Source organism: Pseudomonas sp. ZY71, from assembly GCF_036542145.1.
Lineage (GTDB): Bacteria > Pseudomonadota > Gammaproteobacteria > Pseudomonadales > Pseudomonadaceae > Aquipseudomonas > Aquipseudomonas koreensis_A.
The window spans coordinates 113,602-228,944 of sequence record NZ_CP144274.1 but is presented as its reverse complement, the minus strand read 5'-3'; the positions used below and the strand labels follow the sequence as shown (position 1 = coordinate 228,944).

At 59.7% G+C, this 115,343-nt stretch carries 76 protein-coding genes, 3 tRNA genes and 4 rRNA genes (1 of these 83 running past the window's edge); 29 read left to right on the top strand and 54 right to left on the bottom strand.

Annotated features, from left to right (window positions below):
• The first annotated feature begins 348 nt into the window (after window positions 1–348).
• The 3 genes from VY732_RS00965 to VY732_RS00955 are packed head-to-tail and all read left to right on the top strand — an operon-like array spanning window position 349 to window position 4,384.
• A complete protein-coding gene (locus tag VY732_RS00965; protein WP_077570140.1) occupies window positions 349–1,947 on the top strand; it encodes an ABC transporter permease in 1,599 nt (532 codons plus the stop codon).
• The gene (locus VY732_RS00960; RefSeq protein WP_123592903.1) at window positions 1,944–2,759 is read left to right on the top strand and encodes an ABC transporter ATP-binding protein; all 816 of its coding nucleotides are present in this window, start codon (window positions 1,944–1,946) and stop codon (window positions 2,757–2,759) included. The genes VY732_RS00965 and VY732_RS00960 overlap by 4 nt, the downstream gene beginning before the upstream one ends.
• A gap of 14 nt (window positions 2,760–2,773) precedes the next feature.
• Entirely contained in the window at window positions 2,774–4,384 is a 1,611-nt protein-coding gene (locus tag VY732_RS00955) for an arylsulfatase (RefSeq protein ID WP_331693437.1), read from the top strand.
• A 201-nt stretch (window positions 4,385–4,585) separates the two neighbouring features.
• On the opposite strand, the gene VY732_RS00950 is transcribed toward VY732_RS00955, so the two are convergent.
• The gene (locus VY732_RS00950; protein WP_331693435.1) at window positions 4,586–5,656 is read right to left on the bottom strand and encodes a fatty acid desaturase; all 1,071 of its coding nucleotides are present in this window, start codon (window positions 5,654–5,656) and stop codon (window positions 4,586–4,588) included.
• 100 nt (window positions 5,657–5,756) lie between these two features.
• Between VY732_RS00950 and VY732_RS00945 the strand changes: the two genes are divergently transcribed.
• On the top strand, window positions 5,757–6,761 hold the full coding sequence (locus VY732_RS00945; RefSeq protein WP_077570132.1) for an AraC family transcriptional regulator: 1,005 nt from the start codon (window positions 5,757–5,759) through the stop codon (window positions 6,759–6,761).
• Window positions 6,762–6,864: 103 nt separating this feature from the next.
• Here VY732_RS00945 and VY732_RS00940 read toward each other — a convergent pair whose 3' ends face one another.
• Both VY732_RS00940 and VY732_RS00935 read right to left on the bottom strand, forming a co-directional pair.
• The gene (locus tag VY732_RS00940) at window positions 6,865–8,250 is read right to left on the bottom strand and encodes a heavy metal sensor histidine kinase (protein WP_331693433.1); all 1,386 of its coding nucleotides are present in this window, start codon (window positions 8,248–8,250) and stop codon (window positions 6,865–6,867) included.
• Window positions 8,240–8,920 (bottom strand): heavy metal response regulator transcription factor, encoded by a 681-nt coding sequence (locus tag VY732_RS00935; protein ID WP_077570128.1) that lies wholly within the window; start codon window positions 8,918–8,920, stop codon window positions 8,240–8,242. Before VY732_RS00935 ends, VY732_RS00940 begins: the two co-directional genes overlap by 11 nt.
• 136 nt (window positions 8,921–9,056) lie before the next feature.
• On the opposite strand from VY732_RS00935, the gene VY732_RS00930 reads away from it, so the two are divergent.
• Window positions 9,057–9,542: a GlcG/HbpS family heme-binding protein gene (locus tag VY732_RS00930; protein ID WP_331693431.1), complete on the top strand. Its 486-nt coding sequence runs from the start codon at window positions 9,057–9,059 to the stop codon at window positions 9,540–9,542.
• Window positions 9,543–9,554: 12 nt separating this feature from the next.
• Window positions 9,555–9,965, top strand: coding sequence for a hydroxyisourate hydrolase (gene uraH, locus VY732_RS00925; protein WP_331693429.1), 411 nt, complete (start codon window positions 9,555–9,557; stop codon window positions 9,963–9,965).
• Window positions 9,966–10,090: 125 nt separating this feature from the next.
• Here the strand turns inward: uraH and VY732_RS00920 are convergent, their stop codons facing one another.
• Window positions 10,091–10,768, bottom strand: coding sequence for a Crp/Fnr family transcriptional regulator (locus VY732_RS00920; RefSeq protein ID WP_331693428.1), 678 nt, complete (start codon window positions 10,766–10,768; stop codon window positions 10,091–10,093).
• Window positions 10,769–10,852: 84 nt separating this feature from the next.
• Between VY732_RS00920 and VY732_RS00915 the strand changes: the two genes are divergently transcribed.
• Window positions 10,853–11,377, top strand: coding sequence for an Mpo1 family 2-hydroxy fatty acid dioxygenase (locus VY732_RS00915; RefSeq protein WP_331693427.1), 525 nt, complete (start codon window positions 10,853–10,855; stop codon window positions 11,375–11,377).
• A gap of 108 nt (window positions 11,378–11,485) precedes the next feature.
• On the opposite strand, the gene VY732_RS00910 is transcribed toward VY732_RS00915, so the two are convergent.
• The 6 genes from VY732_RS00910 to dibA all read right to left on the bottom strand — a co-directional run bounded on the left by VY732_RS00910 (window position 11,486) and on the right by dibA (window position 17,839).
• The gene (locus VY732_RS00910) at window positions 11,486–12,475 is read right to left on the bottom strand and encodes a sulfate/molybdate ABC transporter ATP-binding protein (protein ID WP_007963490.1); all 990 of its coding nucleotides are present in this window, start codon (window positions 12,473–12,475) and stop codon (window positions 11,486–11,488) included.
• A 3-nt stretch (window positions 12,476–12,478) separates the two neighbouring features.
• Window positions 12,479–13,351, bottom strand: a complete 873-nt coding sequence (cysW, locus tag VY732_RS00905; RefSeq protein ID WP_038367233.1) for a sulfate ABC transporter permease subunit CysW — start codon at window positions 13,349–13,351, stop codon at window positions 12,479–12,481.
• A gap of 12 nt (window positions 13,352–13,363) precedes the next feature.
• Window positions 13,364–14,182 carry a sulfate ABC transporter permease subunit CysT gene (gene cysT / locus VY732_RS00900; RefSeq protein WP_008080019.1) on the bottom strand — a complete coding sequence of 273 codons (819 nt, stop codon included), beginning with the start codon at window positions 14,180–14,182 and terminating at the stop codon, window positions 13,364–13,366.
• A 155-nt stretch (window positions 14,183–14,337) separates the two neighbouring features.
• Entirely contained in the window at window positions 14,338–15,351 is a 1,014-nt protein-coding gene (locus tag VY732_RS00895; RefSeq protein WP_038367242.1) for a sulfate ABC transporter substrate-binding protein, read from the bottom strand.
• A 147-nt stretch (window positions 15,352–15,498) separates the two neighbouring features.
• Window positions 15,499–15,681 carry a sulfur starvation response protein OscA gene (gene oscA, locus VY732_RS00890; protein ID WP_077570118.1) on the bottom strand — a complete coding sequence of 61 codons (183 nt, stop codon included), beginning with the start codon at window positions 15,679–15,681 and terminating at the stop codon, window positions 15,499–15,501.
• A gap of 238 nt (window positions 15,682–15,919) precedes the next feature.
• Window positions 15,920–17,839 carry a phosphodiesterase DibA gene (gene dibA / locus VY732_RS00885; protein ID WP_331693426.1) on the bottom strand — a complete coding sequence of 640 codons (1,920 nt, stop codon included), beginning with the start codon at window positions 17,837–17,839 and terminating at the stop codon, window positions 15,920–15,922.
• Window positions 17,840–17,985: 146 nt separating this feature from the next.
• On the opposite strand from dibA, the gene desA reads away from it, so the two are divergent.
• On the top strand, window positions 17,986–19,170 hold the full coding sequence (gene desA / locus VY732_RS00880) for a delta-9 fatty acid desaturase DesA (RefSeq protein WP_116029347.1): 1,185 nt from the start codon (window positions 17,986–17,988) through the stop codon (window positions 19,168–19,170).
• A 143-nt stretch (window positions 19,171–19,313) separates the two neighbouring features.
• Window positions 19,314–20,303: a GGDEF domain-containing protein gene (locus tag VY732_RS00875; RefSeq protein ID WP_331693424.1), complete on the top strand. Its 990-nt coding sequence runs from the start codon at window positions 19,314–19,316 to the stop codon at window positions 20,301–20,303.
• Window positions 20,304–20,439: 136 nt separating this feature from the next.
• Here the strand turns inward: VY732_RS00875 and VY732_RS00870 are convergent, their stop codons facing one another.
• From VY732_RS00870 to gabD, 3 genes are all read right to left on the bottom strand, one after another.
• Window positions 20,440–21,651 carry a response regulator gene (locus VY732_RS00870; protein ID WP_331693422.1) on the bottom strand — a complete coding sequence of 404 codons (1,212 nt, stop codon included), beginning with the start codon at window positions 21,649–21,651 and terminating at the stop codon, window positions 20,440–20,442.
• 137 nt (window positions 21,652–21,788) lie between these two features.
• Window positions 21,789–23,066 (bottom strand): 4-aminobutyrate--2-oxoglutarate transaminase, encoded by a 1,278-nt coding sequence (gabT, locus tag VY732_RS00865; protein WP_007917687.1) that lies wholly within the window; start codon window positions 23,064–23,066, stop codon window positions 21,789–21,791.
• 185 nt (window positions 23,067–23,251) lie between these two features.
• Window positions 23,252–24,694, bottom strand: coding sequence for an NADP-dependent succinate-semialdehyde dehydrogenase (gene gabD, locus VY732_RS00860; protein WP_077570107.1), 1,443 nt, complete (start codon window positions 24,692–24,694; stop codon window positions 23,252–23,254).
• A gap of 442 nt (window positions 24,695–25,136) precedes the next feature.
• Here gabD and VY732_RS00855 point away from each other — a divergent pair.
• Window positions 25,137–25,213: transfer RNA gene (locus VY732_RS00855), tRNA-Arg, on the top strand.
• Window positions 25,214–25,290: 77 nt separating this feature from the next.
• Here VY732_RS00855 and VY732_RS00850 read toward each other — a convergent pair.
• The 5 genes from VY732_RS00850 to VY732_RS00830 form a co-directional block, all read right to left on the bottom strand.
• Window positions 25,291–25,557 (bottom strand): hypothetical protein, encoded by a 267-nt coding sequence (locus VY732_RS00850; protein ID WP_208867480.1) that lies wholly within the window; start codon window positions 25,555–25,557, stop codon window positions 25,291–25,293.
• Window positions 25,558–25,577: 20 nt separating this feature from the next.
• Window positions 25,578–26,174, bottom strand: a complete 597-nt coding sequence (locus VY732_RS00845; protein WP_331693421.1) for a hypothetical protein — start codon at window positions 26,172–26,174, stop codon at window positions 25,578–25,580.
• The gene (locus VY732_RS00840) at window positions 26,171–26,752 is read right to left on the bottom strand and encodes an RNA polymerase sigma factor (protein WP_034151939.1); all 582 of its coding nucleotides are present in this window, start codon (window positions 26,750–26,752) and stop codon (window positions 26,171–26,173) included. Before VY732_RS00840 ends, VY732_RS00845 begins: the two co-directional genes overlap by 4 nt.
• Before the next feature lie 30 nt (window positions 26,753–26,782).
• On the bottom strand, window positions 26,783–28,462 hold the full coding sequence (locus tag VY732_RS00835; RefSeq protein WP_123592896.1) for a vWA domain-containing protein: 1,680 nt from the start codon (window positions 28,460–28,462) through the stop codon (window positions 26,783–26,785).
• 85 nt (window positions 28,463–28,547) lie between these two features.
• Window positions 28,548–29,108 (bottom strand): YbhB/YbcL family Raf kinase inhibitor-like protein, encoded by a 561-nt coding sequence (locus tag VY732_RS00830; RefSeq protein ID WP_331693418.1) that lies wholly within the window; start codon window positions 29,106–29,108, stop codon window positions 28,548–28,550.
• Window positions 29,109–29,247: 139 nt separating this feature from the next.
• Between VY732_RS00830 and VY732_RS00825 the strand changes: the two genes are divergently transcribed.
• Window positions 29,248–30,777, top strand: a complete 1,530-nt coding sequence (locus VY732_RS00825; RefSeq protein ID WP_331693417.1) for an FAD-dependent oxidoreductase — start codon at window positions 29,248–29,250, stop codon at window positions 30,775–30,777.
• 103 nt (window positions 30,778–30,880) lie between these two features.
• Here the strand turns inward: VY732_RS00825 and pgaD are convergent, their stop codons facing one another.
• The 14 genes from pgaD to VY732_RS00755 all read right to left on the bottom strand — a co-directional run bounded on the left by pgaD (window position 30,881) and on the right by VY732_RS00755 (window position 47,586).
• On the bottom strand, window positions 30,881–31,408 hold the full coding sequence (gene pgaD, locus VY732_RS00820) for a poly-beta-1,6-N-acetyl-D-glucosamine biosynthesis protein PgaD (protein WP_137219068.1): 528 nt from the start codon (window positions 31,406–31,408) through the stop codon (window positions 30,881–30,883).
• Window positions 31,405–32,760: a poly-beta-1,6-N-acetyl-D-glucosamine synthase gene (gene pgaC / locus VY732_RS00815; protein WP_331693416.1), complete on the bottom strand. Its 1,356-nt coding sequence runs from the start codon at window positions 32,758–32,760 to the stop codon at window positions 31,405–31,407. The genes pgaD and pgaC overlap by 4 nt, the downstream gene beginning before the upstream one ends.
• A gap of 1 nt (window position 32,761) precedes the next feature.
• The gene (gene pgaB / locus VY732_RS00810) at window positions 32,762–34,759 is read right to left on the bottom strand and encodes a poly-beta-1,6-N-acetyl-D-glucosamine N-deacetylase PgaB (protein WP_331693414.1); all 1,998 of its coding nucleotides are present in this window, start codon (window positions 34,757–34,759) and stop codon (window positions 32,762–32,764) included.
• Window positions 34,760–34,771: 12 nt separating this feature from the next.
• Window positions 34,772–37,252 carry a poly-beta-1,6 N-acetyl-D-glucosamine export porin PgaA gene (gene pgaA, locus VY732_RS00805; protein WP_331693412.1) on the bottom strand — a complete coding sequence of 827 codons (2,481 nt, stop codon included), beginning with the start codon at window positions 37,250–37,252 and terminating at the stop codon, window positions 34,772–34,774.
• Between the two features lie 258 nt (window positions 37,253–37,510).
• On the bottom strand, window positions 37,511–39,016 hold the full coding sequence (locus VY732_RS00800) for a YdgA family protein (RefSeq protein ID WP_331693410.1): 1,506 nt from the start codon (window positions 39,014–39,016) through the stop codon (window positions 37,511–37,513).
• A gap of 292 nt (window positions 39,017–39,308) precedes the next feature.
• The gene (locus VY732_RS00795; RefSeq protein WP_077570085.1) at window positions 39,309–39,944 is read right to left on the bottom strand and encodes an NADH:ubiquinone oxidoreductase subunit N; all 636 of its coding nucleotides are present in this window, start codon (window positions 39,942–39,944) and stop codon (window positions 39,309–39,311) included.
• A gap of 93 nt (window positions 39,945–40,037) precedes the next feature.
• Entirely contained in the window at window positions 40,038–41,480 is a 1,443-nt protein-coding gene (locus VY732_RS00790) for an efflux transporter outer membrane subunit (RefSeq protein WP_331693408.1), read from the bottom strand.
• Window positions 41,477–42,379, bottom strand: coding sequence for an efflux RND transporter periplasmic adaptor subunit (locus VY732_RS00785; protein ID WP_137219072.1), 903 nt, complete (start codon window positions 42,377–42,379; stop codon window positions 41,477–41,479). Before VY732_RS00785 ends, VY732_RS00790 begins: the two co-directional genes overlap by 4 nt.
• On the bottom strand, window positions 42,376–42,585 hold the full coding sequence (locus VY732_RS00780; protein ID WP_007917703.1) for a DUF1656 domain-containing protein: 210 nt from the start codon (window positions 42,583–42,585) through the stop codon (window positions 42,376–42,378). The genes VY732_RS00785 and VY732_RS00780 overlap by 4 nt, the downstream gene beginning before the upstream one ends.
• Complete coding sequence (locus VY732_RS00775; protein WP_331693404.1) at window positions 42,582–44,645, bottom strand: FUSC family protein; 2,064 nt, start codon at window positions 44,643–44,645, stop codon at window positions 42,582–42,584. Before VY732_RS00775 ends, VY732_RS00780 begins: the two co-directional genes overlap by 4 nt.
• Entirely contained in the window at window positions 44,642–45,070 is a 429-nt protein-coding gene (locus VY732_RS00770; protein WP_331693402.1) for a MarR family winged helix-turn-helix transcriptional regulator, read from the bottom strand. The genes VY732_RS00775 and VY732_RS00770 overlap by 4 nt, the downstream gene beginning before the upstream one ends.
• A 117-nt stretch (window positions 45,071–45,187) precedes the next feature.
• A complete protein-coding gene (locus VY732_RS00765; protein WP_331693401.1) occupies window positions 45,188–46,678 on the bottom strand; it encodes a Fic family protein in 1,491 nt (496 codons plus the stop codon).
• Between the two features lie 86 nt (window positions 46,679–46,764).
• The gene (locus VY732_RS00760) at window positions 46,765–47,010 is read right to left on the bottom strand and encodes a DUF2789 domain-containing protein (RefSeq protein ID WP_331693399.1); all 246 of its coding nucleotides are present in this window, start codon (window positions 47,008–47,010) and stop codon (window positions 46,765–46,767) included.
• 114 nt (window positions 47,011–47,124) lie between these two features.
• Window positions 47,125–47,586, bottom strand: a complete 462-nt coding sequence (locus tag VY732_RS00755; RefSeq protein WP_007917709.1) for an aminoacyl-tRNA deacylase — start codon at window positions 47,584–47,586, stop codon at window positions 47,125–47,127.
• A 154-nt stretch (window positions 47,587–47,740) separates the two neighbouring features.
• On the opposite strand from VY732_RS00755, the gene VY732_RS00750 reads away from it, so the two are divergent.
• Entirely contained in the window at window positions 47,741–48,292 is a 552-nt protein-coding gene (locus VY732_RS00750) for an NfeD family protein (RefSeq protein ID WP_110720832.1), read from the top strand.
• 2 nt (window positions 48,293–48,294) lie between these two features.
• Window positions 48,295–49,053, top strand: a complete 759-nt coding sequence (locus tag VY732_RS00745; RefSeq protein ID WP_003220464.1) for a slipin family protein — start codon at window positions 48,295–48,297, stop codon at window positions 49,051–49,053.
• Between the two features lie 5 nt (window positions 49,054–49,058).
• On the opposite strand, the gene VY732_RS00740 is transcribed toward VY732_RS00745, so the two are convergent.
• The 11 genes from VY732_RS00740 to VY732_RS00690 form a co-directional block, all read right to left on the bottom strand.
• Window positions 49,059–50,639, bottom strand: coding sequence for a glycosyltransferase family 39 protein (locus tag VY732_RS00740; RefSeq protein WP_331693395.1), 1,581 nt, complete (start codon window positions 50,637–50,639; stop codon window positions 49,059–49,061).
• A 55-nt stretch (window positions 50,640–50,694) separates the two neighbouring features.
• Complete coding sequence (locus VY732_RS00735; RefSeq protein WP_331693394.1) at window positions 50,695–52,302, bottom strand: efflux transporter outer membrane subunit; 1,608 nt, start codon at window positions 52,300–52,302, stop codon at window positions 50,695–50,697.
• Window positions 52,299–53,369 (bottom strand): HlyD family secretion protein, encoded by a 1,071-nt coding sequence (locus tag VY732_RS00730; protein ID WP_331693392.1) that lies wholly within the window; start codon window positions 53,367–53,369, stop codon window positions 52,299–52,301. Before VY732_RS00730 ends, VY732_RS00735 begins: the two co-directional genes overlap by 4 nt.
• Before the next feature lie 26 nt (window positions 53,370–53,395).
• Window positions 53,396–54,934, bottom strand: coding sequence for an MFS transporter (locus tag VY732_RS00725; protein ID WP_331693391.1), 1,539 nt, complete (start codon window positions 54,932–54,934; stop codon window positions 53,396–53,398).
• A 224-nt stretch (window positions 54,935–55,158) separates the two neighbouring features.
• Window positions 55,159–56,076 carry a LysR family transcriptional regulator gene (locus VY732_RS00720; RefSeq protein WP_025113444.1) on the bottom strand — a complete coding sequence of 306 codons (918 nt, stop codon included), beginning with the start codon at window positions 56,074–56,076 and terminating at the stop codon, window positions 55,159–55,161.
• A gap of 202 nt (window positions 56,077–56,278) precedes the next feature.
• A complete protein-coding gene (locus tag VY732_RS00715; RefSeq protein WP_331693390.1) occupies window positions 56,279–57,145 on the bottom strand; it encodes an ABC transporter permease in 867 nt (288 codons plus the stop codon).
• A gap of 20 nt (window positions 57,146–57,165) precedes the next feature.
• Window positions 57,166–58,026, bottom strand: coding sequence for an ABC transporter ATP-binding protein (locus VY732_RS00710; protein ID WP_016985557.1), 861 nt, complete (start codon window positions 58,024–58,026; stop codon window positions 57,166–57,168).
• A gap of 22 nt (window positions 58,027–58,048) precedes the next feature.
• Window positions 58,049–58,945, bottom strand: a complete 897-nt coding sequence (locus VY732_RS00705; protein WP_331693388.1) for a TauD/TfdA dioxygenase family protein — start codon at window positions 58,943–58,945, stop codon at window positions 58,049–58,051.
• A gap of 361 nt (window positions 58,946–59,306) precedes the next feature.
• Window positions 59,307–60,674 (bottom strand): HlyD family type I secretion periplasmic adaptor subunit, encoded by a 1,368-nt coding sequence (locus tag VY732_RS00700; RefSeq protein WP_077570056.1) that lies wholly within the window; start codon window positions 60,672–60,674, stop codon window positions 59,307–59,309.
• On the bottom strand, window positions 60,664–62,820 hold the full coding sequence (locus VY732_RS00695) for a type I secretion system permease/ATPase (RefSeq protein ID WP_116029368.1): 2,157 nt from the start codon (window positions 62,818–62,820) through the stop codon (window positions 60,664–60,666). Before VY732_RS00695 ends, VY732_RS00700 begins: the two co-directional genes overlap by 11 nt.
• 34 nt (window positions 62,821–62,854) lie before the next feature.
• On the bottom strand, window positions 62,855–64,204 hold the full coding sequence (locus VY732_RS00690; protein ID WP_007918308.1) for a TolC family outer membrane protein: 1,350 nt from the start codon (window positions 64,202–64,204) through the stop codon (window positions 62,855–62,857).
• Window positions 64,205–64,564: 360 nt separating this feature from the next.
• Between VY732_RS00690 and VY732_RS00685 the strand changes: the two genes are divergently transcribed.
• Both VY732_RS00685 and VY732_RS00680 read left to right on the top strand, forming a co-directional pair.
• Entirely contained in the window at window positions 64,565–82,603 is an 18,039-nt protein-coding gene (locus VY732_RS00685; protein WP_331693387.1) for an immunoglobulin-like domain-containing protein, read from the top strand.
• Between the two features lie 148 nt (window positions 82,604–82,751).
• A complete protein-coding gene (locus tag VY732_RS00680; protein WP_007918987.1) occupies window positions 82,752–83,090 on the top strand; it encodes a hypothetical protein in 339 nt (112 codons plus the stop codon).
• A gap of 1,035 nt (window positions 83,091–84,125) precedes the next feature.
• Here the strand turns inward: VY732_RS00680 and lapD are convergent.
• On the bottom strand, window positions 84,126–86,069 hold the full coding sequence (gene lapD / locus VY732_RS00675) for a cyclic di-GMP receptor LapD (protein ID WP_331693383.1): 1,944 nt from the start codon (window positions 86,067–86,069) through the stop codon (window positions 84,126–84,128).
• Window positions 86,070–86,083: 14 nt separating this feature from the next.
• Window positions 86,084–86,776: a cysteine protease LapG gene (gene lapG, locus VY732_RS00670; RefSeq protein ID WP_016987655.1), complete on the bottom strand. Its 693-nt coding sequence runs from the start codon at window positions 86,774–86,776 to the stop codon at window positions 86,084–86,086.
• A gap of 196 nt (window positions 86,777–86,972) precedes the next feature.
• On the opposite strand from lapG, the gene VY732_RS00665 reads away from it, so the two are divergent.
• The 5 genes from VY732_RS00665 to VY732_RS00645 all read left to right on the top strand — a co-directional run bounded on the left by VY732_RS00665 (window position 86,973) and on the right by VY732_RS00645 (window position 94,027).
• On the top strand, window positions 86,973–87,683 hold the full coding sequence (locus tag VY732_RS00665) for a GntR family transcriptional regulator (RefSeq protein WP_137219081.1): 711 nt from the start codon (window positions 86,973–86,975) through the stop codon (window positions 87,681–87,683).
• 748 nt (window positions 87,684–88,431) lie between these two features.
• A complete protein-coding gene (locus VY732_RS00660; RefSeq protein ID WP_404942992.1) occupies window positions 88,432–89,205 on the top strand; it encodes a DUF3050 domain-containing protein in 774 nt (257 codons plus the stop codon).
• On the top strand, window positions 89,202–90,131 hold the full coding sequence (locus tag VY732_RS00655) for a diiron oxygenase (protein WP_331693381.1): 930 nt from the start codon (window positions 89,202–89,204) through the stop codon (window positions 90,129–90,131). The genes VY732_RS00660 and VY732_RS00655 overlap by 4 nt, the downstream gene beginning before the upstream one ends.
• A 13-nt stretch (window positions 90,132–90,144) precedes the next feature.
• Complete coding sequence (locus VY732_RS00650; RefSeq protein ID WP_331693379.1) at window positions 90,145–93,537, top strand: amino acid adenylation domain-containing protein; 3,393 nt, start codon at window positions 90,145–90,147, stop codon at window positions 93,535–93,537.
• 22 nt (window positions 93,538–93,559) lie between these two features.
• Window positions 93,560–94,027, top strand: coding sequence for an SRPBCC family protein (locus VY732_RS00645; RefSeq protein WP_331693377.1), 468 nt, complete (start codon window positions 93,560–93,562; stop codon window positions 94,025–94,027).
• Window positions 94,028–94,169: 142 nt separating this feature from the next.
• Here the strand turns inward: VY732_RS00645 and VY732_RS00640 are convergent, their stop codons facing one another.
• Window positions 94,170–96,050: a methyl-accepting chemotaxis protein gene (locus tag VY732_RS00640; RefSeq protein WP_077570036.1), complete on the bottom strand. Its 1,881-nt coding sequence runs from the start codon at window positions 96,048–96,050 to the stop codon at window positions 94,170–94,172.
• A gap of 304 nt (window positions 96,051–96,354) precedes the next feature.
• On the opposite strand from VY732_RS00640, the gene VY732_RS00635 reads away from it, so the two are divergent.
• From VY732_RS00635 to VY732_RS00620, 4 genes are all read left to right on the top strand, one after another.
• On the top strand, window positions 96,355–96,855 hold the full coding sequence (locus tag VY732_RS00635) for a sigma-70 family RNA polymerase sigma factor (RefSeq protein ID WP_026000801.1): 501 nt from the start codon (window positions 96,355–96,357) through the stop codon (window positions 96,853–96,855).
• Entirely contained in the window at window positions 96,855–97,856 is a 1,002-nt protein-coding gene (locus VY732_RS00630; protein WP_331693373.1) for a FecR family protein, read from the top strand. Before VY732_RS00635 ends, VY732_RS00630 begins: the two co-directional genes overlap by 1 nt.
• A gap of 86 nt (window positions 97,857–97,942) precedes the next feature.
• Window positions 97,943–100,447, top strand: coding sequence for a TonB-dependent siderophore receptor (locus tag VY732_RS00625; RefSeq protein WP_331693371.1), 2,505 nt, complete (start codon window positions 97,943–97,945; stop codon window positions 100,445–100,447).
• Between the two features lie 78 nt (window positions 100,448–100,525).
• A complete protein-coding gene (locus tag VY732_RS00620; RefSeq protein ID WP_077570029.1) occupies window positions 100,526–101,704 on the top strand; it encodes a PepSY-associated TM helix domain-containing protein in 1,179 nt (392 codons plus the stop codon).
• Between the two features lie 72 nt (window positions 101,705–101,776).
• On the opposite strand, the gene rrf (VY732_RS00615) is transcribed toward VY732_RS00620, so the two are convergent.
• The 8 genes from rrf (VY732_RS00615) to VY732_RS00580 form a co-directional block, all read right to left on the bottom strand.
• Window positions 101,777–101,892 (bottom strand): 5S ribosomal RNA (rrf, locus tag VY732_RS00615).
• Between the two features lie 107 nt (window positions 101,893–101,999).
• A 5S ribosomal RNA gene (gene rrf, locus VY732_RS00610) occupies window positions 102,000–102,115 on the bottom strand.
• A gap of 150 nt (window positions 102,116–102,265) precedes the next feature.
• A 23S ribosomal RNA gene (locus tag VY732_RS00605) occupies window positions 102,266–105,159 on the bottom strand.
• Window positions 105,160–105,406: 247 nt separating this feature from the next.
• Window positions 105,407–105,482 (bottom strand) — tRNA-Ala (locus VY732_RS00600).
• A 30-nt stretch (window positions 105,483–105,512) separates the two neighbouring features.
• A tRNA-Ile gene (locus VY732_RS00595) sits at window positions 105,513–105,589 on the bottom strand.
• A gap of 81 nt (window positions 105,590–105,670) precedes the next feature.
• Window positions 105,671–107,207 (bottom strand): 16S ribosomal RNA (locus VY732_RS00590).
• The 16S, 23S and 5S rRNA genes sit together here with 2 tRNA genes alongside, the layout of an rRNA operon.
• Window positions 107,208–107,794: 587 nt before the next feature.
• A complete protein-coding gene (locus VY732_RS00585; protein ID WP_137219447.1) occupies window positions 107,795–109,015 on the bottom strand; it encodes a CaiB/BaiF CoA transferase family protein in 1,221 nt (406 codons plus the stop codon).
• A gap of 13 nt (window positions 109,016–109,028) precedes the next feature.
• A complete protein-coding gene (locus VY732_RS00580) occupies window positions 109,029–110,210 on the bottom strand; it encodes an acyl-CoA dehydrogenase (RefSeq protein WP_007953903.1) in 1,182 nt (393 codons plus the stop codon).
• Window positions 110,211–110,368: 158 nt separating this feature from the next.
• Here VY732_RS00580 and VY732_RS00575 point away from each other — a divergent pair, with 158 nt between their 5' ends.
• The 5 genes from VY732_RS00575 to VY732_RS00555 form a co-directional block, all read left to right on the top strand.
• On the top strand, window positions 110,369–111,268 hold the full coding sequence (locus VY732_RS00575; RefSeq protein WP_331693369.1) for a LysR family transcriptional regulator: 900 nt from the start codon (window positions 110,369–110,371) through the stop codon (window positions 111,266–111,268).
• Between the two features lie 434 nt (window positions 111,269–111,702).
• Entirely contained in the window at window positions 111,703–112,824 is a 1,122-nt protein-coding gene (locus tag VY732_RS00570) for a Re/Si-specific NAD(P)(+) transhydrogenase subunit alpha (RefSeq protein ID WP_095119609.1), read from the top strand.
• Window positions 112,825–112,839: 15 nt separating this feature from the next.
• Window positions 112,840–113,160 (top strand): NAD(P) transhydrogenase subunit alpha, encoded by a 321-nt coding sequence (locus VY732_RS00565; RefSeq protein WP_003187417.1) that lies wholly within the window; start codon window positions 112,840–112,842, stop codon window positions 113,158–113,160.
• Window positions 113,160–114,593: an NAD(P)(+) transhydrogenase (Re/Si-specific) subunit beta gene (locus VY732_RS00560; protein ID WP_008081130.1), complete on the top strand. Its 1,434-nt coding sequence runs from the start codon at window positions 113,160–113,162 to the stop codon at window positions 114,591–114,593. Before VY732_RS00565 ends, VY732_RS00560 begins: the two co-directional genes overlap by 1 nt.
• A gap of 214 nt (window positions 114,594–114,807) precedes the next feature.
• Window positions 114,808–115,343: the 5' end (the start) of an acetyl-CoA hydrolase/transferase family protein gene (locus VY732_RS00555; protein ID WP_134178487.1), read on the top strand. The gene runs 958 nt beyond the window's last position; only the first 536 of its 1,494 coding nucleotides appear in the window; its start codon is at window positions 114,808–114,810; its stop codon lies beyond the right edge, outside the window.

Genomic DNA, 115,343 nt, shown 5'->3' with positions numbered 1-115,343 from the left:
TAGGCCGAATGAATACCTTCGCTTAAATACTATAAATGCACATTTTTATAGCTTTTAACGCTAAGCAAGCATTAACGGGGCTTGCAGCGGCGTATGCATTAACAGCATCGAAAATATTCTTCGAATGCATTGGATGCGTGTGGGCTGGAAGCCTTAAATGGCGCTGCTTATCTCTAAAAACAACTTATTACATATTACTTATAACCATTAGATCTTAGTTAATATCGCAAGAGGTAGCAGCCTTCGGCAGCTCCTGCAGGGGTCAATTCAAGGACGCATTCCCCCCGTAGGAGCTGCCGAAGGCTGCGATCTTTTGATCTTGAGCCAACCCGACAACGGAGGTCACCCATGGCCCGCCAATCCTTGCTCAGTCTCCCACTCCCCGCGCCGCCGCTGAAAAGCCGCCGTACCTGGCCCAGCCTGAACCAACGTCTGTTGCCGTGGCTGCTGCCCCTGAGCCTGTTCGCCCTGTGGTGGCTGGCCGCGCGTAATGAGTGGATGAGCGAACAGATCCTGCCCGCGCCTTCGCTGGTATGGAACAGCGCTGTCGAGTTGTCGCAGGGCGAGTTGTGGAGCCATTTGTGGATCAGCCTGCAACGCTTGTTCTGGGGGTTGCTCGCAGGGATTTCGGCGGGCGCGGTACTGGGTGCTGCGCTGGGTTTTAGCCGACGTCTCGAACGCCTGATCTTCCCGACCTTCGCCGGCCTGTCGCAAATACCGACACTGGCCTGGATTCCCTTGTTCATGGTGTTTTTCGGCATCGGCGAAGTGCTGAAACTGGTGGTGCTGATCAAAGCGGTGGTGGTGCCGGTGACCCTGCATACGCTAGTCGGCGTACGCGACGCACAACCAAAACTGCGCGAAGCCGCCGCGGTTCTGCGTCTGCCGCCGCACTTGCTGGTGCGCCGCCTGGTCTTGCCCGCTGCCCTCCCCGCGTTCATGGCTGGCGTGCGCCTGGCGCTGGCCGCAGGATGGACTTCGTTGCTGGCGGTCGAACTGTTGGCCTCCAGTGAAGGCATCGGTTACCTGATGGTCTGGGCGCGGCAGTTGTTCATGCTCGACATCGTGTTCGTCTGCATCGTGGTGATCGGTTTGATTGGTGTGGCGATGGATCGCGGCATCGGCCTGCTGGACAAGAAACTGGTGCACTGGCCGCATCCGGCCACCGCCGAAATTCGTCGCGGCCCGCGCTATGCAGGCTGGCAGCGTCTGCAGCCATGGCTGCTGCCGCTGGGCTTGTTGGCGCTGTGGCAATTGGCAAACGAACTGCAGTGGGTCGATGCCAACATTCTGGTCAGCCCGTTGGCCGTTTTGAGCACGGCATGGGACGGTCTGCTTGATGGCACGTTGATCAGCGGCATGGCGCTCAGCCTCAGTCGCACCCTCGGCGGTTTGCTGTTGGGCGGCGGACTCGGTTTCGCCCTCGGCTTGCTGCTGGGCTTGTCGCGCACCAGCGAACGCCTGCTCGGTCCGACCCTCGCCGCCCTCCGCCAGATCGCCATTTTCGCCTGGGTGCCGCTGCTTACCGCATGGTTCGGTCTCGGCGAATTGGCCAAGTGGGTGTTCGTCGCCCTCGCCGCGTTCTTTCCGCTGTTTATCGCCACGCAACGCAGCGTCGCCAACCTCTCGCCACAACTCAACGAAGCCGCTCAAGTCCTGCGCCTCAGCCTCGGCCAACGCCTGCGTCGACTGGTGTTGCCGGGCGCTGCGCCGGGGATTTTTGCAGGGCTCAGGCTGAGCCTGATCTACGCCTGGCTCGGCACCATCGGTGCTGAATATTTCATGCCGTCCAACGGCGGCATCGGCAGCCAGATGATCGGCGCACAACAGTTGTTGCGCATGGATCTGATCATGGCCGGCATGCTTTTCGTCGGTCTCACCGGCGCCCTGCTCAACCTCATTGGCCAACGCCTGGAAATTCGCGCGACCCGCTGGAGACACGCATGAACGCACCGATTGTCAGCTTCACCCACGTAGGCAAATCCTTCGATGTCGACGGTTTCGAACTGGAGGCGATTCGCGAATTCAATCTGGACATCGCCGAGGGCGAATTCGTCGCCATTGTCGGTTCCAGCGGTTGCGGCAAATCTACCTTGCTGCGTTTGCTGGTGGGTCTTGATACGCAGTTTCGCGGGCAGATCACGGTGGATGGCAAAGCCGTCAGCGGCATTGGCGGCGAGCGCGGCATCGTCTTTCAGGAACACCGTTTATTCCCGTGGCTGACCGTCGCCGACAACATCGGTCTGGGTCTGGTCAACGAGCCGCTGAGCACTGCGCAGAAACAACAACGGATCAACGACTTCATCGATCTGGTCGGCCTGCGCGACTTCACTCGCGCCTATCCGCACCAGCTCTCCGGCGGCATGGCCCAGCGTGTGGCGATTGCTCGCGGCCTGGTTGCCAGTCCAAGAATTCTGCTGCTCGACGAACCGTTCGGCGCGCTTGATGCGCTGACCCGCCAGCAAATGCAGGACGAACTGCTGGCGATTCGCGACCGCGCAAAAATCACCACGATCCTCGTCACCCATGACGTCGAAGAAGCGATCTTCCTCGCCGACCGCGTGGTGGTGATGGAGCCGCGCCCGGGGCGGATCAAGCAAGTGGTCGACATCGCCCTGCCGCACCCGCGCCAGCGCAGCAGTTTCGACTTCCATCAGTTGCGTGAAGAGCTGCTGCACGAACTGACCAGTGACGACCATTACCAACCGAGCGTACCGGTACAGATCCGCGATCTGCCGTTGACGTTCATTGCCTGCTGAACAGGAGTTTTGCGATGCCGCAACGTCCCAATTTTTTGGTGATTCTGGCCGACGATCTTGGCTTCTCCGACATCGGCGCGTTCGGCGGCGAAATCGCCACGCCGCACCTTGATGCCCTGGCCAACAATGGCCTGCGCCTCACCGATTTTCATACCGCACCGACCTGCTCGCCGACCCGCTCGATGTTGCTCACCGGCACCGATCACCACATCGCCGGCATCGGCACCATGGCCGAAACGCTGACGCCGGAACTGATCGGTAAACCGGGTTATGAGGGCTACCTCAACGACCGCGTGGTGGCGCTGCCGGAGTTGCTGCGCGAGGCCGGTTATCAAACCTTGATGAGCGGCAAATGGCACCTCGGTTTGAAGGCTGAACTGGCGCCCCATGCGCGGGGTTTCGAGCGCTCGTTTTCGCTGCTGCCAGGCGCGGCCAATCACTATGGTTTCGAGCCGACCTACGATGAGCAAACGCCCGGCCTGCTGAAATCCACTCCGGCGCTGTACATCGAGGACGATACTTTCCTTGATGAGTTGCCGAAGGACTTTTATTCCTCCGATGCCTTCGGCGACAAGTTGCTGCAGTACCTCAAGGAACGTGACCAGACCCGGCCGTTCTTCGCTTACTTGCCGTTCTCCGCGCCGCACTGGCCGTTGCAGGCGCCTGCCGAGATCGTTGAGAAATACCGTGGGCGCTATGACGCCGGCCCTGAAGTGCTGCGCTTGGAGCGACTGGAAAAACTCAAAGCCCTCGGCCTGATTGAGCCAGACGTCGAGCCGCATCCTTTGATTCAGTTGACCCAGCAGTGGGACGCATTGAGCGAGGAACAAAAGCAGATTTCCGCGCGGGCCATGGAGGTCTACGCGGCGATGGTCGAGCGCATGGACTGGAACATTGGCAGGGTTGTCGACTATCTGCGCCAGCAAGGGCAGCTCGGCAACACGTTCATCCTGTTCATGTCTGACAACGGTGCCGAAGGTGCGCTGCTTGAAGCGTTCCCCAAATTCGGCCCGGAACTGGTGACGTACCTCAGCCAGCATTACGACAACAGCCTCGACAACATTGGCCGGGCCAATTCTTACGTCTGGTACGGGCCGAACTGGGCGCAAGTGGCTACCGCACCGTCGCGGCTGTTCAAGGCTTTTACCACCGAGGGCGGGATTCGCGTGCCGGCGCTGTTGCACTATCCGCAATTGGCGATCAAAGGACAGATCAGCCATGGCTTCGGCACGGTGATGGATATCACGCCAACCATTCTCGATCTGGCTGGCGTGCGTCATCCGGGCAAGCTGTGGCACGGTAAACCGGTGGCGCCGTTGCGTGGCAAATCGTGGCTGGGGTTCTTGTCGGGTGAGACTGCGCAGGTGCATGACGAGCACACGGTGACGGGTTGGGAATTGTTTGGCCGAAGGGCGATTCGGCAGGGGTCGTGGAAAGCGGTGTGGATCCCGGGACCGGTCGGGCCGGCGACTTGGCAGCTTTATGATTTGGCCAGCGATCCGGGAGAGATTCATGATCTGGCGGTGAGTCAGCCGGACAAGCTCAGCGCGTTGATCGGGCATTGGCAGCAGTATGTCGAGGAGACCGGGGTGATCCTCAGCGAATCGCCGTTTCAGCCGGATTGAGGGAAAGATCAAAAGCCCCTCACCCTAACCCTCTCCCAGAGGGAGAGGGGACTGACCGAGGTGTCTTTCGTCAAACATCGACCTGAAAAACTGGGTCGATTATGGATTCGAAGAAAAACATTCAGGTCGGCGTAGTTCCCCAATATCCCCCGATCAGTCCCCTCTCCCTCCGGGAGAGGGCTAGGGTGAGGGCGCCTTCTGTCAGGCCTCCACCGCCTCCCCTGCCACCACAACCTCATCCCGACGAACAAACCGGTTCGCCCGCCCAAACGTCCCAAAATCATTAAACCGCACGCCCATCTCACGCATTACCTTATGCGCCACCGGCACCGTCATCTGACGAATATAAAACGGCTCCTTCACGACAAAATGATGGATCCCGTGACTGCTGCCAAAGTTGAAGCAGAACGCCTGCAACGGCCACAACCACCAAGGGTTGAGCACCTGGCACTGCTGCAGCACATTACCCAGCTCGACGTCGCCGTAGTAATGCATGTTCGAGCTGATGAAGTGCAGGCAAAACGTGCGCAACACGTTCGGGCCGATAATCACCACAGCGGCGATATCGATCACCTGCATCACCGACAATGTGGTCGCTGACCATTCGATCGGCGCGCCCAGCAGATAGGCGATGCCATTGGCCGCGTGAAAACCGAGAAACACATACCACGCGCCCCAATGCACCAGCGCCAGCGGTGCATAGACTTTGAAAACCCGTTTCAGAATGCTCCACTTGTGCGCCCAGGTCGGCGCCCGCAGCAAGCGGATGAAGGCCGACATCACGTTGTCGCCGACCATCAGCAAACGCGCCAGACCCCACGGCTCGCCGTTGGTGATCGCGCGTTCTTCCATGTCGGTTTCAGTGCCGGAGACCTTGTGGTGATTGAGGTGCAGATGCCGGCGAATCCATGGATTGATCGTGCTCGGCCGCGCCAGCCACACCAGGCCCATCATCAAATTGTGCGGCACACGCTGCTTGCGAAAATACATGCTGTGGATCAGGTCATGTTCCAGCTCATGGGTCAGCGAAGCAAAAAACGCGTTGAGCAACAGGCACACCCACCACGCCATATGGCCGGTGATGTACAGCGCCGCCGAGCCAATCATCCCGATCAGGGCAAAGGCCAGAATCCCCGCCCCCAGCGCATCCTGATGCTTGAGAATCGGGTAGCGTTCGCGCAATTCGACGCCTTTGGCCAGCACCACTTGGCGAATATGCGCTGATCGCTGGGCCGCATTGTGTCGTTGGGGACTTGCAGAAGTACCGTCCATGCTTCCATCCTCGGGTTTATGATGTTCGCATCGTGCCTCGCCAAGGCTTCAATTGCGGTAGCCGAGAACGCCAACCTGTTGACCGGAAGCGCCAATCAGCATGAAGGAACCGACCTCTCTCGCCAGCTGGACCCGTGCCTTGCGCAAGCAACTCGATGCGCTGGGGCTGGACAGCACTGCCCTGTGCCAACAGGCCGGGCTCGATCCGAATTTGATGGACGACCCCAACGCGCGCTATCCGCTGTCCGGCACCACGCGCCTGTGGGAAATCGCCGTGCAGGTCAGCGGCGACCCGGCGCTTGGTCTGCGCGTGTCGCGCTTTGTCAGTCCTACCACGTTCCATGCCCTCGGGTATGCGCTGGTGGCCAGCGGCAGTTTGCGCGAGGTGTTCGAACGTATCGTGCGCTATCACCCGGTGGTCAGCGATGCGCTGGAGCTGGAGCTGAACCGCAGCGATGATCGCTATCAATTCCGTCTGAAAATTCCGTCAGGCAATCCGGCGCCAGCCTTCGAAGCCATCGATGCGTTTACCGCGATCTACGTGCGCACCTGCCGTAATCGTCTTGGTCGCGATTACGCGCCGCTGGCCGTTTACCTGCGCCGCCCGGAGCCGAGCGATGCGCACCAATGGCACAAAGTCTTCCGCGCTCCGGTGCATTTTGGTTGTGCGGAGGATCGCCTGGAATTCGCCCTCGCCGACTTCGACAGCCACCTCGACGACGCCAACCCGGAACTTGCCGAACACAACGAAGCGGTGCTCAAACGCACCATGGCTCAGCTCCAGCCGCTGACCTGGGAGCGCAAGGTGCGCGACGCGATTGAAGAACAACTGCCGGAAGGTGAGCCGAGTGCTGAACGCATTGCCCAAGCCTTGCACCTGAGTTTGCGCAGCCTGCAACGGCATCTGGCGGATGAAGGTTGTCGCTTTGATACGTTGCTCAACGAGAGCCGCGAGAATCTGGCGTTGCTGCACTTGCGCGATCCGCAGTGTTCGTTGAGTGAGGTGAGTTATTTGCTCGGGTTTGCCGACACCAGTAGTTTCAGCCGTGCTTTCAAGCGCTGGACGGGGATGACGCCGGGGCAGTTTCGCGATGGGTTGCGCTGATCCAGAATCAGTTTGTCTGATCTGGCGCCATCGCGAGCAGGCTCACTCCTACAGGGGGAACGCATTCCAAATGTGGGAGCGAGCCTGCTCGCGAAGGGGCCCTTTAATTCAACGCAAAACCCAGCTCAAAAACGGTGCCGTCAGCATCACTGCCCACCCGCACCTGCCCACCATGCAACTGCATGATCGACTGCACAATCGCCAACCCCAACCCACCCGAATCCCCCGGCTCTGCCCGTGCAGGATCGACGCGGTAGAAACGGTCGAACAGTTTGCCCAGATGCTCCGCCGCAATGGCCGGGCCATGGTTGTGCACTTGTAACCAGCACCAGCCCGACTCGTCGCGGCGGCGCAAGCTGATCACGGTTCCGGAGTCAGCGTGGCGCACGGCATTCGCCAATAAATTCCCGAGCGCCCGTTGCAGCAATTGCTGATCGGCAAGCAGTTCGCCATGCAGTTGATTGTCCAGCCGCAGATCGCGGTCATCGGCCAAGGCTTCAAAGTAATCACACAGTTCGCCGCCAACGCTGTGCAGATCCAGCAATTGCAGATTGAGCGCACGTTCTGCCTGCTCCGCACGAGCGAGGAACATCAGGTTCTCCGCCATGCGTTTGAGTCGCTCGAACTCTTCCATGTTAGAGGCCAGGACTTCCTGATACTCCTCGGTACTGCGCGGATGATTCAGCGCCTGGCCGTTGCTCGCCAACAGCGTGTGCAGCGGCGTACGAATCTCGTGGGCGAGGTCAGCGGAGAACTGCGACAGGCGCTGCACGCTGTCGTCCAGCCGCGCGAGCATGCCGTTGAGCGCCTGCACCGGTTCAAGCAGTTCTGCCGGCGTGCCGTTGGCGGGCAGGCGTTGATCGAGGCTACGCAGATCGATGCCGCGTACCGCTTCGCTCAACTGACGTAGCGGTTGCAGGCCCCGTCGTAGCAGCAGTAAACCCAAGGCAAAAGCGAGCAACGCGCCGAGTCCAACCGACAGATATAAGCGCAAGCGATAGCTACCGAGCATCTGCTCGCGCTCGCTCAACACCTTGCCGGCGATGACGGTCAGCGGCTCGCCGTTCGGCCCCTGCGCTTCGCCGGACAACAGTGCCAGCTCGGCACCGTCCGGCGCTTGCCACGTCAGCACATCGGGACGCTGTGGCGTTTGCTCGCGAGGGATCGCGTTCAGCGCGGGCAAAGCGCGTTGCCGTGGATTGATGGCGATCACGCTCGACCCATCTGCACGCCGCACCAGCAACAGGCTGTCGAGATTGCCGAGCATGTTCTGATACAAACGTGGTCGAGCCTGCAAAGCCCCCAGGCTGTCGCTGTCGGCGAGCAAGGCGCGCACTTGCTCCAGTCGACCGAGCAACGCGAGGTCGTCGCGGTAGGCGATTTCCGAGGCCAGCGAGCGATAGAGAAACACACCAATCGCACTCAACACCAAAGCGCAAACCAATGCGAACGCCAGCGCCAGGCGCCAGGCGATCGACCTAGAGCGCATCTTCAGGGGCTTCCAACTGATAACCGACGCCGCGCACGGTGTGGATCAGTTTCGGCATGTACGGGTCATCGACTTTCGCGCGCAAACGGCGCACCGCGACTTCGACCATGTTGGTGTCGCTGTCGAAATTCAGGTTCCACACCTGCGAGGCGATCAGCGTGCGCGACAGCACTTCGCCCTGGCGACTGGCGAGCAATTGCAGCAGGGCGAACTCCTTGTTGGTCAGGGCAATGCGCTGGCCACCGCGACTGACGCGGCGACGCAGTACGTCGATTTCCAGATCGGCGATGGTGTACGACTCGGCTTCGCGCATCGGCCCGCGCCGCAACAACGTGCGTACCCGCGCGAGCAGTTCGGCAAAGGCGAAGGGTTTGAGCAAGTAATCGTCGGCGCCCAGTTCGAGGCCGCGCACGCGGTCTTCGATGGCGTCCTTGGCGGTGAGGAACAGCACTGGCGTGGCGCCGCGCTGGCGGATCAGCTGCAGCAATTGCCAGCCATTGAGCCCGGGGAGCATCACGTCGAGGATGATCAGGTCATATTCCTGCTGCTCGATAAAGTAACGGCCATCGAGGCCATTGAGCGCCACGTCCACGGCGAAACCCGACTCGCCCAGGCCTTTGGCGAGGAAATTCGCGGTTTTGGCTTCATCTTCTACGACCAGCAAACGCATGGCACACCTCGATTATTCAGACACACAGGCTAGGCGCCTTCGGCGGCGTTGCCCATTACAAACTTGTAATCAGACTGACGAGGTTCTGACGAGGACCGACGATTAAGGTGGCGACCTTCGCTTTTGGAGGCTGTCCATGACCGTTAAATTCCTCGTTGCAAGCCTGATGATCGGCCTCAGTGGTGCCGCTGTCGCCAGCCCTGAGCTGCCGCGTCACGCCGACCTCGACCTGAAAACTGCACGCCTTCTCGCCGACACGGCAATGGCCAATTGCACCGGCACGGTGTCGGTGCTCGATCGGGGCGGCAATCTGCTAGTGACCCTGCGCGGCGATGGCGTAGGCCCGCACAACACCGCTGCCAGCCAGCGCAAGGCTTACACCGCGCTGTCGACGAAAACCGCGACCCGATTGTTCGCCGAACGCGCTCGCAGCAACCCGGAAACCGCCAACCTCAACACCCTCGATGAATTGCTGCTGCTTGGCGGCGGTATCCCGCTGTTCCTCGGCACTGAACTGGTGGGCGCGATGGGCGTGGCCGGTTCCGGCGGCGGTGAGCAAGACGAAAACTGTGCGATCAAGGCTGCCGAGAAAACCGGTCTGGCCATAACCCGTTCCCAATAAGGAATTTCATTCATGACGACTATGCGCATGACCTTCGCCGCGCTCGGCCTGAGCGCTTTTTCCAGCCTGGCCCTGGCCGCCGGCAATCCGTTGAGCGTGCACGTGCTCAACCTGGAAAACGGCCTGCCGTCGCCGGGCATCGACGTGACCCTGGAAAAACACGTCGGCCAGAACTGGCAGCCACTGGCCCAGGGCACGACCAATGAACAGGGGCGGATCGCCGAGCTGTTCCCGGCCAAACAGCCTTTTGAAGCGGGTGAATACCGCGTGGTGTTCAAGACCGGCGAGTACTTCAAGAAGGTCAAGCACGACACGTTCTTCCCGGAGATTCCGGTGATCTTTGAAGTGAAGCAGACCGATCAGCACTACCACATCCCGCTGCTGCTCAGCCCGTACGGTTTCTCGACCTATCGCGGTTCCTGAGCCCTACACAAATCCCCCTGTAGGAGTGAGCCTGCTCGCGATGGCAATCTGTCAGTCACAGATTGATCAACTGACAGATTGCCATCGCGAGCAGGCTCACTCCTACAATGGTTCGGCGTTGGATCCTAGATCGTGGCCAGGGCGCGCAATCGTGCGGCGTCGAGGATCTCGATCTCGCCATACCCGAGCCCGATAATCCCCTGCCCCTGCAAATCCTTGAGGATCTGGTTGGTGGTCTGCCGCGACAGCGACAGCATCGATGCCAACTGCTCCTGCGGCAGTTGCAGTACCCGGCGTGGCGCGTCGAGTTCGCCGTAGCCTTCGGCGATCATCAGCAAGCGATGGGCCAAACGCGCCGGGGCTGGCAGCAGGCTAAGTTGTTCGAGGTTGATGAAGGCCAGGCGCAGTTTGTGGCTCATCAGCAGCGCCAGGTGTCGCCAGTACACTGGATTTTCATCAAGCAGCTTCAGTAACGGTGCCTGCGGGATATTGAGCAGCGTGCACGGCCCCACAGCGTAGGCATCATGGGTGCGCGGCTGGCCATCGAACAGGCAGATTTCGCCGAACCAGTGCGGCGCCTCGATCAGACTCAACAACGCCTCTTTGCCCTGCTCACTCACCGCACCGATGCGCACCGTGCCGTCGAGTACTGCGTACAAGCCGCACGGCGCATCTCCACGCTGAAACAAGCGCTGCCCTGCCGTCAGCCGCCGCTCGCGGGCCGCCGCGAGCAGACTATCCTGAAAGGACACCGGCAGATGACTGAACCACTGGCCGGTCATCAATCGCGAACGAATTTGCATAAACACTCCTGGATTGTCGCCTGCCTGACAGAGCGAACCCTGATCCCGAGGGATGATGCGATCAACCCTACCGGAGGAACAACAATGAAAAGCCTCGTCGACCACCTCAGTCAATACGCCGCCTACCACCGTGACCCGCGCAACATCGCCAGCCACTTTATCGGCATTCCGCTGATTGTGGTGGCCGTGGCGGTGTTGTTGTCGCGCCCGGAATGGTCGCTGGACGGGCTGTGGATATCTCCAGCCGTTGTGTTGGCGCTGGCCTCGGCGTGGTTTTACCTGCGTCTGGAATTGAAGCTCGGGGTATTGATGACGGTGCTGATGGGCCTGTCGGTCTGGGCCGGGCATGTATTGGCGCAGCAGAGCACCATGGTCTGGTTGAGCAGCGGGCTGGCGATGTTTGTCGTTGGCTGGGTGATCCAGTTTGTCGGGCATCACTATGAAGGGCGCAAACCGGCGTTTGTCGATGATGTGTCGGGGCTGATTGTCGGGCCGTTGTTTGTCGTGGCCGAGTTGGCGTTCATGCTCGGGATGCGGCATGAGTTGAAAGAGCAGATCGAGGCGCGGGCGGGGGTTGTGCGGGTTAATCCGAATCGTGCGGCTGTCTGAATCGCTTTCGCGAGCAAGCTCGCTCCCACAGTGGACTGGTGCTGAACACAAAATTCAAGTCCGACCGAATTCCCTGTGGGAGCGAGCCTGCTCGCGAAGCTTTTGATCTTAGAGGCTGGCGACTTTCTGCCAGACCTTGGGTTTGAAGAACAGGGTTTCACCCTTGGCCAAGCCGATCAGGCTGTCGTGATCTTTCACCACTTCGGCCTCGATCAGATCAGTCTGCCCTTCTACCTTCAACGTCACCCGCGTGGTCGCGCCCAACGGCCGGATATCACGCACCTCAGCAGCATGGTGATCTTCCAGCTCATGCTTGGACAACGACACCTCATGCGGGCGGAACAGCACGTGGTTGTCGTCGCTCAGCAGCAAGCGGTTCGAATCGCCGAGGAAGTGATAAACGAAATCGCTGGCCGGGTTTTCGTAGACGTCGCCCGGTGAGCCGATCTGCTCGATCACACCCTTGTTCATCACCACGATACGGTCGGCGACTTCCATCGCCTCTTCCTGGTCGTGGGTCACGAACACCGAGGTCAGGTTGATATCTTCGTGCAAGCGCGCCAGCCAGCGGCGCAGCTCTTTACGTACCTTGGCATCGAGGGCGCCGAACGGTTCGTCGAGCAGCAGTACTTTCGGCTCGACCGCCAAGGCACGGGCCAAAGCGATGCGCTGACGCTGACCACCGGACAACTGCTCCGGATAACGATCCGACAGCCAATCCAGCTGCACCATGTTCAGCAGTTCGTGAACCTTGGTCGCGATCTGGCTTTCGCTCGGGCGCTGGTTTTTCGGTTTCATGCGCAGGCCGAAGGCGACGTTGTCGAACACGGTCATGTGGCGGAACAAGGCGTAGTGCTGGAAGACGAAACCGACGTTGCGATCACGCACGTCGTGACCGGAAACGTCTTCGCCGTGGAAGACGATATTGCCGTTATCCGGGGTTTCCAGACCGGCGATAATCCGCAGCAGGGTGGTCTTGCCGCAGCCCGATGGGCCGAGCAGCGCGACCAGTTCACCGCTGTGGATGTCCAGGCTGATGTTGTCCAGCGCCTTGAAGGCATTGAAATTCTTGCTGACGTTACGCACTTCGATCGACATGAATTATTCCTCCGCGGCGCTGGCGCGCAGGCGGTTGATACGGTTTTCGCTCCACTGCTTGAGCAGCAGGATGAAGAGCGCCAGGATCAGCAACAGGCTCGCCACGGCGAACGCGGCCACGTGGTTGTATTCGTTGTAGAGGATCTCGACGTGCAACGGCAAGGTGTTGGTCACCCCGCGAATGTGCCCGGACACCACCGACACCGCACCGAATTCACCCATGGCCCGCGCGGTACACAACACCACGCCATAGATCAGGCCCCACTTGATGTTCGGCACAGTGACATGCCAGAACATCTGCCAGCCATTGGCGCCGAGCAAACGCGCGGCCTCCTCTTCCTGCGTGCCTTGTTCCTGCATCAGCGGGATCAGTTCACGAGCCACGAACGGCACGGTGACGAAGATCGTCGCCAGCACGATGCCCGGCAAGGCGAAGACGATCTGGATGTCGTGATCCTGCAGCCAAGGTCCGAACAGGCCCTGCGCACCGAACATCAGCACGTAGACCAGACCGGCGATCACCGGCGATACCGAGAACGGCAAGTCAATCAGGGTCACCAGCATGCTCTTGCCGCGGAACGAGTATTTGCTCACGCACCACGCAGCGCTGACGCCGAACACCAGGTTCAACGGCACAGAAATCAACACGGCGAATACGGTGAGTTTCAGTGCCGACAGTGCATCCGGTTCAAAGATCGCGGTGAAGAACGCACCGAGGCCATTTTTCAAGCCCTGCGATACCACGATGAACAACGGCAGCAGCAGAAACAGGAAAAAAACCAGCCAGCCAAGGCCGATCAGGATTCTGCGCGAAGTGGCACTGCCACGGCGTGCAGCGTTGGCCGAAGAGGCGGCCGCAATAGACGATTGGGACATGTTCGCGCCTCCTTATGGGGTTTCGATGCGCCGCTGCAGCAGATTGATCAGCAGCAACAGGACGAAGGAAACCACCAGCATCAGCACGCCGATGGCAGTGGCGCCGGTGTAATCGTATTGGTCGAGTTTGACCATGATCAGCAGCGGCAGGATCTCGGTTTTCATCGGCATGTTGCCGGCAATGAATATCACCGAACCGTACTCGCCGACACCACGCGCGAACGCAAGGGCAAAACCGGTGAGCCAGGCAGGCAGCAGCGCAGGTACGAGGATGTGGCGGAACACCTGCAACGGTTTCGCACCGAGGCACGCGGCAGCTTCTTCGACTTCACGGGGAATGTCGGCCAGCACCGGCTGCACCGTGCGCACCACGAACGGCAGGGTGACGAAGGTCAGCGCCAGAGTGATACCGAGCGGGGTGTAGGCAATTTTGAAACCGAGGTCGGCAGCGAACTGGCCGACCAGTCCAGCCGGCGCGTACAACGCAGTCAGCGCAATACCGGCCACCGCTGTCGGCAGGGCGAACGGCAGATCGATCATCGCGTCGATCACCTTGCGCCCCGGGAAGGTGTAGCGCACCAGCACCCAGGCCAGCAAGGTGCCGATGATGCCGTTGATGATCGCAGCGCACAGCGCGGTGCCGAAGCTCAGCTTCAACGCGGCCAACACCCGTGGTGCGGAGATGATCGCCCAGAACTGATCCCAGGTGAGTTGAGCGGCGTGGACGAACATCGCCGCCAGCGGGATAAGCACAATCAGGCTGAGGTACACCAAGGTGTAGCCCAGCGTCAGCCCGAAGCCGGGTATGACGGGGGAGATACGACGCGACATAAAAGTCCTTGGTTAAAAACGCATCAATGTGGGAGCGAGCCTGCTCGCGAAGAGGAAGTATCAGTCAACATCCCTGTCGCCTGAAATACCGCCTTCGCGAGCAAGCTCGCTCCCACATGTGGTGTGCCTAAACAGTAGGCTCGTTGTGGGTCAGATTACTGCGCCTGATAAATCTGGTCGAACACGCCACCGTCGTTGAAGAATTTCGGTTGCGCGGTTTTCCAGCCGCCGAAGTCCTTGTCGATGGTCACCAGATCCAGTTTCGGGAACTGCTGGGCGTACTTGGCGGCCACGTCCTTGTCACGCGGACGGTAGAAGTTCTTCGCGGCGATCTCCTGACCGGCCGGGCTGTACAGGTGCTTCAGATAGGCTTCGGCGATCTGCTCGTTGCCCTTCTTCTCGGCGTTCTTGTCGACCACGGCCACGGGTGGCTCGGCGAGGATCGACAGCGACGGCACGACGATGTCGAACTTGTCGGCGCCGCCATCTTCTTTCAGCGCCAGGAACGCTTCGTTTTCCCAGGCCAGCAACACGTCGCCCTGACCGTTGTTGACGAAGGTAATGGTCGAACCGCGTGCACCGGTGTCGAGAATCGGCACGTGCTTGAACAGGGTCTGTACGTATTCTTTGGCTTTGGCTTCGTCACCGCCGTTGGCTTTCAGGCCGTAGGCCCAGGCGGCGAGGAAGTTCCAGCGCGCGCCGCCGGAGGTTTTCGGGTTCGGCGTGATCACCGAGACGTCGTTCTTGACCAGATCGCCCCAGTCCTTGATGCCTTTCGGGTTGCCCTTGCGCACCAGGAAGACGATGGTCGAGGTGTACGGCGTGCTCGCTTCCGGCAGACGCTTCTGCCAGTCGGCGGGCAGGGTCTTGCCGAGTTTGGCGATTTCGTCGATGTCGCCAGCCAGGGCCAGGGTCACCACGTCAGCGCGCAGACCGTCGATCACCGCACGGCCCTGCTTGCCCGAACCACCGTGGGATTGCTGGATTTTAACGGTGTCGCCAGCGTGATCTTTCTGCCAGAACTTGATGAATTCAGCGTTGTAGTCCTGATACAGCTCGCGCGTCGGGTCATACGACACGTTGAGCAGTTCGTAATCCTTGGCAACCGCGGAACCGGCAAACACAGCGCTGGCCAGGGCGGCCAAAGCGTAACGGCGAATCGACGACATGGTGAAAGCTCCTGGAATTCTTGGTGGTGGCTTTTTCTTATGAATATCTGGAATCGGGTGTGCCGGCTAAAGATCGCAGCCTTCGGCAGCTCCTGCACACAGCCCCCTGTAGGAGCTGCCGCAGGCTGCGATCTTTTGATCTTCAACTCAGCCCGGTTGTTTGCCCGGTTGCTGCAAACGGAATTTCTCTTTGCGTTCGATCTGCACGACTTGCGCGTTATGCACAGTGATCTCCACCGCGCCGAAACGCAGATCGCGCAGGGCGCTCTGGATTTCACGCAAGATGGCGCTTTCGTCCTGACCGTCAACGCTGCGAAGGGATGCGCTCATGGTGCTGCTCCTTTGAATGGGATTTGCCTGGCAGTGGGCGGCACTGCGTTCGGCGTAGGAGCAATATAAGAGAGGCGCGGATATTCTTAAAAAGACTATTTAAGAATGTTTATATAACTGAAAAACATTATGTGACGGGGCAAGGGTTTGCAGCCTGTTGAAGCAAAAGATCGCAGCCTTCGGCCCCTCCTACAGGGATCGGTGTAGGAGCTGCCGCAGGCTGCGATCTTTTGATCTTTTAACCAATCACCGGAGTTCTCGCCCAATCAATCTCCTGCTCCGGAACCGGCCGCCCAAACCAATACCCCTGCCCCAGATCGCATTCCTGCTCAAGCAGAAACGCCGCCTGCTCAACCTGTTCGATACCCTCGGCGTGCACCTGCATGCCCATGCTCCGGGCCAACGCGATAATCACCCGAACAATCGCCGCGTCGTCCTCATCCCACGGCAACCCGGCGACGAAACCCTGATCGATCTTCAGTTTCTGCACCGGCAAGCGCTTGAGTCGCAACAGCGATGAATACCCGGTACCAAAATCATCGATGGCCAGACGAATACCCAACTCACGCAAACGGTGCATCTGCTCCAGCGCCACTTCCGGATCATCCATCACCGCACTTTCAGTCACCTCCAGCTCCAGATACGCCGGATCCAGCCCGGTGTCGTGCAGCACCTGCGCAACCTGTTGGTACAACTCACGACGAGCGAACAATCGTGACGAAACATTCACCGCGACAAACGACAGCACCAGCCCGGCCTGCTGCCACTGGCACATTTGTCGACACGCCTGCTGCATGACCCAAGCGTCGATCTCGGCGATCAACCCGGTGCGCTCGGCAATAGGGATGAATTCCGCCGGCGAGACCAGGCCGCGTTGCGGATGCTGCCAACGCACCAAGGCTTCGACGCCAATCAGGCGACTGGTTTTCAAGTCATGCACGGGTTGGTAGTAAACCCGCAGTTCCTGCTGCTCCAGCGCGCGGCGCAGCTCGAATGCGATCTCCACACGTTGCTGGGCGTGGGCGGTAAGTTCTTCGGTATACAAGGCATAACCGTTACGGCCGCTGCTCTTGGCCTTGAACAGCGCCGCATCGGCATTGCGCAACAGTTGCTCGGCGCTTAGCGCATCGCTGGGGAACAGGCTGATGCCGAGGCTGGCGTTGATGAACAACTGATTGCCATCAATGCTGAACGGCTCCTTCAGCGCATCGAGAATCCGTTGCGCCAGCGCCGCCGCCTGCACCGGCTGTGGACAACTTTCCGCCAGTACCGCGAACTCATCGCCGCCGAGCCGCGCCAGGGAAATGCCGGGGCCGAACAGCGCTTGCAAACGCGCCGCCACGGCCTTGAGCAAGCGATCGCCGACGTTATGGCCGAGGCTGTCGTTGATCATCTTGAAGTGATCGAGATCGAGCATCAGCAATGCACAGCCGCGCTTGTGGTTTTGCGCCGAGGCCAGCGCCTGCTCGGCGCGATCGCTGAACAGCAGACGATTGGGCAGATCGGTCAGCGGATCGTGGTGTGCGAGGTGTTTGAGTTCATGCTCGGAATCCTTGATCGCGCTGATGTCGGAAAACACCGCGACGTAATGGCTGAGCCGGCCCTGATCATCGTGAATGACTCGGATGGTCTGCCACTGTGGATAAATCTCGCCGCTTTTGCGCCGGTTCCAGATCTCGCCGCTCCATTCGCCCTGCGACTCAAGGGTAGCGAACATCGCCTGATAGAACCCTGGCGGATGGTGGCCGGATTTGAACAGGCTCGGCTGTTGCCCAATGACTTCTTCACGCTGATAACCGGTAATCTCGATGAACGCGCGATTGACGTGCACGATCAGCCCTTGATGGTTGGTCACCAACACCCCTTCGCGGGTGCAATCGAAGACCGCCGCGGCCTGACGCAGGCGTTCGCGATCAGCGTGGCGCTCGCGCAAACGCGCGCCAATCCCGAGAAACTCACACAAGCGCGCCCGCGCCAGGAAAATCAGCCCGGCGCTGAGCGCCGCAAAGACGTAACCGTTGATCAGTTGCCATCGGGCAAGATCGACGGAGTTATCGAAGAAATTGTTTAATAAATGATCAGTACCTTGCAGCCAGACAGCGGCAAGCACGAGATAGAGCAGCGCTGCACGCAATGCATCGCGGTAAGTGGCAGGCATTCGGCTGTCCATGTCCCTACAAAAAGGTTGGAATTATAGGTCAAGAAACATCCAGCGACTCTTATCTGAAAGGGCGACTGGTTTTATCTGTGTGCTTGGTGATAATGCAACGGCTGTTTTTATCTTTATCGAGGGCCCTATAGCCTATGTGGTACGAAGGTTTTCTTGGCTTGTCGGCCTGGTCTCTGGTCGCAGTCACCCTGCTGATGACCCACGTGACGATTGTTGCCGTCACGGTCTATCTGCACCGCTACTCGGCCCATCGCTCGCTGGAGCTGAATGCCGGTCTGAAGCACTTTTTCCGTTTCTGGCTGTGGCTGACCACGGCGCAGAACACCCGCGAGTGGACCGCCATCCACCGTAAACACCACGCCAAATGCGAAACCGAAGACGACCCGCACAGCCCGGTCATCAAAGGTCTTTCCACTGTGCTGCGTACCGGTGCCGAGCTGTACCGCGCCGAAGCGCAGAATCCGGAAACCCTGCGCATCTACGGCAAGAACTGCCCCGAAGACTGGATCGAACGCAACGTCTACAGCCGCTACCCGCTGCTGGGCGTGGCGATCATGGGCGTTATCGATCTGCTGTTGTTTGGCACCATCGGCATCACCATCTGGGCGATCCAGATGATGTGGATCCCGGTGTGGGCTGCCGGCGTGATCAACGGTCTGGGCCATGCCGTTGGCTATCGCAACTTCGAATGCCGCGACGCGGCAACCAATCTGGTGCCTTGGGGCATCCTGATCGGCGGCGAAGAACTGCACAACAACCATCACACCTACCCTAACTCGGCCAAGCTGTCGGTGAAAAAGTGGGAATTCGACCTCGGTTGGGCGTGGATCAAAGTCTTCAGTTTCCTGCGTCTGGCCAAGGTTCAGCGTGTAGCGCCGATCGCCCACCGTGTCGAAGGCAAGGGCAATCTGGACATGGACACCGCCATGGCCATCCTCAACAACCGCTTTCAGATCATGGCCCAGTACCGCAAATTGGTGATCGGCCCGCTGGTCAAGCAAGAGCTGGCCAAGGTCGATCATTCAGTGCGTCATCAGTTCCACCGCGCCAAACGTCTGCTGTCGCGGGAAACCAGCCTGCTGGAAGACCGTCATCACTTGCGTATCCAGACCATGCTCGAGCACAGTCAGGCGTTGAAGGTAATTTACGAAAAACGCCTGGCCCTGCAGCAGATCTGGGTCAAGACCAGCGCAAATGGCCATGACATGCTCGCCGCCATCAAGGAATGGATTCACGAGGCAGAAGCCAGTGGTATCCAGTCCCTGCGTGAATTCGCTGACCAGCTGAAAACCTACTCGCTGCGCCCTGCGGCGGTCTGAGACCGTTGATCGGTGCACCCGGCTCCCGGGTGCACCCTTCGGAACTTCGCTAAAAATCGCCTATCTCAAAGACACTTCGCCATCCCGGCGGGCTGTACTGTGGCCGTTGTCGAATTGCGGCACGTCCTTTGAGATCTGTGCCGATGGTCAACAACAATCAAAAAGACTCATCCCTCCCGCAGTGGCCCGAGGCCGCGCAAACCCTCATGGCGTTGATGCACGCCCAAGGCGAGGTCGCCCGTTTGAGCGAACGCGAGCAGCTGTTCAGCTCATTGCTGGTCAGCGTCAATGCCGTGCTCTGGGCTTTCAACTGGGAAACCCGTCAGGTGCTGTACGTCAGCCCCGCCTACGAACGGATTTTCGGTCGCTCCGCCGGCCTCCTGCTCGCCGACTACAACCAATGGCGCGACAGCATCTACCCCGACGACCTGGAATACGCCGAACGCAGCCTCGCCGAAGTCCTGCACAAAGGCGCGGTGGAGGATCGCGAATACCGCATCATCGCCGCCGACGGTCAGGTGCGCTGGCTCAGCGATAAGTGCTTCATCAACCGTCAGGACGAGCCGGGGCAACCGGTGATCATCGTCGGCATCGCCGAGGACATCACTGACAAAAAGCAGATGGAAACCGAGCTGCATCGCTTGGCGACCACCGACGTGCTGACGCAAAGCAGCAACCGCCGCCACTTCTTCGAGTGCGCCAACCGCGAGTTCGAAGAGGCGCGTGCGCAGGGTTCGCCCATGGCGTTTTTGCTGCTCGATATCGATGACTTCAAAGTGATCAACGACAGTTACGGCCACCCCGAAGGCGACAACGTCTTGCAGCGGATCGCCGAGTGCGGGCGCGGCTCGTTACGTCGCGGTGATCTGTTCGGGCGGATTGGCGGGGAAGAGTTTGCGGCGGTGTTTCCGGGTTGCGCACCGGACATGGCCATGCAAGTGGCTGAACGGCTGCAGCAGGAGATTCAGCGCTTGAGCTTCAGCCATGACGGGCAGACATTTGGCATCACCGTCAGCCAGGGTCTGACCAATCTGACCGAGACAGACGAAAGCCTCGACAGCCTGTTCGCCCGCGCGGATGCGGCCATGTATGAGGCCAAGCGACAGGGCAAGAACCGCATCATTTCTGCCTGAGCCCTATTTCAACCACACAGAGATCAATTGTAGGAGTGAGCCTGCTCGCGATAGCGGAGTGTCAAACGAACAATTGTTGTATGACACTCCGCTATCGCGAGCAGGCTCACTCCTACATTGGAAATGTGTACGTCGTTTATTTGCGCATCCGCATCAACTCCGGCAAGCCGATCTTGAGCAACCGCGCCGTGCGGCTCTTCGCCAGTTCCTCAACGCCTTCATGCTCAGTCAGATGCGCCATCTGCGCCGCCATGTTCATCACCAGCGCCTCACGTGAATACACGCCACCGCCGAGCTGATAGACCGACGCAATCAGCTCACGCAGCTCCAGCGGCAATCGCCAGCGAGTACGCAGGGCCGAACCATACGCCGCGCCAAACTCGGCCAACGCCTCGCCAACTTCCTCCAGCTCATCCAGCTCACCACCCGCCTGCTGCCATTCCTGCAGACAACGCAGCAACGCCAGATCACCCAAGCGATGCAGCATGCCCGCGCAGTAACAGCGCTCCTGATCGAGATCGAGCAGCCGCGCGAGGGTTCGCGCATATTCAGCGGTGTGCAGCGACAGCCCCCAGTAACGCTCGGCGTAATCAGCCAGACACGGATCACTGAGCTTGGCGCTGCGCTTGAGGGCCAACCCCAGAATCAGGTTCATGCTCTGTCCGGTGCCCAAGCGATGCAGGGCTTGCGCCAATGTTTGCACCGGCGCGCCATGGTGCTGCGCCGCGCTGTTGGCCGCAGCAATCAACACGGCAGTGATTTGTGGATCGGTTTTGATCTCATCTTCCAGCAGCTTCAAATCCAGACCGTTGGGATTGAGACTGCGTTTGACCGCCACTTGCACATCGGTCATCAACGGTGCGCCGTCGGCTTGCTCGCGGCGGCGCTCGAGAAACACCGACAAGGTCATGCCCGGGGCCAATGCCGGCACCTCACAGAAAACTTCTTCACCGGCATTCAGCAACAAGCCCTGTAGACGCTCAGTCAGGTTTTCCATGTTCAGTGGTTTGGTCAGATACGCCGTCGGCGCCAACGGAATCGCTTCGCGCACACTGGCGCTGTCGTTGCGGCTGCTCATCAGAATGAACGGCAGCGGCGGATTGCGTTTGCGCTGACGCACGCTGCGCAGCACATTCAAACCATCGACGCCGGGAAGTTCCCAGTCGACGATGGCGAGGTCATAGGGCACTTCGCTGAGCAACGACATGGCTTGCTGGCCATCGGCACACAGATCCAGTCGCGCATCGCAACGCACGTTCAGCAACACTTGTTTGAGCAGATCGCGAGACCACGGATCAGCCTCGGCAATCAGCACTCGCGGTACGGCGGGTAAATCAACGGCAGTCATGCGCGCTCTCCCTTGCAATGCCTGAACCTTAGCCAATGCTGGCCATTCGATACAGCGCTAAAGCCTCCGATGTGTTTCAAGGGGCGTAAAAAAACCCGCCGAAGCGGGTTTTTTGTCGATCAGGTCACATGGGGTGATCAGAGCTCGGAGAAGCACTCTTCGATGATCGCCAGACCTTTGTCCAGTTGCTCGTCCGGCGAGGTCAGCGGTACGAGGACGCGCAGAACGTTGCCGTAGGTGCCGCAGGACAGCAGGATCAGGCCCTTGTCGCGCGCCTTGGCCACAACGGACGCTACAGCGGCGGCGTTCGGCTTGTGGCTGTCGCCATTTTCGAACAGCTCAACCGCGATCATCGCGCCCAGGGCACGGACTTCGCCGATCACCGGGTACTTGGCCTGGATAGCTTTCAGGCCAGTGACCAGACGCTCGCCAACAGCCTTGCAGCGGTCCAGCAGTTGCTCTTCTTCAAACACTTCCATCACCGCCAGTGCAGCGGCGCAAGCGATCGGGCTACCGGCGTAGGTGCCGCCCAGGCCACCCGGGGCGATGGCGTCCATGTATTCGGCCTTGCCGCACACACCGGCCAGCGGGAAGCCGCCAGCGATGGATTTGGCGAAGGTGGTCAGGTCGGCAGCAACGCCCATCTGTTCCATGGCGAAGAAAGTGCCGGTACGGCCAGCGCCGGTCTGTACTTCGTCAGCGATCAGCAGGATGCCGTGTTGGTCGCACAGGGCACGCAGACGCTTCATGAATTCCTTCGGCGCAACGTAGAAACCACCTTCACCCTGTACAGGCTCGATGATGATTGCGGCGATGTCTTTCGGCTCGGCGTCGTTCTTGAAGATGCGCTCGATGGAAGCGATCGAGTCGTCGATGCTCACGCCATGCAGTTCGTTCGGGTACAGCGCGCGGAAGATGCCGCCTGGCATCAGGCCCATGCCGGCCGAGTACGGCACGACTTTACCGGTCAGACCCAGGGTCATCATGGTGCGACCGTGGTAGGCGCCGGTGAAGGCGATCACGCCAGCGCGGCCGGTGGCGGCACGGGCGATCTTCACGGCGTTTTCCACGGCTTCGGAACCGGTGGTGACCAGCAGGGTTTTCTTGGCGAAATCACCCGGCACCTTGGCGTTGATTTTTTCGCACAGCTCAACGTACGGCTCGTAAGCCAGTACCTGGAAGCAGGTGTGGGTCAGCTTGTTCAGTTGTTCGGTCACGGCCGCGATGATTTTCGGATGCACGTGGCCGGTGTTCAGTACAGCGATGCCGCCGGCGAAGTCGATGAACTCACGACCTTCAACGTCAGTCACGGTAGCGTTTTTTGCCGATTCAGCGAAGATCGGGTGAATCTGGCCAACACCACGTGGAACAGCTGCGGTACGACGGGCCATCAGTTCAGCGTTAGTCTTGCTCATTACAGTCCTCATTCGCCGCTCATCGGGCGGCGTGGTTCAAGGATTAAGCGGGAGAAATCGACGGTGGCAGCATGCGATGATCGACTGCCACGGCGTTCCTGGCCGCAGAGAAAATTCCGGTTTGAAACCACGCAAAGGGACAGCGCTCTCGTGCCCTTTGCGTTTGCAGCGATCCCTTTCCCGGCTTAGATGCCCAGGCAGAGGTATTTGATTTCCAGGTAATCTTCGATGCCGTACTTGGAGCCTTCACGGCCCAGGCCCGAGGCCTTGATGCCGCCGAACGGCGCGACTTCGTTGGAGATCAGCCCGGTGTTGACGCCAACCATGCCGTATTCCAGCGCTTCCGCGACACGGAACACACGACCTAGGTCGCGAGCATAGAAGTACGAAGCCAGACCGAACTCGGTGTCGTTGGACATCGCGATCACTTCGGCTTCGTCTTTGAAACGGAACAGCGGCGCCAGTGGACCGAAGGTTTCTTCCTTGGCCACAGCAGCGTTTTTCGGCACGTTGGTGAGGATGGTCGGCTCGAAGAAGTTGCCTTCCATCGCCTTGCCGCCAGCCAGCACGGTGGCGCCTTTGGCTACGGCGTCAGCGATGTGCTCTTGCACCTTGGCCACGGCTTTTTCGTCAATCAGCGGACCGGTGGTGGTGCCGTCTTCCAGACCGTTGCCGATCTTCAGTTTGGCCACAGCCACTTTCAGCTTCTCGGCGAACGCGTCGTAGACCGAATCCTGAATGTACAGACGGTTGGCGCAGACGCAGGTCTGGCCGTTGTTGCGGTACTTGGAAATGATCGCGCCTTCGACGGCCTTATCGAGGTCCGCGTCGTCGAACACGATGAACGGCGCGTTGCCGCCCAGTTCCAGCGAAACTTTCTTGATGTCCTTGGCGCATTCAGCCATCAGCTGACGACCGATTTCGGTCGAACCGGTGAAGGACAGCTTGCGCACGATCGGGTTGCTGGTCAGCTCGCTGCCGATGTCGCCGGCGCTGCCGGACACCACGCTGAACACGCCGGCAGGAATGCCCGCACGCTGAGCCAGTTCGGCCAGTGCGAAAGCGGAGAATGGTGTTTGCGAAGCCGGCTTGAGCACCATGGTGCAACCGGCAGCCAGTGCCGGGCCGGCCTTACGGGTGATCATCGCCGCCGGGAAGTTCCACGGGGTGATTGCTGCGGTCACGCCGATTGGCTGCTTGATCACGATCAGGCGCTTGTCAGGCTGGTGACCCGGAATCACGTCACCGTAGATGCGCTTGGCTTCTTCGGCGAACCACTCGATGAACGAAGCGGCGTAAACGATTTCGCCCTTGGCTTCGGCCAGCGGCTTGCCCTGCTCAAGGGTCATCAGGCGCGCGAGGTCGTCCTGGTTCTCGATCATCAGTTCGAACCAGCGGCGCAGCTTGCCGGCGCGCTCTTTGGCGGTCAGTGCACGCCAGGCCGGCAGCGCTTTGTCAGCGGCTTCAATGGCACGGCGGGTTTCGGCAGCGCCCATTTTCGGCACAGTACCGAGGATTTCGCCGGTGGCCGGGTTATTGACCTTGATCGTCTGACCGTTGTCCGCATCGACCCAAGCGCCATCAATGAAGGCTTGCTGGCGGAACAACAGGGTGTCTTTAAGCTGCATGTCGGCTTTCCTTAACAGCACCGCGGCCTGCGCGGAGCAAATTATGATTGTAGAAAGGCGCCTCGCGAGGCTGCCGTCAGGGAAATCAGTGACCGGGTGTGGCGCATCAACAGTGCACGATTCTAAACACTGGCGCTTCAACGCCCGGTCAACGAGCGTTTGAAATCTCAAACGGATCGTAGGATCAAAGGGGTTAAAGGACAATAGGTCGTTCGAAAAAAAGAACAAAAACGGCGTGTTTGTGGAATTTTTCAGATCAACGCGCCAAAAGCCTCAGCCGCAACAAAACCATAGAACAGTCCCGAGAAAGCGCCAAGCGAGGGTTTTGCAGGACGTTACAGCTTTATGGAATGCAGCGATTTGCACCGACACGCGCACTGACAATCCGTGCCGAAACCCAGCATGGACGCCCCGAGCCGACCTAGGTATGATGTCGCCCGCTGCACCAGTAGCTCAGCTGGATAGAGTACTGCCCTCCGAAGGCAGGGGTCGTGGGTTCGAATCCCGCCTGGTGCACCATTGATTTAAACGAGAAAGCCCCGGACTGTGATGGTCCGGGGCTTTTTTGTGGGCGATGCGATGGTTCTCGAACGACGTCACTCCGTCGTCCAGTCGAACTCGTCGTAATCATCGTCGTCTTCTTCCTCCTCAACCTCCTCAAAAACGTCGCCTTCATCGACGACATCCTCTTCCGACTGGTTAAGCAGAAACTCCTTACGCGTCTCGGTAATCGCTCGCCGCATCTCTTCGCCCTTCTCCGGGCAGTTGAGCAGTTGGGCGATGCGGTCAATTTTTGCTGCCACGTTGTCCTCCAGCGCATCGGCAATGCCTCGATAGTGCGCGTTTTTGCGGGGCAATGCCAAATGGCTGGTGGATCAAGTGGTCATTTTTTCCGCAACTGCTCAAGTCGGGCATCGAGATCGGCGTTCGGGTAGCGTTTGTGCAGGTTGTTGAACAGGCTGTCGGCGGCTTGCGATTGGCCGGATTCGCGCAGGCGCAGGACTTCGCGCAGTTGTGCGTCGAGGCCGTTGGTCGGGGCGGCGGCGCGTTTGCTGAATTTGGCTTCATCGGCGCTGATGGCTTGATCTTGCATCGGCGCGGCCATTTCCATCATCGGCACAGGTGCTGGCAGGGCGCCGGCCGGGGCGGACAATCGGTGCAGTTGCGCTGAGTCCGTGTCGGTCATGGGCACTGCTAGCTCGGGGGCAGGAATGTAGTCGTACTGACGCAGCGGCTCAGGAGCACGCTGGACAAGCGACAGCATCAATGCCACGCCGACGAGGCTGGCGAATGCGACTTGCCAGCGCGGTTTGCGGCAGACGTCGAGCCAGCGTTTCCACAGGCTTGGTTTCGGCGCAGGGGTTTGACGCTGCGCGGCGTTGAGGATGAACGCATCGAGGTGCGCTGGTGGTTCGGCGTTGTGCTGTTCGCGCACATGTTTGATCAGCGGATCTTCGGGTGTCTGGCGGGCGTCAGTCATGTCAGTACCTCCTCGGCCAGCAGCCGACGCAGTTTATGCTGGGCGTAGCGCAAGCGGCTTTTGACGGTTTCCAGCGGTGCTTCGGTGAGGCTGGCGATTTGTGCCAGGTCGAGGTCGCCGTGGGCGCGCAGCAGGAACACTTCGCGCTGGTCGGCGGGCAGGGTTTGCAGGGCGCTTTCCAGACGCTGGTTGTCGCGGCTGAGGCTGAGCAGTTGTTCGGGATCGTTCGCCTCGTCGCTGACGGCATGCGCTTGTTCATCATAACTGTCGTGCAGCGGTTGCTGGGCGCCATGCTTGCGCCAGTGATCGATCAGGCGATTGCGCGCGATCTGGAACAGCCATGTGCGAAATGTCGCCCGGCCTTGTGGCTGACTGGCGCTGCGAATCAGGCTCAGCCAGGTTTCCTGAAATACTTCGTCGGCCAGTTCCGGTTTGCCGCTCAAGCCGAGCAGAAACCGGTACAGGCCTTGGCGATGGCGCGCGTACAAGATCTCGAACGCGGCGCCGTCGCCCTCGCGATAACGCGCCAGCAGCGATTCATCGCTGCTGGCGGTTGAGCTGTCTGCCGAGGCAAACAGCTGACTGATGAAGCCTTTCAGACTACTCACTTATTCAATCCGTTGTTCAGTGGCCAACGCGTTCGATGCGGTTGAGTTGCGCAAGCTCTGCGCCAGTTCGACCAGTTGCACGAACTCATTGCGCAAACCGAAGCGATCATCGCCACGAGCGCCACGGGCCAGTGTCTCCGTGTCTTTCAGGCTGAAGTCGCCGGTGTAACGGCCATCCTTGAGCTGCTGGGAAAACGCGGCAACGGCAGCAGCAAAACGCAGATCCTCGCTAGCCGGCGCGGTCTGATTGGCTATCGGCCGCTCGATCAGCAGACTTTTCCCACCCTCAGGACGTTGATAACGCACACGCAGCATCGCCAATTCTCCGCTTTTCCCGGAAACAACTGGCTCCGACTTGCCGTAACGCAGCGGCTCCAGCCAGCCCTTCTCGCCCGCCGGAACAATTTCGTACAGCGCGGTCACCGTGTGTCCTGCGCCGATTTCGCCGGCATCGACTTTGTCATTGCTGAAATCCTCACGCTTCAACGCTCGGTTTTCATAGCCAAGCAGGCGATACTCGCTGACCTGTGCCGGGTTGAACTCCACCTGCAATTTGACGTTTTTTGCCACCACGGCGAGGGTCGAACTCAACTGATCCACCAGCACTTTGCGCGCCTCGCGCAGGTTGTCGATGTAGGCGTAGTTGCCGTCGCCGGCGTCGGCCAGTTGTTCCATCAAGTGTTCATTGTAGTTATCCACACCAAAACCCAGCGTCGTCAGGGAAATTCCGGTTTTGCGTTTATCCACAGCCATTTGTTTGAGGCTGTCGAAGTCGCTGACGCCGACATTGAAATCACCGTCGGTGGCCAAGAGGATGCGGTTGATGCCTTTGGGGATGAAGGCCTGCTGCGCCATTTGGTAGGCCAGGTCGATACCCGAGGCGCCAGCGGTCGAACCACCGGCGGTCAATTGTTCAATGGCCGTGCGAATTTTCGCTTTTTCCCGTCCGGAAGTCGGTTGCAGCACCACTCGCGATTCGCCGGCATACACCACCAGCGAAACGCGATCCTGATCGCGCAATTGATCGACCAGCAATTTCAGCGTGCTTTTGACCATCGGCAAGCCTTCGCGGCGATCCATCGAGCCGGAGACATCGACCAGAAACACCAGATTGGCCGGGGCCAGTTCCGCCGCGGCGCGGTCGGAAGCCTTGATGCCGATGCGCAGCAAGCGGGTGTGCGGGTTCCACGGTGAGGTCGCCAGTTCAGTGGTCACGCCAAATGGCGAGCCGTCGCTGGGCAGCGCGTAGTCGTAGGGGAAGTAATTGACCATTTCCTCCAGCCGTACCGCGCCTTCCGGCGGCAATCGGCCTTGATTGAGCAGGCGACGGACGTTGGCATAAGCGCCCGTGTCGACGTCGGCACTGAACGTTGAAACCGGGGTTTCGACGACGCTATGGATCGGGTTGTCGGCCAACGCCTGATACTGCTCGCGCTGCGTATCGCGATAGCCCTGTGGATAACTTTCACTCAACGGCATCGGCGCGCTGCCCGCGTTGGGCATCTTGTACAGCGCGCGCTTGGCCATTGAGGTGTCAGCCATGACCGCTTCCTGCTGAACCAGCACCTCAGGCTGCGCCGGCGCTGGCACAGCGGCGGAATCGGGTGTGGACGACGCACCGCAACCGGCGAGCGCCAGCAACACAGCAACCGCAACAGGACGCAAGAGAGGATGAGACATGGGGGCTGACCTCGGGATGAAATTGATCATTCATCCACTGAGACGGGCAGCCCTTTCAGTTCGGGTTAAACGCCGCGAAAAAATTTCAGCGGTGATAACGCCGCACCGCACTGCTGTTACGCAGCACATGGCCTTTGATTTTTTCCATCAGCTCAGCGCGGGTCAGACCGGCCGGCAAGGCATCCGGGGCCAGATCCAGTGCGTAGATCTGGATGATGTAGTGGTGCGCACTGTCGCCCACTGGCGGGCACGGCCCCATGTAATGGGTATTGCCCTTGCTGTTGGTGCCGCCGACACCTTCGAACGCGGATTTGGCGCCGACGCCCGCGGCGATCTGGCGCGTGGTGGATTTGATGCCGTAATGAATCCAGTGATCGACGCCCAGGCCTTTCTGGCCGTCCGGGTCGTGCATGACGATCGCATAACTCTGGGTACCGGCAGGACCTGCGTTCCAGCTCAGGGCCGGCGACTGGTTCTTGCCACCGCAGCCGGCTGCATCGCTGGCCGCGGCCGAGGTGAACAGGCGGTTATCGGAAACACCCGGAATGTTCAGGGTGAAACGCTCCTGGGCCTGCGCCGGATACTGCACGCAAAGGGTGACGGCGAGGGCCGCCAGCCATGGGTTGAGAGAGGTCAATCGGGTCATTCCGGGAGCACCTTGTGCAGTGGGGCCGTCGTCGGCCTGCAAACTATAGCTGTACCGTTCGTGCCGTGGCAGTGGCAAATGGCTGAACCTCGCACTACCACGCAAACTCACAAGAGAAATGCCCGCGAGGAAGCCGACCATGCCCCTGCACCGTGTCGCCTGTATTGCCGATGTCCCTGAAGACCGTGGCCTGCAAGTTGAAATCGGCGAGAGCAAGATTGTGCTGCTGCGCGCTGGCGGGCAATTACGTGCGTTTCAGGGCGAATGCCCACATGCCGGGGCGCCGCTGGCTGACGGTGCGTTGTGTCACGGACGCCTGATCTGCCCGTGGCACAAGGCTGCGTTTCGCGCAGAAGACGGCGCACTATGTGAGCCGCCAGCGCTCGACAGCCTCAAGCGGTATCCACTGGAGCTGCGCGGCGATGACGTTTGGGTCGATGAACAACCGTTGCCCGATGCGCATACTCCTCCGGCGGATGATTCGCGTACGTTCGTGATTGTCGGCGCGGGTGCCGCCGGTACGGCATGTGCAGCGGCGCTGCGGGAAAAGGGTTTCGGTGGCCGCATCGTGATGATTGACCGCGAGGCCGATGCCGGTTACGACCGCACGGTGCTGAGCAAATTTGTCCTCGCCGGGGAAATGCCACCCGAGGAAGCCCCGCCGCTGCGAGATGAAACTTTCTATAAAGAGCAGCGCATCGAGCGACTGGAAAACCAAATCACCTCGCTGGATGCTGCAAACCAGACGTTGCATCTGAGCGACGGTCAATCCCTGCGCTATGACGCGGCCGTGCTCGCCACCGGCGGTGAACCCAATTCCTTGGAATTGCCCGGCGCCGACCTGCCGCAGGTCTTCGTCCTGCGCTCAAAAGCCCAGGCAGAGCAAATAATGAATGCCGCCAAACCCGAGCAACGCGCGGTGATCATCGGCGACAGTTTCATCGCTCTCGAATGCGCCTCGGCCCTGCGCCAATACGGCCTCGACGTCACGGTGCTGGCTCGGCACGCGATTCCCTTCGCTGCCCAGTTCGGCGAAGCCGTGGGCAAAACGATTCGCGCGTTGCACGAAAAGAACGGGGTGAAATTCATCACCGAACACGAAGCCACCGAGATCATCGGCGACGGCAAAGTCGAGGCGGTGCTGCTGGACAATGGCCTGCGGCTTTCTGCGGATCTGGTACTGGCCGGGATCGGTGTGCACCCGGCCACCGAAGCTTTCGCGTCACTGCCGAGGGAAAAGGATCAGTCATTGCGCGTCGATGACGGCCTGCGTGTGAGCGAAAATCTGTGGGCCATCGGCGACATCACCACGTTCCCGTTGAACGGCCAGTTGCAACGCATCGAGCACTGGCGCTTGGCTCAACAACACGCGCGTATCGCCGCTGCCAATATGCTCGGTGGCGACGAACATTACCTCGACGTGCCGTTCTTCTGGACCTGGCATTTCGGCAAGAATTACGACTACCTTGGCCACGCTGAGCACTGGGATGAGGTGGAGTTTCTTGGCGAGCCTGAACATCCGCCATTTATTGGTCTGTTCGGTAAAAACGGCATTCTGGTCGCTGCAGTCGCTTGCGAGAAGGAACGGGCGATGGCGCTGCTGGCCGAGCGAATGAAGCAACCGCTGGCAATGGAAGAGGCTTGGACACTGGTCCGCGATTACGCTTGATCGTTCCCACGCTCCTGCGTGGGAATGCAGCCCGTGACGCTCCGCGTCACTGGACGCAGAGCGTCCCTAGAGGCATTCCCACGCGGAGCGTGGGAACGATCAATTAACGAAGCAAGGGCTCGCGATTGTCATCATCTTCAGCATGCAGAAAGATCACGCGCGGGTGCTCCAGCGGTGCCAGCGGCGGTGGCAATTCTTCCTTTTGCACCGGCCAGAAATGCGTCACCACATGGCTGATGTCGCCTTCCTGATCGTTGTGAATGGTCATCACCCCGGGCGTGCGCAGTTTCTGAAAGCGGTCATCGCAAAGCTTGAAGCTCTTGCTCAGCCCTTGATCGTCGATCACCGGCGACGGCAACCTGCGCTGGGCAAAACTGCGACTCTTGCGCTGTTGATAACGCGCCCAGGAAATCAGAATCACCGCGTTGACCAAGGCAATCCACAGATAAATCTGCAGGGTGCCTAGCGCGTCGAACGCCGATTTATCGATCAGCGGGCCGCCCGCGTGAGTTTCGACCAGCGGCCACAAGCCGCGGATCAGCAGAAACAGCAGGCCAACCCAGGCCAGCACGGTGAGGATCACATCGATCACTACCAGAAAGGGCCGCTGGCGAGTCCGGATGATTTTCATTTGATGACCTCCTCTTCGTCGTCGCCGAACGGTTTTATGCCCCGATCAGGACTGACCCAACGCGCACGTTTCTGATGTTGGCCGAACAGCACTTTGGGGAAGCTGACCAACGTGGTCAGCAGGCTGACAAGCCAGAACACCAACGGATACCAGACCACCCAGAACATCGTGCGGCCCAACCCCGGCTCATAGCGCCGGTCGATGACGATGCTGACCGCGAACTGCACCAGGCAGACGAAGGCCAGCAGCAACCCGGTAAACGCTGGTGGCATCAGATGATCCACCGCGATGGCTTCCGGCATGACCACGAACTTGCCGACGGCCCAGAAGATCACCGACAACAGGAAGGTGAATGCCCACCCGGTCGACAGGCAGTATTCGAAGAGCAGCGGCCACAGGTAACGATGGCGGTACTGCCAGATGCCACGAATATTCTTGAACAGCACTTCGGCACCGCCCTGCGCCCAGCGCAGTCGTTGCTTCCATAGCCCACCGAGGGTTTCCGGCATGAGGATCCAGCACAGCGCGCGCGGCTCGTAGAAGATGCTCCAGTGATCGAGTTGCAGCTTCCAGCTGATATCGATGTCTTCGGTGATCATGTCCGGGCTCCAGTAACCGACGCGGTTCAGCGCGGTACGACGGAACGCGACGATCACGCCGGAGACGGTGAAAATCCGCCCGAACACCCGTTGCGTACGCTTAATGAGCCCGATGATCGACGAGAACTCACCGACCTGCACCCGCCCGACCAGCGTCGAACGCGTACGAATCCGTGGGTTACCGGTCACCGCGCCGAGGCGTGCGTTATCCAGCATCGGTGCCACCAGATAGGCTGCGGTGTTCGGCGCCAGCAGCGCATCACCGTCGATGCACACCAGATACTCACTGCGTGCCGCGATGGCGCCCATGCGCAGGGCCACAGCTTTGCCCTGGTTTTCCGCCAGATGCAGCACGCGCAGACGTGGGTCTTCCTTGGCCAGCGCATCGAGCACTTCGGCGGTGTTGTCCTTGGAGCCGTCGTTGATCGCGATGACTTCGATGTTCGGATAATGCTGGGCCAGCGCCGCATGGATGGTGTCGGCGGCGTTGTCACCTTCGTTGTAGCAAGGGATCAGGATCGAGATCAGCGGCTCGCCTTCCAGTGGCGGCGGCAGGGTGTCGTCCTGCCACGGCCAGTGGCGCTCCCAGTGCAGCCAGAAATACAGGCCACCGGCAATCCACAAGCCGGACATGAACAACGGGTAGAAGAACACGAAGTCCATCAGGAACTGCCCGGTCACCAGGAAGATCAGCCCCAGCGGTACGCCGAGGACGATCGCCAGAACAAGCAGGGCTAACAGTCTATCCAGCATGTTATGGATTCCATTTGTTGGAGAGTGCAGGCCTTACGGTTTTCAGGTCCGGCAGGTTGTCGAGGAAGTTGTCCGGGTAGTAACCGAAACTGGTCGCGCCCTGACGCTTGAGGCGACCCATCCAGTCCGCCAGAAGGGCACCATCGATGTCGGCCTGATCCTTTTTCGTCCAGTCGCGTGCCTGCAATTCGAACACCGTACGATCCAGCGCGCCGGGGCGCTTTTTGACCGTGGCCACCAGCGCTTCCAGCCAAGGGCCGGACTCTGCCTGGGTCTGTTTTTCCATCAGCGGCATGGCCATCGGCGCGGTCCAGTCGTAGGTCACGAGGAAGTCATCGAGGTTCTGTGCGTACCATGCTTCGCTCTCGGGATTGAGCATTGGCTCAGCGAAGATGTTGCGTGCGGTCAGCACCTGCGGGCCGCGAATCGCACGGACTTTGGCGGTCAGCTCGTTGGTGAAGTCGATGAGGTATTGGCTCTTGAAGCGCGTCCAGCGCTGCATCGCTGCCGGATCGTCGCGCAATGCGCCAATCGAGCCCGGCAAACCGTGGGCAGCGTAGGCTTTCAAGGCTTCAGGACCGGCATCTTCGAAATCCGACAGTACCGCGTCGTCGTGGTAAAGAATGCCGTTGACCGAGGTCAGGCGCGCCACGTCTTCGTAGATTTCACCGATGATCCGTCGCACTTCAGGATCGAACGGCGACAAGCGTTGGTACTGATCCGGATCCACCGAGGTGATGCCGGTTTTCGGGTCCCAACGGGTCACGCGCGGCAGTTTCGAGTCGAGACCAAAACTCAGCACCGGCATCCACGCGAAGACCTTCACGTTAGCGCGGGTACGCAGTTGCCAGGCGACGCGGTTGAAAATATCCGCACGCACCGGCAAGTGACGGTTAGGGAAGTACAGCGAATGCACCAGGCCATCGCCCTTGGGATCGGCGAAGGCTTGCAGGAACACCGTGTTGGCGCCCAAGTCAGCGATGCGCTGCACCAGTTTTCCGAGGTTGATGTCCTGCTGCGCCGGATCCGGGTCGTAAACGTTGTCCAGATCAACATGCACAACGCGCATGACGAAATCCGACTGCACGTCGACGATACTGTTGGCGAAACGCTCGCCGTCAGGATCCGAAGCAACGAGAAAGCGCGGGCTGCTCATCAGGTTGTCGAGGGCGTCGAGACCGTCTTCGAGGGTCAGGGCCATTTCGTAGCCCGCCTCGCCGACCACCGTCAGCGATGTGCCATCCGCCGCGCCATACGGCCAGACCCAGACGCGTGGTTTGTTGCCGGTGACCTTGCGGATTTTTTCCGAGATGTTGTTCACGTCAGTGCGGACCCGCGCCTGGAAATCAGCCTCGGATTCATAACGCTTGGTCACTGGGTCATAACGCCGGGTGGCCGCCGCAGGCTGCAGGTTGCCCTGCGGGTTGGCCAGAATACCTTTGTGATTGGCGTCGGTGTGAGCAGCGATTTCCACCAGCCCGGAGCGTGAGATTTCGCGGATCTGATCCCAGGTCAGAAAGTCGGAACGCGCACGCGGAGCGCCGGCGAAATCCACCGGTTGATTGAGTGGCGTGTCGATCCAGCTGCCGACCGGCGCCAGCAAGGCATGCCAGTTATAGGCGCGCAGTACCGGCAGGACGCGGGTGTAGAAACTCGAATAACCGTCGTCGAAACTGAGCAGAATCGCTTTCGCCGGCAGTTCCGGGCCGCCCTTGCGCGCAGCCATGATCTGGTCGACGGTGACCGGTTTGTAGCCGTTCTCGCGCAGCCAGGCGAGTTGCTCGATCAAGCGCTCGGTGCGCACCGCAACTACGGCCTGATCAGGATCGCGGTCTTCGACGTCGTGATAGGCAATGCCGAGCACGTGATTTTTCGGCCATGGTTTTTCGTTGACCGCCAGCGGACGTTCGGACGGCGGCGCGAAGGCCGGAGCTTGCTGGGCGCAGGCGCTGACCAGCAGCGCTCCCAGCAGAAGGATGAAACGCGAAATCAAAGGCATCTTCAAACTCTTCTAGAAGCGGAAAGTGAGGTCGACGAGCAGACGCAGATCGGTCTCCCGATCACCGTCGTAGGGCCGGTTGATCACACTGAGCAAACCGCCCACCTCGAACACGTCGTTCCAGGCATAACGCTGGCCGTAACCGAGCAGGGCCATGCCGCCGGTGCCGTGCTCACGCTGGCTGTACGTTCCCGCGCCGGCCTGGAATTGTTGGCTCCAGGCCGTTTCGTAGCGGTGGTAGAGCACGTGATTGACGTTGACCAGCGGCATCACGCTGAAGTCGGATTTGGGGTTGAAGTACGGCACGTCATCAGACTTGGAGTTGTGGCTGGTGCCGACTTCCAGTCCTGCATCGACCTGCACGTTCGGCGCGCTGTAGACGCCCTCGCGGCCGGTGAGCAAGGCTTCGACGCGGTTGTTGCCGTCGCTGAAGTGCGACGGGCTTACCGACAGACGCCACTCGCGGCTTTCGTTGGCGCGCCAGCGAATGAAACCGCTGCCGCCATTGGCCTTGATGTCACTGTTGAGCGCGCGCAACGGCGTCTCGGCCGAGAGGTATTCGAGGCTGCCGCCGTACTGCCAGTGATCGTTGATGTCACGGGCGATCGCCAGCCGCGCGCCCTGTTTGTCGCCGAAACCGTAATCGTGACTGGACACTTCGGCTTCAAGGGTCATGTCACGAGTGCGGCGTTCCAGGCCAACACGCTGAAAGCGGTGGTGCCCGGTGCCTTCAGCGAAGTCACCGGTGGCATACCCGACCCCGGCGAACACGCGCCAGTCTTCATCGATCGGCGGGCTGTACAGGGTGGTCTGGATGCCAAAATCGCGGCTGCCACTGACGGCTCCGGCATCGCCGCTACCGCCATCATTGGCCTTGCCGCCGTAGGCTTCGACGCGCAGCTCGGACATGTCATGCACTTCGCGCTCACGGGCCAGACGCTGTACCTGGCGGTTATCCGGATAGCGTGCGACGACGTCGTCGGTCAGCGCATCCATTTGCCGCCATTCCTGCAATTCCATCGCGGTGTGGGCCTGGCCAATTTCCAGGCCCATGGCGCGTGGCACCATGCTCTCGGTTTCCTTGAGCTGCATTTCTGCGCGGCGCGGCCAGTTACGGGCCAGGTATAAATCGGCCTGAGCCAGACGCAAACCGACGTTACCCGGCGCCTGATCGACCAGCGTCTGCAAGCGCTCCTCGCCATGGGGCAAGTCAGCGCTGTAAGTGCCGGCCTGCGCAGCCAGTTGCTGGGCGTCCATCCATTCATCATTGGGGTTGCCGATCGGCAAGCCCTTGAGTTCGACACGCGGACGCTGGGACTTGGCGGCGTCCTCGGCGACTTTGCGCGCCTCATCAGCGCGGTCGCTTTCCAGCAGCGAGTAGTACAGCGCAGTGGTGTCTACGAGTCGGTCGCCGACATCGGCATCCGGCGCCGCCAGCACTTGACGATACAAGTCCGTGGCGATTTCCGGCTGACGTTGATCCAGATACGACGCCGCTACCCAACGCAGTGCGTAGGTCGGAATCTTCACGCCTTCGGCTTGCAGCTTTTGGGATTCAGTGATGACGTCGTCGGTGCGCGCCCGGGCCTTGAGCGCGCCCATGCGGTCGATGCGCCAGCGAATCACGTCGTCGTGAGCCGTGGCGTCCGGTGTCCAGGTGGCGAGCAGTTTGTCGTAGTCGGCCAGTGCGCGGTCGGCGATGACGTAGCGTTCTTTTTCACTGCGGGTGGCGAGTTCGGCGAGACGCACGCGCTCGGCGGCCAGATCACCTTCGAGGCGACGCAACGTGACCGGATCGATCAACCCCGGACGCTGATTGGCCAGACGCAACGCCGGTTCCGGCAAACGCGCCTTTTGCAGAGCAACCACGTATTCGCGAGCGACTTCCGGCTTGCTGCCGGCGCGCTTGAAGGCCTGATCGTATTCGAACAGAGCATCGTAAGGTTTGTTGTCACGGGTCAGGGCGTAGCCCAAGGCGAGACGGCGCGACGGATCATCAGGTTTGGCCGCCACCAGCGCCTTTGCGCGGCTCACCGCTTCGTCGGGTTTACCGGCATCCGCCTGAGTCAGGGCCAGCCCGAGCTGCAGGTCAGCATTATCCGGCTCAAGCGCCAAGGCCTTGTTGTAGACCTGCGTGGCTTGATCCCAACGCTTGAGGTCGCGATAGGCACGGGCGGTGGCGGTCAGTGCCTGCACCGGCAGGACGCGGTCGCGGCCCTGGGTTTCATATACCTGCACCACTTCGGCGTCCAGTCCGGCCCAACTGGCGATCTGCAGGTGATCGCTGATCTGCCCGGTGGTCGACTGGCCGGGCGGCACCTGACGCAAAACCGTTAGCGCAGGTGTGGTTTGCCCGGCACGGGCGTCACGCACCATCTGATCGTAGGGTGTATCGGCAAACGCCAGTGCCGGCCAGAGCAATTGGCTGCACAGCGCGACTCGAAACAAAGGGCGTAAACCACGATGTAATACAGGAACATCAATACGCGGCATTCGTCAGCATCCTTACATGGCCAGCCGGGTCGCAATGCCCTCCTTGCCCTTTCGTAACGGTGGCCGCCAATACAGATGCAACGACCAAGCTTAGTCAGGCAGTTTTGCATGCAAGCGCAGACCGATCTCCGGAACACAATAATTGTTCAGAATCGTGCTGGCGGCTCCGCCGGCACACCGAAAACCCGAACGCCAGACAGCAAAACGCCCGGCGTCCGTGCGATACGGAGGCCGGGCGTTGCTATCAAGAACGCAGAATTACTGCACTTGCGTGACGCCGGCGAACTTGCTCATCAGGAAGCCGATGAACTGCTCGACGGTCATCTTCTGGCCGTTGAATTCGACCTGATCGGCGGCGTAATGCAGCTTGGTCACCACGTTGCTGCCGTCGACGACCGCCAACTGCGAACCAACGGCCATGCCGGCGAACATGTCGGCCGCTTCCTTGGATTGATCGACGATGGCTTTGGCATCGGTCTGACCATCCAGCTGTGCCTGCACGCTGAGCAGATCGACCAGCATCGGCTTGGACACCTGGATATTCAGATCCAGCAATGCGATCAGTTGTTTGCCCAGTTGATCCGGCGGCAAGTCCATCGATTGCGGCTTGGTCAGGTCGATCACCAGATTGGCTTTGCTCTCGCCGTTGGCGGTGTTGAACGAGAGGTTTTCCAACGCAAACTGCGGGCCGGCAGCCAGCAGTTTCTGCAGGTCGGCTTTGACCTGGGCGTTTTCCGCTTCGGTGAGGTTCAGCTCCGGCGCTGGCAAGCCTTGGGCTGCGGCTTCGGCGGCTGCTTTTTCGTACGGCTGCAATTTGGTCTGGTAGACCTGCATCAGCGACATGGTCGAAGGGATATCGAGGTTCTTCAGGCTCATGGCCATGTTCGCCGAGCCGATTTTCTTGTCGTTGAGGCTGACTTCGCCAATCTTGTAGTCCGCACGACCCGAGGCATTGCTGCCGTTTTCTTCGGTGAGGTTCTTCATTTCGAAGTTCTTCACGCCAAGCACCGATTGCTTGGTGCCGAAGGTGGTTTTGCTGTTGGTCAGCACCAGGGTGTTTTCCCCGGTGTAGTAGCCGTAGCTGCTCTTGGCGAGGTTGCTGGCCAGGGTCAGACCGTTGAGTTCGACCTGCACCGGCGCCTGGTCTTCAGCGACGGTCACCAGTTTCAGATTGTCCATGTAGCCGTCCGCCTTGACCTTCTGCGCTTTGGCGTTGGCAGAAATGTTCATGGTCAGGCCGGAAAACTTCAGACTCGACTGCTCATCCAGTGCAGTTTCGAACGGCAGCAGATCGAGGGTGCTGGTGGTGGATTCGTCGTAGCCGATGCTGGTCACGCCTTTGAGCGGCGCGGCGCCCTTGGTGGCGGCGAACCATTTTTCGGTGGCCGGATTCTTTTCCAGCTCATAGTTGCTGGTGGCCATGACCGGCAGCCATTTCAGCGAAACCAGACGCGAGAACGGCAGCGGGCCATGTTCGATGTGATCAACGAACAGCAATTCGACTGGTTTGTCGCCAAACATCTCGCCTTCACCCTTGAGGCGATAGTGCGCGGTGCTGGTGAAGGTGTGGCGTTCCAGCGACACCAGTTCCAGCGACGCGGTGCCGTTGGTGCCGGCCATGGCGGTTTGCAGCTCCTGGTTGGCGTTGGTAACGGCGTTGTTCAGCACGCCTTCGATCTTGGTCCCGGTGTACCAGGCCCCGCCTGCGCTGATCGCGCCGATGGCAACAACAATTCCGAGAAGCACGCCTGCTGATTTATTCATGAATGACCTGATCGATTTCCGTGGCTGTGAGTGTCGTCGTCTTCCCTGAACCCGTGACCGGGTCGCGGCTCGACTCCGCTGAATTCAGCGGTGGAGATTAGCACCGGGCGCGTGAGCTGGCCCAATGTTTAAAGGTTAAAGAGTGTCTATGGGGAGAGTGGACAGTGAGCGGGCTGCAAGAGTTTCGCTGTTTTTTAAGTCGCCATCGCGAGCAGGCGAAGGCCTACAGGGGAACGCATCCCAAATGTAGGCCTTCGCCTGCTCGCGATGAGGCCGGTCGATTCAGCGAGATTCAGGAATACTGAACCTCAATCTCATCCAGTTGATGATCAAAGCTTTTCAGCCGCGCGGTCCAGGTGTAAACCAGAACCTCAAAATCCCGATCAATCACCGCCCCGCCCGCCCCGTCGGCGCGCGGATCGCAGAAATCCAGTTGATAGCGTTCACGGGCCATCGCTGTGGCGACATCGGATAATTCGCGGGCATTGTTGAGCCAGTGCCAGCCCTCGCCATCAATCTGCTTGTCGAGTTCAAGACACTGCTTTTTCAGCGCTTCGAGGCTCTTTTCCAACGGCGTGCCGGTGAGTTCGCCCATGACTTCGGCGAAGGTCCGTCCCGGCTGCCAGTAGCTGCCCCAGAAATACCGGTCGAACACGGTTTCGACCCGGCGCAGAGCGACTTTGGTGTCCCAGATCAGCACCAGAGTCTTGCCCTGTTCAAGTTGCCGTTTCTTGACACGCTGCACCTGGATCGACGCCCAAGCGACCACGACGATTGCCATGACCGCAATCAGCGCGACGGCGCTGTCGAGGAAGACCATGGCCTTGTCGATCTGGTGAGCCAGCATGATGCCGTAGAAATAAGTGGCCGAGAGCAGCACCAACGCTACCAAGGCGCACCAGAAGCCGAGAGCGTAAGGGTTTTTCATTATTGGTTTCCCCTAGACCAGCGCTAGCAATGTGCGCTGGAAGGGTGCTTTGCACGGGGCGCCCTTCCAACACTTCAAAGCATAGCAACGGCCTCAGGGTTTGCCGGGGCTTGCAGCGTTCGTTCGTCCGCTTTCCCAACCGCCGCCCAAAGCGAGGAACAAATCGATCTGGCTCATCGCAACCTGGGTGTTGGCGGCGGCCAATTGCGCGGTGACGTCGGTGTAGGTGCGCGTTGCTTGCAGGTCAGCGAGGAACGACTCGCGGCCGGCCTGGAAGAAGCGGTGAGTCTGGTCGGCGGCCAGTTTCGCTGACTGCTCGGCATCGGCCAGTGCGTCGCGGCGTTGCAGCAAGGCGCTGTACTGGGCCAGACCGGTCTGGGTTTCGCGAATGGCGTTGAGCACCACGCCGTCGAAGTGCGCCAGTGCGCCTTGGGTGCTGGCTTCAGCCTCGCGGATACGCGCACGGGCGCCGTTGGTCGGCACTTTCCAGCTCAGCGATGGGCCAAAGCCCCAGCGGTTGGTCGACGGATCACCCAAGTCATCGATGAGACCAACAGTGCCGATGGTCGCGCCGATACTGATGTCCGGATACAACTCGCCAGTGGCGACGCCGATCCCGGCGGTCGAAGCGGCCAGACGACGTTCGGCCTGGCGAATGTCCGGGCGACGTTTGAGCAGCGCAGAGCCATCGCCGACCGGCACCAATTGGGCGATTTTCGGCAATTCGGCGCAGGTCGCGGTGCCAGCGGGCAACTGATCAACCGGTTTCGCCAGCAACATCGACAGACGGTACAACCCAGCTTGACGGGCCGCTTCATAGCGCGGCAGTTCGGCGCGCAGGGATTTGAATTGGGTTTGCGAGCGAGTCACCTGGGTTTCGTCGCCACGTCCGGCGTCACGCAGTCGCTGGATCAGCGTGGTGCCTTGCGATTGCAGGTCGAGAGAGTGCTGGGCGATCTCCCGTTCTTCGTTGGCCGCGCAGACTTGGGTGTAAGCACGCACGACGTCTGCCACCAAAGTGATCCGCGCCGTGTCTGCCGCGGCCTGGGTCGCGTCGGCATTGGCCTTTGCGCCTTCGATGCCACGCTGCAAGGTGCCCCACAGATCGAACTGATAAGAAGCGCTGATGCCGATGTCGCCGACGTTATCGACCGGGACTTTTTCCGGCAGCAAGAATGCCTGACCAGACTCTTGCAAACGCTGCGCGCCCATCTTCACACCTGCGCTCCAGCCGCCCGCGGCTTCCGCCTCATCGACCTGAGCGCGAGCCCGTTGCAGGTTCGCCGCTGCGACGCGCAAATCGGTGTTGGAGGCCATGGCCTGCTGCACCAGTTGATCCAGCCGCGCATCTTTATATAGCCGCCACCAGTCCGCCGGCACTGGCGCCGAAACTACAGGTTTGCCGGCCACGGCCAGTTCACCCTGAAAATCCTTGCGCTGCACCGCCGCATCCTCAGGCACGTGATAGTCCGGCCCGACCATCTGACAGGCCGAGAGCATCACGCCCAACCCGGCGATCATCAGCGCCCTGCTCATTGCGCGGGCTCCTGCTTTTTATCGTCGATTTTTGCGTCATCGATAATGGATACCGTGGCAGTGCGCCCGGCGATCATGCGGAAGTCTTCCGGCACGTCGTCAAAGGCAATCCGCACCGGAATCCGCTGCGCCAGCCGCACCCAACTGAACGCCGGGTTGACGTTAGGCAGCAGGTTGCTGCCGCTGGTACGGTCGCGGTCTTCGATACCGGCAACGATGCTTTCAACATGCCCACGCAGTTTGGCGCGGTCGCCGATCACGCGGATATCCACCGACTGACCGACATGAATGCCGTCGAGTTTGGTCTCTTCGAAATAGCCGTCGATGTGGAACGAGTTGCTGTCGACCACCGACAACACCGGGCGCCCGGCGGTGACGAACTCCTGCGGACGCGGCGCGCGGTCGTTGACGTAGCCGTCCACCGGGCTGCGAATCACTGAGCGGTCGAGGTTGAGTTGAGCGCTGTCCACGGTGACCATGGCTTCGGCCAGTGCCGATTGCGCACGGGCGACCTTCGACTGGCTTTCTTCCAATTGCTCAGCCGGTACGAGGTTGCCGAGGCCACGGTTACGTTTGGCTTCGCGCTGGGCCTGGGCGAGGGTTTCTTCGCGATCGGCGACAGCCGCTTTGGCCTGACGCAGGGCCAGTTTGAAGCGATCCTGGTCGATGCTGAACAGCACCTGGCCACGCTTGATCAACTGGTTGTCTTTCACTTCAACCTGTTGGATCAACCCGGAAACGTCCGGAGCGATCTGGATGATGTCGGCGCGAATGTGGCCGTCACGGGTCCACGGCGCAAACATGTAATACATCACCATGCGCCAGACGAGAACAACGGCAAAAGTCACGATCAGCAGGGTCAGTACCACGCGACCGATGGTCAAAAACGGTTTTTTCATGTCATCAGGTATCGACTGAGTGAGTCCACGCCGTACAGCAGTACCGCGTAGAGGGCCACGTTGAACAATGCCCGGTGCCAGACCAGACGGTAAAAGTGCACGCGCGTAAGCACGGCATGCACCAGTAAAAACAGCACATAAGTGATGCCCATCAACACCAGCAGGGTCGGCAGGAAAATGCCGCTGATGTCCAGATCACCGATCATAGGGGCGCTCCATCGGGCAGCGGTTCTTCGGAGTCGGCACTGGAGACGAATTCGACGCCGGGCAACAACGCCAGACGCAAACCGCTCAAGGCATGCAACAGGTTCAGACGGGTTTCATCGTCGCCGTGGCCATTGAGTGCGCGACGAGTGCGATCGAGGGTCATCAGCAACGGCGCTGGCGCCGGCAAGCGTTCGCCAGCCTTGAGGCAAGCGCGGAAATACTCGCCGACTTCACTGACCACTTGCTGCAACAGCACGTTCGGCGCGCCGGTCACCCGTGGGGTGTAGGCGAGCAAATCGAGCAGGTTCAGGCCCACACGCACTTCGCGCATGGCAATGCCGGTGTCCTGGCCGGTCAGGGCCAGACGCGGCAGGTGCTGCATCAGGCGATCGAGCAACTGCACGCCCAATTTGCGGTGTTCGGCAAGGTTGGCCGGCTCGGTCATGTGGACGATGTCTTTCCAGCTGAAACGCGTCAGGCGTTTCGCCGCCAGTTCGGCACCGAACGGGCGTGCGACCAGCGTCCAGATAAACGCGAACAACAGCCCGATCGGACCCGCGAGGTTCGAGTTCACGAAGGCGAAAAAATCCGCATCGTAAGCGCCCTGAATGCTGATGAATGAGGAGGTGTTGACCAGCGTCAGCAGCATGCCGAGGAAGAACCGCGGCTGCACCGTCAGCGTGCCGACGCAGATGAACGGGATGGAAAACGCCAGCACCAGCATCGGGAAATCATGCAGGTTGGGCAGTATCAGAAACAGATAAAGGCTGGCGAACAACACCGACATGCCGGTCCAGAAAAAGAACCGGTAAATCTGCGGTGCCGGGTCGTCCATCGAGGCGAAAAAGCTACAGGCCACCGCGGCGAGAATCACTGCGCTACCGCCGTCCGGCCAGCCGAGCAGAATCCACAGCACCGAGGCAGTGATGATCGCCAGAACGGTCGAGGCCGCCGAGTAGAGCATCAGCCCACGATCGATAAACGGGGTGAGCCGACCCAGGCGCCAGTGGCGATAAACCGCGCGCCAGCTGTCCTGGCGTTCGCAAAGAATCGCGTCCTGCAGACTGCGGCAGTCTTGCCACAGATCGATGAATTCGCCGAGGCGATAAATCGAATTTGAGAACAGCAACTGCCTGCGATCCTCAAGTGCCTCGATGCTCGGCTGCTGGGCTTCGAGCTGATCTTTCAGGGCTTGCCAGCGATCGAGATCGGCGTCCTGATGAGCGAGCCATTCGCGGGTCGCGGCCAGCAGCGGTGCGAATTTTTCCACCAGTTCCGGCGTGCGCCGTTCGAGGGCGTAGAGCGAATCTTCCAGCGCATCGATCACCGGCAACAGATGAATCATGCGCCCGCGCAATTCCTTGGTGTTGCGCACGGTTTGCGGTCGCGCGCCTTCGTGGGGCAACTGGCCGATCATCAATTCAAGGCTGTTGAAGTTGGCGACCATGGCCATGCGCAGCGCGGTGACTTCCTCAGGTTGCACGTCGCGGCTGAGGAATTTCAGACTGTAGGTCGTCGCGTCGGCGAACCACTTGCTCACCGCGTCGTTGAACACTGGCGCCAAGCGACGCGGCCAGAACATCGCACCAACCACGGCGGCGACAGCGATGCCGAGGAAAATCTCTTCGGTCCGCGCTTCCGCCACGTCCCACACCGCCAGCGGGTTATCCACCACCGGCAAGGCAATCAGCGGCAAGGTGTAACCGGCGAGCATCAGCGCGTAGCTGTTGGCCGTGCGCAGATGCAGGGACATGAACAGCAAAATCCCCGTCCACAGCGCGATGACCACCACCAGCACATACGGGCTCTGGACGAACATCGGCACGAAAAAAACCGCCGCCGCCGCGCCGAGAAAGGTACCGATTGCGCGGTATAACGCCTTGGAACTGGTCGGCCCGAGAAACGGGCTGGAGACGATGTAAACCGTGGCCATCGCCCAATACGGACGCGGCATTTGCATGAGCAAGGCGATGTACAGCGCGATCATCGACGCTGCAAAAGTCCGGATCCCGTAGAACCAGTCGCGGGCCGGCGGAATGCCGGAGAAAAAACCGTTCAAGAATTGACCACCACAGGCGGATTGGCCGCCTCAAAAGCTCTGAGTACCCGAAGCGTAGCTTCCAGATCGCTTTGCTCGATGCCTTCGAGCACCTCGTGACGCAAGCGCACCAGTTCGATCTCGACAGCCTGCACCAGTTCACGCCCGGTGTCGGTCAGGCTCAGGCATTTGGCGCGGCGATCCTGGGCATCTTCGGTGCGGCAGACGTAGCCGGAATGGCACAACTGATCGAGCAGACGCACCAGCGACGGACTCTCCATCCCGGCCGCCTGCGCCACTTGCACCTGACGCACGCCCTCGCCCAAGCGACCGATCATCAACAGCGGCACGGCGCAGGCTTCGGAGATTCCGTAGTTGACCAGCGTGGTCTGGCAGATCTTCCGCCAATGCCTGGCGGCCACCACCATGGCACTGCTGATGTTCATCTGGAGAGCGTCGAGTTCGTTCGGCACGAGGAAATGCACACTGTTAGTTTGCTAACTATCAATATCGCATTGGAGGGGAATTTCAGTCAAGTTTTGAAACAAATTGCCTGTTCAGGGTTAGCCTACCGAATCGAAATCACCCGCAATCTGCTCAATGAAATCGAAAACCTCCTCCGGCACGCTGAACTGGAACTGCTTACGTCGATGCTTTGAAACTTTGTCACCGTTTTCCAGACACATCATTACCAATTTCGAGAGGTCGCTCCCCCGTACGTCAAAACGCCCATTCACCTCTTTGATGACGTAGTCGTATTTTTCAAGAAACTCGGTCTCCTCGCGCAGCTCCACTTCCAATGCTCGCAAGGCCATCTGCAAGGTAAATTCTGCACATTGAGTCCCGTCCCAGAATCGATAGATCGAGTCGTGCCCAATAAAATCGAAAGCCATCTGATCAGCGTCCAGCCAAGTGACATTCCAGAACTCTCTTGCGGGTTTCGAGAACTCCTTTAACGCTTCGAGATAGCCAGACTCTTCGTGTTTCATCGCTACGGAAACCGGTAACAACAAACCATTTTTTAGAGCGCCAGAGTGGCAAAGCGTCTGGTGGATCAGGAAACGTGAAAGTCGACCATTGCCATCCATGAACGGGTGAAGAAAGACAAACCCGAAAGCCACAACCGCTGCAGCTATCAACGGATCAACCTGCTTGGCTGAGTGATTGGCAAAACTCATCAACTCGTCCATCAACTCCCTGCACAATTGCGGTGGAGGCGGGACATAGCTGACGCCAGCTGCGCCTCTCAAGCCGTTGTGTAAATGGTTCTGTTCATGACGGAAAAGCACAGCTTTATCGAAAGGATTGGAAACCGTACTGTTCTGCAACTCGACCAAATAGTCTTCGCTCAACTCTGTTCGCTCATGGGCTTGGCGGAGAAGCCGAACAAAACGGCGAGACTTTTCTTCGTTGGGCTCTTCTTTCTCAATAGCAAAAGAATCGCGGGTCTCATGCAGATAGGCCCAATTGATTGCCCGATCCATCATTTCCGGCGGCAACGTCGCCATAAAAGCCTGGGCTCGACCAAGGATGTCCAGATCAAGCAGCGCCTGCAGCTCCGTCGTACGCTCGACTGTGGCGCAGTAACGCATTGACCCCAACCCGTTAAAATCTACCCGCCAACGACTATTTCGAATTGCAGGCCCGGTGACATAACGCTTGGGATCAAACAAAGCGACAACGTTGCCCCGAACCGGTACGGAATATTCCAGCTGTTTGCCCGTGAAACTTTCCCAAAGAAAACAGGCTTTGCGGATAAATACCCCGTTAGGTGATCGGCTCAACTCACCTAGCAACTCGTCCGCTTCAACGGTTTCAAGCGCCTGAGCAAGAATGCACAGGTTTATTCCCTCATGCTTCAGAGCAAACAAGATGTGCTCAAGTGTCGAACCCTGTGCCGGCGCGACGCCGTTTGGAACCGCTAGACACTCACCGATCAAGGTAATCCGGGTAACCGGTTTGATCATCGCAATGCGCTTGGGGGCAAATGCATTAAGCTTCAGCGCATCACGCAGGTGGGCATATCCAACAGTTGGCATCGTCATCGTCCACATAAAAAATTCACTGCGACGATTAAAGCCCAGTTTTTTTTACATCTCGCATGTTTTTTTTACATTTCAGCCTTTTCCTACAATTTTTTTTACACACTTCTGCCCTTACGCAACAACACATCCAACTGATCCACCACCTCCGCCCAATCGGCGTCATCCAGAATCTCGTCACGCAAAAACTCCGCTTGGCTCTTCGACCAGAAAAACGCGTCAGCCAAATGCAGTTCGGGTTTGAGCGGGGAATGGGTGGTGATGAATTGGTCGATGCTGGTCGGGTCGTTGTCCAGGCCGAGTTGTTTGAACAGGGATGGGAGATTGTGGGTTGGTTGCTCCATTGCTGAACTCCTTCAAAAATGGGGTGTTTGGAACATTATTCGCGAGCAGGCTCGCTCCCACAGGGGAATGCGATCAACCTGCTCGCGAAGGCGTCAGTGCCGGCGCCACAAAGCTTAATCACTCAACTCCCGCACCTCGGCATGCGGCACCATTTTCAGAAACTCCGGCATGCTCATGTGCAGCAGGTAATTGTGGTTGCCCGCCTCCAGGTAGATATCCTTCTGACGCGTCAGCAACGGGTCGATTACCATGTCCAGGCCATAGGAGCCACCCAGCGGCGGCACCGCGCCGCGTTCGCAGTCGTCGAAGATGTGCGCCAGATTGCTTTCGCGGGTCAGTTGCCATTCGCCGCTGGTGCGCACTTTGCTCAAATCCAGGTGACGGCTGGCCGGCAGCACGGCCATCAGGTAGTGCCCGTGGTGGTCGTCGAGGATGATCGATTTGGCCACGCGCTCGGCGGGCACCCCGGCGACCCGTGCGGTTTCCAGGCTGCTGGACGAGTGACGGTGAGCGACGATGTCGTATTCGCAGTGCGCCCGGTTCAGGCTGCTCTGCACCTTTCTTGCCATACGCATGATGCACCTCAGTGTTGCGCTGAACGGTGGTTGCCGTGTCTTTGAGTCTAGTTCGGCGGGTGTCTGGCGCAGGGAAATCCGCTCACCGGACATATCTGCACATTGATCAAAATTCATACAGGACAACCCTCAACTAGACTGAAAGAACCAGCCCATGACGCTCGCGGAGGGTCACGTGAACAGCCGATGTTGTGCGCTTGCCTTGCTCCTGCTGATCAGCGGCTCAGCCTTGGCTGCCGACACCCCGTTGCCGCCGATGAGTCCGGCCGGTTTGTGGCTGATTACCTTGGGCATCGTTTTCCTGATCGCGGAAGCTGCACTGCCCAATTACGGAGTGATCGGGCTGGGCGGCATCATCATGTTCGTCATCGGTGCGCTGATTCTGAGCAACGCCGAGTTGCCGGTGCCGATGATGATCGGCCTCGGTCTGATCAGCGCCCTGCTGTTGCTCGCGCTGCTGATCCGCGCCCTGAAAACCCGCCCGCGCCATGCGGTCAGTGGCGACGCCGGCCTGCTCGGCAGCGTGACCGCGATCACCACGGTGCAACCGGGCGATGCCCGTAATGGCTGGGTGCAACTGCAAGGTGAACGCTGGCAAGTGCTCAGCGCCACGCCGCTGCACACCGGGCAACCGGTACGCGTGGTGGCGCGCAAGGGATTGTTGCTGCAAGTGGCCGCGACTGACGCGGCACCGCTCGGAGAGTGATCATGGGTCTGCAAATCGGTTTTGTTGCGCTGCTGTTGCTGGTCATTGCCTTGGCCGGTTCGACGTTTCGCATCCTGCGGGAGTACGAGCGCGGCGTGGTGTTTCAGCTTGGCCGCTTCTGGCAAGTCAAAGGTCCCGGCTTGATTCTGCTGATTCCGGTGGTTCAGCAAATGGTCCGGGTCGACCTGCGCACGGTCGTCCTCGATGTGCCGCCACAGGACGTGATCACCCGCGACAACGTGTCGGTGAAGGTCAACGCCGTGCTGTATTTCCGCGTGCTCGACCCACAGAAAGCGATCATTCAGGTCGAGGATTTTCTCTCGGCCACCAGCCAACTGGCCCAGACCACCTTGCGCGCGGTGCTCGGCAAGCACGAACTGGATGAACTGCTGGCCGAACGCGAACAGTTGAATATCGACATTCAGCAGGTGCTCGATGCGCAGACCGACGCCTGGGGGATCAAGGTCGCCAACGTCGAAATCAAGCATGTCGATCTCAACGAATCGATGGTCCGCGCCATCGCCAAACAGGCGGAAGCCGAGCGCGAACGACGGGCCAAGGTGATTCACGCCGAAGGCGAACTGCAAGCCTCGGAAAAACTCATGCAGGCGGCGGAAATGCTCGGCCGTCAGCCCGGGGCGATGCAGTTGCGCTATATGCAGACCTTGAGTTCGATCGCCGGCGACAAGAGTTCGACGATTGTCTTTCCGTTGCCGATTGAATTGCTCAAGGGCATGGCGGATTTGTCCGGCAAGTCATGACCCGCCTATTCACCCGCAGGTTTGGGCACGAACAAGCGTGCTTGCATCCCGCCCGCATGGACTTCAGCGCTGGGCTGCCAGGTTGCGGGTAGCGCTGAGAACTCTTGTGGCTCGTCGACGGTTCCGACCAGCCAGACCCGGCCTCCGGCTGGCAGCTCCGTCAGGCTGTTCAGATAGACATCACTCGTCACCAGCGTGCCGAACCCGTACTCATTTGGCCGCGTCGATTGGCCATCGGCTTTCGGTGGGGTGAAGAGGCGCACCTGCGCCCCGCTGCGATCGTAGTAGACGTAGCTCAGATACCAGAGCATGTCGCTGGTGACGATGCGGTCACCGGGAAGGAAATGCTGGTTGACGTACTTCACGACCGTGTCGAGTTGATCATGACTGTCGACCGTGGCGTTATTGTTCACACCGACCAGTTCCACGCCGACCAGCGCTACCAGCACCGCCAAAGCAAGCATGCGAACGCGGCTATACAAACGATCAATGGCCAACGCTGCGAGCATCGGTAAACCGAGGGCGAATGCCGTCAGATATCGCTCAATGAATACCGGCGTGATGAACGACACCGCGAACACCAGCAACAGCGGCAGGCCGGTGTACAGCGCCAGCAGAATGCTGCCGCGCGACACACTGCGATCGCGCATGACGGCCACAACTGCCAGCACCAGCAGTGCCAACGGCAGCGCGCCAAAGACCAGCAGCGGCAGACTCTCGCCATCGTCCTGAATCAGCCATGACCAGATCATCGACGGCAACGAACCCAGCGTCACCGCTGGCTCCCAACCGACATCGCCGCCGACTTCGAGTTGTTGCATGTGCTGCATCAAGTCGAGCAGTTTTGGCAACCAGGGCAGATACAGCACGCCGATGGCCAGATTCGCCAGCCACCAGTCCGCACGCTGGATATGCCGGAAGCGATAACCGCGCTGCACGCGAATGCCGAGCAGATAAACCCAGTGACACAGTGCGGCCAGCACGGCGAAATAATGGGTGTAGAACGCTGCACTCATCAGCAGCACGTAATACACCAGATAGCGCTGACGTCGCGGGTGCCGGATCCAGTAGACCAGCGCCAAGCTTGCGGCAATCAGCAGCGCACCGAGCAGCGCGTACATGCGCACTTCCTGGCTGTAGCGCACCGCCGTCGGTAGCAGTGCGAGCAACAATCCGGCGATGAACGCGGCGCGGCGAGTGGCCAGGCGATCCACCAGCCACACGCCCAGCCCGACCGCCGCAATGCCGGCCAGCGCACTGAGACAGCGGAGCGCAAAGATGCCGTCCCCGAACAACCCGATCCAGCCATGCAAGACCATGAAGTACAGCGGCGGATGCACATCAAATGCCGCGTGCTGCCAGATTTCACTCAGCGAATAGCGCGCCAGCAGCAGGCTGGAGCCTTCATCGCCCCAGATCGCCGCCGCCGTCAGGTCATAAAAACGCACGAACGCGGCCAGCACCAGAATTGGCCACAGCCAGTGATCTTTTACCCAGCGCACCCAACGCAGGCTGCCGAACCAGGAACCGGGCGCGGCAAACGGGTCTTGCGTGTCGCCCATTGGCGTGACTCTGTTGACCGCCATCGCTTCCTCTTGCCGCGCCGCAGCGCCACGAGAGTATGACGCGCCAACCTGCCCATCACTTTAGGTCAGCCAAAGCAGAACCGTCGATGCCGGTTGGCGCTTTCACGACACCCGGCAACCCGGCGGCGACTTTCGCCTCTGGATACACCGATTGCCAACCGCCGCCCAAGGCCTTGTACAGCCCGACCATGGCCAGCGACACGCCAGTGGAGCTTTCCACCCACTGCTCCTGCGTCGCCAGCAGCGCGCCTTGCACAGTGAGGACGTTGACGAAATCGACCACGCCTTCGACGTATTGCTGTTGCGCAGTGCGCAGGGCGATCTGGTTCTGGCGTACGGCTTCGGCGAGGCTGTCGCGCCGGCGCTGGCTGGCGTTGTAGGCGGTCAGTTGATCGTCGATTTCATGCCACGCGCGCAGCACGGTTTGCTGATAGGCGACGGCGGCTTCCTGTTGTTGCGCTTCGCGCAGTTGCAGCATGCCGCGCAGGCGTCCGCCGTCGAACAACGGCAGGCTGAATTGTGGGCCGATGCCCAAGGCGCGCGAGCTCCACGAGCCGAAATCGCTGAGTTGCATGGCTTGGGAGCTGAGGTTGCCCGACAGGGTAATACGCGGATAGAAATCGCCCTTGGCCACGCCGATATTGGCAGTCGCGGCGTGCAAGCGCGCTTCGGCCTGACGGATGTCCGGGCGGCGTTCGGCCAGTTGCGACGGCAGGCCGATAGCGACTTGCAGCGGCGACCGCGGCACGGCGGCGTCGGTGGATAACTCTTTGGCCAAGGCTTGCGGCGGTTCGCCCATCAGCAGGCTTATCGCGTTGATCAACTGCGATTGACGTTGTTCCAGCGCAGGCAGGCGCGATTCGATGGCCGCGACTTGCGCGGCGGCTTCGGCGACGTCGAGATCAGTTGCCACGCCGTCAGCCAGACGCAGTTGCGAGAGTTTCAGACTGTGCCGCGCGACGTCGAGGTTCTGCTCGGTGACGGCGCGGGTGTTCTGCACGCCGCGCAGTTGAATATAGTTTTGCGCCGTGTCGGCAAGCACTGCCAGCAACACCCCGCGACGGTCGTTTTCGGCGACTTCGAGGTTGGCATCGGCAGCTTCGGTTTCACGGCGCACGCGGCCCCAGAAATCCAGTTCCCACGAGGCGGAGAAACCGGCGTCCCACAGGTTGAAGGCGGAATCGCCGTTGTGTCCGGACGGGTCGCTCAGACCTTTGCTGCTGTTGCGTTCGCGCGCGTAGCTGCCGGTGGCCGCAGTGTTTGGATAGCGGTCGGCGGTGATGACCTGGCGAGCGGCGCGGCTTTGTTGCAGACGGCTGCTGGCCAGTTGCAGATCGAGGTTGCTCTGCACCGCACGTTGAGTGAGCGCGGACAGTTGCGGGTCGTGGAAGACTTCCCACCAGCGTTCGTTCAGGGGTTCGCTGACGGCTTGGCTGGGGGCGGACTTGGCGGGTTTGGCCCAGTCGGCGATTTGTGTGGCTTGAGGCTTTTGGAAGTCAGGGCCTACTGTGCAAGCGGTGAGAGTTACTGCGAGCAAGGCACTCAAGGTGATTGGCTGCCACGCGCCTCTTCGCGAGCAGGCTCGCTCCCACATTTTGGATTGCGTTTTCCCTGTGGGAGCGAGCCTGCTCGCGAAGGTGTCGGTTCGATCAACACGGCTCATCGCTGAGTCACCTCACGCACCGACGTCGCCGCGCTTTTGGTATCAATGCTCGCCTCCACCGACATCCCCACGCGCAAGCGCTCGGCCAGCGGCTGCCCTGGCTCCAGCATGATTTTCACCGGAATCCGCTGCACCACCTTGGTGAAGTTACCGGTGGCGTTGTCCGGTTTCACCGCCGCAAAGGTCACGCCCGTCGCCGGAGCGATACTCTCGACGCGACCGGTCAGCGCTTCACCACCCAGGCTGTCGACGCGTACTTGCACCTCTTGCCCTGGCTGCACATCAGTCAGTTGCGTCTCCTGAAAGTTCGCAACGACATATGCCTGCTTCAAAGGCACCACCGCCAACAGCTTGCTACCCGGCGTCACATAGGCACCGACGCGCACGGCCCGTTCGCCGATCATGCCGTCCTGCGGTGCGGTGATGCGCGTGTAGGAGAGTTCGAAACTGGCGATTTCCAGTGCCGCTTGTGCGTGTTTCAAACTGCCCTCGGCCGCATCGCGCTGAGCGGTGAGAATGTCGACCTGCTTGCGCTCCGCCGCCAGTTTCGCCGTGGCGGTGTCGAGATGAGCCGTGGCCTGATCGATGCGCGTGCGCGCCTGTTGCGCGTTTTGCACGGTGCCGGCACCAACGCCGGCCAAATGGTTGTAGCGATTCAACTCCTGCTGGGCGAAAGCCATTTCAGCTTTGGCCGACACCACCGAAGCTTGCGCCTGGGCGATCACCGACGTCTGGCGTTCCAGCGTCGCTTTGGCGTTCTGCAACTGCGCTCGCGCCACCAGAGTTTGCGCATCCGCCGCCTCGGCTGAAGCGCGCAGATCGCGATCATCGATCAGCGCCAGCAACTGTCCGGCCTTCACTTGCTGGTTGTCTTCCACCAGCACTTCCTTGATGAAACCGGCCACGCGCGGCACCACCAGGGTGTAGTCGGCGGAGACGAAAGCGTCGTTGGTGTTTTGCTGCGTACGTTTGCCAAACACACCGGGCAGCGCCAGATACACCAGCACGCCTACAGCCAGCGCGGCCGCCACAGCCACCGCGAGTTTTTGCTTTGCTTGAGTTGTCATAAAAACCTTCTGTTTCAGTACAGCGATCAGGTCGGCGCGCGCGGCGGATAGATTCGCGTCGGCAGCCAGAAAATCAGCAGGATCAACGCCACCGCGACGCCGGCCATGCACACATAGAGATCGGAAGAAGTCAGCACCACAGCCTGTTCGTGCAGGCGATGGGCAAGGCCCGGATCGCTGTGATCGGCGAGCGGCGAATTGCCCAGGCTGTCGACCAACATGGTCGAGTGGAAATGCAGGCGCGCGGTGGTCAGCGCTTCGATCACGCCGGTTGCGACCACGGCCGCCAAGCCTTTCACCGTGTTGAACCACGCGGAGGCGAACGACCCGTCCTGCGGCTGGATGCTGCCGGTGGACAACATCAATAGCGGCAACACCGACATCGGTTGACCGAAGATCTGCAGCCATTGCAGAACGTAGAAGTTGTCGCGAATCCATTCCGCGGTCAGCAGCGAGCCACCGAGGCAGGACAGCACCAGCATGCTCAAACCGATCCCGAGCACCCAGCGGCAATCAACCCAACGCAGGTTGCACAATGCCGCCACCAGCGGCAGCGCGATCAACTGCGGCAACGCGGCGATCAGCATGATCGGCGCGGTCTGCGCCGGGCGATAACCCTGCACCTGTGCCAGATAACTCGACGGAATCAACACCACCGCCTGCAGAACTATCAGCACACCGGCCAGGGTCATCAAGGCGAACGACAGGTTACGAATACCGAGCATCTGCAACTTGAAAAACGGAATCGGCTGCGACCACTCGTTGATCAGAAACGCCACCAGCAACAACGCGCCGGCGCTGAGCAATCCACAGATCAGGCTCGATTCGAACCAGTCCAGCCGATTGCCTTGCAGCAAACCGATCACCAACATGCAGATCGCTGGAAAGCCCAGCAGCAGACCTTTCCAGTTGAACGATTTGAGGCGTTCCAAACGCAGCGGGTCCTGCGGAATGCCCCACGCGACCATCGCCATGGCGATCAGGCAAGGCACGATGATTTGCCAGAACGTCCACTGCCAGCCGACGTATTCAGTCCACAAACCGGCCAGCGGCGTGCCGAGGCCGGGGCCGAATGTCGCCGTCAGGGCGTAGCCGGCCAGGCCATAGAGTTTGATGTTCGCTGGCAAAAAGCGCAGGGCGACGGTCATCAGCATTGGCGGCAACGCGCCTCCGGCCAGACCTTGCAGGATGCGCATCAGCAGCAGACTTTCGTAGTTGGGCGCGAATGGACACAGCACGCCGAGCAACGTGAACAGACCGATCGCGCAAAGGGTGAAGCGGCGCAACGAGAAGGTCACCGAACACCACGGCGCGAAGGCCATGGCCGCGACCGAAGTGGCGGTGTAACTGGCCACCAGCCAGGTGCCTTCGTCGTAACCGATGCTCAGCGCGCCACGGATGTCGGCCAGGGCCACCTTGGTGACCATCTCGTTGAGGCCCGACACCAGCACCGCCAGCAGCACACCGACCAGGCCAATGATGATCCGCGCCCCGAACACCGGTGGCGTCGCCGCCTTCGCCGGGCTGGCCGCAGCGATGGGCGCTGCCGCCGTCAGGGATGTCATGAATGCAAACTCCGGAGGGAAAAATACCGGAGCATCTTAGTCGGGCTTGGCAATGACGAAAATTGACTTATTGGCAGGTTATAAGTGCGCCAGACACAACAATGAACATCCCTTGTGGGAGCGAGCCTGCTCGCGAAGGCGTCAGGTCAGTCAATATCATTGGTGACTGATCCAGCGCTTTCGCGAGCAGGCTCGCTCCCACAGGTTTTGTATTGGCTGGGGGACTAAGGCTGTGCCGCCAGCCACGTTTCGTCGCAACAGGCCTTGAGGGTTTCACGCAGCCAGCGGTGCGCGGGATCCTTGTCGAATCGGGGGTGCCAGGCTTGAGTCAGCATCAGCGTCGGCAACGGGATTGGCAGGTCGAACGAGCGCAGTTTCAGCCCGAGCCGGCGGACGCTGAGCAGCGCTTCCTTGGGCACCGGCAGGATCAGGTCGGAATCCGGCAAGGCAAACATCGCCGCATGGAAACTCGGCGCGATCACCGCCACGCGCCGCTCCAGACCCAAAGCATTCAGCGCCGTATCGATGGGGCCGCGAGCGATGCCACGGCGCGACATGCTGATGTGGGAAAACCCGGCGTAACGCTCGGCGGTGATTTCGCCGTCGAGCAATGGATGGTCTTCGCGCACCAGGCCCACGAAGTGAGTGGAGAACAGGTTCTGTACTTTGACTTCAGGGGTGACAGGGCGGGTGTTACTGACGCTCAAATCGATGCGGCCTTCGCGCAGAGCTTCATCATCGCCATCGCCTTCGGGGACGAAGCGCAATTCGCAGTGCGGCGCGAGTTGATCGAGGGTGTCGAACAGCTTGCCGCCGTAGACGCCGATGAAGAAGTCGTTGGCGCGGATGCTGAAGCGCCGGCGTAGTGTGCCCAACTCCACGGTGTCGGCGGAACGGAACAACAGCGCCGCCTGCTCGACCACGTCGCGCACTTGTTCGCGCAACTCCAGCGCCTTGGGTGTCGGCACCAAGCCACGTCCGGCACGCACGAGTATCGGATCACCGATCGCTTCGCGGATCCGCGTCAGGGTTCGGCTCATGGCGGCCGGGCTGAGGTTCATCCGCCGCGCGGCGCCAACCACACTGCCCTCGTCGAGCAAGGCGTCGAGGGCGACCAGAAGGTTCATGTCCGGGAGTTGCATGCTGAGCACTCATGGCCGATCAGTATTGATCTGGGCGCAATGCTAGCAAACATTCTTCAAGTATTGCGGTGGCATGACTGACGCTATCGCGAGCAGGCTCACTCCTACATTAGATCTTCAGTGCCTACAGATTTTGTGTCCTACGCAGATCCCCTGTAGGAGTGAGCCTGCTCGCGATGAGGCCAGCCGCAACGCCACAGAATTACCGCTGCATACCCCAACGCTTGACCGTCACTCGCTCCAGCGTATCGAACACCAGATTCTCCACCAGTAAACCAATCAAGATCACCACCGCCAACCCGGCAAACACCTTGTCGGTGTACAGCTCATTACGGTTCTGGAAGATGTACCAACCCAACCCGCCCTTGCCACTGGTAGCGCCAAACACCAATTCAGCGGCGATCAACGTGCGCCAGGCAAACGCCCAGCCGATCTTCAACCCGGCGAGAATCGACGGCAGCGCGGCCGGGATCAGGATGAACAGCACCAGTCGCAAACCCTTCAGACCATAGTTGCGCCCAGCCATGCGTAGGGTTTCGGAAACGCCGAGAAACCCGGCATAGGTATTCAACGCCAGTGCCCACAACACCGAATGCACCAGCACAAAAATCAGGCTGTTCTGCCCCAGACCAAACCACAGCAGCGCCAGCGGCAGCAGGGCAATCGCCGGCAACGGGTTGAACATCGAGGTCATCGTGCTCAGCAGATCACGGCCCAACTGCGTCGATACCGCCAACGTAGTCAGGGCGAACGCCAAAACGATGCCGATCAGGTAGCCCTTGATCAGCACCACCAGCGAGATCCACACCTTGTTCAGCAGCTCACCACTGAGCAGCCCCTCGAACAGCGCGTGGCTGGTCTGCAAGAAACTCGGCAGCATCAGGTCATTGTTCTGAATCCGCGCGACCACTTCCCACAGCACCGCTAGCACAATCAGGATCAGCCCTTTACGCAACCAGCCCTGTTGCCACAGCCGCGTACCCAGCGACAACTCCCGCTCGACCGGCACTTCAGTCAGCGGCTCCAGCACAACTTCGAATTCTTCACGCACAGATGATGAATGGCTCATCGGGTAGTCCTCCTGGCCGCTCAATAGGCGATGCGAATGTCGTTGAAGTCGTGGTCACGCTCGGTTTCCGGCGACTGGCCTTCGTCGAACAGCAGACGATGAATGCGCCGCGCCGATTCCTGAAACGCCACGCCACCGAGGCTGTGCAGATCGTATTGATGGCTGTGCACTTCGGCGCGCACTCGGCCGGGATGCGGCGACAACAGCAGGATGCGATTGCCGACCACCAGCGCCTCTTCAATCGAGTGGGTGACGAACAGCAGAGTGAAGCGCACCTCTTCCCAGAGCAGCAGCAATTCTTCCTGCATTTTGCGTCGGGTCAGTGCATCAAGGGCGGCGAACGGTTCGTCCATCAAGAGGATTTTCGGCTGCATCGCCAACGCCCGGGCAATGGCCACGCGCGCTTTCATGCCGCCGGACAGGGTGTGCGGGTAAGCATCGGCGAACGCTGCCAGCCCGACTTTTTCCAGATAGTGCAGCGCGCGTTCTTCGGCTTCTTTTTTCTTCAGGGTGCGTGAGGCGAGCAGCGGAAACATCACGTTCTGTTTGACGGTTTTCCAAGGTGGCAGCTGATCGAATTCCTGAAACACCACAATCCGGTCCGGACCCGGCGCGTCGACGCGCTGGCCTTGCAGGCGGATCTCGCCTTCGCACGGTTGAATGAAGCCGGCCACTGCTTTGAGCAAGGTGGACTTACCGCACCCGGATGGACCGAGCAGCACGTAGCGATCGGCCGGGTCGATTTCGAAACTGACTTGGTGGGTGGCACGCACCACGCGTTGCGGCGTGCGGTATTCGAGGCTGACATGATCGACCGCCAGCAGCGCTTCGCTGCGAGCGATCGGGTTGCTGGCCGCGTGGCCTGGCAAGGGAGCGTTCATTTTTTGATCAATCTCCGGCGAATCAGAAAGGCGCGTCGCCCTGAATGGTCGTGCGATACAGCTTGCGGCGCAGGTGCGCGGGGCAGCCGGCGGCGAGATGGATCAGCGAACGGTTGTCCCAGAACACCAGATCGTGGGGCTGCCACTGATGGCGGTAGATGTTCTGCGGCAGCACGCTGTGGGCATAGAGCTCGGTCAGCAGCTGCTGGCTTTCGTCTTCCGGCAGGCCGACGATGCGCGTGGTGAAACCTTCGCTGACGAACAGCGCTTTGCGACCGTTTTCCGGGTGCGTGCGCACCACCGGGTGCACCACTTCCGCGACCTGAGCCAGTTGCTCCGGGGTCAGCGTCGGGCGCCAGTTGCCTTCGAATTTGGTTTCGCTGTAACGCGCCGTGTAGGAGTGCGCGGCACTGCGGCCTTCGACCGCTTTGCGCAACGCTTCGGGCAAGTTGTCCCAGGCTTTGTGCATATCGGCGAACAACGTGTCGCCGCCCTGCTCTGGCAACTCCTGTGCGTGGAGCATCGAGCCGAGACTTGGCAGCTCTTTATAGGAGAGGTCGGAGTGCCAGAATTTGCCGGCATCGCCGAGGCCGATGTTCTGGCCGTTTTCGATGATGTTGGAAACGATGAGGATTTCCGGGTGATTGGCCAGCAGGAACTGCTTGAGCACATGGATCTGCAACACGCCGAAGCGGCGGCTGAAGTCGATTTGCTGTTGCGGGGTGATTTGCTGGTCGCGGAACACCACGACGTGGTGATCCAGGTGCGCGCGATGGATGCGCGCGAAGTCTTGATCATTGATCGGCCGGGTGAGGTCGAGGCCAACGATCTCGGCGCCGACGGCACCACTGAACGGGCGGATTTCAAAGGGTTGCGGCGCGGCGGTCGCGGCGCTTGGGGAAGCAGTAGCTGCGGACATCTTTCCATCTCCCACGCACGGCACGCTCACGGGCGCGCTCGTCGATCAGACACTCACGCTGGATTGCGTGTTGGTTCAGGTCGTGCGGCGCGCCGATTGGTCGGCAGGTACGCAGGGGGATGACTTTATAGCTATAAGAATCTGAAATTAAATACCGTTAATGAATAACGATATGGCGATTGGTGAGGAATGGACTGGATGGTGAGTGACGGTTTTTGTCACTTATTGACAGAGATGTGGTGTTTGGGCTGCCGCCATCGCGAGCAGGCTCACTCCTACAGTAATCGCATTCCATCTGGAGAAATGCGATTACTGTAGGAGTGAGCCTGCTCGCGATGAGGCCGGTAAGGCCGCTAGAGAATCAGCGCTCGTGCAACGCCTCGGCCCGCGCGCGGATGATCGGCTTGAGCAGATAACTCAACACCGACTTCTTGCCGGTAATGATGTCCACCGACGCAACCATCCCCGGGATGATCAACAACGGCTTTTCATCGGTACCCAAGTGGCTGCGCTCAGTGCGCACCTTGATGATGTAGTACGTGGTTTTCTTGTCTTCGTCGGTGATGGTGTCGGCACCGATCTGCTCAAGCTTGGCTTTGAGCCCACCGTAAATGGTGTAGTCGTACGCGGTGAACTTGACGATCGCTTCCTGCCCCGGGTGCAGGAAGGCGATGTCCTGCGGACGGATCTTCGCTTCGACCAGCAAGGTGTCATCCAGCGGTACGATTTCGACCATGTCGCTGCCTGGCTGGATCACGCCGCCGATGGTGTTGACCAGCAACTTGTTGACGATGCCGCGCACCGGCGAGGTAACCAGCGTGCGGCTGACGCGGTCTTCCAGCGCCTTGCCGGTCGCGCTGGCCTTGTTCAGGTCGGTGCGCGCTTCATTGAGTTGGGTCAACGCTTCGCTGCGGAATTTGCCGCGCGTCTCGTCGATCTTGCGCTGCACTTCCTTGATCGCCGATTCGGCACGTGGAATCGCCAGCGTCGTGGCATCGAGCTGACCACGGGTTTCCACCTCGGCACGCTTGAGACGCAAGACTTCCACCGGGGACACAGCGCCCTGAGCGACCAGCGGCTCGGACATGTTGATTTCCTGGCGCTGCAGGCCCAGTTGCTGACGATACTGCGCCTGCTTGGAGGCGAATTCGCGCAGCTCTTGCTGACGCTGAATCAACTGCTCCTGCAAACCACCGATCTCGTCGTGCAGTTGCTGACGACGGCTGATGTACAGCGATTCTTCGCTTTTTGCCTGACCCGGCACGGCTTTGAGCACGTCCTCGGGGAAATTCAGCGGCCGGTCGTCAACCTCAGCGCTGAGGCGCTCTACGCGCAACAGCATCGACAGACGATCAGCTTCGGTTTCGCCAACGTTAGAAGCAAATCGCGTGTCGTCGAGACGAATCAACGGCGCGCCGGCTTCAACGATCTGGCCTTCCTTGACGAACAGTTCGGAGATGATCCCGCCCTCAAGGTTCTGGATTTTCTGGATCTTCGACGATGGAATCGCCTTGCCGTCGCCCTTGGTCACTTCGTCGATCACGGCGAAGTTGGCCCACAGCAGCAGAAAGACAAAGAAGCCGATGATCGCCCAGATGGTCAGGCGCACGACGCGCGGGGCGTCTTCGATCAGCGCTTTGTTGACCTCCGGCAGCGGCTGGCCCTGCAGCGATGCCGAGCCCTTGAAGTAGCGACGGATCGAATCCTTGAAACCCGACTTAAGCAACACTGATCTGCCCCTTCTTCAACGCTTCCATCACGGCGGCTTTCGGGCCATCGGCGAGAATTTGTCCACGGTCGATCACCAGCAGACGATCGACCAGCGACAACAGTGAAGCCCGGTGCGTGACCAGCACCACGGTCTTGTTTTCGATCACGGCGGCGAGGCGTTGCTTGAGGCGTTCTTCACCGGTGTTGTCCATCGCACTGGTTGGCTCGTCCATCAGCAAAATCGGCGGGTTGAGCAACAAAGCCCGGGCCAGTGCGACGTTCTGTCGTTGGCCGCCGGAGAGGTTCTGCCCGCGCTCGCCGACTTGCAGTTCGTAACCCTGTGGATGCAGACGGGCGAATTCGTGGACGCCGGCCAGTTCGGCGGCTTGCAGGACGAGTTCGTCTTCTACATAGCGTGCGCCGGAGACGAGGTTGTCACGCAGGGTGCCGGCCAGCAGTTGAATGTCTTGCGGCACGTAACCGATGTTGTAGCGCAGCTCGCTGACGTCAATCTGGCGGATATCCACACCGTCGACCAGCAAGGCGCCGTCATCCGGCTGATAGAGGCCAACCAGCAATTTGGCGAGGGAGCTTTTGCCCGAGCCGCTACGGCCGATGATGCCGATTTTCTCGCCGGGGCGAATCACCAGGTTGATGTTCTTCAGCGCCGGATTCTGTTGTTCCGGGTAGGTGAAGCTGAGCTGGCGGCATTCGATCGCGCCTTGCAGGACCTTGCGGCTCAGTGGGCGCTCTTCGAAATTGCGCTCTTGCGGCAACTCCATCATCTGGTCGACCGAGGTCATGGTCACTCGCGCTTGCTGATAGCGAGTCAGCAGACCGGACAGCGACGCCAGCGGACTGAGGGCGCGGCCGCTAAGCATGTAGCAGGCAATCAGACCGCCCATGCTCAGGTTGCCGGCAATGATCTGGTAGACGCCGAAGACGATCATGATCACCCCGGCCAGTTGCTGGATCAGCAAGGTGATGTTCATCGCCAGACCGGAGAGCATTTTCACCCGCAGTTCGAGGCGGCTGAGGGTGCCGATGGTCTGTTCCCACTGATACTGGCGTTCGCTTTCGGCATTGTTGACCTTGACCGCGTCGAGGCCGGCGAGGGTTTCGATCAGGCTCGACTGGCGCTCGGCACCAAGGGCCATGGTGCGCTCCATGGTCGCCACCAGCGGCTTCTGCAAGGCGTAGCCGATCAGCAGGGCAATCGGGAATGCCAGCACCGGAATCCACACCAGATGCCCACCGAGAATGGCGATAACAATAAAGATCAGGATGGTGAACGGCAGGTCGATCAGGCTGGTCAGGGTCAGTGAGGCGAGGAAGTCGCGTAGGCTCTGAAACTCGTGGATGTTCTGCGCAAAGCTGCCGACCCGCGCCGGGCGGTATTTCATCGACATGCCGACGATGCGTTCGAACAGCGTCGCCGAGATGATCAGGTCGGTTTTCTTCCCGGCCAGATCCAGGCACAGACTGCGCAGGCTCTTGAGGATCAGGTCAAAGAGGTAGGCGCCGGTGATGCCCAGCGCCAGCACCCACAGGGTCGCTTCGGCCTGGTTCGGCACCACGCGGTCGTAGACGTTCATCACGAACAGCGGCGCGGCCATGGCGATGATGTTGATCAGGAAACTCGCGGCGATGGCATCGGCGTACAGCCAGCGCGAACGCTTGAGGGTGTCGCGGAACCACGAACGCGCACGTGGAATCAGCGTGCCGTGGTTGACGTCGAATTTGTGCTGCGGCTGGGCGAAGAAGACTTTGCCGGTGTAGTCGTCGGCGAGCAGCTCACGGCTGACGATGGACTCGCCACCGTCGGTTTCACTGAGCAGCACCCGCGCTTCGTTGTCACCCTGCCAGCCGAGCAGGACGGCGCTGCGGCCATCCTTGAGCAGCAGCAACGCCGGCATGGCGATCGCCGGAATCTCTTCCAGCTTGCGCTGTAGCACCCGACCTTGCAGGCCGGCGCGAGCCGCCGCGCGGGGCAGCAACTCGACACTCAGGCGTTGTTTGGGCAGCGGCAGGCCGGTGGTCAGCATCGCCGCGCTGGCGGGTTTCTGATGCAGCATGCAAAGGGCGAGCAGACCGTCCAGCAACGGATCGTCGTGCAACGCGCGTGGATCATGACTGAGTTGAACTCGACTGACTTCTGATTCCACGCTCGACACTCTTTGACAGTTGAAAAGGGATAACTCAATTCATCCCAGGCAGCTGGACCTTGGGCTTGACGTCGTTTTGCACAACGGATGCCAACGGTGCGACCACTCCCTGGCTTCTGAGCAACTCGCCCATGGTCGCCTTGATTCGGTACTGAGTAAATAACTGAATGTTTTTGATTTCCGCCAGACGCCGCGAAGCGGTGAACAACTCGTTTTCGCTGTCGAGCAAATCGAGCAGGGTACGTTCGCCGAGGCTGAACTGACGCTGGTAGGCGGTGCGCACCGAGGTGCTGTGATCGACGTATTGCTGCGCGATCGGCACCTGCGCGTTAGCGTTGTTCAAGGCGTTCCAAGCCAGACCGAGTTCTTCGTTCAACTGACGCAGGGCGTTGTTTCGGATGTCCAGCGCCTGGTTCGACAGGTACGACTTGGATTCCAGATCGGCCTTGTTGCTGCCACCGGAATAGAGGTTGAAGCGCATGCGCAGCATGGCTTGCCATTCGTTGTTGTGGCCGTTCTGGCCATCGAGATCGTTATCGGCGGTACGGCCCAGTTCGGCGTCGAAACGTGGGTAAAAGGTCGATTTGGCGGTTTCGTACTGTTTCTCGGCGGCGGCGATGTCGGACTCGGCCGAACGCAGGATCGGACTGTTTTCCAGCATCTGCTGGCGCGCTTCATTGAGGTTGGCCGGCATCATCGCCATGAACGGCGCCGGACGCTCGAGTTGATCGGGCATCTGGCCAACGGCGCTGAGGAAGTTGGTTTCCGAGTCGGCGAGGTTAGTCTGCTCGGTGATCAGATTGTTGCGCGCCTGGGCCATCCGCGCTTCGGCCTGATCGAGGTCGGCACCGCTGCCAACGCCGCGTTGGGTGCGCAACTGGATCTGGTCGTAGATGCGCTGGTGGCTCTTGAGGTTTTCTTCGGCCAGACGCACGAATTCGCGGCGGGTCAGCACGTCCAGATAGACCTGGGCGACAGTCAGCGCGGTGCGCTCGGAAGTGCCCAGCAAGGAGTAAGCGCGGGAGTTAACGGTGGCTTGTTGACGCCCGACTTCGCTGGACGTCGCAAAACCGTCGAAGACCATTTGCGAGAGACGTAAACTTGACTCGCTGCGGTTCAGGGTTTCGTAGTGGTTACCGGAATTGGCGCGGGTGGTGACGCTGTCGGTGCCCTCACGGCCATAACCGCCGAGCAGGTCGACCTTCGGCAGGTATCCACCTTTTGCCGCTCTTAATTGATAATCCGCCGCCAAACGACTGTTGACCCCTGCCTGGATTTCCGGATGGACATCCAGTGCCTGCTGCATGGCTTCTGGTAAGGATTGTGCTTGTACAAAAGAGGCGGCTAGAGCGAAGGGTACGGCGAAAAGCAGGGGCGAACGCATGATAGGAATTTCCCAGAACTTCTTGTCTTGAATCACAGCAAAACGTGGCGCTGCGTCGGATGATGGCAACCAGATTGACCGTATGTCGGAAAGTTCAAAACAGGAACTGGATCACACGCTGAAGGACAGGTCGCCGCGGAAATATCAATGTGACATTAGTGGGGCGATTGTTTAGGATGGCACCCAGAAGGTCAATAGTTTGGCATAAAGTTAATAGCGAAAGAATCTAGCCAAATTATTGACGAAATGACGCGTCAAACTTGATTCGCAAATTTTAAAAGTACGTCCAGACTGAGTCGGCGCCAAAAGCCATCAGGTCTATGGAAGTCAACTGAACGTGACACCCCCGGAGAGTCTTCAATGAGCAGTGTTGTTGCCATCGTCAAAAGCATTGTCGGTCAGGTATTTGTAGTCTCCCCTGAGGGTGTACGTCGCGTACTCGTTGAAGGCGATCGCCTGTTTGTCGGCGACCAGATCGACACCGGCCTCTCCGGCGCCGTGTCGCTGGAATTGGCAGATGGCCGCACCCTCGATCTGGGCCGCGAAACCCAGTGGAGTGCCACCGCGCCCGACTCCAGCACTGACCTGGCTGAAGCCACCGCGCAGGCTGCGCCGTCGGTAGCCGAACTGCAGCAAGCCATCGCCGCCGGTGTCGACCCGACCACCGCCCTCGATGCCACCGCTGCCGGCCCAAGCGCCGCAGGCACGGGCGGTGCCGCCGGCGGCGGTCACAGTTTCGTGATGCTCGACGCCACCGCTGGCCGCGTTGACCCGACCATTGGCTTCCCGACCGCAGGCATCAACGCTGCCGGTCAGGCTGCGCAAAACATCACCGGCGGCCAGACCACCGATACCACCACCAACGCCCTGCGTGAATCGACCCTGAGCCTCAGCGCCACGCCGACCATCACAGAAGCCGGCGGCGTGCTGGTGTACACCGCGACCCTGACCCAGGCGCCGCTGACCGACCTGACCATCACCCTCTCCAACGGCGCGGTGATTGTGATTCCAGCCGGCTCCACCACGGGCACCGTCAACGTGCCGCTGGCGCCGAACGACACCGTTTATAACGACCCGAGCCAGATCGACGTGACCGTCACCGGCACCACCGGCGGCAACGGCATCACCGTGACGACGCCGACCAACCCGGCCACGACCCAGGTCACTGATACCATCGACACCACCACCGTCACCCTGACGGCCGGGCCGAGTGTCACCGAAGGTGGCCAGATCACTTACACCGCGACCCTGACCAACCCGGCCCAAACTCCGGTGACTGTCACCTTGTCGAACGGCTCGACGATCACCATCGGCGCCGGCCAGACCACCGGCACCGTCAACGTGCCGACCCCGGCCAACGACGTCTATAACAACGGCAGCACCGTCACCACCACCATCACCGGTGCCAGCGGTGGCAACTTCGAAAATCTGGTGCCGAACACAACGCCTGCGGTGACCACCATCACCGATTCGATCGACACCACCACGGTCACGCTGACCGCTGGCTCGACCGTCACTGAAGGCGGCCAGATCACTTACACCGCGACCCTGACTAATCCGGCGCAAACCCCGGTGACCGTCACCCTGTCGAACGGTTCGACCATCACCATCGAAGCCGGCCAGACCACTGGCGTCGTCAACGTGCCGACCCCGGCCAATGACGTCTACAACAACGGCAGCACCGTCAGCACTACGATTACCGGTACCACCGGTGGCAACTTTGAAAACCTGGTGCCGAACCCGACGCCAGCAGTGACCACGATTACTGATTCGGTCGACACGACCAACGTCAGCCTCACCGCCACTGGCACCGTTGTCGAAGGTGGTCAGATCACCTACACCGCGACCCTGACCAACGCCGCGCAAACGCCGGTGACGATCACCCTGTCGAACGGTTCGACCATCACCATTGAAGCCGGCAAAACCACCGGCACCGTCAACGTGCCGACAGCGGCCAACGACGTCTACAACAATGGCAGCACGGTCAGCACCACGATTACCGGCGCAACCGGTGGCAACTTCGAAAATCTGGTGCCTAACACCACGCCAGCGACCACCACCATTACCGATTCGATCGACACCACCAATCTGTCGTTGTCAGCGACCGGCAGCGTTGCTGAAGGCGGCTCGATCGTTTACACCGCGACCCTGACCAATCCGGCCGGCACGCCAGTGACCGTGACCCTGAGCAATGGCTCGGTGATCACCATCGACGCGGGCAAGACTACCGGCACCGTGACCGTTCCAGCACCAGCCGATGACGTCTATAAAGACGCCGGCCAAGTCGAAGTCAGCATCAATACCGTCACCGGCGGCAATTTCGAGAACCTGGTGCCGAGCACCGTTCCGGCCGTCACCGAAGTAACCGACACCCTCGACACCTCGACCGTGAAATTGACGGCTGACACCTCGGTCGCTGAAGGCGGCACCGTCACTTACACCGCGACCGTCGGCGCGCCAGTCACCGGCTCGCCGGTTGTCGTGACCTTGGCCAACGGCCAGAACATCACCATCGCCGTCGGCCAAACCACCGGCACCGTGACCACCACCGCGCCTAACGACGCGCTGGCCGGCAACGCGCCGTTGAGCAACTCGATCACCAATGTCAGCGGCGGCAACTACGAAAATCTGGTCGCCGATAAAACCCCGGTCTCCACCAATGTCACTGACGTTGCCGACACCACCAACCTGTCGCTCAGCGCCACTGGTTCTGTGGCTGAAGGCGGTTCGATCGTTTACACCGCGACCCTGACCAACGCTGCCGGTACTCCGGTGACCGTGACCCTGTCGAACGGCTCGGTGATCACCATTGAAGCGGGCAAGACTACCGGCACCGTGACCGTCGCGGCACCTGCCGATGACGTTTATAAGGACGCCGGCAAAGTCGAAGTCACCATCAACAGTGCCACCGGCGGCAACTTCGAGAACCTCGTTCCGAGCACCGTTCCGGCCGTCACCGAAGTGACCGACACCATCGACACCTCGACCGTCAAACTGACCGCTGACACCACCGTGGCTGAAGGCGGCACCGTCACCTACACCGCGACCGTTGGCGCTCCGGTCACCGGTTCGCCAGTAGTGGTGACTTTGGCCAATGGCCAAACCATCACCATCGCGGTCGGCCAGACCACCGGCACCGTAACCGCCACTGCACCGAACGATGCGCTGACCGGCCATGCGCCGCTGACCACTTCGATCACTGAGGTTTCCGGCGGTAACTACGAAAACCTGGTGGCCGACAAGACTCCGGTCAGCACCACCGTCACCGACACCACCGACACCACCAATCTGTCCCTCAGCGCCACCGGTACCGTGGCTGAAGGCGGTTCGATCGTTTACACCGCGACCCTGACCAACGCAGCCGGCTCACCCGTCACCGTAACCTTGTCGAACGGCGCCGTGATCACCATCGAGGCCGGTAAAACCACCGGCACCGTGACCGTTGCCGCACCCGCTGATGACGTCTATAAAGACGCCGGTAAAGTCGAAGTGACCATCAAGGACGCCACCGGCGGCGACTTCGAGAACCTTGTTCCGAGCACCACGCCAGCCGTCACCGACGTGACCGACACCATCGACACCTCGACGGTAAAACTGACCGCGACCGAGACCGCTGCTGAAGGTGGCACCGTCACTTACACCGCGACCGTCGGCGCGCCAGTCACCGGCTCGCCGGTCATCGTGAGCCTGACCAACGGTCAGACCATTACCATCGCCGTCGGCCAGACCACCGGCACCGCGACTGCCACCGCACCGAACGATGCGCTGACCGGTCATGCTCCACTGACCAACTCAATCACCGCGGTCAGCGGCGGCAATTACGAAAATCTGGTCGCTGACAAAACCCCGGTCAGCACCACCGTGACCGACACCACCGACACCACCAACCTGACGCTCAGCGCCACCGGTACCGTGGCTGAAGGCGGTTCGATCGTTTACACCGCGACCCTGACCAACGCAGCAGGCTCGCCTGTCACCGTGACCCTGAGCAATGGCTCGGTAATCACCATCGAAGCGGGCAAAACCACCGGCTCCGTGACCGTCCCAGCACCCGCCGACGACGTCTATAAGGACGCCGGCAAAGTCGAAGTCACCATCAAGGACGCCACCGGCGGTAACTTCGAGAACCTGGTGCCAAGCACCGTTCCAGCCGTGACCGACGTCACTGACACCATCGACACCTCGACGGTGAAGCTGACTGCCACCGAAACTGCTGCTGAAGGCGGCACCGTCACTTACACCGCCACTGTTGGCGCGCCAGTGACCGGCTCGCCAGTCGTAGTCACCCTGGCTAACGGTCAAAGCATCACCATCGCTGTCGGCCAAACCGCCGGCACCGTGTCGACCACCGCACCAAACGACGTACTGGCCGGCCATGCACCGCTGACCAACTCGATCACTAACGTTACCGGTGGCAACTACGAAAACCTGGTCGCCGACAAAACTCCGGTCAGCACCACCGTGACCGACACCGTCGACACCACCACCGTTTCGCTGACCGCCACCGGCAACGTCAACGAAGGCGGTTCGATCGTTTACACCGCGACGCTGACCAACCCGGCCGGCACCCCGGTGACCGTGACCCTGAGCAACGGTTCGACCATCACCATCGACGCCGGCAAGACCACCGGCACCGTGACCGTCCCAGCCCCGGCCGATGACGTCTACAAGGACGCCGGCAAAGTCGAAGTGACCATCAAGGGCACCGACGGCGGCAATTTCGAAAATCTGGTGGCCAATCCGACGCCAGCGGTGACCAACGTTGCCGACACCATCAACACCACGCACCTGACCCTCAGCGCTGAAAGCTATGTGCTCGAAGGCACGTCGATCACGTACACCGCGACCCTGACCAACGCCGCGCAAACGCCGGTCACCGTCAACCTGAGCAACGGCCAGACCATCACCATCGAAGCTGGCAAAACCAGCGGTTCGGTGACCATCGCTGCGCCGAGCGACGACGTCTACAAAGACGTCAGCAAGCTCACCGTGACCATGACCGATGCCACTGGCGGCAACTTCGAGAAGCTTGACGTCAGCAAGACTCCGGTCAGCACCACCGTCAATGACACCGTCGACAAAACCACGCTGACCCTCAGCGCCAGCGACACCGTCAGCGAAGGTGGCCAGATCACCTACACCGCGACCCTGAGCAACCCGGCTGGCACTGCCATGACCGTGACCCTGGCCAACGGCGCGGTGATCAACATCGCCGCCGGCGCCACCAGCGGTTCGGTGAACTTCGCTGCGCCTGCCAATACCCCGTACATCGACGGCGGCAAGGTACAGACGGCGATTGCCAGCCACAGCGGCGGCAACTTCGAGCAGGTCGATGCCAACCGTTCTGCAGTGGTTACCACCGTCACCGATACGGTCGACACCACCAATATCAGCCTGAGCGCCACCGCTTCGGTTGCCGAGGGCGGCTCGATCGTCTACACCGCGACCCTGACCAACGCTGCTGGCACGGCGATGACCGTGACCCTGAGCAACGGCGCGGTGATCAACATCGCCAAGGGCGCGACCACCGGCACCGCGACCGTCGCAGCGCCTGCCGATGACGTCTACAAGGACGCGGGCAAGGTCGACGCGAGCATCACCAAGACCACCGGCGGCAACTTCGAAAACCTGGTGGTCGACAAGACTCCAGCGGTCACCGACGTGACCGACACCATCGACAACAGCACCGTTTCGCTGACCGCTACCGCCAGCACCACTGAAGGCGGCGTGGTGGTTTACACCGCTTCCGTGACCGCGCCGGTGACTGGTTCACCGGTTGTGGTGACCCTGTCCAACGGCCAGACCATCACCATTCCGGTCGGCGCCAGCAGCGGCAGCGTCAACTTCACCGCACCGAACGATGCACTCGCTGGCGGCAATACGCTGAGCGTGAAAATCGACGGCGCCAGCGGCGGCAATTACGAGAACCTTGTGGCCGACAAAACTCCGGCCGTGACGTCGGTGACCGACACCGTCGACACCACCAACCTGTCGCTGAGCGCGACCGGCACCGTGGCTGAAGGTGGTTCGATTGTTTACACCGCAACGCTGACCAACCCGGCCGGCACGCCAGTCACCGTGACATTGAGCAACGGCTCGGTGATCACCATCGAAGCGGGCAAAACCACCGGCACCGTCACCGTTGCGGCGCCTGCCGATGACGTCTACAAAGACGCCGGCAAAGTCGAAGTCACAATCAAGGACGCCACGGGCGGCAACTTCGAAAACCTGGTGCCAAGCACGACGCCAGCCGTGACCGATGTGACTGACACCATCGACACCTCGACCGTGAAACTGACGGCCGACACCACTGTCGCTGAAGGTGGCACTGTCACTTACACCGCCACTGTTGGCGCGCCGGTCACGGGTTCGCCTGTCGTGGTCACTCTGGCTAACGGCCAGAGCATCACCATTGAAGTCGGCAAAACCACCGGCACCGTGACCACCACCGCGCCGAATGACGCATTGAACGGTCAGGCGTCGCTGGGCAACTCCATCACCAACGTTTCCGGCGGCAACTTCGAAAACCTGGTGGCCGACAAGACCCCGGTGTCGACCACGGTCACTGACACCGTCGACACCACTGATCTGTCGCTCAGCGCTACCAATTCGGTCGCCGAGGGCGGTTCGATCATCTACACCGCGACCCTGAGCAATCCCGCCGGTACGCCGGTGACCGTGACCCTGAGCAACGGCTCGGTGATCACCATTGAAGCGGGCAAGACCACCGGCACCGTCACCGTCGCTGCACCGGCCGATGACGTCTACAAAGACGCCGGCAAAGTCGAAGTCACCATCAAGGACGCTACCGGCGGCAACTTCGAGAACCTGGTGCCGAGCACTGTTCCGGCCGTGACTGAAGTCACCGACACCATCGACACCAGCACCGTCAAACTGACCGCCACCGAGTCGGCGGCTGAAGGTGGCACCGTCACCTACACCGCCACTGTCGGCGCGCCAGTCACCGGTTCGCCGGTCGTCGTGACCCTGGCCAACGGCCAGAACATCACCATCGAAATCGGCAAAACCACCGGCACCGTCACCACCACCGCACCGAACGACGCGCTGAACGGCCATACGCCGCTGACCAACGCGATCACCGACGTGAGCGGCGGCAATTACGAGAACCTCGTTGCCGACAAAACCCCGGTTTCGACCACCGTCACTGACACCGTCGACACCACCAACCTGTCGCTGACCGCGACCGGCACCGTGGCGGAAGGCGGCTCGATCGTTTACACCGCAACCCTGACCAACCCGGCCGGCACCCCGGTGACTGTGACCCTGAGCAATGGCTCGGTGATCACCATCGAAGCGGGCAAGACCACCGGCACCGTCACCGTCGCTGCACCGGCCGATGACGTCTACAAAGACGCCGGCAAAGTCGAAGTCACCATCAAGGACGCTACCGGCGGCAACTTCGAGAACCTGGTGCCGAGCACCACGCCAGCCGTCACCGACGTCACTGACACCATCGACACCTCGACGGTCAAACTGACCGCCACCGAGTCTGCAGCTGAAGGCGGCACCGTCACCTACACCGCCACGGTCGGTGCGCCAGTCACTGGTTCGCCAGTTGTGGTGACCTTGGCCAACGGTCAGAACATCACCATCGAAGTGGGTAAAACCACCGGCACCGTGACCACTACCGCGCCAAACGATGCGCTGACTGGCCACGCTCCGCTGACCAACGCGATCACCGATGTTTCCGGCGGCAACTACGAAAACCTCGTGGCCGACAAAACCCCGGTCAGCACCACCGTGACTGATACCGTCGACACCACCAACCTGTCGCTCAGCGCCACCGGTTCGGTGAACGAAGGCGGCCAGATCACTTACACCGCGACCCTGACCAACGCTGCTGGCAGTCCGGTCACCGTAACCCTGAGCAACGGTTCGGTGATCACCATCGACGCCGGCAAAACCACCGGCACCGTGACCGTCGACGCACCGAAAGATGACGTCTACAAAGATGCCGGCACCGTTGAAGCGACCATCAAAGGCGCGACCGGTGGCGACTTCGAAAACCTCGTTACCAACACCGCTCCAGCAGTCACCACCGTCAACGACACCATCGACACCTCCACCGTGTCGCTGACCGCCACGGCCAACGTCGCCGAAGGCGAAACCGTGGTCTACACCGCGACCGTGACCGCGCCAGTGACGGGTTCACCGGTTGTCGTGACCCTGTCCAACGGCCAGACCATCACCATCGCTGTCGGTGAAACCACCGGCTCGGTGAACTTCGTTGCACCGAACAGCCCATTGGCCGGTGGCAGCTCGCTGAGCGTCACCATCGACGGCGCCACCGGCGGCAACTACGAAAAACTCGCGGTCGACGGCAAGTCCGCCGACACCGCGGTTTCGGACACTACCGACACCACCAACCTGAACCTGACCGCAACCGATTCGGTGGCTGAAGGCGGTTCGATCGTCTACACCGCGACGCTGACCAACCCGGCTGGCACGCCGGTAACCGTGACCCTGTCGAACGGTTCGGTGATCACCATCGAGGCTGGCAAAACTACCGGCACCGTGACCGTTGCTGCGCCTGCCGATGACGTCTACAAAGACGCCGGCAAAGTCGAAGTGACGATCAAGGATGCAACGGGCGGCAACTTCGAGAATCTGGTGCCGAGCACCGTGCCGGCCGTGACCAACGTCACCGATACCATCGACACCACCACCGTCAAACTGACCGCGACCGAGTCGGCGGCTGAGGGTGGCAGCGTGACTTACACCGCAACCGTCGGCGCGCCAGTCACTGGTTCGCCTGTGGTCGTGACTCTGGCTAACGGTCAGACCATCACCATTGGTGTTGGCCAGACCACCGGCACCGCGACCACCATCGCGCCGAACGATGCATTGACCGGCCACGCGCCGATCACCAATGCGATCACCGAGGTAAGCGGCGGCAACTTCGAAAATCTGGTGGCGGACAAGACGCCGGTTTCGACCAATGTCACCGACACCGTCGACACCACTGACCTGTCGCTGACTGCGACCGGCACCGCGGCCGAAGGTGGTTCGATCATCTACACCGCGACGCTGACCAACGCGGCTGGCTCGCCAGTCACCGTGACGCTGTCTAATGGCGCGGTAATCACCATCGAAGCCGGTAAAACCACTGGCACTGTGACCGTTCCAGCTCCGGCCGATGACGTCTACAAAGACGCGGGCAAAGTCGAAGCGACGATCTCCACCGCTACCGGTGGCAACTTCGAGAACCTGGTGCCGAGCACGGTTCCAGCCGTCACCGAAGTGACTGACACCATCGACACCTCGACCGTGAAACTGACGGCGACCGAGACCGCCGCTGAAGGTGGCACCGTCACTTACACCGCGACGGTGGGTGCGCCGGTTACCGGTTCGCCTGTTGTCGTCACCCTGTCAAACGGTCAGACCATCACCATCGGCGTTGGCCAAACCACCGGGACCGCAACCACCAGCGCACCGAACGATGCATTGACCGGTCACGCACCGATCACCAATGCGATCACTGAGGTGAGCGGCGGTAACTACGAAAATCTGGTGGCCGACAAGACCCCGGTTTCGACCAATGTCACCGACACTGTCGACACCACTAACCTGTCGCTGACTGCGACCGGCACTGTGGCTGAGGGTGGTTCGATTGTTTACACCGCAACCTTGACCAACGCCGCTGGCTCGCCAGTGACCGTGACCCTGTCGAACGGCGCGGTGATTACCATCGAAGCCGGCAAAACCACTGGCACCGTGTCTGTTCCAGCGCCAGCGGATGACGTCTACAAAGACGCCGGCAAAGTCGAAGCGACGATCTCGACGGCAACGGGCGGCAACTTCGAAAATCTGGTGCCGAGCACTGTGCCGGCCGTGACCGAAGTCACCGACACCATCGACACCTCGACCGTCAAACTGACGGCCGATACCTCCGTGGCTGAAAGCGGCACCGTCACTTACACCGCTACTGTCGGCGCTCCAGTGACCGGCTCGCCAGTCGTGGTGACCTTGGCCAACGGTCAGAACATCACCATCGAAGTCGGCAAAACCAGCGGCACCGTGACCACCACCGCACCGAACGATGCGCTGACCGGCCACGCGGCGCTGACCAATTCGATCACTGGCGTAACCGGCGGCAACTACGAAAACCTCGTGGCCGACAAGACGCCGGTCAGTACCAACGTCACCGATACTGTCGACACCACCAACCTGTCGCTGAGCGCGACTGGTTCGGTTGCTGAAGGTGGCTCGATCGTCTACACCGCGACGCTGACCAACGCGGCCGGCTCGCCAGTCACCGTGACCCTGTCCAACGGCGCAGTGATCACCATCGACGCCGGCAAAACCACCGGCACCGTGACCGTTCCAGCTCCGGCCGATGACGTCTACAAAGACGCCGGCAAAGTCGAAGCGACGATTTCCACCGCCACCGGCGGCAACTTCGAAAATCTGGTGCCGAGCACTGTGCCGGCCGTGACCGAAGTCACCGACACCATCGATACCTCGACCGTCAAACTCACGGCTGATACGTCGGTCGCTGAAGGCGGCACCGTCACTTACACCGCCACTGTCGGCGCTCCAGTGACCGGCTCGCCTGTCGTGGTGACCTTGGCCAACGGCCAGAACATCACCATCGAAGTCGGCAAAACCACCGGCACCGTGACCACCACCGCACCGAACGATGCGCTGGCCGGTCAGGCGCCACTGACCAACTCGATCACCGGTGTAACCGGCGGCAATTACGAGAATCTGGTGGCTGACAAGACGCCGGTTTCGACCAATGTCACTGACACCGTCGACACCACCAATCTGTCGCTCAGCGCGACCGGCTCTGTGGCCGAAGGCGGTTCGATTGTTTACACCGCCACGCTGACCAACGCCGCAGGCTCGCCAGTGACCGTGACGCTGTCCAACGGCGCCGTGATCACCATCGAGGCGGGTAAAACCACTGGCACCGTCACCGTCGCTGCACCGGCGGATGACGTATACAAAGATGCAGGCAAAGTCGAAGCAACCATTTCGACCGCGACCGGCGGCAACTTCGAGAATCTGGTACCGAGCACCGTGCCGGCCGTGACCAATGTCACCGACACCATCGACACCACCACCGTCAAACTCACTGCGACCGAGTCGGCAACTGAGGGTGGCACGGTCACCTACACCGCCACTGTTGGTGCAGCCGTCACCGGCTCGCCTGTCGTCGTGACGCTGGCCAACGGTCAGACCATCACCATCGGTGTCGGCCAGACCACAGGCACCGCAACCACCGCAGCGCCAAACGATGCATTGACCGGTCATGCGCCACTGACCAACGCGATCACCAACGTGACCGGCGGCAACTACGAAAACCTCGTGGCTGACAAAACCCCGGTCAGCACCAACGTGACCGACACTGTCGACACCACCAACCTGTCGCTCAGTGCGACCGGTTCTGTGGCTGAGGGCGGCTCGATTGTTTACACCGCCACGCTGACCAACGCCGCTGGTTCGCCAGTCACCGTGACGCTGAGCAACGGCGCCGTGATCACTATCGACGCCGGTAAAACCACTGGCACCGTGACCGTTCCAGCACCAGCCGACGACGTTTACAAAGACGCCGGCACCGTGCAGGCCACAATCAGCAACGCCACCGGTGGCAACTTCGAAAATCTGGTGCCGAGCACGACGCCAGCCGTGACTAGCGTCACCGACACCATCGACACCACCACCGTCAAACTGACGGCCACCGAGTCGGCGGCTGAAGGCGGCAATGTTGTCTACACCGCGACTGTCGGCGCACCGGTAACTGGCTCGCCAGTTGTCGTGAATTTGGCCAATGGTCAAACCATCACCATCGGTGTCGGCCAGACCACAGGCACCGCAACCACCGCAGCGCCAAACGATGCATTGACCGGTCATGCGCCACTGACCAACGCGATCACCAACGTGACCGGCGGCAACTACGAAAACCTCGTGGCCGACAAGACGCCAGTCAGCACCAACGTGACCGACACCGTCGACACCACCAACCTGTCGCTGAGCGCGACCGGCTCTGTGGCTGAAGGTGGCTCGATCGTCTATACGGCGACATTGACCAATGCCGCTGGCTCGCCAGTGACCGTCACCCTGTCGAACGGCGCCGTGATTACCATCGACGCCGGCAAAACCACCGGCACCGTGACCGTTCCTGCGCCGGCTGACGACGTTTACAAAGACGCCGGCACCGTGCAGGCGACGATCAGCACAGCCACCGGTGGCAACTTCGAAAACCTGGTGCCGAGCACGACGCCGGCTGTGACCAGCGTCACCGATACCATCGACACCACCACCGTCAAACTGACGGCCACTGAGTCGGCGGCTGAAGGCGGCAACGTTGTCTACACCGCTACCGTAGGCGCACCGGTTACCGGCTCGCCAGTTGTCGTGACTTTGGCCAATGGTCAAACCATCACCATCGGTGTTGGCCAGACCACCGGCACCGCAACCACCGCAGCGCCAAACGATGCATTGACCGGTCATGCGCCACTGACCAACGCGATCACCAACGTGACCGGCGGCAACTACGAAAACCTCGTGGCCGACAAGACGCCAGTCAGCACCAACGTGACCGACACCGTCGACACCACCAATCTATCGCTCAGCGCGACTGGCTCGGTTGCTGAAGGCGGTTCGATCGTCTACACCGCGACCCTGACCAACGCCGCTGGCTCGCCAGTGACCGTCACCCTGTCGAACGGCGCCGTGATCACCATCGACGCCGGTAAAACCACTGGCACCGTAACCGTTCCAGCGCCAGCCGATGACGTCTACAAAGACGCGGGTACCGTGCAGGCGACCATCAGCACCGCCACCGGTGGCAACTTCGAAAACCTCGTGCCGAGCACGACTCCGGCCGTGACCAGCGTCACCGACACGATCGACACCACCACCGTAAAACTCACTGCAACCACAACTGCAGCCGAGGGCGGCAACGTTGTCTACACCGCTACTGTCGGCGCGCCAGTCACCGGTTCGCCGGTTGTTGTGACCCTGGCCAACGGTCAGACCATCACTATTGGCGTCGGCCAGACCACCGGCACCGCGACCACCACTGCACCGAACGATGCGTTGACCGGTCATGCGCCGCTGACCAACTCGATCACCAACGTGACGGGCGGCAACTACGAGAATCTCGTGGCTGACAAAACCCCGGTCAGCACTAACGTGACCGACACTGTCGACACCACCAATCTGTCGCTGAGCGCTACCAATTCGGTCGCTGAAGGCGGTTCGATTGTTTACACCGCGACCCTGACCAATGCCGCTGGCTCGCCAGTGACCGTGACGCTGAGCAACGGCGCCGTGATCACCATCGACGCCGGTAAAACCACCGGCACCGTGACTGTTCCCGCCCCGGCCGACGACGTTTACAAAGACGCCGGCACCGTACAGGCGACGATCAGCAACGCCACCGGTGGCAACTTTGAAAACCTGGTACCGAGCACGACGCCGGCCGTGACCAGCGTCACCGACACCATCGACACCACGACGGTGAAACTCACGGCTACCGGCGCAGCGGCAGAGGGCGGCAACGTCGTCTACACCGCGACCGTCGGTGCTCCAGTGACTGGCTCGCCGGTTGTGGTAACCCTGTCGAACGGTCAGACCATCACCATCGGTGTTGGCCAGACCACCGGCACCGCGACCACCACTGCACCTAACGACGCTTTGACAGGCCACGCACCGCTGACCAACTCGATCACCAATGTCACTGGCGGCAACTACGAGAACCTTGTCGCCGACAAGACTCCGGTTTCGACTACCGTCACCGACACCGTCGACACCACCAACCTGTCGCTGTCCGCGACCGGCACCGTGGCCGAAGGTGGTCAGATCACCTACACCGCGACCCTGACCAACGCTGCCGGTTCGCCAGTCACCGTAACCCTGAGCAACGGCTCGGTGATCACCATCGACGCGGGCAAAACCAGCGGCACCGTGACCGTCCCGGCGCCAGCCGATGACGTCTACAAAGACGCTGGCACCGTCCAGGCAACGATCAGCGCCGCCACCGGTGGCAACTTCGAAAATCTGGTCACCAGCACGGCTCCGGCCGTGACCAGCGTCACCGACACCATCGACACCACCACGGTGAAACTGACTGCAACCGGTACAGCGGCTGAAGGCGGCAACGTCGTCTACACCGCGACCGTCGGTGCTCCGGTGACCGGTTCGCCTGTGGTTGTAACGCTGGCCAACGGTCAAACCATCACCATCGGTGTTGGCCAGACCACGGGCACCGCGACCACCACTGCGCCAAACGACGCTTTGACCGGCCATGCACCGCTGACCAACTCGATCACCAACGTCACGGGCGGCAACTACGAAAATCTGGTCGCCGACAAAACCCCGGCCAGCACTACCGTCACCGACACCGTCGACACCACCAACCTGACGCTGTCCGCGACCGGCACCGTGGCCGAAGGTGGCCAGATCACCTACACCGCGACCCTGACCAACGCCGCTGGCTCGCCAGTCACCGTAACCCTGAGCAATGGCTCGGTGATCACCATCGACGCCGGCAAAACCAGCGGCACCGTGACCGTTCCAGCGCCAGCCGATGACGTCTACAAAGACGCCGGCACCGTGCAGGCAACCATCACTGGCACCAGCGGCGGCGGCTTCGAAAATCTGGTGACCAGCAACACGCCAGCCGTGACCAGCGTCACCGACACTATCGACACCACCACCGTCAGCATCACTGGCAGCAGTTCGGTGACCGAAGGCCAGACCGCCAGCTACACCGTCAGCCTGAACCACCCGGCGCAAACCGAAGTGACCCTGAAAATCGTCTACAGCGGCACCGCCGCCGACGGTTCCGACTTCACCGGTGTGTACACCGTGAAGATCCCGGCAGGTGCGAGCAGCGCGCAGTTCAACGTCGCCACCATCGATGACAAGATCACCGAGGGCACCGAGAACTTCGTGGTCAAGATCGATTCGGCCACCGGCGGCAACTTCGAGAACCTTGCGGTCAGCAGCACCAATGGCAGCGTCAGCACCTCGATCATCGACAACGATGCGCCGCCCGTGCTCGACCTGGACGCCAACAACTCCAGCGGCGCCACCGGTGCCGATTACAAGGTGACCTTCACCGAAAACACCCCGGGCGCCGGCGTGTCGATTGCCGACACCGATATCAGCATCACTGACCCGGACAGCACCCTGCTCACCGGTGCCACCGTGGTCCTGACCAACCGTCAGGACGGCGATGCGCTGAACCTGGGCAACAGCGTCAACGGCATTACCATCAATGCCAACAGCACCAACGGCACCGTGACCCTGACACTGTCGGGCAACGCGACGCTGGCTGATTACATGCAGGCCATCAAGAACATCAGCTTCACCAACGGCAGCGAAAACCCGAGCACCGTGCCGCGTATCATCACTGTGACCGTGACCGATGGCGGCAACTACTCCAACACTGCGACCACCACGGTCAACGTGGTGGCAGTCAACGACGCACCGGTCGCTGCACCGAGCAATGTCACCGGCACCGAAGACACCCCGCTGGTGCTCGGCTGGTCGACTTTCGGTGTAACTGACGTCGACAGCCCGGCCAGCAGCCTCGGCATCAAAATCACCCAACTGCCGGGCGAAGGCAAACTGCAGTATCTGGACGGTTCGACCTGGAAAGACGTCGCCAACAACCAGACCTTCAGCAAGGCTGACATCGACTCGGGCAAGCTGCGCTTCCTGCCGGATGCCAACGAGTCGGGCGTCAACGGTTACGGCGGCACAGGTCTGGGCAACAACCAGGCTGACTACGCACAGATCAAGTTCCAGCCAACCGACGGCCAACTGCTGGGCAACACCGGCACCGTGAAAATCGACATTACGCCGGTGGCGGATGCGCCGACCGTGAGCGTGGCCGACAACAGCGTGAAGTCCACCGGCCTGATCAAGGAAGTCTGGACCGGCCTGTCGGGTCTGGGCACCAACGGCAACGGCGCAGATTCGACCACATTGAAAAATGTGATCGACGGCGCTGGCACTCCGAACACCAGCACCAATGTGAACAACGTACAGTCCGACGGCAGCGTGACCGCCGGCACAGCGTCGAAGACCTCGGGCCTGATCTATCTGGAAGCCGGCAAGACCTACACCTTCAGCGGCATCGGCGATGACAGCCTGTTGGTCACCATTGGTGGCAAGAATGTGGCATCGACCACGTGGGGCGTGGGCGGCAACCTCAACGGTTCGTTCACCCCGACCACCAGCGGCTACTACACCCTGGACATCTACCACCACAACCAGAGCGGCCCGGGCAGCTACGACGTCAACCTGTCGGTCAATGGCAGCACGCCGATCGACCTGAGCAGCACCGGCGTGCCGATTTACACCGGCGTGCAGGATCTGGTGAACTCGGGCGTGACCGTCTCCGATCTGCACGGCAGCAACGGCGAAGGCTATTACGACGGCTACAAACTCAACACCGGCGCCGAAGGCACCACGGTGAAACTGTCGGCCATCACCACCGCCCTGACCGACACCGACGGCTCGGAAACCCTGAGCGTGAAGATCAGCGGTGCACCGGTCGGCTCGGTGCTCAGTGATGGCGCGGGTCACACCTTCACCGTCACCGCCAGCAGCGGCGACGCCAACGTCACCGGCTGGAACCTCGGCAGCCTGACCGTAACGCCACCGCCGTACTACAACGGCCAGTTCAACCTGACCGTGACCTCGACCTCCACCGAGATGGTCGGCGGTTCGGCGAGCAGCACTGCGACCATTCCGGTCAGCGTGGTGCCGGCGGTCTACAACGCCATTGTCGCCACCTCGGCCGACGATACCGTCACCGGCACCGATGGCAACGACATCATCGTCGCCGACATCGGTGGCCTGACCGTGGTGCCGGGTACCAACTACAACATCGCGTTCATGGTCGACAGCTCCGGCAGCATGAGCAGTTCGTCGCTCAACGCCGCCAAAGACTCGCTGACCTCGGTGTTCAACAGCCTCAAGCAGAGCCTGGGCGGCAGCAATTCGGGCACGGTGAACATTTTCCTCGTCGACTTCGATACCCAGGTCAACAAGTCGGTGTCGGTGAACCTCAACAATCCGAACGCGCTGACGCAACTCAAAGCAGTACTGGACTCGATGGCTTCCGGCGGCGGCACCAACTATGAGGACGTGTTCAAAACCACGGCCAACTGGTTCCAGAGCGCTGACGCGGTGGCCAACAGCGGGGCGAAGAACCTCACGTACTTCATCACCGACGGCCAGCCGACCTACTACCAGAGCGGCGAGCAGACCAACCCGACGCTGTACGGCAACGTGAAGCTCGACGATGTGGTGAAAACCAGCAACTACAAGCCGGGCGATACCTTCAGCACTTATATCGACAATACCCATGCGTTGACGATCAACAGCGCCGGCACAGTGACCCTGCAAACCTACAATTCGTGGTGGGGCTGGAGCGGCACTAATCTGGGCACCATCCACGCGCAGGGCGACGGCACCTATGAGTTGTCGAGTCTGGCGGGTACCGGCAACAGCACCAACTCGGCAACGACCAGTAACTCGACCAGTGGTTTTGCCTTGCTCAGCGGTCTGTCGAACGTCGAGGCTATCGGACTGAACAACGATGTCAGCCTCAACGATCTGAAGCCTTACGACTCGGACAAAACGCCGCAGACCAACATCGATCCGAAGGACCTGGCCAACTCGATCATCGGCCACACCGAAGCGACGATGCCAGGCAACGACACCGTCAGCGGTGGCGACGGCAACGACATCCTGTTCGGCGATCTGGTGAGCTTCAACGGCATTGCCGGCGAGGGTTATCAGGCGATGCAGGCGTTCGTGGCCAAGGAAACCGGGGTCGATGTCAGCAAAGTCACCACCAGCAACGTGCACCAGTACATCACCGAGCACTATCAGGCGTTCGATGTCTCCGGCGCACATGACGGTAACGACACGCTGTTGGGTGGCGCAGGCAATGACATCCTCTTCGGCTCGGGCGGCAACGACTGGCTCGATGGCGGCAAAGGCAATGACATTCTGCTCGGCGGCACTGGCAACGACACGCTGATCGGCGGTCAGGGTAACGACATCCTCATCGGTGGTTCGGGTGCCGACACCTTCGTCTGGAAAGCGGGCGACACCGGCAACGACGTGATCAAGGACTTCAAAGCCGCTGACGGTGACCGTATCGATCTGCGCGATCTGTTGCAGGGCGAGACCGGCAGCACCATCGACAACTTCCTGAAGATCACCACGGTCGACGGCACGTCGTCGCTGCAAGTCAGCTCGGCGGGCAAGTTCAACTCCGGCGACGCCGCTGCGGCAACCCCGGATGTGACGATCAAACTGGAAGGCAACAACTGGTCGAGCGCCAACATTCATAATCTGATTGCCGGCAGCGATCCGACCATCAAGGTCGACCACAACAACAGCTGATACATGAACAAAACGGCCGCCCTTCTGGGGCGGCCGTCACGTTTGCGCCTACCGCGACGGTGACGATTACGTCGCCGCACCGCATAATCGCGCGCAGTTGGCTATGCTGCTGACAGCATGACGCTGGTTCATTTCCGAGGGATGCTCAATGTTTTACGTGCAACGCGATGCGCAAGGTCTGTTGATTCGCGTGGAAGCCGCGGCCTACGCCGAGGCCACGGAAACCCTGCCGGCCGACAGCCATGAAATCCAGGCCTGGTTCGCCAACGAAGTGGTGGAAACCAGCCTCAAACAGCTCAAGCAGAGTGACTTCGAAATGATTCGGGTCCTCGACGACCTGATTCAGGTGCTGACCCAGAAAGGCGTAATCCGCGTCACCGATCTGCCGCCGGCGGCCCAGGCCAAGTTGATGGACCGGACACAGGCGCGGGAAGCGTTGGGTGGGTTGAGCCAGTTGATCGATGAGGATGAGGGCGGGTTGATCTGATCCCCCGTAATCAAAAGCCTACCCTCACCCCAGCCCTCTCCCCGAGAGAGAGGGGGCCGACCGAGGTGTCTGGCGCCATACATCGACCTGAGAAATCGAGTCGATTACGGATTCAGCGGACATCTTTCACGTCGGCGTATTACATCAATATCCCACGGTCAGTCCCCTCTCCCTCCGGGAGAGGGCTAGGGTGAGGGTTGCTTTTGCAATGACTCACCGCCAAGGCTTCGGTACACCCAACAACTGCCCCTGAATCCCATACAAGCCCTCTCCCCGACGGAGAGCAGCCGACCGAGGTGTCTGGCGTTATACATCGACCTGAGAAATCGAGTCGATTACGGATTCAGCGGACATCTTTCACGTCGGCGTATTACATCAATATCCCACGGTCAGTCCCCTCTCCCTCCGGGAGAGGGCTAGGGTGAGGGTTGCTTTTGCAATGGCTCACCGCCAAGGCTTCGGTTCACCCAACAACTGCCCCTGAATCCCATACAAGCCCTCTCCCGACGGAGAGCAGCCGACCGAGGTGTCTGGCGTTATACATCGACCTGAGAAGTCGAGTCGATTACGGATTCAGCGGACATCTTTCACGTCGGCGTATTACATCAATATCCCACGGTCAGTCCCCTCTCCCTCCGGGAGAGGGCTAGGGTGAGGGTTGCTTTTGCAATGGCTCACCGCCAAGGCTTCGGTTCACCCAACAACTGCCCCTGAATCCCATACAAGCCCTCTCCCCGACGGAGAGCAGCCGACCGAGGTGTCTGGCGTTATACATCGACCTGAGAAATCGAGTCGATTAAGGATTCAGCGGACATCTTTCACGTCGGCGTATCTCCCGAATATCCCCCAATCAGTCCCCTCTCCCTGACCGAGAGGTGCCGATCGAGGTGTCTGGCGCCATACATCGACCTGAAAAACCGGGTCGATTATGGATTCAGCGCAAATCGCTCACGTCGGCGTATTTCCCGAATATCCCCCAATCAGTCCCCTCTCCCTCTGGGAGAGGGCTAGGGTGAGGGTTGCTTTTGCAATGACTCACTGCCAAGGCTTCGGCTCACCCAACAACTGCCCTTGAACCCCGTACAAGCCCATCTCGCGAATCACCGCCAACTCGCCTTCCGTCTCGACGCGCTCGGCAATCAGCGGCAGATCGATGCTGTGCGCCGCACGCTGGATCGCCTCGATGAACAGACGCTTGTCGCTCTCCTGATCAATCGCACGAATGTAGCTGCCATCGATCTTCAAGTACGCCAGCCCCAACCGCGCCAGGTTGCCGATCATGCTGAAACGACCACCAAAGCGTTGCAGGCTCAGTGAGAAACCCAGTTCGCGCAGGCGCCGGGTCAACTGTTCCAGCACCGCCTGCTCCGGCAATTGCTCCTCACCGATTTCCAGGGTCAGGCGCTCGCCAAGATTGGAATGCGCGCGCAGAATCTCGAAGATTTTATTCAGCGCCTGCGGATCAGCCAGGGTCGCCGAGGACAGGTTCAGCGCCAGCGAATCCTCATGCGCCTTCATCTGTTCCAGCACGCGTTCGAGCATCAGCCGATCCAGCCGCGCGGTCCAGCCGAAGCGCTCCAGCCATGGCAGGAAGCGCCCGGCCGGGATGGTCTGGCCCTGATCATCGAGCAAGCGCGAAAGAACTTTGTAATGCAGCACCAGTTGCGTGTCGGCGGCGACCACCGGTTGGAAATACAGCTCGAAACGCTGCTGACTCAAGGCCTGATCGAGCAAACGGTGCCAAGCGTGATGATCGTCGCCAACGTCCGCCGTCAGGCTCTGATCGATGCACGCCCAGTTCTGCTCGCCCTGCCCTTCGGCTTGCGCCAGCGCCTGATCGCCAAGCGTCAGTACCTGTTGCGGCGAATCGCCGTGAGTGAATGGCGCCAGGCCGATCGACGCCACGGCCGCGACGTCGGTCGCGCCGGTAGCGTGCAGACTGCTCAAGGCATTGTCGAGGTTCTGCGCCAGTTGCAGCGCTTCTTCACGAACCAGCCCCGGCGCCAGCACGGCGAATTCACCGCCACGAATACGGGTGACAAGGTTCTGGGTTTCCGGGTACTTCGCGCATTCGCGGGACAATTGTTCGCCAACTGCTTTCAGCAGTTCATCGGTGCGCTGGCCACCGAGACGCTGGTTGAGCCCGGCGAGATCCTTGACCCGCAACAGCAGCAGATAACCGGAGCTGGCCTGCTCCGGGTTGCTCACGCGATTGTTCAACTGCATCTCGAAATAGCGGCGGTTGGCCAACCCCGTGAGGTTGTCCTGATAAGACTCAGCCCGCAGTTTTTCACTGCGCTCGGCCTGCTCCTGAAACAGTGCCTTGAGCTTCTCGACCATCTGGTTCATCGCCTGCACCACGCGACGCAACTCAGGCGTGCGCGGCAGATCCGGCAGGCTGAGGAATTCGCGGCGGGCGATGGCGTGCGATTGCTTGACCATGTAATCCAGTGGCTTCAACTGCCGACGCAGCAGCAGTGCCCCGAGCACGGCACTCACTGCGCCGCAGATCAGCAGCCAACCGAGGCTGCCCAACGCGCTCTGCCACAGCTTGGCCACGGCGAACATCGGATGGCTGACCACCTCGACCCGCGCGGCCTGTTCCCAGCCACGGCTGACCAGTGCATCGCCACCAGCCGGTTCCAGACCGATCAGTTTGACGAACCAGTCCGGCACATTGCTGACGGCCGGAATGCCGCTGCGCTCGACAATGGTCTGATCAGTCTTCAGATCGACCACACGAATGCTCGCGTAATAACCACTGTCGAAAATCGAGCTGACCAGCAGCTCGACCATCGCCGGGTCGTCGATATTCGGCGTCAGCGACAAGGCCAGCGCCGTCGCGGCGTCCTGCGCGTGGGAGCGCAACTGGTTGACGTACTGAGTGCGCGAGCTTTCCAGACTGACCATGAAGCTGCCGGTGAAGGCGACCACCAGGAACAGACAGATAGCGATCAACAGCTGTTTGAACAAAGACATCTGAGCGCGTGCTCCTAGTTAGTCGTCTCGACCGGGAAACCTTCGGCCTGCATTTTCTTCAAGACATCCTGCCAGCGCGACAGGCGTTTGGTGTCACCGACCTTCTTGTTGCCTTTGGCCCCCGGCAAATACAGACCTTCAGCATTGAAAGAGTAGACCGGCAGCAAATCGGTTCGCTGCGACGCCGGCTGGATCGGATCGATCAGGCTGTCGAGCACCAGCGGCATGGCATCGGGGGTGGCATAGTAAGTCAGGACCATGTGCGCGCGGTTCTGGCGCAACGCTTTGACATAGGTGATGCGCAGCTTGTCACTGGAAACCCCGAGGTGGCGCAGGCTGAAATACTTGGCGATCGCATAGTCTTCGCAGTCGCCGGCGCCTTTCCATAAGGCTTCGATCGGCGTTTCCCAATAGTCGACCTCGTGCCACAGATCGATGTCCTCGACGTAGCGCACCTGTTTATTGAAAAACAGGTTCACCACTTTGAGCTTTTCCATCTCGCTGACCTGTTTCTGCGTGGCCAACAGATTTTGCCAGGCATCAATGCGCTGCTGCCCGGCACCCAACGGTCCGTAGAGCGCCGTGGCTTTGCGGCTGATCGTGGAAAAATCCCAATCGGCATGCAGACCGCCCAGCATCATGCCGGCCAGCAACAGTGCGCAGCCTAGCCAGCGCAACGTCCGGGGGATCGCGAAACGTACCGCCACAGCAGGTTTCCAGGAGGCAGGATAGAAAGCGTTTGATGGTGAAGCTTAGCCCGGCAAAAAACAATGGCACCATGAGATCATCGACGACGCGCTAAACTTCAGTTGGCGCCCGATGTTTTACAAGGTTTGACAACCTGTAGAGCAATCACTAGTGTCATTTGGATCCAAATCAGGCCGACATACAGGGTGCGTAGTCGTGACACAGAAGCCCAAACCGCTGCACAGCATTAAAGTCGATGGACCGATTCCTGCGCATCTGGCCCGGTCGGTGATCGAGGAAACCCTGCGTTCGGCAATCCTCGATGGTCGTCTGCCCTGCGGCACGGCGCTGCGCCAGCAGGATCTGGCCGATTTGTTCGGCGTCAGCCGCATGCCGGTGCGCGAAGCGTTGCGCCAGCTCGAAGCCCAGGAACTGCTGAGCGTTACTACGCATAAAGGTGCAGTGGTCGCGCCATTGATTCAGGGCGATGCCACCGAAACCTACGAGCTGCGCATCCTCCTCGAATCCGAAGCCATGCGCCAGTCGATTCCGTTGCTGACCGCTGCCGATCACACTCGCGCCGCCGGTTACATCGAAGAGCTGGAAGCGCAACACGATTACACGGAAATCGGCCGGCTCAACCGTTTGTTCCATATGGCCCTGTACAGCAAGGCGCCCAACCAACGCTTGCTGCGCCTGGTCGAAGACGGGCTCAACGAAGAAGAGCGTTTTCTGCGCTTCAATCTTGAGGCCATGGGCCTGGGCAAATTGTCCCAGGACGATCACCGGGCGATGCTGCAGGCTGTGCAGGAGCGCGACATTGAACTGTCGATCAAACTCCTCGAGCAGCACCTTAATCGGGGCGTCGAGGTGATTACCCGCTATCTCGCCACCCCCGCCGCGCAAAGCCGCAAAGCCGCGCACTGAGCGCGCACCCTCCGCGAATCACTCTCTTACAAATCCCCAAGCGATCTGCCAGCCCTCGGGTGGGCGGATCCGCCTGCCCGCTCTAACCTCCCTGCGCCGTTCAGGCCGAAATTTGCACCTCGCGGTTGATGAATCGGTAATAGCCGTGGCGCTCATTTACCCGCACTCTTGAACGGCCAACCCCATAAAGAACGGGCGACGCGCCGCCCTGACGGCGCAGTCCCCGCACCAGGAACCTACGGAAGGAGCCTTGCCACGGGAAAAAGGAAGTCATGGCGCGGGGTCACGGCCAACTTCCGCCCTTTTAAATCATTCAACTCTTATTACTGGAAAGTTGCTTCGAGTGAGGCATTCACTCTTATCGATCAATTTTGGCCGTTATTCGCCGAAAGGAGCAACTACGCCCAAATAAAACTTCAGCCAAAAGTTTTATCGGATCGACTCAACTTCAAAAAACAGCAAACTTAAAATAATTAAAAATACACTTGTTAAACACTTTGCCGGTGTATTAGTTTTTCCTCGCCAAGTTTGAACTTTGTTCTTCGCTTTGGCACCCGCCCAACGCCAGCAGCAAGCAGGCAGCGCCTTATGGGCAGACATGAAGCCATGTCACAGGTATATCGATCCGCACTTACCTATCAGGAAGGAAGCTTGTCGTCCGCCGACAGAAAATAATTAAGTCGTCGTTTCAATGATTGCGCAGCTGCCAGAGCAGCTCAATTTAACATCAACGATAAAGGACATCATGATGCCCAATAAGAACCAACTCGCCCTGAAGAAAGCCGAACTTAGTATTCACCCGATCTTTTCCGAGATCACTTCGTTATCGGTCTTGCGGCGTTTCATGGAAACCCACGTATTTGCCGTTTGGGATTTCATGTCGCTGACCAAACGCCTGCAGCAGGAACTGACCTGCACGCGTTTGCCCTGGCTACCGCCGCGTGACCCTCACGCCGCCCGGTTGATCAACGAGATCGTTCTGGGTGAAGAATCGGATGATCGCCTGACCGAAGGTCATTACAGCCATTTCGAGTTGTACCTGGATGCGATGCGCGAAATCGGCGCGAGTACCACGGCCGTGGAGCGCTTTGTTGCCCTGCAACAGGAAGGCGTGAGCTATGACGTCGCGCTGCAAAGCGTCGAGGTTGATCCGGCCGCCGCACAGTTTGTCCGCGACACCTTGCGTACCGCCCTGCATGCACCGGGACACAGTGTGGCGGCGGCGTTTCTGCATGGCCGTGAGAGCGTGATCCCGACCATGTTCCAGCGCATTCTTGACGACTGGGGCATCGGCATCGAACAGGCGCCGACCTTTCGCTATTACCTGGAGCGGCATATCGAGGTCGACTCCGAAGACCATGGCCCGGCGGCAGAACACCTGCTCGAACGCCTGGTCGACGGCGACCCGCAACGTGAAGCCGAGGTCTACGCCAGCGCCATCGCTGCCGTGGAAAGCCGCATCGCCTTGTGGGACGGCCTGCGCCTGAGCATGCGCGAACCGTTGGCGGAGGTGACCCAATGAACGCTGCCGACTATCAATCCTTTGCCGACGCCTGGGAGAACCGCGCCACCATCCGCACTCGCCCGCGCCGCGTGCTGGAAGACGATGAACGCCTGATCTACCCGCTCAGTCGTCAGCCGCTGGTGCTCAGCGAAACCTTTCTGCGCGACTGTCCGCAGCAGCGCGATTTCGCCTTGGTGCAGACGTTGTACAAATTCATCAACGACGTGGTGATTTTCGAGACCGAAATCGTCGATAAAACCGCGCGCAGCATCGCCAAGAATCGCTTCGCCGTGGCCTTCCCGTTTGCCTGTCGTTACGACGCGATGACCGTGGTGGTCGATGAGGATTACCACGCCTTGGTGGCGATGGATTTCATGCAGCAAACGGTGGCGATGACCGGCATCGAACCGATTCAGTTGCCCGATGAAATCGAACTGAGCCGGGCGATTCCTGCTGCTGTAGCGTTGGCACCGGAGCACCTGCGCAGCGCGATGGAATTGATTTGCGTGGCCATCGCCGAAAACACCGTGACCGGCGATGTCGCGGCGTTCGCCCGCGACGACTCGGTCAAGCCGTCGATCAAAGGCCTGATGGCCGATCACTTGCTCGATGAGGGTCGCCATTCGAGTTTCTGGGCGCGGATGGTGCGCATCTATTGGCACACCGCCAGCGCGGCGGATCGCGAAACCATCGCGCAGATTCTGCCGGTGTTCATCGGCCATTACCTGACCAACGACATCCAGAAATCCTTCGACCTGCGCCTGATCGACGCGCTGCCGGTCAGCGAGGCCACACGGCGCTCGCTCAGGGACGAGATGGCCGGGCTGGCGTTCCCGATCAATCGCCACCATCCGCTGGTGGGCAACATCGTCAAGTTCTTCCACAACAGCTCGCTGCTCGACACGCCGTGCGTGCAGCACGCTTTGCGCGATTACCTGGTTTGATGAGGAGGCCGACATGAAACGTCTCGACATTTTGCTGATTGGCGCCAGCCAGGCCATGACCGACCTGGCGCAGGAACTGGAACAACACGGGCACTCCTTGCGGCGCAGCGGCGTGGCGGCATCGACGGTGGATTTGATCATCGACGATGGCTTCATCGGCGCCGGCGATTTCTGCGCGATCCCACACCTGCATCTGCGTTTGGGGGTTGGCGCGCTGAGCGCGGCGGGTTTGCCGACACTCGACCTGCTGTGCTTCCTCGGCTCGTCACTGATCAGTCGTGTGCCGATCGGCGATGAGCCGTCCGGCAACGGTCAGGCGCTGCGCCAGCGAGTGCTGACGCAGGTGGTGGACGAAGTGGCGCTGCTGGTCAGCCGCATCTCCCGCGATGCTGACTATCTTCAGCAGGTCGCGCCGGTGACTGCACCGGATTTCGAGCGGATGGAAAACCTGCTGTTTCTCGACAGCCTGGCGTACGTCCATCGCCTCAATGACACGGCCAATCCGGCGCTGCTGAAGCAGGCGCAGCTCCCAGTGATCGAGCGTCTGCAACAAAGCCTGATCCGTCATGCCGAACGACCGGCGCTGCACCTCGCCGAACAGTCGATCAGCTACCGCCAACTGCACGCCCACAGTCGCGCGATCCAACAGCGTTTGCAGCCCTTGCTCGAGCAACATCCGCAACCGTGGGTGGTCGGCATCTGCCTGCCGAAAAGCCCGGCGCTGTTCGCCTCGATTCTGGCGATCCTCGGCAGCGGTGCGGTGTATCTGCCGCTGGAACCGAGTCATCCGTTGCAGCGCCAGCAATACATTCTGCAAAACTCGGGCGCGTTGTTGTTGCTGCATGATGGCGAGCATCCGCTTGGCGAAACCATGGCGGGGCTGGATGTCAGTCACATCACCAGCGCAGACGCGGATCTGAGCCAACCGCTGATGTGCCGACGCCCAGAGCTCGATGCGCCGTGCATGGCGCTCTACACCTCGGGCACCACTGGGCATCCGAAGGGTGTGCTGCTCAGTCAGGCCAACCTTGCGCACTTCACTGCGTGGTACGCCGATTACGTGCAGTTGCAGGCAGAAAGTCGGGTCTTGCAGTTCTCGTCACTGAGCTTCGACTCATCACTGATCGACATCTTCCCGACCCTGCTCGAAGGCGCCGAACTGGTGGTGCCCGACGACACGCAACGGCGCGATCCGCTGCAACTGGTCGCGTTGATCCGCCGACGGCAACTGACCCACGCGTTCCTGCCACCGGCGCTGTTGAGCATCCTGCCGCTGGAGCAACTGGAAGGCGTGCAAGTGATGACCGGCGGCGATGTTTGCGAGCCGTTTGTCATCGAGCAACTGACCCGTCAGGGCACGTTGCACAATCTTTACGGCCCGACCGAAGCCACGGTGCTGATCACTGCGCGTCAACTGATACCCGGCGACAGCAACCGCAGCCTCGGTGCGCCGATCGCCAACAGCCAGGTGCTGATTCTCGACGACGATTTGCAACCGGTGCCGCAGAACACCGTCGGCGAATTGTTCATCGTCGGCCCCGGCGTCTGCCTCGGCTATCTGAACAACCCACAGCAGACCGCCGAACGTTATCTGACCCTGAATCTGCCGGACGGCCAAACGCTGCGCGCTTACCGCAGCGGCGACATGGCCAAATGGGGCGGGCACGGTATCGAGCTGTGTGGACGGCGCGATAACCAAGTGAAGATTCGCGGCTTCCGGGTCGAGCCGGAAGAGATCGAACGCTGCCTGCGCGAGAGCCAGTTGTACCGGCAAATCGCAGTGGTGATCGACACTCAGCGACGGATTCTGGCGTTCTTCGCCCAGCCGCAATCGGACACCGCGCGCGAAGCGCTGAAGGCCCACGCCCGGCAGTTTCTGCCCGACTACATGCAACCCGTCGCGTGGACCGAACTGCCGAACATGCCTTTCGCCAGCAACGGCAAGGTCGACCGCAACGCGCTGCTGGCACTGCCAGTGAGCGTGCAAGACAACGGGCCGAAATGCCTGCCGGCGAATGCCGACGAAGCGCTGTTGCTGGAGATCTGGGCGGAATTGCTGGAGTTGCCGAACAGCGATATTTCCACCGACGAAAGCTTCTTCAATCTCGGCGGTCACTCGATTCTGCTGTCACGGATGTTGCTGCGGCTGCGTGAGGAGTTCGGCCGCAGCATCTCGATCAACCGCTTCATCGAACTGCCGACCATCATCAAACTGGCAACGCTGGTGCGTGGCACCGATGACAGCGCCGTGCTCAGCGCCCAGGCCATGGCCGACGCCGAGCGCGCGCTTGATATCGAGCCACTGCCGATCAGCCGCATGGGCGATGTGCATAAGGTCATCGTCACTGGCGCCAACAGTTTTGTCGGCGTGCACATCGTCGAGGCACTGCTCGGTTGGGGCGCCAGCGAAGTCGCGTGTCTGGTACGCGATGGCGGCGGGAAAACGGCGGCGCAACGCTTTGCCGAGTCACTGAGTGAAAACCGCCTGGAGCATCTGGATCTGAGTCGCGTGCGGGTTTACGCGGCAGATATTACCCGCCCGCAACTGGGCTTGAACGACGACGATTATCAACGCCTGGATCATGAGTTCGGCGCACTGGTGCACAACGCCGCCAACGTCAATCACGTACTTGATTACGAGTCGCTGGCGACGGACAACGTCGAACCGATTTTCGCCCTGCTGCGCCTGTGCGAAGGGCAAAGCAAAAAGGTCTTCAATTTTGTCTCGACGCTGTCGGCTTCAAGCACGGTCGATGACGCGGGACGGGTGCTGGAACTGCCCGCCGCGCTGACGCCACCGATCTACATTCGCAACGGTTACAACCTGTCGAAATGGGTCGGCGAGCGCATCCTCGAACGGGCACGGGAACGCGGCGTACGGGTCAATCTGTATCGCCCCGGCAACATCAGTTTCAACAGCTTGAGCGGCGTTTGTCAGCCGCACAAAAACCGCTTGATGCTGATGCTCAAAGGCTCGATCCAGCTCGGCCAGGTACCAGCCTTCGCGCTGAATTTCGACCTGATGCCGGTGGACTTTCTCGCCCGTTTCATTGCCTTCCACGCCAGCCGTTATTCGCCGGAACGTGCGGTGTTCAACCTGCATAACCCCGAACCATTGAGCTGGGACGCCTATGTCGCGTCGTTCCGCGAAAGCGGCAGCGAGTTCGCGTTGGTCAGCGTCGCTGACTGGCAACAGCAACTGGGCCGGGTCGACGCCGACAACGCGCTGTTCGGCGTGCTCGGTTTCTACCTCAACGGCTTCGAAGAAGACATCGGCGACATCTCCCTGATCGGCCACGCCAACGCCGAGGCCGGCGTGCAACAAATGGGCGCGCACTACCCGCAGAAATCCCCGGCGCTGCTGCGTCGCGGCTGCGACTACCTGAAACAAATCAACTTCATCTGATCCAACAAAAAGGAGCAACACCATGAGCAATTTGCAACCGGATACGCTGATCCAAAACCCGCATGGCTGCCACGTTGTGTCGTCGGTGGAAGTGCCAGCGGACGCGACGCAAGTCTGGGCGGTGGTCGGCCACTTCGGCGGTTTCGACCGTTTCATTCCGGCGCTGTCGCACATCGAAACAATCGGCGAAGGTGTGTCCTCGCTGCGCAAGAAATGCTTCAAGGACGGCAACGTGGTGGTCGAGCAACTCAACTCCCGCGATGAGCAGGCGTGGAGCATGACCTGGACGACGATTTACAACACGCTGGGGGTGGCGAATCTGTGGGCGGCGATGAATGTGGAGTCGCTGGGCGCAGGTAAATCCCGGGCGACGTGGACGATCATTGCCGAGCCGGCTTCGGGCGGTAAAGAGGCGTTGCCGGGGTTCAAGGAGTTTGTGCAGGGGTTTGCGGATGATGCGATGGGGAATGTGCTGAGGCTGTTTGTTTAAGGCCTGAGTTTGACGGTGAGTTCTAGACCGCTATCGCGAGCAGGCTCACTCCTACAGTTGATCGGGTTCCTTCAGATGGAACCCGGTTAATTTGTAGGAGTGAGCCTGCTCGCGATGAACGATAACGCGGTCTGACTTGAGGTCAGATTTTGAAACTGTCGACCAATTGCTTCAGGCGGTTTGCCTGCTGCGACAACGCATCACAATCCTTCAGCGTTTCATTGAGGTTGGCCACGCTCTGCTGGTTCAGCAGGTTGATCTGGTTAACGTCGACGTTGAGGGTTTCCACCACGGCGGTCTGCTCTTCGGTCGCCGCGGCCACCGACTGGTTCATGCCGTCGATTTCACCAATGCGCTGAGTCACGCTGACCAGACGCAAACCGGCCTGGTTGGCCACTTCCACGCTCTGCTCGCTGGAGGCCTGACTGGCGTTCATGGTGGTCACCGCTTCGCGCGAACCGATCTGCAGCGAGGTGATCATCTTGTGGATCTCTTCCGCCGATTCCTGGGTGCGATGGGCGAGGTTACGCACCTCATCCGCCACCACCGCAAAACCACGTCCGGCTTCACCGGCACGCGCTGCTTCGATTGCGGCGTTGAGCGCCAACAGGTTGGTCTGCTGCGAAATGCCTTTGATCACATCGAGGATATGGCCGATGTTGTCGGTGCTGGCGTTCAGGGTTTCGATCTGCGTGCACGACAGGCTGATCTTCTGCGACAGCTCGGTCATCGCCAGGATCGTCTGCTCGACCACCTGACGACCATCATCGGCCTGCTCGCTGGCACCGCTGGCGTGTTGCGAAGCATCGGCGGCGTTGCGCGCAATTTCCTGGGTGGCGGCGCCCAGTTCGTTGATCGCCGCAGCCACGCTGTTGGTGCGCGCACTTTGCTCGTCGGAGCCGACGATCGAGGCGTTGGACGACGCCATCACCCGTTGCGACAAGTCATGCACATGACGGGTTGCCGAGGACACTTCGGAAATCGACGCGTGAATCCGTTCAACGAACTGGTTGAACGCGCTGCCCAATTCACCGAACTCGTCTTTGCTTTCCACAACCAGACGACGGGTCAGGTCGCCTTCGCCCTGAGCAATGTCCTGCATCGCACGGCCCATGGTGGTCAGCGGACGCATCAACACATTGATCAACAGGCTCAGCAGCAAGGCAATCGCGGCCACGGCGACAAACATCGCGATCAACGCCGAAGTGCGGAATTGACTGAGTGCGGCGTAGGCCTTGTCGCGATCGATCGACAGACCGATGTACCACTGCGCATTCGGCAGGTCGCTGACCGGAGTGAACGACAAAATGCGTTCCTGGCCGTTAAGCACGACGTTCTGGTTGCCCTTCTCGATGCGCACGCTGGTGTTCGGGTAAATGTCTTTCAGGTTTTTCATGACCTGGTCTTTGTCCGGGCTGACGATCACCTGACCGTCGGCGCTGACCAGGAACGCATGGCCGAGGCCACCGAAGTCCACCGAGTTGATGATCTTCACCAGGGTTTCCAGGCTCAGGTCACCACCGACCACACCGAGCAGCTCGCCGTTCTTTTTCACCGGCATGGCGATGGTCACTACCAGGCCACCGACAGCGGCCATGTACGGCGGGGTCAGCATGGTTTTGTCAGCCACAACGGCTTGCTTGTACCAAGGGCGCTGACGCGGGTCATAGCCGTCCGGCATCTTCGCGTCAGGTCGCTGGGTGAACACACCGTTGGCCTGGCCGACGTAGGTGAACTGGAAGTTCGAGGTGAACGCTGGTTGATCGACCAGGCCCGGGAAATCCGCGTCCTTGCCCTGATGGGCAACGTTCTGCGCGAGGTTTTCCAGCACCAGAATCCGCCCGCTCATCCAGTTCTGCACGCTGCTGGCGGTCAGATCACCGGCCTGCTGCACAGAGGACTGGAGGTTCTGGCGAATGGTGTTTCGCTGCAGATAGTCGTTGTAGAGGGTGAACAGCGCGAACGCCAGGACCACGACGCCCGAGGCGGCCAACAGGATTTTATGGCTGAACTTGAGATTCATTTCATGGGACTTCTTATGCGAAAAGTGGGGATGCGTTCTGGATGCAACATTCCATGTACAGCGCAGGCAGCGTTCTTCAGGCCGCTCTACTTTGGTGCACGCATGTCTCACCAGTCTGTCGGCACGTGTCGGAGAAATCTTAGGGCTGAGCGGGAAATGGATGACATTTCTGAAGGATTCCCGCCGAACGGCGTGCCAGAGCGTTCTCCCCGATGTTTTTCAGGGCTGATGTTCGGGTGGCTGTTGCAAATTTCGTAACCCTTGATGACAATGCGAGTAATTATCATTTGTGACGTTCGCGTTCATGTCCTCTCCTGAGTTTGCAGTACAGGCGCTTTACAGTAGTCATCACGGCTGGCTTAACGCGTGGTTGCGCGCCCGTTTGGGCAACGCGGCGGATGCGGCGGATCTAGCCCAGGATACTTTCGTACGCCTGTTGCAACGCACCGAACGCCTCGAACTCAAAGCACCTCGCGCCTTCCTGCGCACGATTGCGCGTGGGCTGGTGATCGATCACTGGCGCCGTGAGGAAATCGAACGGGCCTATCTCGAAACGATCGCCCATTTGCCTGAAGCAGAAACACCGAGTGCCGAAGCCCGGGCGCTGGTGATCGAACTGCTGGAAAGCATCGCGCGCATGCTTGAAGGACTGAAGCCAAAAGTGCGTCAGGCCTTTCTGCTGGCGCAGTGCGAAGGTTTGACCCACAAGCAGATCGCCGAGCAGATGGGACTGTCGTTGCGCTCAGTTGAACGCTACGTCGCCGATGCGCTGTATCACTGTTATGTGCTGCGGTACGAAAGCTGATGCCTGTGGATAATCTTTCTCTGAGCCGCCGCACCGAGCCGCAGCAACAGGTGGTCAAGCAGGCCATTCACTGGCTGTTGCGACTGCGCAACAATCACGGCAATCCGCGCCTGAATCGCCAGTGCGAACAGTGGCGCGCCGAACACCATGAGCACGAACTGGCCTGGCAACGGGTGCAGTCGCTGCAAGCCGAGTTGAGCAATAACCTGCGCGCGGTGCCCGGCGCGCAGGTGGCTTTCAACACCCTGGAAAACAGTGCTCAGGGTTTGGGCCGGCGACAGGCGTTGAAGCTATTGTCTGGCGCATTGCTGATGGGTTCCGCCGCCTGGCTGGCCAAGGACACTGCCGCGTGGCAGCAATGGAGTGCCGATTACGCCACCGCGACGGGCGAGCGGCGCGGCTTTCAGTTGCCGGACGGTACCCGGATCGAGTTGAACACTGCCAGCGCGGTGGATCTGGATTACACCGCGCAACAGCGCCTGATCAAACTGACTCGCGGCGAGATCATTGTCACGTGTGGTGGCTCCGACGAGGGCGCGCCGACTGATCGGCCGCTGCGGGTACAAAATCGTCACGGCACTTATGAGCCCGTCGATGCCCGATTCATCCTGCGTCAGGACAATGACTGCACGCGGCTCAGCGTCACCCATGGCCAGGTTGCCATCCACTCCGGCGGCACCTCGGTAGAAGCACTCGCCGGGCAGAGTTATCTGATCGACCATCACCAGGTCCGTCCGGCCCCGACGCTGGACATGGACGCTGGCGCCTGGGTCGATGGCTTGATCGTCACGCGCAATATGCGTCTGGGGGATTTCCTCAGCGAAGTCAGCCGTTATCGTCAGGGCTTTCTGAATTGCGCGTCGGAAGTGGCGGAGCTGCGTCTGTCCGGTGTATTCCGCCTGGAAGACACCGACAAACTGCTGGCGATTCTGCCGCAGACGTTGCCGGTGCAATTGCGCTATCGCACGCGTTGGTGGGTGACGCTGGAACGTGCGGTCTGAAATTTTTTGGCGGGTTTTTGCAGCAAGTCCGGCTTGGTCAGTAAGCACTTCAACTCAGCCTTCGCGACTGCCTACGGAAACCTACAATGACTGTCCGCGCCACCTGTAAGAACTCTCTGAATTTCAATACCGAATCTGGCCTATTGCGCCACGCCGTTCGAGCGGCGCTGTTTTCGACTGCATTAAGTGTTGGTGTGATGCCTGCTATAAGCATGGCGGCGACTCCCGCTGGCGGTGAAGTCAGCCATCGCTACAATGTGGCTGCAGGCCCTCTCGGTGAGGCGCTGAATCAGTTTGCCCGTCAGGCTGGCATCACGTTGTCGATGACCCCGCAGCAAACTCAAGGACGGCAATCGCCGGGCGTACAGGGTGAATATTCGACCGATCAGGCGTTGAGCCATTTGCTCGGTGGCTCCGGTTTGGAAGCGGTTAGTCAGGACGGCAGCAGTTACATCCTGCGCCCATTGGCTGAGACCGAAGTACTGGCCCTGCCGACCACCGACATCAAAGGCTTCGCCCTCGGCAACGCATTGGGCAGCATGGATGGCTACAACGCCACTCACAGCCAGATCGCCACCAAGACCAGTACCGCGTTGCTGGAAACTTCGCAAAGCGTGTCTGTGGTCACTCGCGAGCAAATGGACGATCAGGGTTCGCAGACTGTCTCGCAAGCGATGCGCTACACCCCGGGCGTACTGACCAATCCGTACGGCGCGACTCATCGCTATGACTACGTGGCAATGCGCGGCTTCAACGACGGCTCGGTGGACAACATCTACCTCGACGGCCTCAAGTCGATGGGCGACAGCGGTACTTACAGCACCATGCAAGTCGACCCATATTTCCTGGAGCGCGTGGACATTCTCAAGGGACCATCGTCGGTACTGTACGGTCGCAGTTCGCCAGGTGGTCTGGTGGCGCTGACCAGCAAGAAACCGCTGTACGAGGCTTACCATCAGGTTCAAGCGACGGTCGGCACGCAAGGTCAGCGCGGGGTCGGTTTTGACTTCAGCGGTCCGGTCGATGACGACAAGCGTATCGCCTTTCGTCTGACCGGGTTAACGGATCAGTCCGACACGCAATTCGACCACAACAAGGAAAAACGCTTCGCCCTTGCACCCACGCTGAGTATCGATTTCAGTGAAGACACCTCGCTGACGCTGCAGGCTTATCTGCAACACGATCCAGATGGCGGTTACCACGGCGGTGTACCGGCCGACGGCACCATTCATCAGCGCAACGGCAACCGTATCTCGCCACACTTCTTCGAAGGTGAGCCGGGCGTCGATGGTTACTCGCGTGATCAGCAATCGTTCGGTTATCAATTCGAACATCGCTTCAACGATGTCTTCACCGCGCGACAGAACTTTCGTTATCTCGATTCCAAAGTGAACATGGATCAGGTCTACGCCTACGGCTGGACCTCGCCGAGCAGCAACGAACTTAACCGCTATTACACCGGCGGGGACGAGCGCCTGCATGCGTTTATCGTCGACAACATGCTCCAGGCTGAATTTTTCACCGGCGCAACCAAACACACGGTGCTGATGGGCGCGGATTATCAGCGGCGTAAAACCGTGGTCGACTGGACCAGTGGCGGACTCGCGCCGATCAATGCGTTCAATCCGGTGTACGGCAATTCGGCGATCGACATGTATGGCGAGACCAGTTACCTGCGCCGTCTGGAACAGACCGGGGTTTACCTGCAAGACCTGATCGAGATGGACAAGTGGCGTTTCTCGCTGGGTCTGCGCCAGGACTGGGTCGAGACGTCGGACGAAAACCGTATCGCTGAGGCCGGACGTCCGGTTGGCACAGAGATCAATGATCGCCGCACCAAACTCACCGGCCGTGCCGGCGCGCTGTACCTGTTCGATAATGGTTTGGCGCCCTACATCAGCTACTCCGAATCGTTTAACCCTAACTCCTACGCCGACAGCGCCGGTAACCCGCTGGCTCCTACCGACGGAACACAATGGGAAGTCGGCTTGAAGTATCAGCCACCGGGTACTGACAACCTGTTCACCGCGTCGCTGTTCCGCATCGATCAGGAAAACCTGGCAACCAAACTGCCGCAGGAAAACTTCTACCGCGCGGTCGGCGCTGTGCGCTCGCAAGGCCTGGAACTGGAAGCGCACATGCAACTGACAGACAACCTCAAAGTGCTCGGCAGCTACACTTTCACCGATATCGAATACTCGAAGTCGATGGTCAGCACCTTGAGCACACCGACCGAAGTGATCGAGAACAAGGGTAACTCGCCAACGCAGGCGCCGCGGCATATGGCGTCGTTGTGGGCTGACTACAAATTCGACAGCGCCGCGCTCGATGGCCTGCGCCTGGGTGGCGGTGTGCGATATGTCGGTTATAGCTGGGCTGATGCGGAAAACACCCTGAAGGTACCTTCCTACACATTATTCGATGCCTCGATTGGTTATGACTTGAGCAAGATCGGCTTGAAGGGCGTCGATGTGCGTCTGAACGCGAACAACCTGACCAATGAGTCCTACGTCGCCTCCTGTGCGAGCCTGAACTTCTGCTACATGGGTGAAGAGCGCAACGTCGCGGCGACGGTCAGCTACCAGTTCTAAGCCTTTTGTCCTGTGCATAAAAAAGCCAGCCCCTGATGGCTCAGGGGCTGGCTTTGTCGTTTCTGTGGGGAAACTCTCATGCGTGCGTTTTTGGTGTTGTTGCATCGTTATATCGGCTTGGCCACGGCGGTTTTTTTGTTGCTGGCCGGGGTTACGGGAAGCATTCTGGCGTTCAATCATGAGCTGGATGAATGGTTGAATCCGCAGTTTTATGCCGCGTCTGCAGTGGGTGAGCGACTGCCGCCCGGTGAATTGGTTGATGCCGTGCAGAGTACCCATCCAAAGTTGCAGGTCTGGTACATGGAGTACCCGAATGAGACTGGCCACACCGCGTTGCTTGCGATGGTCCCGCGTAACGATCCGGGAACCGGCCAGCCATTCGCTGAGCGTAATCAGGTGTTCTATCTGGATCCGGTGAATGCTGAGCAAAAGGGCCAGAGGTATTGGGGCGAGTGCTGTTTTCAACGGGAGAATTTTGTCCCGTTCATTCTTGAGTTCCACTACAACCTGACGTTGCCGGGTAATTGGGGATTGTTGTTGATGGGCCTGGTTGCCATTGCCTGGGTGATCGATTGCTTCGTTGCGCTGTGGCTGACATTGCCGAGAGGAAAGCCATTCTGGAAGAAGTGGTCGACGGCCTGGAAGGTCAAGGGTGGGCATGCCTACCGGCTGAACTTCGATCTGCATCGTGCGGGGGGATTGTGGCTGTGGCTGTTGTTGCTGCCGATCGCCGTCAGCAGCGTAGCGATGAACTTACCGAGCCAGGTGTTCAAGCCTGCGGTGTCGCTGTTTTCACCGATCGAGCCGAGCGTCTATGAGGCTCGGGGGCGAATGCCTGTTGGTGATCTTGGGGTGACGCAGTTGAGTTACCAGCAAGCGTACGAAAGGGCACTACAGGAGGGGAAAAGGTTAGGACTGACTGCAGCGATCGGGGAGTTGTATTACAGCTTTGAGTACAACTTCTACGGCGCAGGATTTGGGCAGCACGACACTGAAGCCCATGGCAAATCCTGGTTGTTCTTTCATGGAACGGATGGGCGCTTGTTAGGGCAGGAGATCGCAGGACAGGGGACGTTAGGGGAACAGTTTTACCGGTTGCAATTACCGATACACGGAGGAAGGATCATTGGTGTGACCGGGCAAGTAATGATCGCGGTGTTAGGTGTTTTGATTGCAGGGTTGTCAGGTACTGGCGTCTACATCTGGTGGCGCAAATGGCAGGCTCGCCGTACCAGCAAGGCACGTAAAGCGATGTGAGAATTGGCTTTTACAAGCCCTGAAATGACAAAACCCCTGTCTGCGTTAGCAGACAGGGGTTTCGGAATTCAATCTTGACGATGACCTACTCTCACATGGGGAAACCCCACACTACCATCGGCGATGCATCGTTTCACTGCTGAGTTCGGGATGGGATCAGGTGGTTCCAACGCTCTATGGTCGTCAAGAAATTCTGTATCTGGCCCGTCAACACGGTAACAAGCCAGCAAAAACGGATGTTTCTACTAAAACAAAACCCCTGACTGCGTTAGCAGACAGGGGTTTCGGAATTTAATCTTGACGATGACCTACTCTCACATGGGGAAACCCCACACTACCATCGGCGATGCATCGTTTCACTGCTGAGTTCGGGATGGGATCAGGTGGTTCCAACGCTCTATGGTCGTCAAGAAATTCGGGTACTGAGTCGTGACCAGATGGCCTCGCTTCAGCAAATCGGGTATGTGACAGCTTTCGGTGTTTGTGAACATCGAACTTTCGGTTCGTTTCGTCTTCACACACCGCAACTTGGCCTTTCGACGCAAATTGCTTGGGTGTTATATGGTCAAGCCTCACGGGCAATTAGTATTGGTTAGCTCAACGCCTCACAGCGCTTACACACCCAACCTATCAACGTCGTAGTCTTCGACGGCCCTTCAGGGAACTCAAGGTTCCAGTGAGATCTCATCTTGAGGCAAGTTTCCCGCTTAGATGCTTTCAGCGGTTATCTTTCCCGAACATAGCTACCCGGCAATGCCACTGGCGTGACAACCGGAACACCAGAGGTTCGTCCACTCCGGTCCTCTCGTACTAGGAGCAGCCCCTCTCAAATCTCAAACGTCCACGGCAGATAGGGACCGAACTGTCTCACGACGTTCTAAACCCAGCTCGCGTACCACTTTAAATGGCGAACAGCCATACCCTTGGGACCGGCTTCAGCCCCAGGATGTGATGAGCCGACATCGAGGTGCCAAACACCGCCGTCGATATGAACTCTTGGGCGGTATCAGCCTGTTATCCCCGGAGTACCTTTTATCCGTTGAGCGATGGCCCTTCCATACAGAACCACCGGATCACTAAGACCTACTTTCGTACCTGCTCGACGTGTCTGTCTCGCAGTCAAGCGCGCTTTTGCCTTTATACTCTACGACCGATTTCCGACCGGTCTGAGCGCACCTTCGTACTCCTCCGTTACTCTTTAGGAGGAGACCGCCCCAGTCAAACTACCCACCATACACTGTCCTCGATCCGGATAACGGACCTGAGTTAGAACCTCAAAGTTGCCAGGGTGGTATTTCAAGGATGGCTCCACGCGAACTGGCGTCCACGCTTCAAAGCCTCCCACCTATCCTACACAAGCAAATTCAAAGTCCAGTGCAAAGCTATAGTAAAGGTTCACGGGGTCTTTCCGTCTAGCCGCGGATACACTGCATCTTCACAGCGATTTCAATTTCACTGAGTCTCGGGTGGAGACAGCGCCGCCATCGTTACGCCATTCGTGCAGGTCGGAACTTACCCGACAAGGAATTTCGCTACCTTAGGACCGTTATAGTTACGGCCGCCGTTTACCGGGGCTTCGATCAAGAGCTTCGCGTTAGCTAACCCCATCAATTAACCTTCCGGCACCGGGCAGGCGTCACACCCTATACGTCCACTTTCGTGTTTGCAGAGTGCTGTGTTTTTAATAAACAGTCGCAGCGGCCTGGTATCTTCGACCGGCATGAGCTTACGGAGCAAGTCCTTCACCCTCACCGGCGCACCTTCTCCCGAAGTTACGGTGCCATTTTGCCTAGTTCCTTCACCCGAGTTCTCTCAAGCGCCTTGGTATTCTCTACCCAACCACCTGTGTCGGTTTGGGGTACGGTTCCTGGTTACCTGAAGCTTAGAAGCTTTTCTTGGAAGCATGGCATCAACCACTTCGTGTTCTAAAAGAACACTCGTCATCAGCTCTCGGCCTTAAGATCCCGGATTTACCTAAGATCTCAGCCTACCACCTTAAACTTGGACAACCAACGCCAAGCTGGCCTAGCCTTCTCCGTCCCTCCATCGCAATAACCAGAAGTACAGGAATATTAACCTGTTTTCCATCGACTACGCTTTTCAGCCTCGCCTTAGGGACCGACTAACCCTGCGTCGATTAACGTTGCGCAGGAAACCTTGGTCTTTCGGCGTGGGTGTTTTTCACACCCATTGTCGTTACTCATGTCAGCATTCGCACTTCTGATACCTCCAGCAAGCTTCTCAACTCACCTTCACAGGCTTACAGAACGCTCCTCTACCGCATCATCAGAAGATGATACCCGTAGCTTCGGTGTATGGTTTGAGCCCCGTTACATCTTCCGCGCAGGCCGACTCGACTAGTGAGCTATTACGCTTTCTTTAAAGGGTGGCTGCTTCTAAGCCAACCTCCTAGCTGTCTAAGCCTTCCCACATCGTTTCCCACTTAACCATAACTTTGGGACCTTAGCTGACGGTCTGGGTTGTTTCCCTTTTCACGACGGACGTTAGCACCCGCCGTGTGTCTCCCATGCTCGGCACTTGTAGGTATTCGGAGTTTGCATCGGTTTGGTAAGTCGGGATGACCCCCTAGCCGAAACAGTGCTCTACCCCCTACAGTGATACATGAGGCGCTACCTAAATAGCTTTCGAGGAGAACCAGCTATCTCCGAGCTTGATTAGCCTTTCACTCCGATCCACAGGTCATCCGCTAACTTTTCAACGGTAGTCGGTTCGGTCCTCCAGTTAGTGTTACCCAACCTTCAACCTGCCCATGGATAGATCGCCCGGTTTCGGGTCTATTCCCAGCGACTAGACGCCCTATTAAGACTCGCTTTCGCTACGCCTCCCCTATTCGGTTAAGCTCGCCACTGAAAATAAGTCGCTGACCCATTATACAAAAGGTACGCAGTCACAGAACAAAGTCTGCTCCCACTGCTTGTACGCATACGGTTTCAGGATCTATTTCACTCCCCTCTCCGGGGTTCTTTTCGCCTTTCCCTCACGGTACTAGTTCACTATCGGTCAGTCAGTAGTATTTAGCCTTGGAGGATGGTCCCCCCATATTCAGACAAAGTTTCTCGTGCTCCGTCCTACTCGATTTCATGACTAAGAGATTTTCGCGTACAGGGCTATCACCCACTATGGCCGCACTTTCCAGAGCGTTCCGCTAATCTCAAAGCCACTTAAGGGCTAGTCCCCGTTCGCTCGCCACTACTAAGGGAATCTCGGTTGATTTCTTTTCCTCAGGGTACTTAGATGTTTCAGTTCCCCTGGTTCGCCTCTTGCACCTATGTATTCAGTACAAGATAACCATCTTATGATGGCTGGGTTCCCCCATTCAGACATCTCCGGATCAAAGTCTGTTTGCCGACTCCCCGAAGCTTTTCGCAGGCTACCACGTCTTTCATCGCCTCTGACTGCCAAGGCATCCACCGTATGCGCTTCTTCACTTGACCATATAACCCCAAGCAATCTGGTTATACTGTGAAGACGACATTCGCCGAAAATTCGAATTTCTCAATTAAGAGAACTCACAAATTTTACCTTAGCCTGATCCGTTACCAGTGAAAGTAACGTTCAGTCTATCTTTCTATCACATACCCAAATTTTTAAAGAACGAACTAGTCAAAGACTAGAAATCAACATTCATCATCACAACGATGGAATGCTCATTTCTAAGCTTTCAAACTTCAGAAGCAGTAGTGGTGGAGCCAAACGGGATCGAACCGTTGACCTCCTGCGTGCAAGGCAGGCGCTCTCCCAGCTGAGCTATGGCCCCGTATTTCTACAGGCGTTTCCCACACAAAATTGGTGGGTCTGGGCAGATTCGAACTGCCGACCTCACCCTTATCAGGGGTGCGCTCTAACCAACTGAGCTACAGACCCAATTTCGGGCTGCTTCTTTCGTCTTCTTCAATGAATCAAGCAATTCGTGTGGGAACTTATGGAGCAGCTGATGTCGTCGATTAAGGAGGTGATCCAGCCGCAGGTTCCCCTACGGCTACCTTGTTACGACTTCACCCCAGTCATGAATCACACCGTGGTAACCGTCCTCCCGAAGGTTAGACTAGCTACTTCTGGTGCAACCCACTCCCATGGTGTGACGGGCGGTGTGTACAAGGCCCGGGAACGTATTCACCGTGACATTCTGATTCACGATTACTAGCGATTCCGACTTCACGCAGTCGAGTTGCAGACTGCGATCCGGACTACGATCGGTTTTATGGGATTAGCTCCACCTCGCGGCTTGGCAACCCTTTGTACCGACCATTGTAGCACGTGTGTAGCCCAGGCCGTAAGGGCCATGATGACTTGACGTCATCCCCACCTTCCTCCGGTTTGTCACCGGCAGTCTCCTTAGAGTGCCCACCATGACGTGCTGGTAACTAAGGACAAGGGTTGCGCTCGTTACGGGACTTAACCCAACATCTCACGACACGAGCTGACGACAGCCATGCAGCACCTGTCTCAATGTTCCCGAAGGCACCAATCCATCTCTGGAAAGTTCATTGGATGTCAAGGCCTGGTAAGGTTCTTCGCGTTGCTTCGAATTAAACCACATGCTCCACCGCTTGTGCGGGCCCCCGTCAATTCATTTGAGTTTTAACCTTGCGGCCGTACTCCCCAGGCGGTCAACTTAATGCGTTAGCTGCGCCACTAAGAGCTCAAGGCTCCCAACGGCTAGTTGACATCGTTTACGGCGTGGACTACCAGGGTATCTAATCCTGTTTGCTCCCCACGCTTTCGCACCTCAGTGTCAGTATCAGTCCAGGTGGTCGCCTTCGCCACTGGTGTTCCTTCCTATATCTACGCATTTCACCGCTACACAGGAAATTCCACCACCCTCTACCATACTCTAGCTCGACAGTTTTGAATGCAGTTCCCAGGTTGAGCCCGGGGATTTCACATCCAACTTAACGAACCACCTACGCGCGCTTTACGCCCAGTAATTCCGATTAACGCTTGCACCCTCTGTATTACCGCGGCTGCTGGCACAGAGTTAGCCGGTGCTTATTCTGTCGGTAACGTCAAAATTGCAGAGTATTAATCTACAACCCTTCCTCCCAACTTAAAGTGCTTTACAATCCGAAGACCTTCTTCACACACGCGGCATGGCTGGATCAGGCTTTCGCCCATTGTCCAATATTCCCCACTGCTGCCTCCCGTAGGAGTCTGGACCGTGTCTCAGTTCCAGTGTGACTGATCATCCTCTCAGACCAGTTACGGATCGTCGCCTTGGTGAGCCATTACCTCACCAACTAGCTAATCCGACCTAGGCTCATCTGATAGCGCAAGGCCCGAAGGTCCCCTGCTTTCTCCCGTAGGACGTATGCGGTATTAGCGTTCCTTTCGAAACGTTGTCCCCCACTACCAGGCAGATTCCTAGGCATTACTCACCCGTCCGCCGCTGAATTCAGGAGCAAGCTCCTGTCATCCGCTCGACTTGCATGTGTTAGGCCTGCCGCCAGCGTTCAATCTGAGCCATGATCAAACTCTTCAGTTCAAACATCTTTGGGTTTTTAAGAAACCCTAAACTTGGCTCAGCAATCGTTGGTTACATCTTTGATTTCTCGCGGAGTAACTTGTGATGCTGATAATCTTGTTGACTATCAGTCTGACTCCACAAGCACCCACACGAATTGCTTGATTCAGTTGTTAAAGAGCGGTTGGTTAAGATCTTTCGTCTCAACCGAGGCGCGCATTCTACAGCAGCCTCATTTGCTGTCAAGTGATTATTTTCAGAAGTTTTCGAAGAATTCTTCAACAACTTCAACCACTTGCGCTTCCGATCTCTCGTCAGCGGGAGGCGAATTCTACAGCGTTACACGCTGCTGTCAACACCTCTTTTTCAACTTCCTTTCGGCTTCGATGAACTGAAGCAACTTGCTGACGAAACCTACATAACTCATTGAATCTCAAGGAGTTTTCCGTTTCGACTGCGCCGGAAGTGGGGCGAATTATAGACATCTGAAATCTGTCGTCAACTGTTAATTTCGCTTTTCTTTCAATCACTTGCAGATTGGTTAAAAAGCGACCAGAAACCTCCATATATAGCTAGAAAACACGATCCCTTCTATATAGAAGGGATTGTCAGAGCACCCCAGCCGCCTTCAACTCAGCCACCGCACCCGCCCCCAGGCCCAGCACACTCTGCAGAACCTCCAGCGTATGCTCACCCAATAAAGGAGGCGCCCGGCGATATTCAACCGGTGTCTGCGACAGGCGAATCGGGCTAGCCACTTGGGGCACCATCCCAGCCAACGCATGCGGCAGCTCTATCGCCAGGCCGCGCGCTTTTACCTGCGGATCCTCAAACACCTGCGACAGATCGTTGATCGGCCCACAAGGGACACCCGCTTGCTCCAGCTCAGCGACCCATTCGCCAGTTGTCTTGAACACCGTCGCCTGACGAATCAGCGGAATCAACACCGCCCGATTGGCCACTCGCTGCTTATTAGTAACGAAGCGCGGATCGTCTGCCCACTGCGGCTGCCCTGCCACTTCAGCAAACTTGCGGAACTGCCCGTCATTACCCACGGTAAGAATGAAATCACCATCAGCCGTAGGAAAGTCCTGATAAGGCACGATGTTCGGATGCGCATTGCCCAGGCGCTTCGGGGCATTGCCCGTCGTCAGGTAGTTCATCGCCTGGTTAGCCAGACACGCAACCTGCACATCCAGCAAAGCCATATCGATGTGCTGACCACCACCGTCGTGATCGCGATGAGCCAGCGCCGCCAGAATCGCCACCGTCGAATACAGACCGGTGAGGATATCCGTCAACGCCACACCCACCTTCACCGGCCCGGCACCTTCATCACCCTCGGGACGACCGGTCAGGCTCATCAGCCCTCCCAGCCCCTGAATCATGAAGTCATAGCCGGCACGCTTGGCATACGGCCCGGTCTGGCCGAACCCGGTAATCGAGCAATAGATCAGGTTTGGATTGATCGCCTTCAGCGACTCATAGTCCAGCCCATAAGCCGCCAGACCACCGACCTTGAAGTTCTCGATGAGGATGTCCGACTTCGCCGCCAGCTCTCTCACCAGCTTCTGACCCTCAGGGCGAGTGAAGTCGATGGTCACCGATTGCTTGTTGCGGTTCGCCGACAGGTAATAGGCCGCTTCTGACGTATTCTCGCCATAAGCGTCTTTAAGGAAGGGCGGCCCCCAGGCGCGAGTGTCGTCACCATTGCCCGGGCGCTCGACCTTGATCACCTCGGCGCCAAGGTCGGCAAGGATCTGCCCGGCCCACGGCCCGGCCAACACGCGCGATAAATCCAATACCCGCAGATGCGACAGCGCGCCCATGGTCGCTCTCCTATTAATAGAACGCCTGCAGACCGGTTTGCGCACGGCCAAGGATCAGCGCGTGGACGTCGTGGGTACCTTCATAGGTATTCACCACTTCCAGGTTGACCAGATGACGGGCCACGCCGAATTCATCGGAGATACCGTTACCACCGAGCATGTCGCGAGCCATGCGGGCGATGTCCAGCGACTTGCCGCAGGAGTTGCGCTTCATGATCGACGTGATTTCGACCGCAGCCGTGCCTTCATCCTTCATGCGACCCAGACGCAGGCAGCCTTGCAGCGCCAGCGTGATCTCGGTCTGCATGTCGGCCAGTTTCTTCTGGATCAACTGAGTAGCGGCCAATGGGCGACCGAATTGTTGACGATCCAGTGTGTATTGGCGAGCGGTGTGCCAGCAGAATTCGGCAGCGCCCAGTGCACCCCAGGAGATGCCATAACGCGCGGAGTTGAGGCAGGTGAACGGACCTTTCAGACCACGCACGTCCGGGAAGATGTTCTCTTCCGGCACGAACACGTTGTCCATGACGATCTCACCGGTGATCGACGCGCGCAGACCGACCTTACCGTGAATCGCCGGAGCGCTCAGGCCTTTCCAGCCCTTCTCCAGTACGAAACCACGGATGTCGCCAGCATCGTCTTTGGCCCAGACCACGAACACATCGGCGATCGGGCTGTTGGTGATCCACATCTTCGCGCCGGTCAGGCTGTAGCCACCGTCGACTTTACGTGCACGGGTAATCATCGCGCCCGGATCGGAACCGTGGTTTGGCTCGGTCAGGCCGAAGCAGCCGATCCACTCGCCGGAAGCCAGCTTCGGCAGGTATTTCTGCTTCTGTGCTTCAGTGCCGAATTCGTTGATCGGCACCATGACCAAGGAAGACTGCACGCTCATCATCGAGCGGTAGCCGGAGTCGACACGCTCGACTTCACGGGCAATCAGACCGTAGCTGACATAGTTCAGACCGCTGCCGCCGTACTGCTCAGGGATGGTCGCGCCCAACAGGCCGACTTCGCCCATCTCGCGGAAGATCGCCGGGTCAGTCTTCTCATGACGGAAAGCTTCGAGAACACGCGGTGCGAGGCTCTGTTGAGCGAACTGCTCGGCGGTGTCGCGGATCATGCGCTCCTCTTCAGTGAGCTGTTGATCCAGCAGCAGGGGATCGATCCAGTTGAAGCTAGCTTTACCGCCCATGAGTGTGTCCTCGCAAATCGGGTGAATTAACGTGGCATTGATCGTAGGCGCGGTTCGCCGTCGCGGCAAACGAGGATTTCGCATTCTGTTGTGCTAATTTCTCACTCCGAAACGTCGCGAAATGCCTTTTATGCGGCGCATTAGTGAGGTTGATGTACATGCGCAGGAAGATCCCCAGCACCACAGCACTGATCAGTTTCGAGGCCGCCGCGCGTCACGAGAGCTTTACCCGCGCCGCTGAAGAACTTTCCCTCACCCAAGGCGCCATTTGCCGACAGATCGCCAGCCTAGAGGAGTTCCTCAGCGTGGAACTGTTCCGACGCTCGCGACGCGGAGTGAAACTGACCGAAGCAGGACTTTCCTACAGCCGCCGCGTCGCCACGCAACTTGATGCGGTTGAGCGCGACACACTTTCAGTGATGGGCCAGCAAGGCACGAATGTGATCGAACTGGCGGTAGTGCCGACGTTCGGCACGCAATGGCTGCTGCCACGGCTCAAGGATTTCCAGCTCAAACACCCGAAGGTCACCGTCAACCTGACCAACCGCACTCGCCCCTTCCTGTTTGCCGATACCGAGTTCGATGCAGCGATCTACTTCGGCGATGCCGACTGGTCGGGCACCGAATCCCACAGACTGATGGGCGAGAATCCGATGGCGGTGTGCAGCCCGGCCCTACTCGGTGACAAGACACATCTGACAGCCGAGGCAATCGCCGAGCTACCTTTGTTGCAGCAGACCACCCGCCCTTATGCCTGGCGCCAATGGTTCAACTCACAACACCTGAATATCCCCCGCGACATGACAGGTCCACGCTACGAGCTATTCTCCATGCTCGCCCAAGCCGCCATGCACGACATGGGCATTGCGCTGATTCCACCGTTCCTGATTCAACGTGAACTGGCCGAGAAGCGCTTGGTGATTGCCAACTCCCAGGCACTCTCGAGCATCAAGGCCTATTACCTGATGATTCCCGAACGAAAGGTCGAATCAGCGTCATTGAAGGCATTTCGTGACTGGCTGGTAACCCAGGCACAGAGCTACAGCCTTGAAGGGTAAAGGCTCACAGCGATAATTAACCCCGTAGTCAGGAAATCAAAAGCCCTACAGATATAAGTATTTGTCGCAATTGCACAGACTGTATCCGAAAGTCGTACAGACGTCCCACAAGCGCCTGACGACGTGGCTTTGAGCCTTCATCAGCGACGCATTAGTACCTATTCACGTCACCGATGAGAAATTTTTCCATATTCGGCCAGAATCCTTGCAAGGCACGGCCTGCAAGGGATTCAGCTGGCCATCTGCGACATTCGGTCACGGCATGACTTGTAGTTAATTTTCCGTCACCCGTCATAATCCCTTGAAGGGCATAAAGTTCGCCTGCAAAATGCCGCGCCCCGCCCTGATTTGGCGGGATCGTGCTGATCGGCCGCCCCAGTCGCACCATCCGTAGTGCATGGGTTTACTCAATAAGATCACGCAGGAGATTTGACGTGCACATTGGTGTTCCTCTCGAAACCCAGACCGGTGAAACACGGGTTGCTGCAACCCCGGAAACCATTAAAAAGCTGATCAGCCAAGGTCATAAGGTCACTGTGCAAACCGGCGCCGGCGTAAAAGCCAGTGTGGTCGACAGTGCCTATGAAGCGGCAGGCGCAACCATTGGCAGTGCCAATGACGCGTTTGGCGCCGAGCTGATTCTCAAAGTGGTCGCCCCAAGCGATGCCGAACTGACGCTGATCAAGCGCGGTACGGTGCTGGTGGGCATGCTCAACCCGTTCAACAACGAAACCATCGCGAAGATGGCCGAGTGCGGCATTACCGCGTTCGCCCTCGAAGCGGCGCCGCGCACCTCGCGCGCGCAGAGTCTCGATGTGCTGTCGTCGCAGGCGAACATTGCCGGCTATAAGGCTGTGTTACTGGCCGCTCACCACTATCCACGTTTCATGCCGATGCTGATGACCGCTGCGGGTACCGTGAAAGCGGCGCGCGTGCTGATTCTTGGCGCCGGCGTGGCCGGGTTGCAGGCGATCGCCACGGCGAAACGTCTGGGTGCGGTGATCGAAGCGTCTGACGTACGTCCGGCGGTAAAAGAGCAGATCGAATCCCTCGGCGCGAAGTTCGTCGACGTGCCGTACGAGACCGATGAAGAGCGCGAATGCGCCGTCGGTGTCGGCGGTTACGCGCGGCCAATGCCAGCGAGCTGGATGCAGCGTCAGGCGCAGGCTGTGCACGAGCGCGCCAAGCAGGCTGATATCGTCATCACCACCGCGCTGATTCCGGGCCGCAAGGCGCCGACGCTGTTAAGCGCGGAGACCGTGGCGCAGATGAAACCGGGCTCGGTGGTCATCGACCTCGCCGCCGCTCAGGGTGGCAACTGCCCGCTGACCGTGGCCGATCAAGTCGTGATCGAGAATGGCGTGACCATTTGCGGCCCGACCAACCTGGCCGGCGAAGTCGCTGCAGACGCCTCGGCACTGTACGCACGCAACCTGCTGGACTTCCTCAAGCTGGTCTTCACTAAAGAAGGCCAGTTCGACGTCAACCTCGAAGACGACATCGTCGCCGCGTGCCTGATGTGCCGCGACGGCCAAGTCATCCGCAAAAACGCCTAAGCAGGGATTCAGACGATGGAAGAGCTTATCTCCCCCGGTATCTACAACCTGATCATCTTCGTGCTGGCGATTTATGTCGGTTACCACGTGGTCTGGAACGTTACACCTGCGCTGCACACGCCGTTGATGGCGGTGACCAACGCCATTTCGGCGATCGTGATCGTCGGCGCCATGCTCGCGGCGGCACTAACTGTCACGCCGCTGGGCAAAACCATGGGCACCCTCGCCGTGGCACTGGCTGCAGTCAACGTCTTTGGTGGCTTCCTGGTCACCCGCCGCATGCTTGAGATGTTCAAGAAGAAAGCCCCGAAAGTAAAAGAAGAGGCGCCGAAGTAATGAGCATGAATCTCGTCACGACGCTCTACCTGATCGCGTCGATCTGCTTTATCCAGGCCCTCAAAGGCCTGTCGCACCCGACCACCTCGCGGCGCGGCAACCTGTTCGGCATGCTCGGCATGGCGTTGGCGATCCTCACCACCGTCGGCCTCATCTATAAGCTCGGCGCTGAGCTCGCGACTGCCGGTATCGGCTACGTGATTGTTGGCCTGTTGGTCGGCGGCACGGCCGGTTCGATCATGGCCAAGCGCGTTGAAATGACCAAGATGCCGGAACTGGTCGCCTTCATGCACAGCATGATCGGCCTCGCGGCAGTCTTCATCGCCATCGCTGCGGTGGTTGAGCCGCAATCGCTGGGCATCGTTAAACAGTTGGGCGACTCGATCCCGGCGGGCAATCGTCTGGAGCTGTTCCTCGGCGCGGCGATCGGTGCAATCACCTTCTCCGGTTCGGTGATTGCGTTCGGCAAGTTGTCGGGCAAGTACAAGTTCCGGCTGTTCCAGGGCGCACCGGTACAGTTCACCGGTCAGCACAAGCTGAACGCCGTGCTGGGTCTGGCTACGCTGGCACTCGGCCTGACCTTCATGTTCACCGGCAACCTCACCGCGTTCGCGCTGATGCTGGCGCTGGCGTTCGTGATGGGCGTGCTGATCATCATCCCGATTGGCGGTGCAGACATGCCGGTCGTGGTGTCGATGCTCAACAGCTATTCGGGCTGGGCGGCGGCAGGTATCGGCTTCTCGCTGAACAACTCGATGCTGATCATTGCCGGTTCGCTGGTGGGTTCGAGCGGTGCGATCCTCTCGTACATCATGTGCAAGGCGATGAACCGTTCCTTCTTTAATGTACTGCTCGGCGGTTTCGGCAACACAGCCGATGCAGGCCCTGCCGGTGCGAAAGAAGCCCGCCCGGTAAAATCCGGTTCGGCTGACGACGCGACTTTCCTGCTGACCAACGCCGACACCGTGATCATCGTGCCGGGTTATGGCTTGGCAGTAGCGCGTGCACAACATGCGCTGAAAGAGCTGACCGAGAAGCTGACCCACCGTGGTGTGACCGTGAAGTACGCGATCCACCCGGTTGCCGGGCGTATGCCGGGGCACATGAACGTTCTGCTCGCCGAGGCCGAAGTGCCTTACGATCAGGTGTTCGAGATGGAAGACATCAACTCCGAGTTCGGCCAGGCCGACGTGGTGTTGGTGCTCGGCGCGAACGACGTGGTCAACCCGGCCGCGAAGAACGATCCGAAATCGCCGATTGCCGGCATGCCGATTCTCGAAGCGTTCAAGGCCAAGACCATCATCGTCAACAAGCGCTCGATGGCCAGCGGCTATGCCGGCCTGGACAACGAACTGTTCTATCTGGACAAGACCATGATGGTCTTCGGCGACGCGAAGAAAGTCATCGAAGACATGGTTAAAGCGGTCGAATAATTCCCCGCTGCAACACCGAACGCCCCGACTTGTCGGGGCGTTTCTGTTTGCGCAAACAGTCGGACAATTTGCCGCGTTGTTGCAGATCCAGTAACGGTGTTTTACTTGAAACCTGCTGAATAGACGCCTCGTTTGCGACCTTGGTAGCGGGACAGGCGCCCGTCAAATTCACTAGACTGCGCATCCTGCTACTCGCTTCCCGAGATAATAATCCATGTACCGTGACCGTATTCGCCTGCCTTCGTTGTTGGACAAAGTGATGAGCGCCGCCGACGCAGCCGCTCTGATTGAGGACGGCATGACCGTTGGCATGAGCGGTTTCACCCGCGCCGGCGAAGCCAAAGCCGTCCCTCACGCGTTGGCCGAGCGCGCCAAGGTCACGCCGCTGAAGATCAGCCTGATGACCGGTGCCAGCCTGGGCAACGACCTCGACAAGCAACTGACCGAGGCCGGCGTACTGTCGCGGCGCATGCCGTTCCAGGTCGACAGCACTTTGCGCAAGGCGATCAACGCCGGCCAGGTGATGTTCATCGATCAGCACCTGTCGGAAACCGTTGAGCAACTGCGCAATCAGCAACTGAAGCTGCCGGACATCGCGGTCATCGAAGCCGTGGCCATCACCGAACAGGGCCACATCGTGCCGACCACCTCGGTGGGCAACTCGGCGAGTTTCGCGATTTTCGCCAAACAGGTGATCGTCGAGATCAACCTGGCGCACAACGCCAACCTCGAAGGCCTGCACGACATTTA

What these genes read in the sequence shown, in the direction of transcription:
- VY732_RS00835 (WP_123592896.1), bottom strand. Translation starts at nt 28,462, where the DNA reads ATGTCTCATCCTCTCTTGCGTCCTGTTGCGGTTGCTGTGTTGCTGGCG.
- VY732_RS00845 (WP_331693421.1), bottom strand. Translation starts at nt 26,174, where the DNA reads ATGACTGACGCCCGCCAGACACCCGAAGATCCGCTGATCAAACATGTG.
- VY732_RS00585 (WP_137219447.1), bottom strand. Translation starts at nt 109,015, where the DNA reads ATGGGCGCGCTGTCGCATCTGCGGGTATTGGATTTATCGCGCGTGTTG.
- VY732_RS00875 (WP_331693424.1), top strand. Translation starts at nt 19,314, where the DNA reads ATGGTCAACAACAATCAAAAAGACTCATCCCTCCCGCAGTGGCCCGAG.
- VY732_RS00620 (WP_077570029.1), top strand. Translation starts at nt 100,526, where the DNA reads ATGCGTGCGTTTTTGGTGTTGTTGCATCGTTATATCGGCTTGGCCACG.
- VY732_RS00720 (WP_025113444.1), bottom strand. Translation starts at nt 56,076, where the DNA reads ATGCAACTCCCGGACATGAACCTTCTGGTCGCCCTCGACGCCTTGCTC.
- VY732_RS00630 (WP_331693373.1), top strand. Translation starts at nt 96,855, where the DNA reads ATGCCTGTGGATAATCTTTCTCTGAGCCGCCGCACCGAGCCGCAGCAA.
- pgaA (WP_331693412.1), bottom strand. Translation starts at nt 37,252, where the DNA reads ATGCCGCGTATTGATGTTCCTGTATTACATCGTGGTTTACGCCCTTTG.
- gabT (WP_007917687.1), bottom strand. Translation starts at nt 23,066, where the DNA reads ATGAGCAAGACTAACGCTGAACTGATGGCCCGTCGTACCGCAGCTGTT.
- VY732_RS00750 (WP_110720832.1), top strand. Translation starts at nt 47,741, where the DNA reads ATGACGCTCGCGGAGGGTCACGTGAACAGCCGATGTTGTGCGCTTGCC.
- VY732_RS00710 (WP_016985557.1), bottom strand. Translation starts at nt 58,026, where the DNA reads ATGAACGCTCCCTTGCCAGGCCACGCGGCCAGCAACCCGATCGCTCGC.
- VY732_RS00940 (WP_331693433.1), bottom strand. Translation starts at nt 8,250, where the DNA reads ATGCGCTCTAGGTCGATCGCCTGGCGCCTGGCGCTGGCGTTCGCATTG.
- VY732_RS00580 (WP_007953903.1), bottom strand. Translation starts at nt 110,210, where the DNA reads ATGGGCGGTAAAGCTAGCTTCAACTGGATCGATCCCCTGCTGCTGGAT.
- VY732_RS00920 (WP_331693428.1), bottom strand. Translation starts at nt 10,768, where the DNA reads ATGCAAATTCGTTCGCGATTGATGACCGGCCAGTGGTTCAGTCATCTG.
- lapD (WP_331693383.1), bottom strand. Translation starts at nt 86,069, where the DNA reads ATGTCTTTGTTCAAACAGCTGTTGATCGCTATCTGTCTGTTCCTGGTG.
- VY732_RS00770 (WP_331693402.1), bottom strand. Translation starts at nt 45,070, where the DNA reads ATGAACATCAGCAGTGCCATGGTGGTGGCCGCCAGGCATTGGCGGAAG.
- VY732_RS00705 (WP_331693388.1), bottom strand. Translation starts at nt 58,945, where the DNA reads ATGTCCGCAGCTACTGCTTCCCCAAGCGCCGCGACCGCCGCGCCGCAA.
- VY732_RS00795 (WP_077570085.1), bottom strand. Translation starts at nt 39,944, where the DNA reads ATGAAAAACCCTTACGCTCTCGGCTTCTGGTGCGCCTTGGTAGCGTTG.
- VY732_RS00635 (WP_026000801.1), top strand. Translation starts at nt 96,355, where the DNA reads ATGTCCTCTCCTGAGTTTGCAGTACAGGCGCTTTACAGTAGTCATCAC.
- VY732_RS00945 (WP_077570132.1), top strand. Translation starts at nt 5,757, where the DNA reads ATGAAGGAACCGACCTCTCTCGCCAGCTGGACCCGTGCCTTGCGCAAG.
- VY732_RS00755 (WP_007917709.1), bottom strand. Translation starts at nt 47,586, where the DNA reads ATGCGTATGGCAAGAAAGGTGCAGAGCAGCCTGAACCGGGCGCACTGC.
- VY732_RS00760 (WP_331693399.1), bottom strand. Translation starts at nt 47,010, where the DNA reads ATGGAGCAACCAACCCACAATCTCCCATCCCTGTTCAAACAACTCGGC.
- pgaD (WP_137219068.1), bottom strand. Translation starts at nt 31,408, where the DNA reads ATGAAAATCATCCGGACTCGCCAGCGGCCCTTTCTGGTAGTGATCGAT.
- VY732_RS00950 (WP_331693435.1), bottom strand. Translation starts at nt 5,656, where the DNA reads ATGGACGGTACTTCTGCAAGTCCCCAACGACACAATGCGGCCCAGCGA.
- VY732_RS00935 (WP_077570128.1), bottom strand. Translation starts at nt 8,920, where the DNA reads ATGCGTTTGCTGGTCGTAGAAGATGAAGCCAAAACCGCGAATTTCCTC.
- VY732_RS00870 (WP_331693422.1), bottom strand. Translation starts at nt 21,651, where the DNA reads ATGACTGCCGTTGATTTACCCGCCGTACCGCGAGTGCTGATTGCCGAG.
- dibA (WP_331693426.1), bottom strand. Translation starts at nt 17,839, where the DNA reads ATGCCTGCCACTTACCGCGATGCATTGCGTGCAGCGCTGCTCTATCTC.
- VY732_RS00655 (WP_331693381.1), top strand. Translation starts at nt 89,202, where the DNA reads ATGAACGCTGCCGACTATCAATCCTTTGCCGACGCCTGGGAGAACCGC.
- VY732_RS00685 (WP_331693387.1), top strand. Translation starts at nt 64,565, where the DNA reads ATGAGCAGTGTTGTTGCCATCGTCAAAAGCATTGTCGGTCAGGTATTT.
- pgaB (WP_331693414.1), bottom strand. Translation starts at nt 34,759, where the DNA reads ATGCCTTTGATTTCGCGTTTCATCCTTCTGCTGGGAGCGCTGCTGGTC.
- VY732_RS00740 (WP_331693395.1), bottom strand. Translation starts at nt 50,639, where the DNA reads ATGGCGGTCAACAGAGTCACGCCAATGGGCGACACGCAAGACCCGTTT.
- cysW (WP_038367233.1), bottom strand. Translation starts at nt 13,351, where the DNA reads ATGTCCCAATCGTCTATTGCGGCCGCCTCTTCGGCCAACGCTGCACGC.
- VY732_RS00565 (WP_003187417.1), top strand. Translation starts at nt 112,840, where the DNA reads ATGGAAGAGCTTATCTCCCCCGGTATCTACAACCTGATCATCTTCGTG.
- uraH (WP_331693429.1), top strand. Translation starts at nt 9,555, where the DNA reads ATGACGACTATGCGCATGACCTTCGCCGCGCTCGGCCTGAGCGCTTTT.
- VY732_RS00955 (WP_331693437.1), top strand. Translation starts at nt 2,774, where the DNA reads ATGCCGCAACGTCCCAATTTTTTGGTGATTCTGGCCGACGATCTTGGC.
- VY732_RS00910 (WP_007963490.1), bottom strand. Translation starts at nt 12,475, where the DNA reads ATGTCGATCGAAGTGCGTAACGTCAGCAAGAATTTCAATGCCTTCAAG.
- VY732_RS00730 (WP_331693392.1), bottom strand. Translation starts at nt 53,369, where the DNA reads ATGACAACTCAAGCAAAGCAAAAACTCGCGGTGGCTGTGGCGGCCGCG.
- VY732_RS00715 (WP_331693390.1), bottom strand. Translation starts at nt 57,145, where the DNA reads ATGAGCCATTCATCATCTGTGCGTGAAGAATTCGAAGTTGTGCTGGAG.
- VY732_RS00790 (WP_331693408.1), bottom strand. Translation starts at nt 41,480, where the DNA reads ATGAGCAGGGCGCTGATGATCGCCGGGTTGGGCGTGATGCTCTCGGCC.
- VY732_RS00915 (WP_331693427.1), top strand. Translation starts at nt 10,853, where the DNA reads ATGAAAAGCCTCGTCGACCACCTCAGTCAATACGCCGCCTACCACCGT.
- VY732_RS00800 (WP_331693410.1), bottom strand. Translation starts at nt 39,016, where the DNA reads ATGAATAAATCAGCAGGCGTGCTTCTCGGAATTGTTGTTGCCATCGGC.
- VY732_RS00960 (WP_123592903.1), top strand. Translation starts at nt 1,944, where the DNA reads ATGAACGCACCGATTGTCAGCTTCACCCACGTAGGCAAATCCTTCGAT.
- VY732_RS00640 (WP_077570036.1), bottom strand. Translation starts at nt 96,050, where the DNA reads ATGAATCTCAAGTTCAGCCATAAAATCCTGTTGGCCGCCTCGGGCGTC.
- cysT (WP_008080019.1), bottom strand. Translation starts at nt 14,182, where the DNA reads ATGTCGCGTCGTATCTCCCCCGTCATACCCGGCTTCGGGCTGACGCTG.
- VY732_RS00690 (WP_007918308.1), bottom strand. Translation starts at nt 64,204, where the DNA reads ATGCGTTCGCCCCTGCTTTTCGCCGTACCCTTCGCTCTAGCCGCCTCT.
- VY732_RS00575 (WP_331693369.1), top strand. Translation starts at nt 110,369, where the DNA reads ATGCGCAGGAAGATCCCCAGCACCACAGCACTGATCAGTTTCGAGGCC.
- VY732_RS00650 (WP_331693379.1), top strand. Translation starts at nt 90,145, where the DNA reads ATGAAACGTCTCGACATTTTGCTGATTGGCGCCAGCCAGGCCATGACC.
- VY732_RS00895 (WP_038367242.1), bottom strand. Translation starts at nt 15,351, where the DNA reads ATGTCGTCGATTCGCCGTTACGCTTTGGCCGCCCTGGCCAGCGCTGTG.
- VY732_RS00765 (WP_331693401.1), bottom strand. Translation starts at nt 46,678, where the DNA reads ATGTGGACGATGACGATGCCAACTGTTGGATATGCCCACCTGCGTGAT.
- VY732_RS00560 (WP_008081130.1), top strand. Translation starts at nt 113,160, where the DNA reads ATGAGCATGAATCTCGTCACGACGCTCTACCTGATCGCGTCGATCTGC.
- VY732_RS00965 (WP_077570140.1), top strand. Translation starts at nt 349, where the DNA reads ATGGCCCGCCAATCCTTGCTCAGTCTCCCACTCCCCGCGCCGCCGCTG.
- VY732_RS00780 (WP_007917703.1), bottom strand. Translation starts at nt 42,585, where the DNA reads ATGATCGGTGATCTGGACATCAGCGGCATTTTCCTGCCGACCCTGCTG.
- pgaC (WP_331693416.1), bottom strand. Translation starts at nt 32,760, where the DNA reads ATGCTGGATAGACTGTTAGCCCTGCTTGTTCTGGCGATCGTCCTCGGC.
- VY732_RS00785 (WP_137219072.1), bottom strand. Translation starts at nt 42,379, where the DNA reads ATGAAAAAACCGTTTTTGACCATCGGTCGCGTGGTACTGACCCTGCTG.
- VY732_RS00660 (WP_404942992.1), top strand. Translation starts at nt 88,432, where the DNA reads ATGCCCAATAAGAACCAACTCGCCCTGAAGAAAGCCGAACTTAGTATT.
- VY732_RS00625 (WP_331693371.1), top strand. Translation starts at nt 97,943, where the DNA reads ATGACTGTCCGCGCCACCTGTAAGAACTCTCTGAATTTCAATACCGAA.
- VY732_RS00825 (WP_331693417.1), top strand. Translation starts at nt 29,248, where the DNA reads ATGCCCCTGCACCGTGTCGCCTGTATTGCCGATGTCCCTGAAGACCGT.
- VY732_RS00725 (WP_331693391.1), bottom strand. Translation starts at nt 54,934, where the DNA reads ATGACATCCCTGACGGCGGCAGCGCCCATCGCTGCGGCCAGCCCGGCG.
- VY732_RS00745 (WP_003220464.1), top strand. Translation starts at nt 48,295, where the DNA reads ATGGGTCTGCAAATCGGTTTTGTTGCGCTGCTGTTGCTGGTCATTGCC.
- VY732_RS00645 (WP_331693377.1), top strand. Translation starts at nt 93,560, where the DNA reads ATGAGCAATTTGCAACCGGATACGCTGATCCAAAACCCGCATGGCTGC.
- VY732_RS00735 (WP_331693394.1), bottom strand. Translation starts at nt 52,302, where the DNA reads ATGAGCCGTGTTGATCGAACCGACACCTTCGCGAGCAGGCTCGCTCCC.
- VY732_RS00930 (WP_331693431.1), top strand. Translation starts at nt 9,057, where the DNA reads ATGACCGTTAAATTCCTCGTTGCAAGCCTGATGATCGGCCTCAGTGGT.
- desA (WP_116029347.1), top strand. Translation starts at nt 17,986, where the DNA reads ATGTGGTACGAAGGTTTTCTTGGCTTGTCGGCCTGGTCTCTGGTCGCA.
- VY732_RS00680 (WP_007918987.1), top strand. Translation starts at nt 82,752, where the DNA reads ATGTTTTACGTGCAACGCGATGCGCAAGGTCTGTTGATTCGCGTGGAA.
- oscA (WP_077570118.1), bottom strand. Translation starts at nt 15,681, where the DNA reads ATGAGCGCATCCCTTCGCAGCGTTGACGGTCAGGACGAAAGCGCCATC.
- VY732_RS00830 (WP_331693418.1), bottom strand. Translation starts at nt 29,108, where the DNA reads ATGACCCGATTGACCTCTCTCAACCCATGGCTGGCGGCCCTCGCCGTC.
- gabD (WP_077570107.1), bottom strand. Translation starts at nt 24,694, where the DNA reads ATGCAGCTTAAAGACACCCTGTTGTTCCGCCAGCAAGCCTTCATTGAT.